The sequence below is a fragment of the Tautonia marina genome (assembly GCF_009177065.1).
Taxonomy (GTDB): Bacteria; Planctomycetota; Planctomycetia; order Isosphaerales; family Isosphaeraceae; genus Tautonia; species Tautonia marina.
The window spans coordinates 1-115,343 of sequence record NZ_WEZF01000019.1 but is presented as its reverse complement, the minus strand read 5'-3'; the positions used below and the strand labels follow the sequence as shown (position 1 = coordinate 115,343).

87 protein-coding genes, 1 tRNA gene and 1 pseudogene (1 of these 89 running past the window's edge) are annotated in these 115,343 nt (G+C 64.7%); 38 read left to right on the top strand and 51 right to left on the bottom strand.

All coding sequences use genetic code 11. From position 1 onward, the window contains the following. The 8 genes from GA615_RS20900 to GA615_RS20865 all read left to right on the top strand — a co-directional run. On the top strand, nucleotides 1-991 hold the 3' portion of the coding sequence (locus GA615_RS20900; RefSeq protein ID WP_201750267.1) for a type II secretion system protein. 710 nt of this gene lie to the left of the window's left edge; 991 of the gene's 1,701 nt are visible here — the last part of the coding sequence; its start codon lies beyond the left edge, outside the window; the stop codon is at nucleotides 989-991. Next, nucleotides 991-2,466 carry a pilus assembly FimT family protein gene (locus tag GA615_RS20895; protein ID WP_152053272.1) on the top strand — a complete coding sequence of 492 codons (1,476 nt, stop codon included), beginning with the start codon at nucleotides 991-993 and terminating at the stop codon, nucleotides 2,464-2,466. The genes GA615_RS20900 and GA615_RS20895 overlap by 1 nt, the downstream gene beginning before the upstream one ends. A gap of 11 nt (nucleotides 2,467-2,477) precedes the next feature. After that, on the top strand, nucleotides 2,478-3,914 hold the full coding sequence (locus GA615_RS20890) for a type IV pilus modification PilV family protein (RefSeq protein ID WP_152053271.1): 1,437 nt from the start codon (nucleotides 2,478-2,480) through the stop codon (nucleotides 3,912-3,914). 149 nt (nucleotides 3,915-4,063) lie between these two features. After that, on the top strand, nucleotides 4,064-5,941 hold the full coding sequence (locus tag GA615_RS20885; protein WP_152053270.1) for a PulJ/GspJ family protein: 1,878 nt from the start codon (nucleotides 4,064-4,066) through the stop codon (nucleotides 5,939-5,941). Between the two features lie 168 nt (nucleotides 5,942-6,109). Then, complete coding sequence (locus tag GA615_RS20880) at nucleotides 6,110-12,517, top strand: hypothetical protein (RefSeq protein WP_152053269.1); 6,408 nt, start codon at nucleotides 6,110-6,112, stop codon at nucleotides 12,515-12,517. 146 nt (nucleotides 12,518-12,663) lie between these two features. After that, on the top strand, nucleotides 12,664-13,893 hold the full coding sequence (locus GA615_RS20875) for a DUF1559 family PulG-like putative transporter (protein WP_152053268.1): 1,230 nt from the start codon (nucleotides 12,664-12,666) through the stop codon (nucleotides 13,891-13,893). A gap of 496 nt (nucleotides 13,894-14,389) precedes the next feature. Next, nucleotides 14,390-17,365, top strand: coding sequence for a BamA/OMP85 family outer membrane protein (locus GA615_RS20870; RefSeq protein WP_161602465.1), 2,976 nt, complete (start codon nucleotides 14,390-14,392; stop codon nucleotides 17,363-17,365). A 251-nt stretch (nucleotides 17,366-17,616) separates the two neighbouring features. Beyond that, nucleotides 17,617-18,129, top strand: coding sequence for an REP-associated tyrosine transposase (locus GA615_RS20865; protein ID WP_152053266.1), 513 nt, complete (start codon nucleotides 17,617-17,619; stop codon nucleotides 18,127-18,129). A 218-nt stretch (nucleotides 18,130-18,347) separates the two neighbouring features. Here GA615_RS20865 and GA615_RS20860 read toward each other — a convergent pair whose 3' ends face one another. Continuing rightward, the gene (locus GA615_RS20860; RefSeq protein WP_152053265.1) at nucleotides 18,348-18,866 is read right to left on the bottom strand and encodes a hypothetical protein; all 519 of its coding nucleotides are present in this window, start codon (nucleotides 18,864-18,866) and stop codon (nucleotides 18,348-18,350) included. A 367-nt stretch (nucleotides 18,867-19,233) separates the two neighbouring features. Here GA615_RS20860 and GA615_RS28485 point away from each other — a divergent pair, with 367 nt between their 5' ends. After that, entirely contained in the window at nucleotides 19,234-20,526 is a 1,293-nt protein-coding gene (locus tag GA615_RS28485; RefSeq protein ID WP_152053264.1) for a hypothetical protein, read from the top strand. Here GA615_RS28485 and GA615_RS20850 read toward each other — a convergent pair. From GA615_RS20850 to GA615_RS20840, 3 genes are all read right to left on the bottom strand, one after another. Further along, nucleotides 20,507-21,037, bottom strand: a complete 531-nt coding sequence (locus GA615_RS20850) for an adenine phosphoribosyltransferase (protein ID WP_152053263.1) — start codon at nucleotides 21,035-21,037, stop codon at nucleotides 20,507-20,509. The two genes, GA615_RS28485 and GA615_RS20850, sit on opposite strands and share 20 nt — an antisense overlap. An 88-nt stretch (nucleotides 21,038-21,125) precedes the next feature. Then, on the bottom strand, nucleotides 21,126-21,467 hold the full coding sequence (locus tag GA615_RS20845; RefSeq protein WP_152053262.1) for an Mpo1-like protein: 342 nt from the start codon (nucleotides 21,465-21,467) through the stop codon (nucleotides 21,126-21,128). A gap of 11 nt (nucleotides 21,468-21,478) precedes the next feature. Next, the gene (locus GA615_RS20840) at nucleotides 21,479-21,808 is read right to left on the bottom strand and encodes a hypothetical protein (protein ID WP_152053261.1); all 330 of its coding nucleotides are present in this window, start codon (nucleotides 21,806-21,808) and stop codon (nucleotides 21,479-21,481) included. Nucleotides 21,809-21,890: 82 nt separating this feature from the next. On the opposite strand from GA615_RS20840, the gene GA615_RS20835 reads away from it, so the two are divergent. From GA615_RS20835 to GA615_RS20765, 15 genes are all read left to right on the top strand, one after another. Further along, nucleotides 21,891-22,976, top strand: a complete 1,086-nt coding sequence (locus tag GA615_RS20835) for an isocitrate/isopropylmalate dehydrogenase family protein (protein ID WP_152053260.1) — start codon at nucleotides 21,891-21,893, stop codon at nucleotides 22,974-22,976. A gap of 147 nt (nucleotides 22,977-23,123) precedes the next feature. After that, entirely contained in the window at nucleotides 23,124-23,360 is a 237-nt protein-coding gene (locus GA615_RS20830; protein WP_152053259.1) for a hypothetical protein, read from the top strand. Between the two features lie 419 nt (nucleotides 23,361-23,779). Then, nucleotides 23,780-24,412 carry an SGNH/GDSL hydrolase family protein gene (locus GA615_RS20825; protein WP_152053258.1) on the top strand — a complete coding sequence of 211 codons (633 nt, stop codon included), beginning with the start codon at nucleotides 23,780-23,782 and terminating at the stop codon, nucleotides 24,410-24,412. 40 nt (nucleotides 24,413-24,452) lie between these two features. After that, on the top strand, nucleotides 24,453-25,517 hold the full coding sequence (gene lpxK / locus GA615_RS20820; protein WP_152053257.1) for a tetraacyldisaccharide 4'-kinase: 1,065 nt from the start codon (nucleotides 24,453-24,455) through the stop codon (nucleotides 25,515-25,517). Nucleotides 25,518-25,565: 48 nt separating this feature from the next. After that, the gene (waaF, locus tag GA615_RS20815) at nucleotides 25,566-26,621 is read left to right on the top strand and encodes a lipopolysaccharide heptosyltransferase II (protein ID WP_152053256.1); all 1,056 of its coding nucleotides are present in this window, start codon (nucleotides 25,566-25,568) and stop codon (nucleotides 26,619-26,621) included. Nucleotides 26,622-26,652: 31 nt separating this feature from the next. Beyond that, nucleotides 26,653-27,654 carry an NAD-dependent epimerase/dehydratase family protein gene (locus GA615_RS20810; protein ID WP_235905591.1) on the top strand — a complete coding sequence of 334 codons (1,002 nt, stop codon included), beginning with the start codon at nucleotides 26,653-26,655 and terminating at the stop codon, nucleotides 27,652-27,654. A 98-nt stretch (nucleotides 27,655-27,752) separates the two neighbouring features. Then, on the top strand, nucleotides 27,753-29,384 hold the full coding sequence (locus GA615_RS20805; RefSeq protein WP_152053254.1) for an ArnT family glycosyltransferase: 1,632 nt from the start codon (nucleotides 27,753-27,755) through the stop codon (nucleotides 29,382-29,384). Further along, entirely contained in the window at nucleotides 29,381-30,250 is an 870-nt protein-coding gene (locus GA615_RS20800) for a lipopolysaccharide kinase InaA family protein (RefSeq protein ID WP_152053253.1), read from the top strand. Before GA615_RS20805 ends, GA615_RS20800 begins: the two co-directional genes overlap by 4 nt. Before the next feature lie 49 nt (nucleotides 30,251-30,299). After that, on the top strand, nucleotides 30,300-31,526 hold the full coding sequence (locus GA615_RS20795; protein WP_161602464.1) for a glycosyltransferase family 4 protein: 1,227 nt from the start codon (nucleotides 30,300-30,302) through the stop codon (nucleotides 31,524-31,526). Nucleotides 31,527-31,569: 43 nt separating this feature from the next. Continuing rightward, entirely contained in the window at nucleotides 31,570-32,316 is a 747-nt protein-coding gene (locus GA615_RS20790) for a nucleotidyltransferase family protein (RefSeq protein WP_152053251.1), read from the top strand. Nucleotides 32,317-32,324: 8 nt separating this feature from the next. Next, a complete protein-coding gene (gene plsY / locus GA615_RS20785; protein ID WP_152053250.1) occupies nucleotides 32,325-34,097 on the top strand; it encodes a glycerol-3-phosphate 1-O-acyltransferase PlsY in 1,773 nt (590 codons plus the stop codon). 131 nt (nucleotides 34,098-34,228) lie between these two features. After that, the gene (locus tag GA615_RS20780; protein WP_152053249.1) at nucleotides 34,229-34,888 is read left to right on the top strand and encodes a hypothetical protein; all 660 of its coding nucleotides are present in this window, start codon (nucleotides 34,229-34,231) and stop codon (nucleotides 34,886-34,888) included. Between the two features lie 231 nt (nucleotides 34,889-35,119). After that, nucleotides 35,120-38,023, top strand: a complete 2,904-nt coding sequence (locus tag GA615_RS20775; RefSeq protein ID WP_152053248.1) for a PSD1 and planctomycete cytochrome C domain-containing protein — start codon at nucleotides 35,120-35,122, stop codon at nucleotides 38,021-38,023. A 169-nt stretch (nucleotides 38,024-38,192) separates the two neighbouring features. Next, nucleotides 38,193-39,623 carry a DUF1501 domain-containing protein gene (locus GA615_RS20770; protein WP_152053247.1) on the top strand — a complete coding sequence of 477 codons (1,431 nt, stop codon included), beginning with the start codon at nucleotides 38,193-38,195 and terminating at the stop codon, nucleotides 39,621-39,623. A 56-nt stretch (nucleotides 39,624-39,679) separates the two neighbouring features. Then, nucleotides 39,680-40,288, top strand: a complete 609-nt coding sequence (locus GA615_RS20765) for a Tll0287-like domain-containing protein (RefSeq protein ID WP_152053246.1) — start codon at nucleotides 39,680-39,682, stop codon at nucleotides 40,286-40,288. Nucleotides 40,289-40,334: 46 nt separating this feature from the next. On the opposite strand, the gene GA615_RS20760 is transcribed toward GA615_RS20765, so the two are convergent. From GA615_RS20760 to GA615_RS20730, 7 genes are all read right to left on the bottom strand, one after another. After that, on the bottom strand, nucleotides 40,335-40,736 hold the full coding sequence (locus GA615_RS20760; protein ID WP_152053245.1) for a hypothetical protein: 402 nt from the start codon (nucleotides 40,734-40,736) through the stop codon (nucleotides 40,335-40,337). A gap of 26 nt (nucleotides 40,737-40,762) precedes the next feature. Then, a complete protein-coding gene (locus tag GA615_RS20755) occupies nucleotides 40,763-41,584 on the bottom strand; it encodes a hypothetical protein (RefSeq protein WP_152053244.1) in 822 nt (273 codons plus the stop codon). A 504-nt stretch (nucleotides 41,585-42,088) separates the two neighbouring features. Then, the gene (locus GA615_RS20750) at nucleotides 42,089-44,188 is read right to left on the bottom strand and encodes an alpha/beta hydrolase family protein (RefSeq protein ID WP_152053243.1); all 2,100 of its coding nucleotides are present in this window, start codon (nucleotides 44,186-44,188) and stop codon (nucleotides 42,089-42,091) included. Between the two features lie 51 nt (nucleotides 44,189-44,239). Then, nucleotides 44,240-45,154, bottom strand: a complete 915-nt coding sequence (locus GA615_RS20745) for an ABC transporter permease subunit (protein ID WP_152053242.1) — start codon at nucleotides 45,152-45,154, stop codon at nucleotides 44,240-44,242. Beyond that, nucleotides 45,151-46,050 carry an ABC transporter ATP-binding protein gene (locus GA615_RS20740; RefSeq protein ID WP_152053241.1) on the bottom strand — a complete coding sequence of 300 codons (900 nt, stop codon included), beginning with the start codon at nucleotides 46,048-46,050 and terminating at the stop codon, nucleotides 45,151-45,153. Before GA615_RS20740 ends, GA615_RS20745 begins: the two co-directional genes overlap by 4 nt. A gap of 285 nt (nucleotides 46,051-46,335) precedes the next feature. Continuing rightward, the gene (locus GA615_RS20735; RefSeq protein ID WP_152053240.1) at nucleotides 46,336-46,734 is read right to left on the bottom strand and encodes a hypothetical protein; all 399 of its coding nucleotides are present in this window, start codon (nucleotides 46,732-46,734) and stop codon (nucleotides 46,336-46,338) included. Between the two features lie 297 nt (nucleotides 46,735-47,031). Further along, on the bottom strand, nucleotides 47,032-47,673 hold the full coding sequence (locus GA615_RS20730; RefSeq protein WP_152053239.1) for a hypothetical protein: 642 nt from the start codon (nucleotides 47,671-47,673) through the stop codon (nucleotides 47,032-47,034). Nucleotides 47,674-48,049: 376 nt separating this feature from the next. Between GA615_RS20730 and GA615_RS20725 the strand changes: the two genes are divergently transcribed. From GA615_RS20725 to GA615_RS20715, 3 genes are all read left to right on the top strand, one after another. Continuing rightward, nucleotides 48,050-50,392: a hypothetical protein gene (locus GA615_RS20725; RefSeq protein WP_152053238.1), complete on the top strand. Its 2,343-nt coding sequence runs from the start codon at nucleotides 48,050-48,052 to the stop codon at nucleotides 50,390-50,392. Beyond that, nucleotides 50,389-51,711, top strand: coding sequence for a hypothetical protein (locus GA615_RS20720; protein ID WP_152053237.1), 1,323 nt, complete (start codon nucleotides 50,389-50,391; stop codon nucleotides 51,709-51,711). Before GA615_RS20725 ends, GA615_RS20720 begins: the two co-directional genes overlap by 4 nt. Before the next feature lie 348 nt (nucleotides 51,712-52,059). Further along, nucleotides 52,060-52,815: a PEP-CTERM sorting domain-containing protein gene (locus tag GA615_RS20715; protein WP_152053236.1), complete on the top strand. Its 756-nt coding sequence runs from the start codon at nucleotides 52,060-52,062 to the stop codon at nucleotides 52,813-52,815. Between the two features lie 300 nt (nucleotides 52,816-53,115). Here the strand turns inward: GA615_RS20715 and GA615_RS20710 are convergent, their stop codons facing one another. The 9 genes from GA615_RS20710 to GA615_RS20670 form a co-directional block, all read right to left on the bottom strand. Next, nucleotides 53,116-53,499 (bottom strand): hypothetical protein, encoded by a 384-nt coding sequence (locus tag GA615_RS20710; protein WP_161602463.1) that lies wholly within the window; start codon nucleotides 53,497-53,499, stop codon nucleotides 53,116-53,118. Between the two features lie 438 nt (nucleotides 53,500-53,937). Beyond that, nucleotides 53,938-54,846, bottom strand: coding sequence for an urease accessory protein UreD (locus GA615_RS20705; protein ID WP_152053234.1), 909 nt, complete (start codon nucleotides 54,844-54,846; stop codon nucleotides 53,938-53,940). Continuing rightward, nucleotides 54,843-55,481 carry an urease accessory protein UreG gene (ureG, locus tag GA615_RS20700; protein WP_152053233.1) on the bottom strand — a complete coding sequence of 213 codons (639 nt, stop codon included), beginning with the start codon at nucleotides 55,479-55,481 and terminating at the stop codon, nucleotides 54,843-54,845. Before ureG ends, GA615_RS20705 begins: the two co-directional genes overlap by 4 nt. 21 nt (nucleotides 55,482-55,502) lie before the next feature. Next, a complete protein-coding gene (locus GA615_RS20695) occupies nucleotides 55,503-56,171 on the bottom strand; it encodes an urease accessory protein UreF (protein WP_390622250.1) in 669 nt (222 codons plus the stop codon). 39 nt (nucleotides 56,172-56,210) lie between these two features. Further along, nucleotides 56,211-56,816, bottom strand: coding sequence for an urease accessory protein UreE (gene ureE / locus GA615_RS20690; RefSeq protein WP_152053231.1), 606 nt, complete (start codon nucleotides 56,814-56,816; stop codon nucleotides 56,211-56,213). A 324-nt stretch (nucleotides 56,817-57,140) separates the two neighbouring features. Then, the gene (locus tag GA615_RS20685) at nucleotides 57,141-58,856 is read right to left on the bottom strand and encodes an urease subunit alpha (RefSeq protein ID WP_152053230.1); all 1,716 of its coding nucleotides are present in this window, start codon (nucleotides 58,854-58,856) and stop codon (nucleotides 57,141-57,143) included. 34 nt (nucleotides 58,857-58,890) lie between these two features. Continuing rightward, nucleotides 58,891-59,265 (bottom strand): urease subunit beta, encoded by a 375-nt coding sequence (ureB, locus tag GA615_RS20680; RefSeq protein ID WP_390622249.1) that lies wholly within the window; start codon nucleotides 59,263-59,265, stop codon nucleotides 58,891-58,893. 145 nt (nucleotides 59,266-59,410) lie between these two features. After that, nucleotides 59,411-59,713 (bottom strand): urease subunit gamma, encoded by a 303-nt coding sequence (locus tag GA615_RS20675; protein ID WP_152053228.1) that lies wholly within the window; start codon nucleotides 59,711-59,713, stop codon nucleotides 59,411-59,413. Nucleotides 59,714-59,830: 117 nt separating this feature from the next. Beyond that, the gene (locus GA615_RS20670; RefSeq protein ID WP_152053227.1) at nucleotides 59,831-60,733 is read right to left on the bottom strand and encodes an urea transporter; all 903 of its coding nucleotides are present in this window, start codon (nucleotides 60,731-60,733) and stop codon (nucleotides 59,831-59,833) included. A gap of 302 nt (nucleotides 60,734-61,035) precedes the next feature. Between GA615_RS20670 and GA615_RS28775 the strand changes: the two are divergent. Next, nucleotides 61,036-61,332: pseudogene (locus GA615_RS28775) on the top strand (potassium channel family protein); the annotation flags it as partial. Here GA615_RS28775 and GA615_RS20660 read toward each other — a convergent pair. Then, on the bottom strand, nucleotides 61,329-62,243 hold the full coding sequence (locus tag GA615_RS20660) for a helix-turn-helix transcriptional regulator (RefSeq protein ID WP_152053225.1): 915 nt from the start codon (nucleotides 62,241-62,243) through the stop codon (nucleotides 61,329-61,331). The pseudogene GA615_RS28775 and the gene GA615_RS20660 sit on opposite strands and share 4 nt — an antisense overlap. Before the next feature lie 380 nt (nucleotides 62,244-62,623). Here GA615_RS20660 and GA615_RS20655 point away from each other — a divergent pair, with 380 nt between their 5' ends. Both GA615_RS20655 and GA615_RS20650 read left to right on the top strand, forming a co-directional pair. Beyond that, nucleotides 62,624-64,411 carry a porin gene (locus tag GA615_RS20655; RefSeq protein WP_161602462.1) on the top strand — a complete coding sequence of 596 codons (1,788 nt, stop codon included), beginning with the start codon at nucleotides 62,624-62,626 and terminating at the stop codon, nucleotides 64,409-64,411. A 94-nt stretch (nucleotides 64,412-64,505) separates the two neighbouring features. Continuing rightward, entirely contained in the window at nucleotides 64,506-65,924 is a 1,419-nt protein-coding gene (locus GA615_RS20650) for an outer membrane beta-barrel protein (RefSeq protein WP_152053223.1), read from the top strand. A 279-nt stretch (nucleotides 65,925-66,203) separates the two neighbouring features. Here GA615_RS20650 and GA615_RS20645 read toward each other — a convergent pair whose 3' ends face one another. Continuing rightward, nucleotides 66,204-66,440 (bottom strand): hypothetical protein, encoded by a 237-nt coding sequence (locus GA615_RS20645; RefSeq protein ID WP_152053222.1) that lies wholly within the window; start codon nucleotides 66,438-66,440, stop codon nucleotides 66,204-66,206. A 292-nt stretch (nucleotides 66,441-66,732) separates the two neighbouring features. Here GA615_RS20645 and GA615_RS20640 point away from each other — a divergent pair. After that, nucleotides 66,733-66,806: transfer RNA gene (locus GA615_RS20640), tRNA-Arg, on the top strand. 29 nt (nucleotides 66,807-66,835) lie between these two features. Here GA615_RS20640 and GA615_RS20635 read toward each other — a convergent pair. The 3 genes from GA615_RS20635 to GA615_RS27610 all read right to left on the bottom strand — a co-directional run bounded on the left by GA615_RS20635 (nucleotide 66,836) and on the right by GA615_RS27610 (nucleotide 70,662). Continuing rightward, the gene (locus tag GA615_RS20635; protein ID WP_152053221.1) at nucleotides 66,836-67,261 is read right to left on the bottom strand and encodes a hypothetical protein; all 426 of its coding nucleotides are present in this window, start codon (nucleotides 67,259-67,261) and stop codon (nucleotides 66,836-66,838) included. Nucleotides 67,262-67,846: 585 nt separating this feature from the next. Further along, the gene (locus tag GA615_RS20630; RefSeq protein WP_152053220.1) at nucleotides 67,847-70,126 is read right to left on the bottom strand and encodes a DEAD/DEAH box helicase; all 2,280 of its coding nucleotides are present in this window, start codon (nucleotides 70,124-70,126) and stop codon (nucleotides 67,847-67,849) included. Between the two features lie 311 nt (nucleotides 70,127-70,437). Beyond that, a complete protein-coding gene (locus tag GA615_RS27610; RefSeq protein WP_161602461.1) occupies nucleotides 70,438-70,662 on the bottom strand; it encodes a hypothetical protein in 225 nt (74 codons plus the stop codon). 143 nt (nucleotides 70,663-70,805) lie between these two features. On the opposite strand from GA615_RS27610, the gene GA615_RS20625 reads away from it, so the two are divergent. Further along, nucleotides 70,806-71,831, top strand: a complete 1,026-nt coding sequence (locus GA615_RS20625) for an aldo/keto reductase (RefSeq protein ID WP_152053219.1) — start codon at nucleotides 70,806-70,808, stop codon at nucleotides 71,829-71,831. A gap of 189 nt (nucleotides 71,832-72,020) precedes the next feature. On the opposite strand, the gene GA615_RS20620 is transcribed toward GA615_RS20625, so the two are convergent. Beyond that, nucleotides 72,021-72,977 carry a DUF6599 family protein gene (locus GA615_RS20620; protein ID WP_152053218.1) on the bottom strand — a complete coding sequence of 319 codons (957 nt, stop codon included), beginning with the start codon at nucleotides 72,975-72,977 and terminating at the stop codon, nucleotides 72,021-72,023. A gap of 177 nt (nucleotides 72,978-73,154) precedes the next feature. Further along, nucleotides 73,155-74,150 carry an ornithine cyclodeaminase family protein gene (locus GA615_RS20615; RefSeq protein WP_152053217.1) on the bottom strand — a complete coding sequence of 332 codons (996 nt, stop codon included), beginning with the start codon at nucleotides 74,148-74,150 and terminating at the stop codon, nucleotides 73,155-73,157. Between the two features lie 115 nt (nucleotides 74,151-74,265). Between GA615_RS20615 and GA615_RS20610 the strand changes: the two genes are divergently transcribed. Beyond that, entirely contained in the window at nucleotides 74,266-75,369 is a 1,104-nt protein-coding gene (locus GA615_RS20610; RefSeq protein ID WP_152053216.1) for a cis-3-hydroxy-L-proline dehydratase, read from the top strand. A gap of 83 nt (nucleotides 75,370-75,452) precedes the next feature. Here GA615_RS20610 and GA615_RS27910 read toward each other — a convergent pair whose 3' ends face one another. From GA615_RS27910 to GA615_RS20585, 5 genes are all read right to left on the bottom strand, one after another. Next, nucleotides 75,453-78,020 (bottom strand): sialate O-acetylesterase, encoded by a 2,568-nt coding sequence (locus tag GA615_RS27910; RefSeq protein ID WP_201750265.1) that lies wholly within the window; start codon nucleotides 78,018-78,020, stop codon nucleotides 75,453-75,455. A 303-nt stretch (nucleotides 78,021-78,323) separates the two neighbouring features. After that, nucleotides 78,324-79,307: an SMP-30/gluconolactonase/LRE family protein gene (locus GA615_RS20600; protein ID WP_152053215.1), complete on the bottom strand. Its 984-nt coding sequence runs from the start codon at nucleotides 79,305-79,307 to the stop codon at nucleotides 78,324-78,326. Nucleotides 79,308-79,507: 200 nt separating this feature from the next. Continuing rightward, nucleotides 79,508-80,698, bottom strand: coding sequence for an alpha/beta hydrolase family protein (locus tag GA615_RS20595; protein ID WP_152053214.1), 1,191 nt, complete (start codon nucleotides 80,696-80,698; stop codon nucleotides 79,508-79,510). A 269-nt stretch (nucleotides 80,699-80,967) separates the two neighbouring features. Then, nucleotides 80,968-81,858 (bottom strand): dienelactone hydrolase family protein, encoded by an 891-nt coding sequence (locus GA615_RS20590; RefSeq protein WP_152053213.1) that lies wholly within the window; start codon nucleotides 81,856-81,858, stop codon nucleotides 80,968-80,970. A 276-nt stretch (nucleotides 81,859-82,134) separates the two neighbouring features. Further along, a complete protein-coding gene (locus GA615_RS20585) occupies nucleotides 82,135-82,479 on the bottom strand; it encodes a transposase domain-containing protein (protein ID WP_152053212.1) in 345 nt (114 codons plus the stop codon). Nucleotides 82,480-82,584: 105 nt separating this feature from the next. Here GA615_RS20585 and GA615_RS20580 point away from each other — a divergent pair, with 105 nt between their 5' ends. The 3 genes from GA615_RS20580 (at nucleotide 82,585) to GA615_RS20570 (ending at nucleotide 86,433) form a co-directional block, all read left to right on the top strand. Further along, nucleotides 82,585-82,866: a hypothetical protein gene (locus GA615_RS20580; protein ID WP_152053211.1), complete on the top strand. Its 282-nt coding sequence runs from the start codon at nucleotides 82,585-82,587 to the stop codon at nucleotides 82,864-82,866. A gap of 649 nt (nucleotides 82,867-83,515) precedes the next feature. Continuing rightward, nucleotides 83,516-85,327: an ATP-binding protein gene (locus tag GA615_RS20575; protein ID WP_152053210.1), complete on the top strand. Its 1,812-nt coding sequence runs from the start codon at nucleotides 83,516-83,518 to the stop codon at nucleotides 85,325-85,327. Between the two features lie 125 nt (nucleotides 85,328-85,452). Then, the gene (locus GA615_RS20570) at nucleotides 85,453-86,433 is read left to right on the top strand and encodes a DMT family transporter (RefSeq protein WP_152053209.1); all 981 of its coding nucleotides are present in this window, start codon (nucleotides 85,453-85,455) and stop codon (nucleotides 86,431-86,433) included. A gap of 74 nt (nucleotides 86,434-86,507) precedes the next feature. Here GA615_RS20570 and GA615_RS20565 read toward each other — a convergent pair whose 3' ends face one another. The 17 genes from GA615_RS20565 to GA615_RS20485 all read right to left on the bottom strand — a co-directional run bounded on the left by GA615_RS20565 (nucleotide 86,508) and on the right by GA615_RS20485 (nucleotide 107,532). Beyond that, the gene (locus tag GA615_RS20565) at nucleotides 86,508-86,753 is read right to left on the bottom strand and encodes a hypothetical protein (protein ID WP_152053208.1); all 246 of its coding nucleotides are present in this window, start codon (nucleotides 86,751-86,753) and stop codon (nucleotides 86,508-86,510) included. A gap of 121 nt (nucleotides 86,754-86,874) precedes the next feature. Next, nucleotides 86,875-88,344, bottom strand: a complete 1,470-nt coding sequence (locus GA615_RS20560) for a DUF1501 domain-containing protein (protein WP_152053207.1) — start codon at nucleotides 88,342-88,344, stop codon at nucleotides 86,875-86,877. A 243-nt stretch (nucleotides 88,345-88,587) separates the two neighbouring features. Further along, a complete protein-coding gene (locus tag GA615_RS20555) occupies nucleotides 88,588-89,472 on the bottom strand; it encodes an N-acetylneuraminate synthase family protein (protein WP_152053206.1) in 885 nt (294 codons plus the stop codon). 9 nt (nucleotides 89,473-89,481) lie between these two features. Further along, entirely contained in the window at nucleotides 89,482-90,390 is a 909-nt protein-coding gene (locus tag GA615_RS20550; protein ID WP_152053205.1) for a sulfotransferase family protein, read from the bottom strand. A 24-nt stretch (nucleotides 90,391-90,414) separates the two neighbouring features. Further along, on the bottom strand, nucleotides 90,415-91,617 hold the full coding sequence (locus GA615_RS20545; RefSeq protein WP_152053204.1) for an acylneuraminate cytidylyltransferase: 1,203 nt from the start codon (nucleotides 91,615-91,617) through the stop codon (nucleotides 90,415-90,417). Continuing rightward, the gene (locus tag GA615_RS20540) at nucleotides 91,614-92,873 is read right to left on the bottom strand and encodes a glycosyltransferase family 1 protein (protein WP_152053203.1); all 1,260 of its coding nucleotides are present in this window, start codon (nucleotides 92,871-92,873) and stop codon (nucleotides 91,614-91,616) included. Before GA615_RS20540 ends, GA615_RS20545 begins: the two co-directional genes overlap by 4 nt. A 39-nt stretch (nucleotides 92,874-92,912) precedes the next feature. Beyond that, nucleotides 92,913-93,953: a capsular polysaccharide export protein, LipB/KpsS family gene (locus GA615_RS20535; protein ID WP_152053202.1), complete on the bottom strand. Its 1,041-nt coding sequence runs from the start codon at nucleotides 93,951-93,953 to the stop codon at nucleotides 92,913-92,915. A 42-nt stretch (nucleotides 93,954-93,995) separates the two neighbouring features. Further along, a complete protein-coding gene (locus GA615_RS20530; protein WP_152053201.1) occupies nucleotides 93,996-95,243 on the bottom strand; it encodes a polysaccharide pyruvyl transferase family protein in 1,248 nt (415 codons plus the stop codon). 42 nt (nucleotides 95,244-95,285) lie between these two features. After that, on the bottom strand, nucleotides 95,286-96,197 hold the full coding sequence (locus GA615_RS20525; RefSeq protein ID WP_152053200.1) for a hypothetical protein: 912 nt from the start codon (nucleotides 96,195-96,197) through the stop codon (nucleotides 95,286-95,288). A gap of 38 nt (nucleotides 96,198-96,235) precedes the next feature. Beyond that, nucleotides 96,236-97,003 (bottom strand): sulfotransferase family protein, encoded by a 768-nt coding sequence (locus GA615_RS20520; RefSeq protein WP_152053199.1) that lies wholly within the window; start codon nucleotides 97,001-97,003, stop codon nucleotides 96,236-96,238. Nucleotides 97,004-97,081: 78 nt separating this feature from the next. Further along, nucleotides 97,082-98,401, bottom strand: a complete 1,320-nt coding sequence (locus tag GA615_RS27605) for an ABC transporter ATP-binding protein (protein WP_161602460.1) — start codon at nucleotides 98,399-98,401, stop codon at nucleotides 97,082-97,084. A gap of 84 nt (nucleotides 98,402-98,485) precedes the next feature. Continuing rightward, on the bottom strand, nucleotides 98,486-99,409 hold the full coding sequence (locus GA615_RS20510; RefSeq protein WP_152053198.1) for an ABC transporter permease: 924 nt from the start codon (nucleotides 99,407-99,409) through the stop codon (nucleotides 98,486-98,488). A 325-nt stretch (nucleotides 99,410-99,734) separates the two neighbouring features. After that, complete coding sequence (locus tag GA615_RS20505; RefSeq protein ID WP_152053197.1) at nucleotides 99,735-100,697, bottom strand: S1/P1 nuclease; 963 nt, start codon at nucleotides 100,695-100,697, stop codon at nucleotides 99,735-99,737. Nucleotides 100,698-100,796: 99 nt separating this feature from the next. Then, nucleotides 100,797-101,642 (bottom strand): class I SAM-dependent methyltransferase, encoded by an 846-nt coding sequence (locus GA615_RS20500; protein WP_152053196.1) that lies wholly within the window; start codon nucleotides 101,640-101,642, stop codon nucleotides 100,797-100,799. Between the two features lie 280 nt (nucleotides 101,643-101,922). Then, nucleotides 101,923-104,931 (bottom strand): zinc-dependent metalloprotease, encoded by a 3,009-nt coding sequence (locus GA615_RS20495; RefSeq protein ID WP_235905588.1) that lies wholly within the window; start codon nucleotides 104,929-104,931, stop codon nucleotides 101,923-101,925. Nucleotides 104,932-105,357: 426 nt separating this feature from the next. Further along, complete coding sequence (locus tag GA615_RS20490; RefSeq protein ID WP_152053195.1) at nucleotides 105,358-106,083, bottom strand: 3-keto-disaccharide hydrolase; 726 nt, start codon at nucleotides 106,081-106,083, stop codon at nucleotides 105,358-105,360. 162 nt (nucleotides 106,084-106,245) lie between these two features. Next, entirely contained in the window at nucleotides 106,246-107,532 is a 1,287-nt protein-coding gene (locus GA615_RS20485; RefSeq protein WP_161602459.1) for an AsmA-like C-terminal region-containing protein, read from the bottom strand. A 288-nt stretch (nucleotides 107,533-107,820) separates the two neighbouring features. Here GA615_RS20485 and GA615_RS20480 point away from each other — a divergent pair, with 288 nt between their 5' ends. Beyond that, nucleotides 107,821-110,097 carry a CehA/McbA family metallohydrolase gene (locus GA615_RS20480; protein WP_235905587.1) on the top strand — a complete coding sequence of 759 codons (2,277 nt, stop codon included), beginning with the start codon at nucleotides 107,821-107,823 and terminating at the stop codon, nucleotides 110,095-110,097. Between the two features lie 37 nt (nucleotides 110,098-110,134). Continuing rightward, nucleotides 110,135-111,400, top strand: a complete 1,266-nt coding sequence (locus tag GA615_RS20475; RefSeq protein WP_152053193.1) for an Nramp family divalent metal transporter — start codon at nucleotides 110,135-110,137, stop codon at nucleotides 111,398-111,400. 27 nt (nucleotides 111,401-111,427) lie between these two features. On the opposite strand, the gene GA615_RS20470 is transcribed toward GA615_RS20475, so the two are convergent. Together GA615_RS20470 and GA615_RS20465 are read right to left on the bottom strand one after the other, a co-directional pair. Then, a complete protein-coding gene (locus tag GA615_RS20470; protein WP_152053192.1) occupies nucleotides 111,428-113,272 on the bottom strand; it encodes a UbiD family decarboxylase in 1,845 nt (614 codons plus the stop codon). Between the two features lie 173 nt (nucleotides 113,273-113,445). After that, nucleotides 113,446-114,705, bottom strand: a complete 1,260-nt coding sequence (locus GA615_RS20465; RefSeq protein ID WP_152053191.1) for a hypothetical protein — start codon at nucleotides 114,703-114,705, stop codon at nucleotides 113,446-113,448. Nucleotides 114,706-115,343: the final 638 nt, after the last annotated feature.

Below are 115,343 nucleotides of genomic sequence, written 5' to 3'. Positions count from 1 at the left end.
CGACGACGGCAATGGTTTGATCGACGAATTTACGATCGACGAACTGTACCGTCCCGGCGATCCCGACCGCGCGGCCAGTTTCTCGGCCTTGCAAACCGATCTGACGACCAGGCTCGGCAATCATCGCCATCTCACCGCGCGATCGGAGATGCTCTACGCCATCCTCGTCAGCGGGGTCGGGCCGCTCGGCAGCGTTTTCAGCGCCGATGACTTCACTCCCCAGGAAGTCCAGGACACCGACGGCGACGGCCTTCCCGAGTTCGTCGATGCCTGGGGTCAGCCGCTTCAGTTCTACCGCTGGCCGGTCTACTTCGTTTCCGAGTACGGTGCGACGACTCGCGGCCTTCAGAAAGGTGAAGCCCCCTACACGGCGGGCGATCTTCGAGAAATCCGAGAAGAAAACCCCCTCGACCCGAACCAGTTGCTCGTCTCTCCCGGCTGGTGGGCCGATCCGACGACCGGCTACCCCGATAATGCTGCTCAGATGAGCGCACGAGCGAATGTCTTTCAGCAGCAATTCTTCAGCCTGCTTGATCCGTATGCCGACCTGCCCGCCGGTTCCGTGTCGCAGCCGTTCCCCTCACGCGGGTTCCTCTGGGATCGCACGCACTTCTACAAGCGTCGTTCGTACTTCTTCAAGCACCTGATTCTCTCTGCCGGTCCCGACCGTCAGCTTGGCGTCGGCAGTTTTGGGGTGACCTATTCCGGATCGGTCCAGGACCCCGCCTCCCTGCCCGCTGGCGATGCGGCGACCACTGCCGCCCGGATGACCCTGATTGAAAACCAGGCGTCCCGATCCGACCCCTACCAACGCATTCCCGGCCAGGCCGGTCCCGCCGACCTCTCCAACGCCGCTAATCTGACTCAGAAGATGGCCCTCTATCAGTTGCCGGCCGACGCCAGCCCGTTCACGGTCCCCCTGCGAGACCGCTGGGGCGTCGATGACCTCACCAACCATTCACCGAACACCCTGGGCACGGGAGGACGCTGATGATTGCCCCGCGCATGCCCCGACGCTCGGGGGTGACCCTGACCGAGTTGCTGGTGGTCATTGCCATCATCCTCTTGCTCAGCGCCGCGGCCCTGCCGACCGCCTACGTCACCTTCGCCGAACGCGCCGTCAGCGAGGGGGCGAGCATCGTGCAAGCCAACATCTCCATGACCCGCGACCGTGCCGCCGGCACCGGCCAGCCCCAGGGGGTCCGCTTCCTGCCCGACCCCGACCTGACCGACCTCACCACCGGCGTCGTCGTCTCGAACCGGATGGTAACCCTCACCACCCCGCCGAACTACTCCGAAGGCCTGGTGGTGCCGGTGGTCGAAATCTTCACCCCGGCCGTCACCGGGCTCCCGATCGAAATTCGTCGCCTCGCGGTTTACGGCGCCAAGACCGACAACGACGGTATCCCCTCCTCCCCCACTGCCTGGCACTTTAACATTCGCCAGGGGGAAACGATCCGGATCGGTGGTGGCGGGAACGAATTCACCATCGCCGGGCCGATCACCGTCGGGCCTCAGGCCGGCAATCCCGAACGCTTCATCAACCGTACGGTCAACGGCCAGGCGGCGGGGAATCAGGTTCAGGCCCTGCCGATCTCGACCGACCCCAGCTACGAGATTCTCCACCTCGTCAACGGTCGCGACGATAGCGGCAACGGCTACGTTGACCCGCACTTCGACGGGATCGACAACAACGGCGATGGCGTGATCGACCCAGGCTATAACGGGATCGACAACGGTGGAATCGCCGGATTCGTTGATGATCCCGCCGAACTCCTCCTCGGCCTTCCGGCTGTTCCCCCCGAATACGAGGAGGACGACCCCATCCTCCGAGCCTTCCTCTGGGCTCGCGTCAACGACGCGGTCGGTCCTGGGAACATCCCGCTTCTCACACCGCTGGCAGACCCGCTCGGTGGTACCCCGTTCTTAATCACCGATTTCGCCAACGTTCGTCGCTTTCGCTACGTCATCTCCCGACGCCCGAGCGCCGCGAGCGACTCCCGCGAATACACCCTGCCGGCCGGATCGGTGATCGACTTCACGACCCTCGGCCTGGCGGACCCAAACATCATTCCCGAGCGATCCCGCGTGCCGATCGACCCGGTCACCGGAATCGTCGACCTGATGATCTATCCGAATGGGCAGGTGGTCCCCTCGACCCCTTATGGCCTGCGTCAATCCATGACCACCGGCTTCCCGTTCTACTTCCTCTGGATCGCCGCCCGAGAAGATGTTCATACGCCGCCGCCCGGGGCCACGGCCGCCGCTCAGCCCCTCTTGCCCATGCCGCGTGAGGTGGGTCTGCCCGGTCCTCCCTATCTTGAGGGCTACCGGAGGATGATCACGATCTCTCCGAATTCAGGTCATTCATCAGTCAGTGAGATCTCTTACCTCGACCCGAGTGGCCCTGTCACGATCAATACTCCTTACAATGAAGCCGCCCTCCATCAGCAGACGGGGAGGTGACCGAGGTGTTGATGCACCGTCGATCCACTGATCGGTCCGGAATCACCCTGACCGAAATTCTCATCGCCATCATGATCCTGGGCATCGGCATGGTCTCGGTGGCCACGCTCTTCCCGATCGGCCTCCTGCGCCTTCGAGACGCCACGCGAGACTCCCGATCGACCATCCTCGCCATGTCCGCCAAGGACGATGCCGAGGTCCGCGGCCTGCCCCAATCGCTCGGCGACGCCAAGGGACTCGTCAATCCGGAATCATTCGTTCATCCGAATTTGCCCTGGTACGCTCCCTGGAGAAATCCAAACAACTATCCGGTCAACCTGATTAGCCAGGGCATTCCGTTCTCCGTCACCCCGCTGACCTACGACTACGACACGATCGGGGGTGATCGCAATGCCGGCGTCTTCTCCGACTTCTTCGCCCCCGGCCTCCCGGTCGTCTACGACCCCTTGTTCTGGGCCACCACCCATTTCCAGACCGAAGGACTCGCGCCGGAACAGACGCCGATCGGTGTGCGTGGCAACCTCGGGCAGGAAGGCCGGTTCGGCTCGGGCATCGGCTTCCTTCGACCCGGGGCCGCGGCCCACGGGCTCCAGCGCATCACCAACTTCGAACCCTACAACGCTGGTGTTCCCTGGCCCTACACCTACTCCCTGTCGAGTACTCCCGCCGGACTTCAGGCCATCGCCGAGGTCGCCGGCAACGTCTTCACCTCGCTCGACGATCCGATCGTCACCGGCGATGAATCGGGCCAGAGCGGTGTGCCCGTCGTCCCGTACAACACGAGCCCCGGCGCCGGCTACGCATCGGAACGCGAATATGCCTTTAGCTGGATGCTCACCGGCCGCCTCGGCGTCGCCGGCGACCCCTCCATCTTCGAAGGCAACATCGTCCTCTTCCACAGCCGACCGATCGGACTCGATACCGAACCGAATTCCGGCCTGCTTGTTCCGTCCGGCGAGCGCACGGTCGAGGCCATCTGGGGCTACACCAACACCCCCAACGCGGTCAGCCCCATCCCGAGTCCCCTTCCTGCCGTCGCCGGCACCGGCTACAGCTCCGCCGACGACCACACCGTGCTCTTGCGATGGCCCGCCGCCAGCAACGACCCCGACATCCGCGTCGGAGGGTTCATCGCCGACGTGACCTACGAACGCTACCAGGGCCCCTCGAACACGAACTACCCGCGTGCCCTTCCGGGCTCCGGCCGCAACGGGGCGCAATACGCCGGTCAACGCATCCACTGGTATCGCATCGTTCAAAAGGGTGAGGTCGAGCCCGACCCCGTGGTTCCCAATCATTATCGCACGATCGTCCGGGTCGATACCCCCTTGCAGGCCAAGACCCGCCTCCAGATCAATGCGGGGGTCGTCGAATCCGTCGTGCCCGAGGCGGCCTTGATCTGCCCGTACGTCGTCAACGTCTTTCCGATCATGCTCTACAGCCGATAACCCGCGCTCGCAGGCCGCCTCGTTCCCCGGGCGGCCACGGCCCGATTCATTCGCTCGTGCTCGTTCGTTCGATCGTCCGCTCGTTCCGACTCGTTGGTCCCCCTCGACCGGCGCCCCTGTCCTTGAAGTGACTGAGTGAGGAACCCGTCATGCGATGTCCGACAACGCGGCCGACCGCAGCCCTGCACCGCCGGGGCCTGACGCTCGTCGAGCTGCTGGTGACCATCGCCCTGATGCTCTTGATCATGTCCGTGATCGTCGGCGTCTTCACCTCCGCCACCGACGCCATGACGGGCATGAAGAAGGACCAGGAGCTTGCCTCCGAGGCCCGCCGCCTCGAAACGGTCATTCAACAGGACCTCCGCGGCGCCACCGCCCGCTTCACCCCTCCGCTCAACCCGGCCGACAACCTCGGCTACTTCGAGTACGGCGAGAACTCCTTCTCCGACCCCCAGGGTGAAGACACCGACGACTACCTCGCCTTCACCACCAAGGCCCCCCCCGGCCAGCCCTTCACCGGCCGCGTCATGCTTCCTCGGGGTGTCTGGCCCGCCGGCCCGCTCGCCGGCCAGCCCCGTTACCTCCCGGCCACCATCACCAGCGATACCGCCGAGGTCATCTACTTCCTCCGCCACGGCAATCTCTACCGCCGCGTCTTGCTGGTCGCGCCCAATCAGACGCTCTATGCCGACCTTGTCCCTGTCGCCAACCCCACCGGGTTCCGCTTCGCCGGAGTCGGGTCCGACGGCTTCAGCCTCACCGGCGCCAATGCTCCGGAAGTGAGCTGGCAAGGTGTCAACGACATTTCGGCTCGCCCCTCCAACGCCCTGACCCCGGCAAACAACGCCCCGCCGATCGCCAACACCCTCGGCGACCTGACCAACCGCCACAACCGCTTCGCCCGGCCGCGCTTCACGAGCGACTTTGATCAAAACGGCGCCGACGACGATTTCGTCGGGCTTCCCGGCCCATCTCCCGACGGGGTCCCCGACTTCTCTCCCACGCTCACTCCAGGCAACGCCCCGCTTCGGCCCAATCGCCCGGCCCTCGGTACCGACTCGCTCGACACCCTCGCCTTTCCCTTCCTTTTCCCCAGCGCCTATTCCAAGAGCAGCCCCGCCGCCGTTGGCTCGATCAACATTGGCCCGACTCTGGCAATCCCGTCTGCTCCCCCCTTCTCGCCGACCACCACCAATCACTCCCCCCTCGACCCGGCCGATGGCGACAACCTGCCCGTCCCCACCAGTCTCGCCGAGAATTGGACCTTCTGGGGCTTCCCCACCTGGGCTGAAACCCGCAACCCCCGCTGGACCGCCGCCAACAAGCGCCTTGCCTTCGATGATTTCCAAATTCCCGCAGGCCAGCAGGCCGTCGGGCTGTCCTGGGTCCGGGGTGGCAACAACGATCTGCTTCCCCCGCAAGGCCACTGGTACAGCGACGCCGCGGCTGGCGCAGGAGGCCCAAACCTCGTTCCCCCCGCCTCCGCCTGGCAAGACGACCTGCTCGCCACCAACGTCCGCAGCTTCGACATCAAGGTGCTCGACCCGAACGCCCCGGCCTACACCGCCCTCGTCGGCGTGAACATGACGACCGACTACTACGACCTCGGCTACGGCCTTCCCTTGAAGCTCACCTTCGGAGCCGGCGAGGGAGACACCCTGCCCGGCGAAACCACCACGCTCGGCCACGAAGGGCGCATTCCTCCGCTGCCGACCGATAACCGGGTCGATTACCACATGGAGCAGAAGTTCGGCCTTCTGTTCCCGATCGGCGACAACAACCCCAACACCGTTCGGCTCCGCCGCGTCTGGGATACCTGGTCCACCGACTACGCCTTCGCTCCCTTCAAGGGAATCGACCCCTCGCTCTATCCGCCGCTCAGCGCCTCCCGGCCGGTCTATCCGTCGTATCCGCCGCCGTATCCCGAACCCTTGCGAGGCATCCAGATCCAGGTCCGCCTGGCCTCTCCCGACAACCAGGTGCTCAAGGTCATCACCATTCGCCACGACTTCACCGACAAACTCTGACACCCCTCGGCGAATCGGCCGTCGGGGCCTTGATCGATCCCTCCTTTGATCGGATCGGCCCCCTGCCCGAATCGTCGCCTTGCCTCATTCTCGATCCGATCCGATGCGCCCTTCGGACGTCGTTTACGAATCACTCAAGGGACCCGTCGAACAGAAGGAATTGAAGCCATGATCGCCCGACGACCCCGATCCCCCGCCTCCCGACGCCGAGGTGTGGTCCTGATCCTGGTCCTGTCGATGCTGGGGCTGCTTGCGGTCATCGGCGTGTCGTTTGCCGCCTTCAGCGGACAGGCCCGCAGCGCCGCCCGCGCCTACACCAAGAAGCTCAACCGCCCCCTGGCCGACGACCTCGTCGGCTTCGGCATCCGCCAGTTCATCAACGACACCACCAACCCCATGTCCGCCCTCTACGGGCACGGCCTCAAGCGCGACCAGTATGGCAACGACGCGGTCGAAAACGGCTTCTACGACCGCAACCCCAACGGCTCGTTCCCGACCGTCGGCACCGTCACCGTGGTCCCCGTGCTCGCCGGTGAGCCGGCCCGCTGGACCATCACCACGAACATCCCCAGCTTCGTCGGCTACAACTTCTCCGGCTGGATTCTCACCATTCCCGGCACCGGCGGCACCGTGGCGCAGACCTTCCAGGTGGTCAATGGCGTCAACTCCGGCCCGAACTACGTGCTGGAGATTACCGGCTCTCACCGACCCGGCACCACCACCAGCGGGGTGAACGGCGTCATCGGCATGTCGATCCCAGTCACCAACGCCGTTTTCTCACTCGACGGCCGCTACCGCCACGCCTTCAACGGCACCGGCATGGCCGCACTCACGGGCAACGTCGATCAGGCCATGACTGCCGGTCCCGACCCCGGCAACCGCAACCCCGGCCAGTTCGCCAACTTCCGCGTCAGCGGCGGCATCCTCGAAGGCGATCTGGCCTACACCCCTCGTCCCTTCAACGTCAATCTTCTCCCCATGGATGAAGATTACGACGCACCAGACCTGGAAAACTGGTTCCTCGCCGCCCAGAGCGCCGACGGCAGCACCATCATCCCGTCGTTCCACCGGCCCGGCATCCTTGCGGTCGATCCCCTCGGCGTGAGCGACATGGAGTTCCCCCACCCGAGTAACTTCGCTCCCGGCACTCCCGATTACCGCCGCGCCGTCCGGGCCATCTCCAAGATCCTCACCCCCCGGCCCATCGACCACCCGACCGCCGGCTTCTCCGACCTCCTGCCCGACGCCAACGGCTTCATCACCTACCCGGTCGATAACGACGGCGACGGCGTCGGCGACTCGGTCTGGCTCGACCTCGGCTATCCCGTCCAGCGCTCCAACGACGGCACTCTGTACAAACCCCTCTTCTCCTTCATGGCCGTCGGCACCAACGGCCGATTGCCCCTGAACACCGCCGGCAACCTCAACGCTCGCCTGCTCGTCGATAACCCCGCCACCCTCAACTTCGACGAGGCCGGCCTGCCCCTCTACGACCACGCTTCGCACCTCGGCTACAGCCCCAGTGAGATCAACCCCCAGTACGCACTCCAAAACGCCTTCGACCCCACCCCTGACGGCGCCGGCAACAACATCCCCGACGACGCCAAGCCCCAGCATCAGCAGTTCGACAACGCGACCGACCCCGGCACCGGCCTCGGTCACATTCCCGTCGCCCTCTCCCAGCTTCGCAGCCTCTTGACCGGCACCCGGATCAACCAGAACAACGACAGCGGCGAGCAAAACAATGTGCTGGTCGACGGCGACCTCATCCGGTTCCACAACAACACGGTCGATGGCGCCGACTTCTGGGTCGCCCGCAATGGTGGTCAATCGGTCGATCGCTTCACCAACGAGGCCATCCCCGGCCGCTGGGGAGAACCCGACGCCATCCCCCCCGAGATGCGTCTATTCCCGAACCCCGCGGGCGATCTGATCTCCCCCGCCCTCGATCGCGCCCTGAACTTCAGCAGCAGCCGGGTCCTCCTGCCCAGCGGCGTCAACCTCGACATCCCCAACCCGGTCCGGCCCGGCCAGTCTCCCTTCCCGAACGGCCAGTACCTGACCGACGGGATCGACACCAATCTCGACACCTACGACTTCTTCCCCGCCCGCGCCGCCAATCAAGGCCCCGAGGCCGCCCCGGTCGGGGGCTTCTCCGACGCTCACGACGCGGCCAATCTGCCGATCCTCGCCTCCGAGCGCATCCGACGCTTCGTCACCCCGATCGATCCCACCGGCGTCGGCCGCGTCACCCGCTACAACCAGGTGCCGGGCATCCCGCTGCCGGGCGATCCCTTGATTCCGGCCGACATCGGACCCGACGGCCGAGGCCGGATCAGCTTCATGCACTACTTCCGGCCCCCCGGCGTCCCGCTCGACACCGACGACGGCGTTCGCCTGATCCCCAACACCGGCGCTCCGCCGTACATCCTCGCCGACAACCAGCACAACCGTTACCACGGCTTCCATTCCCATCTGTTCCCTGGCGGCAACAACGGCTTCATGATGGGCGCGATGCCCTTCGACCTCAGCAACGCCGGAGCCGGTTTCTTTCCCCGAGACCCGGCGACCGGTCAGGCCGTGCCTCCCACCGACCTCTTCGACAGCGCCGGCTCGGGCGCGTATGTCGGCACCTTCAGTCCGACGATCAACGCCAATCCCCTGGGCCGCCTTCGCAACGAACTCCTCACAGACCCGGTCACCAGTGCCCCCCTCCCTCTCTACATGGGGGCTCAGTTCGTCACCGATACCACGACCGCCGTGCATACCTACCCGCTCGGCAATCCGTTGCTCAACGACCCGAACGAGATGAACCTCTACTGGCCCGACTCGACCGACGCGCCGTTCGGGCCAAACGATCTCGAATGGCTCTATCGCTTCGGTGACGTCGACGGCCTCTCGCTCGATAGCCGCCTCAAGGATCTCGCCCCCATCAGCTTCGTCCACGCCGTCGATGCCCAGACCCGCCGCCGCTTGTTCAGCGTCGACAGCTGGGACCGCATCGACTACTCCTTTGCCAACGACAATCCGATTGATCGCCTGGTCCCCGTCAATCCGGCCACCCTGTCTCCGGGCGATCCCTCCGAGGTTCCTCCGATCAGCAACACGCGGTTCGGTCCGCTCGTCTCCGCCAGCTTCGAGAACCTCAACCAGGCCAACCCCAGCCTGACCCACGGTGGCCGACGGATCAACCTCAACCACCCGTTGCCCCACTCGTACAACCCCGTCGAGCCCGTTCGGCAGAAGTGGATCACCGAGACGTACGAAACGCTCAAGGTCATCCTGCCGCCGCACGCGATCGACACCCCGCACGAACTCGCCAAGCTCGGCCAGTTTGTTGTCAACATCGTCGACTTCCGGGACCCGGACAACGCCATCACCATCTGGCAGAACCCCGACATCGTCCACCTGCCCGCCCGCCGCGCTGACGGTGACGGGAACGGCAACCTCGACGACGATGCCGACTACGACCTGCCCCCCTCGATCCACCTCCCCTATCGGGCCGACGGTACCCCCGACCCCTGGTTCAGCGACGCTCTGGCCCGGCCGCTCACCCACTACGGCATGGAATACCAGCCGGTCGCCCTGAACGAGGTCCTCGGCTTCCAGTTCAGCTTCGCCGAGGCGTCGGGCAGCACCTTCCAGAACTCCCGAGCCAACCGTCTCTATATCGAGATGGTCAACATGCTGACCGAGGCCGGTGACCCCGCGCCCAACGCCACCGACCTCGATCTGCAGGGCTGGGACTTCGTCCTCGTCAAGGAAGATCACGACCCGAACTACTCGGCCGGCAACCCGTACCACCACCCGGTCTTCGTTCGGCCCGACCCGATCACGGGTCAGATTCCGGACGCCGCGCTTCCTGACCCCGACAAGCGGCCGGTCGCTCCCGATGGCGACGGCGTGACCGTCGCCCCCGGCCAGTCTCAGGCCGTTCTCGTCGGCACCGGCACCGTCCCCGACCGAACCGACCTGACAACCTACCAGGATTCCTACATCAACTCCGCCCTGCCCGCGGCCGATGACATCCCCGCCATGGAACCCGACGGCCGACAGGAACGCTGGGTCATCGCCGGCACCCGGACCGACGGCCCGGCCCTGCCGACCACGCCCGACTTCGAGCGCAACCGGCCCGACATCGACCGCGACCTCGGCAACGACGCCTGGGATCTCATCCCCTCGGTCAACGACGAGGCCTTCACCACCCACAACCCCCAGGGCCGCTACTTCTGGCTCTACCTCCGACGACCGGCCAACCCCCTGCTCCCTCCCGATCCGAGCACCAACCCCATGGTCGTCGTCGACTCGATCCGCTTCCCCTTCGGCGCCTCTGAAGGGGAAGGCCAGGTCAACACCGCCAGCAACGAGGACGAGGAAGTCACCCCCGCGGATCACCCAATTTACTCGATCCAGCGTCCTCAGCCCTTCCGCGGCGGTCAGCTTGTGCCCGACCCCGAAAACCCGTCACTCCCCTTGTTCCTCTACGGCAGCTCCGAGCAGGCTCGGCCCGCCGACTCGAACACCGGCGGCTCGAACAACTACCGGACCTACTTCGACACCCCGAATAATCAGGAGGTCGACACCTCCGGCCGCATTTTCCAGACCCTCGGCGATCGCAACGCCAACGCCGGAGCCTCCGGCGGTGTCGACGAGTCGTACGACTACTTCCCCTTCAACGACCGCGACTTCATGAGCGTGGCCGAGTTGTTGCTCGTCCCCGCCTGTCCTCCCGGTCTGTTCACCAAGCAATTCGCCGAGCGGCCGCCCGACCTCCTGGAGGTCCCCGTTGCCGCCGACACCGATGACAATGGCACGGTCGATCAGCTCGGGGCCTTCTCCCCCGTACCTCCTCCTCGCAACGGAGGCCGATTCGACTGGGTGCCGACCGACCTGGCCTACCCCTCGACCATCCCCGGCGCCTCGCCAGCGATCAATCACGCTCAGGTCCGTACCTATCCGTACCTGGCGCACGAGTTCTTCTACTCGTCGAACCCGAGTACGATCGTCGACCCGACCAACGCCTTCGGCGGCGGCGCGACCTTGCACCTCGTCGGCGGCTCGACCAGCGCCGGCTGGTACAAGATGCTCGAACTGTTCGAGGTCCCCTCTCCGGTCCTCGACGCCATCGGCCCCGTCGCCCAGGGCCTGAACTTCGACTGGTTCCGCCAGGATCGCCGACCCGGCCAGATCAACCTCAACCTCATCCTCGATGAAGAGGTCTTCTTCGGCCTGATCGACGATCCGAGGCTGCTCGACACGACCCACCTCCGGCTGCGTAGCCTCCTTCCCGCATCGGGTGGTGTTCCAGCCGATCTCCCACCCCAGATCGTCACCGCCGTCGATCTCGACGGCCGCCCGGTTGCCTCCTACTCGATGGAGAACCGCGGCTTTACCGTCTTCTCGACTGACCAGGCCGGCACCGAGCTGGACAGCGCTCCCACCTCCGCCAGCTTCCCCCTGATGGCGATGAAGCGCTCCTTCGCCGACTTCCTCAAGCAGCGGCACGGCGGCTCCGGGTTCCTCTTCGCCTATGGCGACGGCGACACCGGCACCCAGGGGGCCGGGGCGGCCCCGCTTGGCTCAAAGGTGGCCCGCGACCTGCCCTATCGCTCCCTCTCGCACTACGACATTCAGCGTACTCTGATGCGGCCGGCCACGATGGAGCCGTCCACCTTCACCGCGCCCCCACTGCAAGTCGCGGTCGCTCCAGGTGATCCGAACGTCCAGAACCCCGGCCTGAAGGACTCGCAGTACGACGTGACCGAGGCCTTGCTCCTCGATCCCGGCATCGTCTACGAGCCCCCGGCTGCGATCACCGCCCCAGGCGACATCAGCCTGCTCTACGCCAACCCGTACCGGCCCATCGGCACCGATCGCAAGCCGATCGTCCCGCCGATCCCGCCGCGCCGATGGTTCCAGATCCCCGACTGGTCCGATGCCGTCGTCGATCCCCTGACGACCTCAAACGCCGCGGTTCTTGGGCCATTGACTCCTCTCAATGTCGGCGATCCCGTGATGACCTACACGCCCATCACCAATGCCGGCACAGCCCTGTCGTCCGTGGCTCCGATCATCGGCGACTACCCTGGCCTGTTCCCGCTCTGGACCAGCCCGGCTGACGGGTCCGAGATGCGGAGCCGGTTCAGCGGCGCCTCGGCCTACCTCGGCGGCTCGGTTGTGGGCACCACCTTCACCCAGTTCGAGCCGGTCACCGGAAGCGTTCAGACCTTCACCGTCGACGAGCCCACCGGCAACGCCGCGGGTCGCGTCAACCGAGACATGCGACGCAATCCGTCCACCCGGACCGAGCTGTTGCAGAAAGTGTCCAACCTGACGACCCCGAGAACGCACCAGTACGCCGTCTGGGTCACGGTCGGCCTGTTCGAGGTCGTCAAAACGGGCGATCGCGCCCAGTTGATCCCCGACGAGCTGGGGCCGGAGCTGGGCGTGGCCTCGGGCTCGAATGTGCGGTATCGCTCGTTCTTTGTGCTCGATCGCACCCGGGCGACCGGATTCAATCCGCTTCGACCGGGCGACTATCGAGACGTCATTGTCTACAGCCGGCGGATCGAGTGATCGGCCGACCTTCCGTTGCGTTTGTCGTGGGCCGGACGCCTCGGGACACCACCAATCAGCGTTGATTGCCTTGTCCCGAGGTGCCCCTGGCCGATACACTTGTAAGACACGTCCCGTCGACCCATCTCGGAGTGAGGGAAACCGTCATGTCGATCCGTCACCGTCGTCCCGGCTTCACCCTGATCGAGCTGCTGGTGGTTATCGCCATCATCGGCGTCCTCGTCGGCCTGCTCTTGCCGGCCGTCAACGCCGCTCGCGAGGCCGGCCGTCGCACGCAGTGCATGAACAACCAGAAGAACATCGGCCTCGGCCTGATCGGCTACTTCAACGCCAAGAACACCTTCCCCAACTCCGTCGTTTGGGGAGAGCCCGATGTCACCGCGGCCGCCCCGCTCGCCGCGGCCTACGAGGCCGGCGACATGAGCTTCCAGCTGGCCGGCGCCACTCCGGCCAACCCGGAGCACGACCTCGGCCCCTTGCATAGCTGGGTCGTCGAGATCCTCCCCTACATCGACAACCAGGCCCTCTACAACGATTTCAACCGCAACCAGGTCTACTTCAGCATCGCGGGGACGACGACCAACAATCTCACCGTCTCCGCCACCGACATCGGCATCCTGACCTGCCCGAACGACGACACGATCATCCAGGACCAGGGGAACCTCTCCTACGTCGTCAACTCCGGCTTCAATCGCTGGTGGTGGAGCGGCAGCGGCTGGAACGGCCAGAACACCCCCCCGACCACCGGCCATTCCGTCCTCTTCGGCGCCGATCCCCAGACCGCCCGCAACAACGCCAAGCGCACCGGCGTCTTCTGGCCGGGCAGCATCCAGGGGAACAAGCCCTGGGACCACAAGACCACCGTCGCCGCCATCACCGACGGCTCCAGCACCACCGTCATGCTCACCGAGAACACCCTCGCCGGTGCCTCGACCACCAGCCCCTACGCCCAGGCCAGCGGCAGCCCGGTGGTGACCAACTGGGCCAGCGCCCACCCGAACTTCGTCGCCTTCATGGCCTCTGACGACGTTTGCACCGGCGGCACCGGCTCAAGCAACTGCACCGACGGCCAGCTCGCCCCCCGAGCCGGCGGCGCCGGCAAGTTCGTCGACGGCCCCGGCTGGGCCCTCGCCAACAACAAGAACACCCGCGAAAACCTTAACGGCGGCCGTGTCGTTGGCATCGAAGGCGGTTACCCCTTCCCCAACAGCCTGCACCCGGGTGTGATCATCGCCGTCATGTGCGACGGCTCGACCAAGATCATCTCCGACACCATCGACGGCACCGTCTGGGCAAAGGTCATGACCCCCGCCGGCGAGTACATGGACACCCCGTTCAAGCAGCTCCCGGTCAACCAGAGCGACATCGCCCAGTAAGTTGATCGCGGCCGATCGGCAGGGAGTGGGCCCTCATCCGCTCCCTTTCCGGGCCGAATGCTCCGAGATGCGGTCTGCTCATCGAAACGACCCCGAGGCCCGGGAACTTCCCCGGCTTCGGGGTCCGTTTCGTTGACGGAGGCGGTCTTCGCCCCGGTTCGAGGCATCCGGCAAGACCCAGACGAACCGATTGAAGCCTTCCCGGCCTCGGTTCCGACCTTGCCAACTCTCCTGAATCGCGGTACAAGTCCGCCTCGAAGACACAGACCGCTCGGGTCGTCCCACGGACGGGAACGGTCTTGCGGAGCGATCGGGTCTCGACGCTCGTCACATCTGCTGCGATCACGTCTTTTTGATGCCTTGGGGGAGATCACCCTCCCTCGTCTTGCGTCGCGTCTCGGTCCATCGTCCCATCGGCAGAACCAGGCCGACGGCATCAGCCGATCCCCCTTTCGGATCGGCCCCTTGCCTTCGGATCGCTCGGGATCGAGAGCCCATGAGCGCAAGCCATCGTTATCGACCGCACCCCCCTCGGACGGCAGACCGACCCGATCCGCTCGTCGGCGAGCCGTCGCGGTCCCGCCGTCTCGCGCGGCCGACGATCGCGGCCCTCGCCTTCGGGGTCTGTTTCGTCGCTCTCGGCGCCGATGCCGACGGCCCCTACGGCCGGCTCGTCACCGAGATCCGCATCGAGGGCAACGAGTCCGTCTCCGAGTCTCGCATCCGGGCCAAGCTCCTGACGCGGGCCGGCCGGCCCCTCGATCCCGACACGGTCGAGAGCGACTTCCGCTCGCTCAAAAATACCCAGTGGTTCTCCCACGTCCGCGCCACCTTCCTCGAAGACTCCGACCGCGGCGGCATCATCCTCCTCTACAAGGTCGAGGAAATGCCCGTCCTCGACGCCGTCGAGTTCCGCGGCCGCTGGGCCATCAGCCAGAAAAACCTTGAGGAAGCCACCGGCCTGAAGGCCGGCGCCCGCGCCGACGGCATCCGCGCCCGCTCCGCCGTCGCCCAGATCCGCCGCCTCTACGAGGAAAAAGGCTACCTCCAGGCCGAGGTCCGCCTGCTCGAAGGGGCCGAGGCCGGCGACAAGCGCGTTGTCTTCGAGATCTTCGAAGGGCCGAAGTTCAAGGTCGGCGCCGTCGACTTCGAGGGGAACACCGTCTTCTCCGACGCCACCCTCAAGACCAAGATCCAGTCCAAGCCCCCGATCCTCGGCTTCCTCGGCCCCGGCTACAACGCCGAAGGCCCCGAGGAAGACGCCCGCCGAATCGTCGAGGCCTACCAGGCCATCGGCTACTTCGAATGCCAGTGCACCCCCGTCACCCGCCATGGCAGCCGCGTCGGCGACCTTCGCCTCAGCTTCGTCATCTCCGAAGGCCCCGAGTACTCCGTCCGCGAAATCCGCTTTGAAGGCCAGGAACTCATCGCCGAGGAGGAACTGCGCGAAGGCCTGGTCCTCCACTCCGGCCAGCCCTTCCGCGACAACCTCCGCCAGCGCGACATGATCACCCTCACCGAGCGCTACACCGCCATCGGCTGCATTGATGTCGATATTGTTCCCGAACCCCGCTTCACCGATACCCCCGGCGTCGTCGATCTCGTCTACACCATCAACGAGGGGGACCGCTACCTCCTCGGCGCCATCAACATCAAGGGGAACGAACGCACCCGGGCGAAGGTTATCCTCCGCGAGCTGGCCGCCGCCGGTCTTTTACCCGGCGAGCCGCTCGACGGCCGCCGCATGGAAACCGCCCAGAAGCGCCTGGCCAACCTGAACTTCTTCGTCACCGACCCCCAACAGGGCGAGCCGATCAAGATGGCGATCTCCAATCGCCGAGGCCCCGACGCCCCCTACGGCGAGGTCGCCCTGCCCGACCTCGACGAGATCGTCCGCCAGGCCCGCTTCCAGACCCCCGACGAACCGCTCCAGCTCGCCCAGGTTCAACCGGCCGGCGACAACGCTCCCGTCCCTCTTGTCCACTACCAGCCCGCTCCCCAAACGCCGGAGGCCGATCCCTCCGTCCAGCGCGCTCGGTTCCAGGAGGTCGACGACCTCGGCCCCCCCGGCGGGGTGCCCGATCTGCCGCCGATCCCCCCCATCGACATCGAGCCCCTCGCCCCCGGTGATGGCCCCGCGGCCGTTGCTCCCTTCGGCTCCGGAGGCGCCTTCGAGCCATCCCCCGACGCCCTGCCGCCGATCGACGTGCCCCCGCTCGTCGAGCCGCTGCCGCCCGGCCTCGGCGGCCGACCGATGCCTCCGTCCGACGGAACGCCGCCCGGCACCTTTCCGTCCACGCCCGGCATGAACTTCTCCGACGTCGGCCCCGACCGCCAGGAGCCGTTCCCGAACCGTTCCTTCGCCGACATCGCCACCCAGGCCGAGCCCCGCGGCTCGGGCCGGTCGTTCGCCGACCTGGATGTCGAGGTCCAGGAAGCCCCCACCGGGCGCATTTTGCTGGGTTTCGGGGCCACCAGCTTCGGCGGCCTCAGCGGCAACTTCATCGTCCACGAGCGCAACTTCGACCTGTTCAACGTCCCCCGCTCGTTCCGAGAACTGCTCAACGGCCAGGCCTTCCGCGGGGCCGGCCAGGAATTCCGCCTCGAACTCTCCCCCGGCACCCAGATCAACCGCGCCGTCGTCAGCTTCCGCGAGCCCGACCTGTTCAATCAACGCATCGGTCTCAATACCTCCGGTTACGCCTTCTCACGCTTTTATCCCGACTTCTTCGAACAACGCGCCGGCGGCCGCTTCGCGCTCGGCAAGCAGTTCGGCACCCAGACCTACGCCGACTTCGCCGTCCGTGCCGAAAACGTAAATGTCTCCGGTTTCCAGACCCCCGCCCCGGCCGAGTTCTACGCCGTCTCCGGCAACACCTTCCTCACCACCCTCCGTCCCAGCCTCCACTTCGACAACCGCAACGACCCGTTCCTGCCCACCAACGGCTCGTACCTCGAATTCGCCTACGAACAGGGGTTTGGCACCTTCACCTTCCCGAAGTTTACGGTTGAAGGCCGCCAGCACTTCACCGTCTGGCAGCGCCCGGACATGACGGGCAAACATATCCTCAGCATGCGAGGCTTCTTCGGCATCTCCGGCCCCGACACCCCGCTCTACGAACGCTTCTATGCCGGCGACTTCCGCAGCCTTCGCGGCTTCGCCTATCGCGGCGTCGGCCCTTACGTCCTCGGCCAGAACGTCGGCGGCACCATGAGCCTGCTCGGCTCGATCGAGTACCAGTTCCCGCTCACCGCCAACGACCAGTTCCAGATGGTCGTCTTCTCCGACACCGGCACCGTCGAGAACGGCTACAGCATTTCCGACTACCGCGTCTCCGTCGGCACCGGCCTCCGCGTCACCATGCCCGCCCTCGGCCCCCTCCCCCTCGCCTTCGACATCGCCTTCCCCGTCGTCAAGGGCCCCGACGACCGCGAACGCATCTTCACCTTCTTCATCGGTGCCTTCTATTGATCCTTTATCCGGCCTTCCTTCTCCCCTCCCCGTGGGTGGCCCCGGTTGCTTGCAACCGGGGCGGCGCAGCCGCTAGAGGCTGACCCAGCCTGACTTTGGGATCTCTCGTCGCTCCGCGTCCCCCGGTTTGCGAGCAACTGGGGCGGCGCAGCGAGAGTCTCGGCTGCCGTGCAATGTTGAGATCATTGAACGAAAGGAGGCTTTTTGGAAAACCGGTTGCTCAACGGCCCGGCAGAGATCAAATTGGAGACATGTCGAATCGACCCATTGCGGACGAGGAACGCTACGTCCACTTCATCACCTTTTCCTGCGACCACCGGCGTCGACTGCTCGACCACGACCATCCCAGGAGGATCGTGCTGGGAGTCCTGAACGGGCAACTGACGCGGCAAGGTGCAACCTGCGTCGGCTTCGTGGTCATGCCCGACCACGTGCATGCCTTGATCTGGCTCCCCCGGACGCATCAGCTCAGCGCGTTCATGCACGAGTGGAAACGGCAGTCCAGCTTCCGCATTCGTTCGTGGTATCGGGACATGGACGCGGCGTATTTCAAGGAGATTGGCCACGGCGATCGCTTCTGGCAACCCAAATACTACGCCTTCGCGGTCCATTCACGGGCGAAGCTGGAGGAAAAGCTGAAATACATCCACCTCAACCCCGTGCGCGCGGGCCTGGTCGAGCGTCCCGTGGACTGGCCCTGGAGTTCGGCCCGCTGGTATGAACAAGGGCGATCGGTCGGCGTCCCGATTGGCTGGGTGGAGTAGCCTTACCGACAGGTGCCTGCCTCTTGCGGCTCCGCCGCCCCGGTTGGCGAGCAACCGGGGCCACCCACACATGCTTTTTGAACATTCCTGGGAATCCACCTCGGGCGGGTAGCCCCGGTTGCTCGCCAACCGGGGTCGCGAAGCGACGCGAGGCCACAATGAGACCTCGGGCGTTCCCTCACGCCTCTTGCGGCTGCGCGGGTGGCCCCGGTTGCTCGTCAACCGGGGTCGCGGAGCGACGAGCGGTCTCGGTGCGGCCTCCCGTCGCCTCTTGCGGCTGCGCCGCCCCGGTTGGCGAGCAACCGGGGCCACCCCCAGTCCGCCTGGGATTGGGCATGCCAGCCAATATAGTCGAAGAACGGATGCCCCAAGACCTGAAACCCGGCCCGCAACTCGTCGAGGGACCACAGGTGCTCCGTATAGTCATCCTGCGCGGACCCGCTGAAGCGGCTCAGGAGGTCGGTCACGAAATCGAAGACTTGTTCGTCGCCCGGATGTCTACCTGATACATCGGCCATGACCACGACCGCCGGCTCGCCACCAAACCGTTGGACCAGATCCGACCAATCCTCCGAATCGAATTCCCTGGATGCGTCGCGATAGAAATTGACGTACAGACAGGGATCACCGGCCGAGTTCACCAGCCACGGCTCCCACTGGGCAGGGTACGCTCGATCGAGGTACGTCGCGACTTCTGCCTCACTCGTGTCCCGGAGGAAGATGAAAACCGATCTCACCGTCGCCTCCCGAAGCCGCCGAAGACGTCGTAGACGGACGAACTTCCGCTTCCAAACACGCCTATTCGTCCACAGAACCCTATCCGCTCAGCCGATTCTCTCGCCATTCTTTCGGCGCGGCAAGCACATTCACGCTGAAACACGGACGAACACCAAGCAGCCAGCACCGAAGCCGATCGGGTTCACAAAGGGCACGGAGGAAGCCCCTCGGGCAACTTCGTGGGCCGATCCGGCCCGCGCGCCGGAAAAAGTGCTTAAACCCGCCCGTCGCCACGATGATATCAGGATACGGCCGATCATCGTCCAAGCACACGACCGTCCACCGCCCGAATCACGCCATGCCCCCGCTCCCGAGAGGCGATCCCCCATGAGCACGCACCACGATCACAACGCTAGCCAGGACCATCCCCGACCCGGACCCCGGACCGAGGAGGGCAAGGCCGCAAGCTCGGCCAACGCCACGACCCACGGCCTGACCGCCAAACGGCCGCTCTCCGAGGAGGAGGCCGAGCGGCTACGGGTCATCGTTGACCAGTGGACGGTCAAGGCCATGCCCGAGACGCCGCCGGAGGAGGCACTGATCGCGTCGGCAGCAATCGAATATGTGCGCTATTTGCGCTGCGTCGAGGCCGAGGAGTCGCGGCTCGGGCCGGCGATCAGGGACGCCGTGCGCGACTGGCGCGAGGCGCAGCGACACGCGATCCGGCGCAAGGCCCAGAACCTGCCGAACGACCCGGAACAGGTCGCCGCCGAGCTGCTCGAATCGGCCTTCGGCATCGATTGGATGCTGCGGCACTGGCGAAACCTGCTGGCACAAATCGACCGAGGGGCCGGCTGGACCGGCGACAACCTAATCCAGGCAATGCACCTGCTCGGCCACAAGGCCGCCGCGCCGACCGACCCGACGAGTCTGGCCGCCTCGCTCTGGCAATACGCCCTGACCGCCTTTCCGAAGGCGTGGAACCTCTCCGCCCCCCCGATCGGCGACCCCGAGGCCGTCGCCCGCATCCGAGCGAGTGTGCTCGACACGATCGCTCACCTCGAAACGCTCCGCCCCGTCGTCTGGGACGAGGTCGACGCCCCTCGTGAACGGGCCGTCGAGGCCGCCGCCCTCATCGACACGTCGAAGGAGGGGCAGCAACGCCACCGCTACCGCCGCGACGCCTCCCGCGACTTTCACCGCAGCCTCGCCGCGCTGACCCGCCTGCGCTCCGAACGCTCGAAGACCAACGCCCGAGAGTCGAAGCTGATGGAGTCGGCAGCCTCCCGGCGCGTCGAGACCCCGGCCTACGTCCCCCCGACGAGCCGCCCCGAGCCGCCCGCGCCGGAATCACGAAACGAACCCCCGCCGACGGCCGATTCTTCGGCAAGCGATCGACGCAACCCCTTCTCCGAACACGGGATGCCCCACGACGCCCCTGCCCCCGCCTCGCTCCCCGAGAGGCGCACCCACGGGCGCACCGAGGGGCGCACCCACGAGCGCACCGAGGCCGTTCGGACCGCCCCGGACGCTCCGGCCGGGCTCTCGAATCGTCCGACGACCCCCAGGACCACCACCGGGCGGAGTCATCCGGAGGGTCCGGCCCACGGGAATCCCCCGAGGCCGGGCAGTGAGCCGGGCGAGGCCGGCTCCACCGAGGTCAATAGCTCAACACGCTGACGATCTCCGTCGGCTCCAGCTTCGACCGGCCCCCGAGGAAGCCCAGCTCCATCAGGAAAGCGCAGGCCACCACCTCGGCCCCGGCGTTGCGGACCAGATCGCAGCAGGCTTTCATGGTTCCGCCCGTCGCCAGCACGTCATCGACCACGAGAATGCGCTTGCCTGGCTCCAGGGCGTCGCTGTGCATTTCGAGCCGGTCGGTGCCGTACTCCAGGTCGTACTCGGCGTGCACGGTCGTGAACGGCAGCTTGCCCGCCTTGCGAATCGGCACCAGGCCGACCCCCAGCGCCAGCGCCATCGGAGCCGCCAGTAGAAACCCCCGCGCCTCGGCCGCGGCAATGCCGTCAATCTTCCGACCCGAAAACGGTTCGGTCAGCCGATCGATCGCCACCCGGAACGCTCCCGGATCGGCCAGCAGCGGCGTGATGTCCTTGAACTGAATCCCCGGCTTGGGAAAATCGGGAATGTTGCGGATGAAGGCGTCGAGGTTGATGCCGTCGGGCGCGGTCATGCGGAAGCGTGCTCCGTGTGAGGCGTCGTCGTCTCAAAGCGAATCGGGTCGAATCAAAAGGTGCCGGCGTGTCGAGGCAGTCGGTCTCTCATCGCGCGTCGCGGCCCGCGGCCCCACCGACGGCCGCCGAGCGCGATCGGGCACGCTGCTCGCAGAAGCGCCGCCAGAGCTTCTTGAAGAAGGTCACTTCCCCCGGCTCCGACCGATCGATCGCATGCCCGAGGAACTGGACGAGGAATCCGCCATCGAACAGCAAAAACGCCAGCACGAAGACCGGCACCGACAGCAGGGTGACGTAGATGGGGATGTACAGCACCCCCAGAATCGTCGGCGGGATCGCCAGGATGTGCAGGACGAAGTTGACCGGCCGACGGTGTCGGGCGATCCAGTCCTGAACGACCGGGTCCGGCGAGAGCGGCGGGCAGATCATCGGTGCGAATCTCAACAGGTGTCCATGCAACGGGGGCGGTCCTGGTCGATCACGGCCTCGGCGATCGACACCAACGCTCGGGCAAACGTCTCGTACCGCGATCGGATCAACGCGGCGAGGGCATCACGGCCGAGAACAGGACGAAGCGTCCCGACCGGAACTCCCGATCGATCTGACCCGCAAACCACTCGACCGCATCGCTTGACGCTGGCAAGGGGGCTCGGTAGCTTGAACCCCTTACGCAACGTACTGGCCAGTAGCCAGGATAGCCACTCCTCGCCCTCGCTCGCAAGCCGCTCCCCCGCCCCGAGCCGCCCTTCGTCTCGCAACGGCCACGGCAACGGATCTCGGCGTTTGCGAGACGAAGGTCCCGTTCCGTTCCCCGGTCACTCCCTTTTCGCGAGACGAGCGAGCATCGCCCTCATGGCTTACGAAGTCACCCTCATCACCGGCGACGGTACCGGCCCCGAACTGGCCGAGGCCACCCGACGCTGCATCGACGCCACCGGCGTCAAGATCAACTGGGACGTCCAGGAAGCCGGCGTCGATGTCATGGAACGCCTCGGCACCCCCGTGCCCGATAGCGTCCTCGAATCGATCAAGCGCACTGGAGTCGCCCTGAAGGCCCCCATCACCACCCCCGTCGGCACCGGCTTCCGCTCGGTCAACGTCTACCTCCGCCAGGCGCTCGACCTGTATGCCTGCGTCCGCCCCTGCAAGATCTACGAGGGGGTCCGCACCACCTTCTCCGATCACAAGATCGACCTCGTCATCGTCCGCGAGAACACCGAAGACCTGTACGCCGGCATCGAGTTCGAGCTGGACAAGCCCGAAACGGCCGAGCTGATCGGCACCATCAAGCGCCTCGGCGGCAAGACCATCCGCCCCGACTCCGGCATCTCCATCAAGCCGATCTCCGTCGAGGGCTCGCGCCGGATCGTCCAGTACGCCTTCGACTACGCCCGCAAGAACGGCCGCAAGAAGGTTACCGCCGTTCACAAGGCCAACATCCTGAAGTTCTCCGACGGCCTCTTCCTCAAGACCGCCGAGGAGGTCGCCAAGCAGAACTCCGACATCGAGTTCGACGAGCGCATTGTTGACAATATGTGCATGCAGCTCGTCCAGAAGCCCGAACTGTACGACGTGCTCGTCCTGCCGAACCTCTACGGCGACATCCTCTCCGACCTCGGCGCCGGCCTCGTCGGCGGCCTGGGTATGGCCCCCGGCATGAACGTCGGCGACAAGGGGGCCGTCTTCGAGGCGACCCACGGCTCGGCCCCCAAGTACAAGGGCTTGAACAAGGTCAACCCGGTCGCCCTGATCCTCTCCGGCAAGCTCATGCTCGACTACCTCGGCGAAACCGACGCCGGCGCCCGCCTCGAAAAGGCCGTTGCCCAGGTCATCGCCGAAGGCAAGGACGTCACCTACGACATGAAGCCCCACCGCGACGACCCCACCGCCGTCGGCACCTCCGAGATGGCCGACGCCATCATCAAGGCCATGGGCTAAGCGATCGGCCTTGGTTTTGATCGCTCCGGAATGAAAACCAGGGGAGGCTGGGGTCACCTCGACCCCAGTCCCCCTTTCCTCCATCGCATCGAACACTTGGGTCGAGACGCTCCCAGTCCTCTTCCCAAGTTCCCAGGAAGTCCGTCCATGGAAGTAGCCTCCAAGCTCGGCGGCCTTGCCGCGATCCTGGTCGGCGGCTTCATGACCTTCATGGCGTTCGGTTTCACGACGCTCAGCGGAGGAGATCGCGACACACCTCCCCCATCGCCCTTGATCGCCCGACTGCTCAGCGATGACGAACTGGGGCCGCTCCTGTTCGGTGGCATTCTGCTCGGCCTCGCCGGCCTCTGGCTGGCCTTCCGAAAGCCCGATGCTCCCTCCTGATGAGGCTGTCAGAACTTCGGCTCCGGTCGATCCTCGACGAGCGATCACATCGGGACACTCTCATGGGTGGAAGCCATCATCGAGCGTGGTTCCTCGCCGCAGGACTTGACTTCTGGATCCTGTGGCTCGGTTGCTGGGCGGCCACGGTTCTGCCTGGGGCTCCAGCTGCCACCATTCATTGGATCCTGGGCAACCTTCTGGCGGCACTGACCGGCGTTGCGATCGGAGCGACCCTGGTTCGCCAGACTCATGACTGAGGGGCTCAACCGTTCCCGCCAACGCTGGGTTCTGAATCCCGGGGGGCTTGCCCACGCCCGAGGCAGGCCACGCCAACGTGGCCAGGGCACCCCTCAGCGTTTATCATCACGTCCAGGGCCACCGGAGGCCTGGCCCCAGTTCGTGCTCTGGAAGCCCTTGCCATGCCCCACGTCGTCTTGCTCGGAGACTCGATCTTCGACAACGCTGCGTATGTCCCCGGTGGGCCGTCGGTCCTCGATCATCTCCGGAAGCACCTGCTCCCCAGTTGGAGGGCCACCCTGCTGGCGGTTGATGGCTCGGTGACCGAAGACGTGGCCCGACAGCTCAAGGAGCTTCCCCGAGACGCCACCCATCTGGTCGTCAGCACGGGAGGCAACGACGCCCTCGGCGCCCGCTCCTGGATCCTGCACGAGCCGGCCGAATCGGTGGCCGGGGTGCTGACCGCCCTGGACGGGATCCGAGAGGCGTTCCAGGCGACCTATCGGACCATGCTCGACCAGCTTCGATCGTTCCACAGGCCGGTTGCCGTCTGCACCATCTACGATGCCATCCCCGGCCTCTCCCCCGCCGAGCGGGCCGGGCTGGCCCTGTTCAATGAGACCATTCTCCGGGAGGCGTCCCGCGCCATCGTCTCGGTGATCGACCTCCGCCTGGCGTGCAACGACCCGGACGACTTCTCGCCACTCTCCCCCATTGAGCCCTCCGCCTTCGGTGGGAGCAAGATCGCTCGCCTGATCCGTCGGGTTGTGGCCGAGCAAGACGTCTCGAACCTCGCCGCCCGCATCTACCGTTGATCGTTCGTTCTCCCTCACCGCGCCAAAGGACCGTCCACGGATGGATCGCATCGCCTTTCACCGACTCATCCGGGGCGAAACCCGAGGCCCTCGTGCCACCCTGGCCAGGGCCGTGCTCCGCGTCGCCGCCGAAGGTTACCGCCTCGGCATCACCTCCCGGAACGCCCGGTTTGATCGCGGCCGGGGGGTCGAACGGGCCGAGGTGCCGGTCGTCGCGATCGGCAACATCACCGTCGGCGGCACCGGCAAGACGCCGATGGTCGAATACGCCTGCCGACACTTCCGCGCCCTCGGCCTTCGGGTCGCCATCCTCAGCCGAGGCTACGGCGCCACCGAGGGCCTGAACGACGAGGGACTCGTCCTCGACGCCAACCTGCCCGACGTGCCCCACTTCCAGGACCCCGATCGCCTGTCGTTGGCTCGGATCGCCGTCGAGGAGTGCGAGTCTCAGGTTCTTGTGCTCGACGACGGCTTTCAGCACCGCCGGCTCGCCCGGAACCTCGACATCGTCCTGATCGACGCCCTCGACCCATTCGGCCTCGGCCACCTCTTGCCCCGGGGTTTGCTCCGCGAGCCGATCCGATCCCTCCGCCGCGCGGGAGTGGTCGTGCTTTCGCGGGCCGACCTTGTCTCCCCCGACGATCGCCGCGCGATTCGAGCCGAGGCCGAACGCCACGCTGGCCCCCTGCCCTGGGCCGAGGCGCGTCACGCCCCTCGCGACCTGATCGACGACGAGGGTCAGGCGTTTCCCCTCGACCTTGCCCGATCAGGCCCGGTCGTTGCCTTCTGCGGGCTCGGGAATCCGGAAGGGTTCCGCCGCACCGTGCTCGGCCTCGGCGCGGACCTCGTCGCCTTTCGGGCGTTCCCCGACCATCACCCGTACGATCGCTCGGATGTTGATTCCCTCATTGCCTGGGCCCGCGAGCATCAGGCCAGCCTGGCCTTGACCACGCAGAAGGATTCGGTCAAGCTTCGCCTCGACCGGTTGGGGCCGGTTCCCCTCCGCGCGGTGCGGATCGGTCTGGAACTGCTCGACGGCGCCGACCTCCTCGACGCCTCGCTCGACCGGATCGCCGCGATGGCTCCTCCCGACCCGGAGCCGTAACGCTCGCCCGCCGCCTCCCCCCTTCCGACTTCGGGAAAGGATTCCCCGATGCGGATCGTCGTCTTCTGCCCGAACCTCGTCGGCGACACCGTTATGGCCACGCCGACGTTGCGAGCCCTCCGCCAGGGGTTCCCCTCTGCCCGGATCACCGCCTTGATCAAGCCGAACGTCGCCCCGACGCTCGACGGCGCCCCCTGGCTCGACGAGCTGATCCGCTTCCATCCGAAATCGGCCGAGCCCGAGCAGCGCATGCCCGGCGTCATCGCCCGGTTGCGTGACGAGCGGTTCGACCTCGCCGTCTTACTGCCCAACTCGATCCGATCGGCCCTCATGGCCTGGCTTGGCGGCGTTGAGCGGCGGGTCGGCTACGCCCGAGGGGGCCGCGGCCTCCTGTTGACCGACCACCTACACGCCCCCCGCGATGCTCGGGGCCGCTTCACTCCCGTGCCGATTGTCGAGTACTATCTCGCCCTTGCCCGGCACCTGCAATGCCCGGTCGATTCCCTTGCCTGCGAGCTGTTCACGACCGTTGCCGACGAACAGGCCGCCGACCTCGCCTGGCAACGGCTCGGCCTGCTCGGTGATCGCCCGGTCGTCTGCCTGAACACGGGAGGCGCCTTCGGCCCCGCGAAGAACTGGCCCGATGCCCACTTCGCCACCCTCGCCCGGCGGCTGGTCAGCGAGCTGGGGGTGAAGATCCTCGTCGTTTGCGGTCCCGCCGAACGGGCCTCGGCCCGCGCGATCGTCGCTGGAGCCGCGCATCCCGACGTGGTCAGCCTGGCCGATGAACCGGTGAGCATCGGCTTGACCAAGGCCAGCGTCCGCCGATCGGCCCTGCTCGTCACCACCGACTCCGGCCCCCGACACTTCGCCGCCGGCTTTGGCGTGCCGGTGGTCAGCCTGTTCGGCCCGACGCACATTGCCTGGACCCGCACCTATCACCCCCTGGCCATTCACCTGCAACAGCCCGTTCCGTGTGGTCCTTGCCAGAAGCCCGTTTGCCCGCTCGGCCACCATCGTTGCATGACCGAGCTGCACCCCGATGCCGTCTTCGAGGCCAGCCGACGCCTCCTCTCCCGGCCGTCCGCCCGCCGCGCGGCCTGATGTTTCGTTTGATCGATCCGGAGCATTCCCAATGTCCACCTGGCTCATCACCGGAGGCTCCGGATTCCTCGGTCGTCATGTCTTGAATCAAATCAGTGCTTCAGATCTTCGAATCTCTCGCGTTTTGGTCCTCGGCCGTCGCTTCCCCGACAACTGGCCCGCCGAGTCCTTTCTTCGCGCCGATCTGAACGACCCCGCCGGCCTCTCCCGAGCCCTCATCACCGTTCGGCCGTCGGTGATCCTTCACCTCGCCGGCCAGACCCCCCCGGCCGACGAGGCGAACCTGCACCGTGTCAACGCGGGCGGCACGCTCGCCTTGCTCCGGGCCTTACACGCGATCGGCCGCCCGTGTCGGGTCATCACCGCCGGATCGGCCGCCGAGCTGGGGCCCGTGCCCGAAGCCTCCCTCCCCGCCGACGAGTCCACTCCCTGCCGGCCCGACTCCCCCTACGGCCTGAGCAAGTGGTTTGCCTCCCAGGCCACCGTCGCCAGCCCCAGACCGATCGAGGGGATCGCCGCCCGGATTTTCAACCCGATCGGCCCCGGCATGCCTGCTTCTCAGGCCTTTGGACGCTTTGCCGCACAGCTCGCCGTGCCGAGCCCTGACCCGCTGCGCCTGCAAACTGGCAATCTCGACGCCCGCCGCGACCTGATCGACGCCCGAGACGTGGCCGACGCTCTCATCGCCCTCGCCCTCCGAGGCCATCCGGGACGGGTCTACCACGTCGGCACCGGCAGGTCTCACCGTATCGGCGACGGTCTCGATCGCCTCATCGCTCTCAGTGCTCGCCGCGTGATCGTCTCCTCCGACCCAACCCCGGGGCCCGGCCCGATCGACTCCCGAGCCTCGATCGCCGCCATCGAGCGCGATACCGGCTGGGCCCCTCGCATCCCGATTGACCAGAGCCTGGCCGACCTCTGGAACTCCGTTCGATCCCGATCTCTCCGGCCTGACGCTCCACACGTCAGCCCTGCTCCACCAGCCCACCGCGCCGAATCGTCAACGCTCGCCCGTCCCCCAGCGACCGACTGACCTTGACCGTTCTCCCAAACCCCCCGACAATCCCGCCCAAGCGGTCCAGGGAGCGGACCGCGCATCCGATTCGCTTCACGTCCAAGGAGGGCGACGCGGTGATCCCCCGCCATCGATCGCTGATCGCCATTCTCGTGCTGACCGCCTTGCTGCAGATCGTGGGGATGATCCGCACGCCGCTCCCCTCGCAAGACGGCCTGAAATTCATCCGGATCGCCCGCGAGTTCGGCGAACAGCCCTGGGCCGACGTGGTCCGCAATGCCGACCAGCACCCGCTCTATCCTGCCCTCATCGCCACCCTGCACCCAGCCATCGCCCCCCGGATCGCCAACGGCCCCGATTCCTGGCGGATCGCCGCCCAGGCCGTCTCGATGCTGGCGATACTCGCCGCCATTCCCCTGGTCTTCGCCCTTGCTCGTCGTTGCGTCGGTCGGCGATCGGCCCTGCTCGCCACCTTGCTGTTCCCGATCATCCCCCTCTTTGCCGAACTTGGGCACGAAACCCTCAGCGATGCCACCGCCTTGCTGTTTGCCGTCGCTGCCCTCGCCTTCGGAACGCAGGCCCTGACCACCGGCCATTCCCGGTCCGCAATCGCTTGCGGACTCTGCGCCGGTCTTGGCTATCTCGCCCGGCCCGAGGTCGCCGTCGTGCCGGTGGTCGTCCTGGCGGGAGGCTTCGTGAACCGCCTGGAACGCATGATTCGGGCATCACGCAAGCATTCGATGGAGCGGGATGGCACGCCGATCCTGCCCCCCCCTCATCTCGGACTGGCGGCATCGCTCCAGAAGATCGCGTTGCTGGTACTCCCCTTCGTGGTCCTGATCGGTTCCTATGCCGCCGTGAAGGGAACGGTGTCCGAGAAGCTCTCGCTCCGAGTCGCCACCGGTCTGGGAGATGGCACTGGCGTCTCGCGGAGCGTGCCGCTCTGGGTTCCTCCGGGCCTCGACGACCCGCGCTGGGACTTTGCGCCAAAGGAAGAATCGGACGCCCCCGGTCGGCTTGGCCTGCTTCCCGCCTCAGTTCTCGTGGCTCGGCGCGCGACCGAGGCGAGCGTTTGGGTGCTCATCCCGCTGGCCTGCTGGGGAGCCTGGCACCACCGCGGCCCTCGCCGATCACGTCCGGCCCGCCAGGCCCTCGGCCTGCTCGCGGTCGGATTCCTGGTCATCCTGATCCGACACACGATGACCACCGGGTATCTGTCCGATCGGCACTGCGCTCTGTTCGTGGTGGCCGTCTTGCCGTGGTCGGCTTTCGGGCTGCTCGATCTGGCTCGACGGTGGGCCGATCGTCGCGCACTCGCTCCAGCACGTCGGCAACGGCTGGCGAGACTGGCCCTTGCCCTGCTCCTCGTCGGTGTCGTGGCCCTTCAGCTCAAGCCCGGCCACGCGAGCCGATGGGGCTACCAGCAGGCCGGCCAGTGGCTCGCCCAGCGCGCCGGACCGGGCGATGCCGTGCTCGATACCCGAGGCTGGGCCGCCTTCGTCTCCGACCTGCGGTCGTACGGACCCTGGCACATTCGCCAGGCATTGACCGACGAGAAGCTCGCTTATATTGTCATCTCTGACGACGAATTGACCGCTGAGAGCCGCCGCGCCGAGACGCTCGCCGCCTTGCTCGACTACGCCGCCGTTCCCGTCGCCGCCTTTCCCGAACGGCAAGGGGGCGACACCATCGGCGTCCACGTCTACCGCTTCGCTCAGCCCGAGTCGTGGGAGGGAATCCTTCGATGAACTCACCGCCAAGCTCCCCCGCCGGCTCCCTGGTTCAGCGCCTCACGCAGGGCACCCGATGGGCCTGGCGATCGCCGAGCCACGGCGACCGCTTGCCGCCCGACCTCGACGCGATCGTCATGCAGATCCAGTCCGACGACCGCCTCCACGCGAAGCAGGGCCGCTCCACCTGCCGCGTTCGCTTCGACGCCCCCAGCGGCCCGCTCACCGTCTACCTGAAGCGGCATTACCAGCTTCCCTGGCCGACCCGACTCGCCGCCCTGCTCCACCCCGACGGCCGCCACTCTCCCGCCGGGGCCGAGTGGCGTCACCTGCACCGGGGACGCGAGCTGGGCCTCCTCGTCCCCGAGCCCGTCGCCGCGGGCGAGGCCATCGGCCCCTGGGGACAGGTGCAAAGTTACTTGATGGTTGAGGAACTCACCGGTTTCCTCCCGCTCCACGAAGCCATCCCGAGCATGATGGATCGCCTTGATCCACCGGCCTTCGCCGCCTGGAAACGACGACTCATCAACGGCATGGCCGAGCTGACCGCTCGCCTCCACCACGCCCGATCATTCCATAAAGACCTGTATCTTTGCCATTACTACATCGACCCTGAGCGAAGCGATTCTCCCCTCTACCTCATCGACCTGCACCGCCTCGCCTCGCACCGCCTGTCGAGCGTCTGGTGGCGGTGGAAAGACCTGGCGCAACTGCTCTTTTCCACGATCGACGTCGAGGGGATCGACGACCGCGACCGGCTTCGCTTCTGGCTTCGCTATCGTCAACGAATGAACCTGAGCTGGCCTGATCTCGATGCCCGCGTTATCCAGGCTCGGGCCGCTCGGTATCACGCGCACAATCTCAAGAAGGTTCGCGGTGGCTGACCCTTCAGACCGTGCGACCGATTCGGACCACCGCCTCGGGAGGGCCTCGATGCATCTTGCGATCACCTTTCAACGCGTCGATCCGTCGAAGGGAGGCGCCGAGACCTACGTCGCCGACCTCTGCCGACGCCTTGTCGAGCGCGGCCACCGGGTTGACCTGTACACCGCCTCCTGTGCCGACGGAGCCGTGCCCCCCGAGGTGCGCATCGTCCCCGTGGCCGCCCACGGCCCGACTCGCTGGGCTCGCATGCTCCGCTTCGCCCGCAACTCCGAATCCGCGATCCGCCAGGGATCGTTCGATTGCTCGGTCGGATTTATCAATACCTGGCATCACGACATCATCATCCCCCAGGGGGGCATCCATCCCGCCAGCCTCGACCACAACGCCCGACGCTTCCCCGAAGGCTGGCGGCGCTCCCTTTACCGCCTCAGCAAGCGAGCGAACCCGAAGGACTGGCTCTACCGATCCATCGAGCGCCGCCAGTACGACCCCCGGCGCGCCGCCCGAGTTGTCGCCGTCAGCCGCTTTGTGCAAGGGCATCTCGAACGGCAATACCACGTCCCGGCCGATCGCATCCGGGTGATTCCCAACGCGATCGACGCGTCCCGGCTTCAGGTCGAGGATCCTCTCTCGGCCCGTCGCGCCTTCCGGTCGCGGCTCGGACTGCCCGACGATGCCCTGATCTCCCTGTTTGTGGCGCACAACTTCCGCCTCAAGGGGCTCGATCCCTTGCTCGATGCCCTTCGGCTCCGGCTCGATCGCCAACCCGGCGCCCGCCCCGTTCACCTGGCCGTCTGCGGCGGGGGCAAGCTCGCCCCATACCGTCGCAAGGTTGAGGCCCTGGGCTTGCAAGACACGGTCCACCTCATCGGTTTCGAGCGCGACATCCGGGAAGCCTTTCACGGTTCCGATGCCTTTGTGCTGCCCAGCTATTACGACCCCTGCTCGCTCGTCGTCTTCGAGGCCCTCGCCTGCGGCTTGCCGGTGATCACCACCGCCACCAACGGCGCAGGAGAGGTCATCACCCCGGGTGTCGAAGGGTTCGTCATCCCCCGAGCCGACGACTTGCCCGCCCTCGCCGACGCCCTCGACGCCCTTTGCGACGACGAGCACCGCCGAACCATGTCGCAGGCGGCGACCCGGTTGGGCCAGGCTCAATCGTTTGATGTTCATCTCAATCGCTTGATCGCGCTTTTTGAAGACGTGGCCGCCGAACGCTCTGCCGCTCGCACAACGCACCGGCCGACCCGTCCCCGACCCACCGCCGCCGCCTGACCTCGCCAGGCTCGGCCGTTCTCTCGACGGAGGATTCCCAAGGATGCAGGCAATCGTACTGGCAGGTGGCAAGGGAACCCGGCTCCGCCCCTTCACGCACGTCTTCCCGAAGCCGCTCATGCCGTTGGGAGAGCGCGAGCCAATGCCGATTCTGGAGGTCGTCCTCCGCCAGCTCGCACGGCACGGCTTCCATGATGTAACCATCATTACCGGATATCTGACTGAGTTGATCGAGGCTTTCTGCGGCAACGGCCGTCGCTTCGGCACCTCGATCGACTATCAGCGCGAGGTCACTCCGCTCGGCACCGCGGGCGGTTTGGTCCTGGTCGATCGGCCAAAGGAACCCGTTCTCGTCCTCAACGGCGACATCCTCACGACACTCGACTTCTCGGCAATGGCCAGTTTCCACCGCTCGCAAGGGGCCAAAGCAACCATCGCCTCGTTCCCTCGAACGGTGCGGATTGATTTCGGCGTCCTCGAATTCGCCAACGATCCGCATGTGCTGGCTGGATACCGCGAGAAGCCCGAATTCTCGTTTCAGGTGAGCATGGGTCTTTATATGCTCGACCCTGTGGCCTGGGATTTTCTCGCCCCCGGCCGCGAGCTGACCATGCCCGACCTGCTGGAACAGATGCGCGCCGCCGGCCATCCCGTGCACTGCTTCCGCCAGGACTGCACCTGGCTCGACATCGGCCGCCACGACGACTACGCCGCCGCCAACGAGATGTTCGAGGCCCGCCGCCCCGAGTTCCTCGGCCTTCCCGACCGACCCCGGCTCAAGATCGGATGACCCCGACGATGACCCTTGCCCTCTGCTTCCTCGCCGTCGTCCTGGCCTACCTCATCGGGTCGATCCCCTTCGGCTACCTCGTGGCCAGGGGGGTCAAGGGGATCGACATTCGCACCGTCGGTTCCGGAAACGTCGGCGCCACCAATGTTGGTCGCATTCTCGGATTTCGTTATTTTGTTCTGGTGATGATGCTCGACCTGCTCAAGGGGCTGGGGCCGACCCTCGGCTTCCCGCTGCTGGTCGAGGCGATCACCGGCCGGGCGGTTCCCGTCCTGTCGGTCCCGGTTGCCCTGGCGGCGATCCTCGGGCACAACTTCTCTGCCTTCCTCCGCCTCCGAGGTGGCAAGGGGGTGGCCACCAGCCTCGGCGCGGTCATCGCGCTCGACCCCGTCGCCGCCCTGGCCGCGGCGGTGGGCTTCGTCATCGTTCTGGTCATCACCCGATATGTGTCGATGTCTTCGATCCTTGGCGGGACGGTCTTCGTGATGGTCCACTTTGCCAGGCAATCGCTACCGATGACCGCCTCGGATCTTCCCCTCGCCCTCCTGATCGTGGTGCTTTATCTCATGTTGATCTACCGCCACCGATCGAATCTTTCTCGCATCCGCGCCGGCACCGAGTCGAAGGTCAGCTTCGGCAAACGCTCGTCCGATCGCGACGGCCGCGCCTGGCCGATTCTCCTGGCCGTGGTCGTGCTGCTCGGCGGAGCCTCGCTGGGTGCCTCGACCCTGCTCGACGCCGACCGACGCGCCCCGTCCCTTCGCCTCGGCTCGGCCGAGCTAACTGAGGTCGCGCGTTTCCGCACCGGACATCAACGCGCCGGTGCGCTGGCGTTCGCCGATGAAGGCCGCCTGCTCGTCGTTGCCTGTCCGCGTTACAATCGCCTCGTTCTCTTTCAGATTGACGAACATGATAACGTGTCGTTGACAAATGATCTTCTGCTTCACGGCCGTCCCGTTGCGGTTTACGAAGAGGGGGATCGGCTGTTCGTACTGCAACGTCCCACCGGCGACGACCGGCATCTGGAGGCCGGCTACTGGGAAGCCTTCTCGCACGCCGGCGAGCCGCTCGGCTCGAAATTCCGGATCGGCTGGGACCCGGACGACTTCACCTTCAGCCCCGACGGTCGCCTAGCGTACGTCCTCACCTCCGGGCGTTCCGAAGGAGGAGACGAGAGCAAGCCCGCCCCGGCCCTGGTGGTCGTCTCGGTCGGTGATTCCACGGAGGAGCATGAGATCGTTGCTCAGCTCGAATTTCTCGAACCCAACGACGACCCCGAGCGGATCATTCTGTCCGACTCCGGTCGGTTTGCCGCCGTCGTCCTGGGCCAATCGCAAACCATCGCCTGCGTCGATCTTTCCGACTCGACCGCTCCCGTGATCACCGGCCGCGTTCCGCTAGCCACTCGAGAGGTTCCGTACCTCTCTGCCACGCCCATCGACGACGATGAAATTCTCATGCCCGTCGCTTCCAATCGTGATACGCTTTTGATTCCCGAGCCTCCCGGGACCGATGGCCCCTTGCTCGTGACTACCCTACCGTACGGCTCGGCACTCGAACTGGTCCACGGTCGCCACCGTCGGGCGGTCGGTCAGCTTCCCTTGAAAGGCCCCTTGAACTTCGGCACGATCATTCCGATCGGCCTGGCCTACAGCGCCGATCGTGGGCTCCTGGCCATCTCCGATCGTTCCGGAGGGGTCCGACTCGTCTCCTTCCGCGACCAGCAGGCCGATTCCCTCGCCTCGGCAGCGAATCCGACCTCTGAGACGCCAACCCGTTGAGGGGCTTCGTTCCCTTCTCTCGGCGGTACCCATCGCGTCCCTTTCCGACTACACTGGATGAGGAATCACGACGCAGGGATTTCGAATGCGGGGAAGACCTCCATCCTCCCCGCAGCCCGAGAGGCTCACCCATGCGGGACGACTGGCCCGGGACGCTTGACGACCCCGGAGGCGATGCGCTCCGGGGTCGTTCTCGCCTGCAACCCCCTCGTTTTTGCCCCGGATGCGCCAGGCCGAGACGCGCGAACCACGCCGACCTCTGCCCCGAGTGCGGCGACCGGCTTCAGCCGCAGGGGTATTGCACTGTCTGCGAATCCTTCTGGCCCCTTCCGGCCGACGCTCCCTGCCCGAAGCACGATCTGCCCCTCGCCCACGAACCTCCCGAGCCGTTGCTTACCCTGGCCGACCACCAGCCGATCGACTGGGTCACCGTCGGCTCGTTCCCGCTTCCCTTTCAGGCCGAAGCCGCCCGCATTCGACTCGACGCCGAGGCCATTCCCACCCTCATCGACGGCCACCGCATGGCCTCTCACGGCTATCACCTCCTCTCCGGAGGCATCCGCCTTCAGGTCCCTCGCGCCCTGGCGCAGGACGCCCGCATTATCCTGTCGCAATCCTGGTCCGTTCCCGCCGACGACGAGGACGAGGATGACGACGACTGGGACGAACCAGCCCGGTCGATCGACCCGAGTTCCGACATCACCGACTGGCGATCAACCCTGGTCTTCTGGGGAGTCGTGCTGTCGCTTCTGGTGGTCGTCGGGGGCCTCATCGGCCTCATTCGATCCTGAATTGCACGAGGATCTCTCGCCATCGGTCCGAGTCGCCCGACCTCTCCTTCCTTGTCGATCCCGCGCGGAGCGACTCGACAATCCTCGCCGCATCGGTCATGCTGGAATTCTGTTGAACACCACGGCGAGCGTCATCGTCCTCGATTCCACCGAGCCCCGTGTCGTTGGAATCGATTGATCGTTTTTTCACGGGCTCGCTTGCTCGCCCGCCCGCGCCGGAGGCACCGACCGATGCAGCCGATCCTCCCCGCTCGATTCGTCCTGCCTGCCACCCTTTCCCTTCTGCTGCTCCCGGCCTCCGTTCCCCTGCACGCCCAGGATGCAAACGACCCGAACGACCCGCGATCGGTCGCCTTTTTCGAGACGCACATCCGGCCGATCCTCGTCGAGCGTTGCGTCTCCTGCCACGGTCCCGACCAGCGCAAGGGGGGGCTTCGCCTCGACTCGAAGGCCGCCGTCTTCGACCTTGGCGGCGATTCCGGCCCTCCCATCGAGCCCGGCGATCCGGACGCGAGCCTGCTCATCGAGGCCATTCGCTACGACTCCTTCGTGCAGATGCCCCCCTCGTCGAAACTGCCCGACGCCGAGATCACCCGGCTCACCGACTGGATCGCCCAGGGAGCCGTCTGGCCCGACGAGGCCGCCCCGAGTGGAGCCGCCGCCGCCCCCAGCCCGGCCGACCCCTTCGACCTCGCCGCCCGAGCCTCGCACTGGAGCCTCCAGCCGATCGCCGATCCCCCCCTTCCCGCCGTCGATCGGACCGACTGGCCCCGCAACCCGATTGACCGCTTCCTCCTTGCTCGCCTCGAAGCCGAGGGACTTGCGCCTGCTCCCGAGGCCGAGCGCCACACCCTGATCCGCCGCGCCTCGATCATCCTGACCGGCCTTCCCCCCACCCCCGAACAGCTCCGCGCGTTTCTTGACGACGACGCGCCCGACGCCTTCGATCGCCTCGTCGATCGCCTCCTGGAATCCCCCCAGTACGGCGAACGCTGGGCGCGACACTGGCTCGACCTCGTTCGCTTTGCTGAGACCTCGGGCCACGAGTTCGATTACGACATCCTCACCGCCCACCGCTATCGCGACTACGTCATCCGATCCTTCAACAACGACGTCCCTTATGATCAGTTCGTCGTCGAACACCTCGCCGGCGATCTGCTCGACGATCCCCGCCGCCATCCCGACACCGGCACGAATGAGTCAATCCTCGGAACGATGGCTTATTTCTTCGCCGAGGGAACACACTCGCCGGTCGACGTGACCGAGGAAATGCGCACGCGCGTTGATAACCAGATCGACGTCCTGAGCAAGACCTTCCTCGGCCTGACCGTCGCCTGTGCCCGCTGCCACGACCACAAGTTCGACGCCATCACCACCCGCGATTACTACGCCCTTGCCGGCCACTTGCAAAGTACCCGCCATCAGTACGCCGTGATCGACGCCCCCGAGGTCTTCGATACCCCCCTGACCGAGCTGGACGCCCTTCGCAACGCCCTCGCCGCCGAGGCCGAGCCTCCGGCCCCGCGACGAGCCCCCTCTCCCCCTCCTCGCAGCGGCGACACCCTGTTCGAAGACTTCTCCTCGTTCGCCTCCTGGTTCCCCTCCGGTCACGCCTTCGGCCCCCGTCCCACCCGATCCGGCGACGTGACGGTCGACCCCGACGGCAACCTCCTGCTCCTGGGTCCCGGCTGGGCTCAGAGCGGCGCGATAGCCCCCGGCCTGGTCGGCGTGCTTCGATCGAAGACCTTCACCATCGATCAGCCTTATGTTCACCTGCTCGTTTCCGGGACATCCGGGCGTGTCAATCTGGTGATCGATGGCTTCGAGAAAATTCGGAGCCCCATCTACGGCGGCTTGACCCGCGCCGTCAATCACGGCGACGAGCCCCGATGGCTCACACTCGACGCCTCCATGTGGCTTGGCCATCTCGCCTACCTTGAACTGGCCGATGGCGCCTCGTCCGACTACACCGGCGCGACCTCGTCCCTCATTCCGGGCGATGGACACCTTGCGGTTGGCCGGATCCTCCTGTCCGATCACCGCGAACCCCCGGTCATCCCCCCCACCGCCGCCACCGGACCGATCCTGGGCCGAATCCCTCGCGCCTCGCTTTCCGACGACGCCTCCTCGCTCGTCAACCGATACCTGGAGATCACCGCCTCCCTTCCCGAACCGACCCTCGCCCTCGCCGCCGCCGACGGAACCGGCATCGACGTGCCGGTGCACATCCGGGGCAGTGCGAAGAACCTTGGCTCGGTCGTCCCCCGCGCCTTCCTCGAAGTCCTGGGGGACGAGGCCCCCGACCGCCTGACCCTCGCCCGACGCATTGCCGACCCAGCCAACCCCCTCACCGCTCGCGTGCTGGTCAACCGCCTCTGGGCGCACCACTTCGGCCGCGGCCTCGTCGCCTCTCCCGACGACTTCGGCGTGATGGGCTCCCCTCCTTCGCATCCTGAGCTGCTCGACTGGCTTGCCTCCGAGTTCATCCGCTCCGGCTGGTCGATCAAACACATGCATCGGCTCCTCATGACCTCATCCGCCTTCCGGATGTCCAGCCACCCCCGATCCGAAGCCGACACCATCGACCCCGACAACCTGTTGCTCCATCGCGCCAACCTTCGCCGTCTCGACGCCGAGGCCCTGCGCGACACCATGCTGTTCCTCTCCGGACGCCTTGATGCCACCCTCTACGGCCCCAGTGTTCCCACCCATCTGACTCCCTTCATGGAAGGCCGCGGACGCCCCCGCGAATCCGGCCCGCTCGACGGAAGCGGACGCCGAAGTCTTTATTTGAACATTCGTCGCAACTTCCTTTCCCCCTTCCTCCTCGCCTTCGACTTTCCCAAACCCGCCACCACCCGAGGTCGGCGCGATTCCTCCAACGTTCCCGCGCAGTCCCTCGCCCTGATGAACGATCCCTTCGTCCTCGACCAGGCCCACCGCTGGGCCGACCGCGCCACCGCCGATTCCTCCCTCTCTCCTGACGCCGTGGTCGAAACCCTCTACCTCGCCGCCTTCTCCCGCCCCCCCACCGACGCCGAACGCTCCCGCGCTCTTGCCTTCCAGTCCTCCTCCTCTTGGGCCGACCTCTGCCACGCCCTTTTCAACGCCAAGGAATTCCTCTATCTCGACTAACCTTCCGGCCCCCTCTCCCCGCGGGCGGGGAGAGGGCTGGGATGAGGGGGCCCCCAGCCTTGCACCATCGCCCCAGGGCCATCCACTCAACGCTCAACACGCGAACGACTGTTGATCCGATTTGCCCCTCGATCCTCCCTTGCCGACCGCCGCCGATTGGAGACTCGCCATGAGCCGCCTTGCCTCTCCCCTCTCACGTCGAGCCCTGCTTTCCCGCGGCGCCAACGGCTTCGGTGCGCTGGCGCTCACTTCCTTGCTCACCGACTCCGCCTTCGGTTCCCTGCTCGCCCCCTCAACCGAAACTGACACCAATCGCCCGGCCACCACCCTCCATCACCCACCGAAGGCAAAAAGCGTCATCTTCCTCTACATGGACGGCGGCCCCTCCCAGGTCGATACCTTCGACCCCAAGCCCCGCCTCACCCGAGAGCACGGTCAACCCATCCAGACCCGCGTCGAACCGACCCAGTTCAACGACGTCGGCGCCGTCCTCGGCTCTCCCTGGGCCTTCCGCCGTCGAGGAGAGAGTGGCATTCCCGTCAGCGACCTCTTTCCCCACGTCGGATCATGCGTTGATGATCTGGCGATCATCCGATCGATGGTCTCGAACTTTTCGGAACACACCAACGCCAACTATTTCCTTCACACCTGTCACGGCCAGCAAGGGCGTCCGAGCGCCGGTTCGTGGATTACCTACGGCCTCGGCTCCGAAAGTCAGGATCTCCCCGGCTTCGTCGTCCTCAACGGCGGCCTCATCCCCCCCGGCGGGCTCGACTGCTTCGGCAACGGCTTCCTCTCCGCCTCCTATCAGGCCTCGATCCTCAAATCCGGCGACCGGCCGCTCGCCAACATCGCCCCCGCCGACGACTCCCTCGACGTCCAGCGCCGCAAGCTCGATCTCATCCGATCGATGGATCGTGACCTGCTCACCCAAATCGGTGAACACGACGCCATCGAATCCGCCATCGCCAACGCCGAGCTTGCCTTCCGCATGCAATCGGCAGTTCCCGAGCTGACCGACCTCTCCGGCGAGTCTCCCGCCACCCTTCGACTCTACGGCTTCGACGCGCCGTATCCCGCCACCCAGTCCTACGCTCGCCAGTGCCTCCTGGCCCGCCGCCTCGTCGAGCGCGGCGTCCGCTTCATCGAGCTGACCTGCCCCGGCGTCGGCCACGACCGCTGGGACCAGCATTCCAATCTCAAAAAGGGTCACGAGGACAACGCCCGAGCCGTCGATCAACCCATTGCCGCCTTGCTCCGCGACCTCAAAGCCCGTGGCCTGCTCGACTCCACCCTCGTCGTCTGGGGCGGCGAGTTCGGCCGCACCCCCATGGCCCAGGGCACCAACGGCCGCGACCACAACCCCTTCGGCTTCACCATGTGGCTCGCCGGCGGTGGCATCAAAGGGGGCACCATCCACGGCGCGACCGACGATTACGGCTACCACGCGGTGGAGAACAAGGTCGAGATCTACGACCTCCACGCCACCATTCTCCACCTGCTCGGCATCGACCACACCCGCCTCACCTACCGCTTCAGCGGCCGAGATATGCGCCTGACCGACGTCCACGGCCACGTCGTCCACCCCATTCTGGCCTGACCCGTCGATTTCGCTCAGCATCGATCGACTTCCAGGCATCTTTCGTGGAATCAGCAATGAACACCTTCTTGAGACTCACCTGTTCGCTCTCCCTTCTGATCCTCCTGGTCGGCTGCGGCTCTGAGCCGTCCGACCCCACCTCCGACACCCCCTCCTCGACGACCGCCGACCCCGCAACCGCTGCTTTCCGTCAAGAGGCCCGCGCCCTGACCAAATCCTTCGCCGAATCCCTGAAAGCCGAGCTTTCCGCCGCCATGACCGAGGGCGGCCCCGCCTTCGCCATTCCCGTCTGCTCCGAAAAAGCCCCCGCGATCGCCGCCGACGCCTCTGCCGACGGCCTGACCATCCGCCGCATCGGCACCCGCGTCCGCAACACCGCCACCAACACCCCCACCGACGCCGAGCGTGCCGTCCTCGACCGCCTCACTGACCAGTCCCCCGAATTTGTCGGTGAGCTTGATGGCTCACTCACCTACATACGTGTCATTTACATTCAAGAAGCCGTTTGCCTCAACTGCCACGGCTCCCCCGAGGTTCTCCACCCTGACGCCCCCGCTCTGCTCGCCGAACGTTACCCCGACGACTCCGCCACCGGCTACGCCCTCGGCGACAAGCGAGGCGCATTCGTCGTCAAACCCAGCTCACCGGCTCCTGACACCCCATGAGCTCGACCGTTCGACCGTTTGAAGAACGGCTGGTCTCGTTAGGACGTCAACGCAACAACACCGCAGAGAGAAGCAACGCCCCGAGCGCGAATGCTCCGATCGCAAACAACTTGCCATGCCGAATCAGCCGTGGCATCACCCGCTCTGCAAACCGGCGATGCCATCTCCAGGGCAGGAGCAGCAATCCCATCGCCGTGAGCACCATTAGCCATCCAAAGACCCGGAACACCGCTGGGAACGTCATCAGCGGTGAGAAGATGATGATTCCCGCACCGGCGATCATGCGAAGCACCTGCTCGGCCACATGGACGCGAGCAGACCGTGCGAAGGCCATCAGAAACGCCTCGGCGCGACCAGGGGCTACGAGGATCGCTCCCGCCAAACCGATCAGCCAAAGGCCGAAGATCACGACGATTGCCCCCGCGATGCTGATCATAGCGTCGTTCACGAGATTCTAATAACCGTTTCTATGTTCTATTGATCGCTCCTGCCAATCTTCCGCTCAACCTGCACCGCCAGAATGGCTCCCAGCACCAGCCCTCCAAAAAGACTCAGCGGGAACAGCCACATCATCCACTCGCCCGGTAAATCGAAATTGAACATCAGGGCCGCAAACCCCACAAATCCTCCGAAGAACCCGAGACAAGCTCCGGCAATTCCGACCAGAACCCGTCGTTGCAAGCGCTGCTCGTTCTCCTTGGCGACTTTGTCCCGAACCGCCACCGTACTGAGCAACGGCACCCCGAGAAACTCCGCCAGCGTCACCCCCGTCTCCGCGGTCCAATCCCGATCCGAGTGGTTTGACAACCCCAGCCGACTCACCGTCTCCCCGTCACGTACTAGGTTCAGTTGATAGCTCGTGTACCCTCCGCCTCCACCGTTCGAGCCCGGGTGATACCCTCCTTCCACCACCTGGACCGCGAGAATCTCATCCAGGGGCCTGGGTTCCGTCCTGACCAGCGATCGGAAGTGGACCACGCCTTCCTCCCGATCGAACACCACCCGCCGACTCGCCGCCACCATCACCAGGCCAATCACCAAGAACACACCTCCCACCAGGAACGCAACGGCGGGATTTTCGTCACCTCCCGAAAGCGCAAACCCCATCACCAACCCACCGATTCCAAATCCGACAAAGACCCCTTGAAAGAGTCGAATATCTCGACTTGCCCCAATCTCCAACTGGTTCGGCCCCCTGACCCTCATCCGTGTCGTGCGGAAATTCGCTGCCGGTCGATCCAGCGGCGTCGTCTTAATCTCCATCCCTTGCGGCAATTCCCGAAGCGAATCAGCCATTCCGTCCCCCTCAAACCTTCGTTTCGACCGTTGTCGAAGACAGGCATCCTTTCTCCGAGGACATTGACATTCCTTCGAGGGACGCTCTCTCGCCAAGCAAGGCCATGCCAACCGCCCCTCTCCCCTCCTTCCTCGCCTCCCATCCGTGTTTCATCTGTGCGCCCCTTTCCGGCTGAGCCATTCTCCCGGCCGACGCTAGCTAGCGATCCAACCTGCTTCCGGTCTTGCTTATTGACATTCTGTCCAGCAGACCTTGAGCAAGACCCGAGTGCTCCGGGGCTGGGTTGTCTGATGGAGCAGGGTTCTCGCCGCGTGTCTGACACGGTATCTCCCCTTGTCCCACTCCCGATTCACAGAGCGAAGGAGACGGAACCCCACCCTCTCTTCCAACGATTGAGGGAGAGGGTGGGTGAAGACCGGATCCGGGAGCCGATCGGCGGGCAGACCACGGCGGACACGCGGGAAGCCCTTGCTTGACCACGACCGAAGAGGCGTGGACCGAACTCAGTCGACCACCTTCGGCCACGGCCCGTCATGCCCGAGCGCCTCGGCCAGTTCCGAGGCCCACTCATACGCCGCCGGGTCCGTCTCGTCGTCGACGGTCACCGGCCTCGGGTAGAGGAGGCCGAGGGCCTGCGACGGCTGCAGGATCCGATCGAGGTTCAGGAAGATCGGCCCCTCGCGATATGAGGAGGGTAAGGCCCGGAGCCGGACGTGAGCGACCTCCGGCTCGAAGACCGCTGCCCACAGCGCGATCGGGGCCTCGGACTGTGCGGCGGTCAGGTGGACCGGCACCCCGACCAGCCCAGGGAGTTCGCCGACGGCGGCGATCGCCCGTCGGAGGTCCCAGACGCGCATCCCGTCGAGGGACTGGCCGATCAGGGTGAAGCGGCGGCGGAGGTGTGTCTCCTTCGACTCGGGCCAGGCGGTCGTCCCGGAACCCCTTGGGCAGACGAAGACGATCGGGGCCGACGGGTCCTGTTCGCCGGCGATGATCCGGTAATGGAGGAGCCAGTCGGCCGGTTCCATCGAACCTTCGGGCACATCTTCCCCCTCCGTCACCGGCCCGAGAGCGGTCACCATTGGCCTGGCCAGTTCATCGGGGAGCACGATGAGGTTAACCCGGCCTGGCTGCTCTCGGCGGCTCGCCTCGCTCAGCATCCAGAGGTCGAGCCGAACGCCGGGCTGCGAGGTGAAGGCGACCCGATGGATCATTACGCCGTCGCACTCGGCCGCCGACACCAGCTCCTCCTCCAACGGGTCGGTCTCCTCCTCGGAGGGCCAGCCACCGAAGACCTCCGACCGCAGTTGTTCAAGCCATGCCGATTTGAGCGGCTCCCACTCCTCGGCCGAGTCGGGCACGGGGGGAGCCGAAGCCTTTGACACAAACGACTCGTCGATCCGGGCGTTGAGGGCGTCGGCGGGAATCGGCTCATCGACGTCGAGGACCTTGAGTTCCTCGATCGGGATTCGCCGATCCGGCTCCTCGATGGTGCTCGGATCGGTCGGTTCCCTCTTGAGCCAGGTGTTCATGAAGGCAAACGATGGGTGACGAATCTCGACCGTATCCTGGTGCCCTCCCTCGCCGATGACCAGGCCGAGACGTTCGGAGGCGTCGTACCACTCATAAACGGTTTCGAGCGTGTCATAGATGCGGCGGATGCCGGGAACGGGGAAGATGGGATCGGCGTCGGTATTCTCGACGAGCAAGGCCTTGGGGGCGACCAGGGCGGCCAGGACGTCGAAGTCCCAGGCGTCGGTGTTGACCATGTACATGCAGTCGCAATGCCCCTCGATCACCCCGTTCGGATGGGCACCGGTCGGCCCTCCTTTGATCAGGTGGTCCTTCAGATCGGTGATGCCGGCCACGGGAATGACGGCCGACAGGCGATCATCGACGGCACCAAGATACCAGGAAATCGCCCCGCCCCCCGATCGGCCGGTTACGCCCAGGCGATCCGGGTCGACCTCGGGCCTCGACTGGAGGTAATCCAGCCCCCGGATCCCGTTCCAGACCTCGATCCCGGCCGGCGTGTACCCGCGCGACTGCCACCACCACTTCCCCTCGCGATAGGTTCCATGATGCAGGCCAGGAATCTCTCCGAGTTGCAACGTATCGACAAGAAGGCACACGTAGCCATTGGCTGCGTACCAGGCCGCGTGGTGCTGGTAGTGGGCTTTGCAGCCGTAGATTACCCCGTCTCGAACCACGTTCGCATGGCCGCAGACGTAGAGGATTGCCGGCAAGGGCTCCTCGACCTCTTTGGGCCGGTAGAGGTTGGCCGTGACGTAGAGGCCGGGGGAGGACTGGTAGAGGATGCGTTCGACGACGAAATCAGGGCGCTTGACGATCCCGCGGACCTCGACCTTCAGGTCGGTTCGCTCGGGCATCGGGTCGAGGCCAAGCATCGACATCAGGCGAGCCTGCAACTGCGGTCGGCGGGCCTTCCAGGTTGCGGCATCGTCGATCCCGAGCAGCGGTTCGGCGGTGATCCGATCCACCTCAGCTGTGAAGAACTCGGCCAGTGGTTGATCCTGGGCGCGAACCGCTCCGGGCATTCCGAGCAGCAGCACGAACGAAAGGGCACACAGATGTCGATTCATGGGCGCGGTCCTCGCGGAGGCCGTGGGGAGGGAGGTTACCGGAGACCCATCTTAGCCGCTGTTGCTCGGCAGATCCCGCCTCAAGAAGATGACGAACGAGATGATCGAGCCGACCGCAAAGACCCCAACGAGAATCCCCAGGTCCGTCCATTGCTCTTGCGTCGGGCTGAGCGTATTGGCGACCGGGGCGTAGAACTGGAAGACCGAGAGGTTCGCCACCCAGTCGTATTCCTCATACTGCCGGGCGAAGATGATCCCGGCGATTCCGGTCAGGGTGATCGCCAGGCCGATGATGCCGGCCCGAGCCCGCGAAAGGCTTCCCGACGAAATGGGCAGCGTGTAGCCGAAGACGGCCATCCCCAGCGCGATCAGCGAGCCGATCATCGGTAGGTAGTCGATCGGGGGAGGCGTTCCATTGAGCCGATAGATCAAGCGAGTCGAGGCCAGATGACCGGCCGTGATGGCCAGGCCGAGCAGCGCGAAGACGATCAGCGTGGCCAGAATCTGCGCCGCCAGGAAGGTCGATCGGCGGATCGGCCGCGAAAGGGTCAGGTCGAGCGTCCCCCGCTCCACTTCCCCGGCCACGGCGGCCGAGGCCCTCGAAATCCCCCAGCCGAGCAGGGCCAGGAATACCAGGGGGTGGTTGGCGATGGCGGCCTGCATGGCCAGGGTCGGTGTTTCGCTCGGAGGGATGCCGAGCATCTGCTCCGCCGGGACCCCAAAAAAGACGTAGATTTGCGGCCCTGCCCGGCCCCGGCGTCGCTCGCGCCTCGGTTCGTCGGTCTCGGCTCCCTCGGAATCGGCCGAGACTGAAGCAGCCGGCTCGTCGGTGTCGGTCGGGAACTGGAACTCAGACATTCCCCAGTTCCAGAGCAAGGCCAGGCCGAAGAAGCCGAGCGTCGAGATGAGCAGCGACCCTCGGGTCTCTCCGAGCAGTTTGCGGACGATCGTCAGCAGGGCCATCATCGGTCCTCGGGATCGGGCTCGGGGTTGGGGCCGTGGTAGCGGTCGTACAGGGCACGGAGATCCTCGGTGCCGATGGCCAGGTCGGCCACTGGCTGCGACGCGAGCCAGCCAAGCAACGGGCCGGCCGCTCCTCGGTGTTCCAGGAGCAGGACCTCGCCGTTGCGTTCCCGGACTGAAAGTTCCAGTTCGTCGGGCAAGGCCGCCGGGGGAGCCCCCTGGAATCGGACGAGCAGGAGGCGAAGGTTTCGTCGGCGTTCGTGCATGTCTTCCACATGCATAAGCCGCCCTCGCCGCATGATCGCCACCCGGTCGGCCACCTGCTCAACCTCGCTGAGGACGTGGCCGGAAAAGATCACGGTCTGCCCCTGCGATCGGGCATCGGCCACCAGCCGGAGCACGTCGTTGCGGGCCGAGGGGTCGAGGGCCGAGGTCGGTTCGTCAAGAATCAGGATGTCGACCGGATCGGCAAACGCTTGCGCCAGGGCGAGCTTCTGCTTCATGCCGGTCGAGAAGGTGCGAACCTTGCGCCGCAGGTCGAGGCCCATCACCCGCTCGGCCAGGGCCACCGCGCGATCCATGCCAGCGCCGCCTCGGAGATTATTGAGGTAGCGGAGCAGTTGATACCCCCGAACCGAGCCCGGCAGGCGCACTTCTCCAGGGATGTAAGAAATGCGGCGGCGGACCTCCAGGCTGTGCCGCCAGCAGTCGAACCCATCGACACTTGCCGTTCCCGACGTGGGCCGCAGCAATCCGAGCAAGAGGCGAATGGTCGTCGTTTTCCCCGAGCCGTTCGGCCCGAGCAAGCCGTAGACCTCTCCCCGTCGGACCTCCATGGACACCTTCGACAGCGCCGGAAAGGCCCCGTAATGCTTCGTCAAACCCTCGGTCCGTATCATCCCCTGGTTGCACCCTTCAAGGTCCGATGCGATGAATCCCCTACCGGTCTTACCCCGGCGGGTTTCACCGAGGGCTCATCCTCAACCCCGCGACGCACTCGGAGCGAACGCTCGAGCGATCCCCTCCGATCGCTCGGCCCAAGGGCAATGCAAGGCACGATCGCGTCCGGAACTCCCTCCCTGCTCCGGGAGTCGTCGTCGCGAGGCCGTTCAACCGATCAGTGCATCCCCCTCCCGAGCACTTATCGCCAGCGGCGGTCGGGAGGGGGATGCGGCTTTGGGAGATTACTTTCCGCCGTCGAGGCAATCGGCCAGCTCTCGGAGGACGTCGGGAAGCGATCGAGGCCGCGAGAAGGCCTTGCCCCGACCGAGATACACGCGGTGCGGCTCGCCGGTTTCCTCTTCCGACTCGACCACGAGCCGACCGCCGGGGACGAGCGTATCGAGCACGGCGTTGATCAGGGCGAGCTTGGTGCGTTCCCACTCCTCCCCTTCGATGATCGGGGTTCGCGCGTAAGGCAGCGTCACGCCGGCCAGGTATCGGGCAATACTTGGCTGTTCCACGACCGAGGCGGCCACGGCCGCATGTTCCTTTAGCAGGACCGATCCCAGATAACATTCGCCGGGCGGGCAGGGCGGTTCCATCGTGCAGCGGCCGTCCGGATTGGTCTGGCACTGAGCCATGACGAGCTTCCTCGCACTTTCGTTGCGTTCGATCAAGATTCAAAGCGGATTCGCGCGACGGCCAATGCGGCCTCACTTCCGCATTCTCCCGCCTCGGAGACGACTCCGCAAGCCCGCCGTAAGCCAGTGACCCCACCGAGCGAGGCTGGTGCGCCGTGTGCCAGGTCGAACTGCGGTTTCCCGTCCCAGGGCTGGGCGGAAGCGAAAAAGCCCTCGGCGATCCCGAAGGGTCGGCCGAGGGCCTGTGGTTTTTCATCCGAAGCGACCTGCGAAGGGTGCGTCCGGTCTGAGTGGTGGTCAGCTTTGCGGCGAGGCCGTCTGGGCCGTCGGCGCGACCTGCGGGGTCGGGGCAGCGTAGGTCACCGGAGCGTAGGTCACGGGAACCATCACGGTCTTGGTCACGGGAACCTGCTTGACGATCTGTCGGGGAACTTTCTTGGTGATCGTCACGGGAACCTGTTCCGCAACCCGAACCGGCTTCATCCGGGTCTGCATCTCGGTGATCGGAACCTTCCGCTTGACGGTGGTCGTGACCGGAATTTGCTCGGGAATGCAGCGAGTCACCGGGACCATCTGCACCGAGCAATCCGGGGCGCAGTGTCCGTGCTTGCGGTGCTTGACCTTCGCCGGAACGTATTCGGTCACCTTGTGGGTCCGGGTCACCATCTTCGTGACGGGAACTTCCTCGATCACAAATCGCTTGACCGGAACTTCAACGGGAACGTGTTCCACGCGATATTGCGTCTTCATGACCGTGACCGGCACGCAGTCAAAGACCGTCTCGGTCACGTTGCAGTATGTTGTCACCGTTTGCGGAACCATCTGCACACACGGGGCAGCCGGCTGACCGCAACCATGACACGCCTCTGCCGTCTGCACCGCGGTCAAACCAAACACCGCGGCCGAGAGCACGAGGGCTCGACTCAACATCCGATGCATCGTCTCTGCTCCAAGATAATGGATGACCTGGCCATCCATGTCGGGGGGAGACCGCTGGTCGCCCATCCGTCCCAGATGTAGCAAATTCTCCAGGCGGTACAATTTTACTGTTACTACATTTCCGGGGGGAACGCAAGCAGCCAGAGGAGACGGCTCGTCGGCGGATTGTCGGCGATTCGACCGAAATTCCGCGATACCAACAGCCAAGGGCGATTGGACTGATCTGGTCGAATCGGTTGGTTTTTTCCGAGGAATTCTGTCGAGCGATCGGCCGGCGCGATTGGAGAGGTGTCACCCGTGGCCCCTTGTGCCCGGCCACGCGCCGGGGTATCGATGCGAAGGAGTGATCCGGTTTGCTCGTTGAGGAGACTCGCTAATGGTTCGGATCGTCCTTGCGGGAGTGGCCGTGCTGCTCTCGGTGTTGCCCGCCTCCGCACAATCGCTTCCCAGTACGTCCGCATGGGAAAATCGGGGCTCGACCGATGAGGCAGCCCAGGCCATGGTCGAGGGGTTGCATCGGTTCCTCGATCGGCAGACGGCGGCGAGCATCGAGCGTCGGGCGAGGCACTGGAACCGGGATTTCTCCAGCCCGGAGGCCTATGCTCGGTCGGTCGAGCCGAACCGGAAGCGGTTGGAGCAGATCGTCGGAGCGGTCGATTCTCGGGTCGAAGCGGTGGCCATGCACCTGGTCGGTACCACTGAGCAACCGGCCGAGATCGCCCGAGCCGAGGGATTCCGCGTCTTCACGGTTCGATGGGACGTTTTCCCAGACGTGCAGGCCGAGGGGCTGTTGCTCGAACCCGAGGGGGACGCGATCGCCAACCTCGTGGCGATGGCCGACTGCGATGTGACGCCGGAGGCGTTTGTCGGCCTGATCGACGGCGTGCCGCCGGAAGCCCAGGTGGCTCGTCTGCTGGCCGAAGCGGGATGCCGGGTGGTGGTTCCGGTCTTGCTTGATCGGTCGTCCACCTTCTCGGGCAACCCCGATGTGGCCATGACCAACCTGACCCACCGTGAATGGATCTGGCGGCAGGGGTTCGAGACGGGCCGCCACCCGATCGGCTACGAGGTAAACGCGGTTCGGGCCGCGATCGACTGGTTCTCCCGAGCCGATCAGCCCGCCTTGCCGATCGGCGTGGCCGGTCACGGCGAAGGAGGGCTCATCGCCCTGTACGCCGCCGCTCTCGACGATCGGATCGACGCCGCCTGGGTGGCCGGTTACTTCGGCAATCGTCAGGAGGTCTGGCGGGAACCGATCGCTCGGGACATTTGGGGCTTGCTCGATGAGTTCGGCGATGCCGAGATCGCCAGCCTGATCGCCCCTCGGGCCTTGATGATCGAACCCTGTCGAGGCCCGCAGGTGGACGGCCCGCCGCCGGTCAACGGCCGATCGTTGGCCGCCTCGGGAACGCTCAAGGCGATCGACAGGGAAGGGACGGTCAATGAATTTGCTCGATTGATCCGACTGACCGAGGATCTTGACCGTAAACGCTTCCGCATGGGCCCGGTTTCGAGCACGCAAACGCTCAACGTGGGGGATCTCGCGCGGCGGAGTTTTCTCGGCCTGCTGTTCGACCGAGAGGTTCGGGTCGATGATGGGCAAGAGGTTCCCGCGCCGGAATGGTTCGAGACGGCCCCCCTGCCCGATCCGGTGGCCCGTATGGGACGGTGGGTTCGGGCCCTCCAGGATCACACGCAGGAGTTGCTGCGCACCTCCGAATATCGCCGGGAGGCGAAATGGTCGCCGCTGGATCGGTCGTCTCCCGACGCCTGGCCAGGCGCGACGGACGCCTTCCGTGAAGCCTTCCGCGAGGAGGTGATCGGGCAGATTCCGGCCGCGACCGAGCCACTCGAACCGCGATCGATCAAGGTGCTCGATAAGGCCAACTTCGAAGGGTACGCCGTCGAGATCCCGGTCTTGCCCGACGTGGTCGCCTCGGGCATCCTCCTCTTGCCGAAAGACCTTGCCGAAGGGGAGCGGCGGCCGGTGGTCGTTTGCCAGCACGGGCTGGAAGGGACGCCGGACCCGATCGTGATTCCGGGGGTCGCCTCGCCGTACAACTCGTATGGCGCGGCCCTGGCCGATCTGGGTTACATCGTCTATGCACCTCAGAATCCGTACATCGGTCAGGACCGATTCCGGACCCTTCAGCGCAAGCTGCATCCGTTGAAGGCGTCGCTGTTCTCGGTCATCGTGCGCCAGCACGAGCGGACGCTCGAATGGTTGAACACCTTGCCGAACGTCGATCCCGAGCGGATCGCCTTCTACGGCCTTTCGTACGGCGGCAAGACGGCCATGCGGGTGCCGGCGCTGATCGACGGCTACTGCCTGTCGATTTGCTCGGCCGATTTCAACGAGTGGGTCGTCAAATGCACGAATCTCTATCGAACCCTGAGCTACCTGTACACGATCGAGTACGACATGTACGAGTGGGATCTTGCCTCCGGGTTCAACTATGCGGAAATGGCCGCCCTGATTGCCCCTCGGCCGTTCATGGTCGAGCGGGGTCACTCCGACGGCGTCGCGCCCGATGAGTGGGTCGCCTTCGAATTCGCGAAGGTGCGGCGGCTGTATGATACGCTCGGGATCGGTGATCGCTCGGAGATCACCTTTTTCAACGGCGGGCATCTGATCAAGGGCGAGGCCACGTTCGACTTCCTCGCCCGGCACCTCGACTGGCCTCGCGGCCGACGTTCTCTGGAGTCCTTGCAACCATGATGCGCTCGATGTTTCTGACGGGATGGCTCGCCGTGCTGGCCCTTGGTCCCGCAGCCTGGGCAGAAGACGGTTCGTTCCCCGTCGATTCGAATCTGAAGGCCGGGGTGGCCCGCGTGGACATCACGCCGGAGATGCCCGAGGGGGGGATGGACGTGGTCGGCCACCCTCGGCACGTCGAGGGGATCCGCGACCCGATCCGGGCCGAGGTCCTGGTGCTCGACGATGGCGAGACCCGCGCGGCGATTGTGACCTTTGACCTGCTCGGCGCCTGGTCGAGTCTGGTCGAGGCGACGCGATCGGCCGTTTCGGAAGCGGCCGGGGTGCCGAGCGATCAGATCCTCGTGGCCGCCTCGCACAACCATTCGGGACCAGGCTACACCCCTGGTTCTGCCTGGGCCGAGGAGGTGACGGCCAAGCTCAAGCAGGCCGCGAGCGAGGCGGCTTCGGGAATGCGGCCGGTGACGATCGGCTACGGTGAGGACGAGATTACCTTCAGCATCAACCGCCGCAAGGTGATCAACGGCCAGGCGGTCGTGCGGCTGAACCCGGACGGGCCGAATGATCGCCGCGTGAAGGTGCTTCGATTCGACGACGGCAAGTCGCTCACGCCGATGGCGGTGCTCATGCTGGGGGTCTGTCACCCCTGCTTCTTTACCTGGGGAGATGATGGCACTCCCCCCTACCCCAACGGCTACCCGAACATGAGCGCCGACTTCCCGGGAGAGGCCCGACGCTATATCGAAGCCGTTTACGGAGGGGAGACGACCGCGATGTTCCTTCAAGGGTGCGCGGGAGACATCCGGCCGAACCTCCCCGGCCTTCCCTACCGCTGTGCCGACGAGGCCGATATTCAGTGGGCCGGCCGCGATCTGGGAGGAGCGGTGGTGCGGGCCCTGTCGCGGAGTGTCGTGCGCGAACAGCTCAAGGTGCGGCCGTCGTATTACCGAATTCGATCCGCGCGCGAGGTGGTCGATCTGCCCGGCAAGCGGGAGCCGGTCCCCTCGGAGATGATGGCCCTGAAGATCGGGCCTTACCTGCTCTTGACCATGCCCGGCGAGCCGATGGTCGAGTTCGGGTTTCACATCGAAGGGCTGATTGCCGACCGCGCCGTGCCGCTGGTGGTCGGGTATGCGAACGGCAATATCGGCTACATCGCCACGGCGGCCGCCTATCCGGTCGGCGGTTACGAGCCGGAGATGTCTCCCCTGAGCCCGCAGGCTGAGGAGGTGATTTACACGACGCTCGACGATCTGGCCAACCAGGTCATCGGCGACGTCTTCCGGGTCTTCTCCAAGCGTGAGGAGGAGCAGGAGGACTGATCGGCTCGCGGCACGATCAGGTGTTTCTTCGCACCCGATGACCGTGATGTCCTGCGCATTGACATCCCACGAGCGGCGGCCCGACGTTCGGGTCGCCGCTCGGTGTTGATTTGGGTCAACATGAAACCGGCCGTTTGCACGATTTAAGCGTCCAGCGTGCCTCCGCTGCAGACTTGCATCCAATCAAGAGCGTCACCAAAGGGAACCCGGAGACGTAACAGAAGAAACGCATCGTCTTCGGGATTCTTTCTCGCCGGCTGCGCCGAGACGACCGTCGTTTGACGACGGCCGGCGTGGAACGTGCGCCTCGACGATGGGTTGACCTCTTTCTGAGTGGAGCATCTCTGGATGGATCGATCGATTTTCACCAGTCGCGGCTTGAAGATGTTGGGGGGTGTCGCGGTCTCGGCGCTGGCACTCGTGGTCTGCCCGATGGCTCGGGGCGATTCGATCGTGCTGTCGGCGGATCAGGCTGCCAGCACCGAGGGGCTTGGCTCGTTCTCCGGGGCGTTGCACTACTCGGCAATCGACGATCAGAACGCATCCTTGATCATTGACTTGACGAACACGATCGATTCGTCGCTGGGGGGCTATCTCACGCGGTTCGTGCTGAACAACCCGGGAGATGCGATTCAGGGGCTTGCGCTGACCGCCGCTCCCGATCATTTCAGCGCGTCGCTTGGGAGCAACGCGTTCGGACTCGAACCGTTTGGCCAGTTCGATCTTGAGGTGGGCATCGGGAACGGTCGGCCCCAGCGAGGTCTGGCGGCGGGCGAGTCGGGCCGCTTTGAGTTTGCGCTGGTGGGATCGGGATTGAACAGCCTGTCTGCCTCGTCGTTTTTGGAAACGCTCAGCGTTCCCCCCGGCAGCGGTGGGGGGCTGCGTTCCTTTGTGGTTCGCTTTCAGGCCATTCCGTTGGGAGCCGGCAGTGACAAGGTTCCGGCTCTGTTGGATCCGTCTGGCGACGAGACCGTGAATGTGGTGCCGATCCCCGAACCAGCCAGCATGCTCTCGCTGGCGATGGGCCTGGCCGGGGTCGGGTGGATGGTCCGCCGAGTTCACCGGGCTCGACAATCGAGTCCGAGCGGGATCGTGCCCGAGTGACGAGCGATGTGAGGTTCGGGGCGTTGGGTCGAGGGAACACCGATCAACCCTCGAGCCGATCTGCCCCGTTGCTTCAGGAGTCATCAGCGGGTCGTTGAGACACTTCGAACGGCCCGCCACCAATCGTCCTGCCGAACCGTGACGCAAGCTTCATCGAAAACGCCGATGTGATTTGTGGGTTGATTTGTCCCTGGTGAGTGTGTGCTTGGCTCGCGGATGAACTGCTTCCGATCGCCCCTGGATTGCGGGGAGCGTCTCGCCCCATGCGTTTTCGTCCGATCCCCGTTCGGCTCCCCTCCTTCAGGAACGAGGGCGACGGACCTCCCCTTTGAGCCAGCTTGCCACACGGAACAGCTCTGCATGTCCGTACGGCAGGTTTCCACCGGGCAAGCGGCCCGGCTCGTAGAGAATGTTCAAGACCCGATCGAGGACCGGCAACCTGGGGCATCGCCAGCGGCCCTCACGGTCGAGAATCGCCTCAGCCGTCTCTCCCCGATGCGTGCGGAACACGACCGCTCCGATGATCGCATGCGGAGCGGGGGGCGGGTGCAGGTCGTTCGCCGAAGGGGTTCGAAGGTCCTCGGCAGGATGCTCGGCCGAGAAGGGAGCCGGAAGACCCGATCGGCAGAAACACGAGAACATAACGATCTCCTCAGCCCGGTGGGGATCGCAGTCGGTTACCATGCCGAGAACTCTAGCATAGTGGACTTGCGTACACAAGCGCAAATTCAAGAAACGGGACTGGCCTCCCGTCGGCGTGCGAACAGGCCCACCGCGACTTCGAGAAGCCGTGCGATCGAGAGGTCGTCCCCAAGGCAGGATGACCTGGAACTGCTGGCGCTCCGGATCGACAGCCTCAGGTCAGGGTGCAGGAGTCGGAGCGGGGTGTTCCGAGTCGGACACCGTCGCGACTGATCGTCCACGAGCAACGGGCCCTGCTCCCCCAGCGGATCACCGCCATGGATTGCGGCGATAAGAACCACAAACGGCCACGTCATCCTCCGCGACGACCCGGCCTTGCATCAACCACGAGCCAGGTGCGCTTGTGTTCGACTGGGGCTTCGGGAGCAAAGTCGACCTCCGGAATGCTCGATGTGACGCCCGGCTGCACCGAGATCAGGCTCAGCGCCAGGGAAACTCCGGAGTGACCGGCTTGCCGGTGACCTGCGATCGGACGATCGACCAGAACTCTCGGACCTTTGTACGGACGGGCCCCGACTCCATCCCGAGAATCTTGTAGATCAGACCGGCATCGTTCGGGAGTCGGCTCACCCCGGAGGCCATGTTCTCACGTTTGTCCCAGAGAGCGGGGACCTGATCGAAGATTGCGTCGGCGTGCTCGCGAGGAGTCAGGAGGATGACGTTCCCGAAGACGTCGAAATCCCCCATGATTCCGATGCGGCTGGCAGGCGAGCGGGCTGGCTCGATCACGAACTTCTCGACGAAGAGCTCGGCTCCCGAGGGCCGATTTGCCCGGACCGTCGAGGAGAACAGGTCGAACTGGAATCGCTCGCCTTCGCGATAGTACTTACGCCCAGCCATGAGGATCTCTGCGTAGAGGAGCGTCGCCGCGGGAGCGATCCGGATTCGGGTGCGGCTGAGGAACCGGGAGTGCCGGAAAGGGATGACCGGGTCGGGGAGGTATTCGAGATACGCGCCGTCCTCCAGGATAATGTCCTGCTCCTGGGAGGCGTAATTCGCATCCATCTCGTGGATCTTCGTGGCCGCCTGGGTCGTGATGTGGCCGCAGGCGCCGGGCCCAGCGACGAACTCCATGGTGTAGCGGTCACCCTGGAGGATCCCGCCGGCGTTGCTGATGATGTGGACGACGGGCAGGCCGGGCATTCCCTCGTCGCAGTAGAGGGCACGCTGCACGAGGAGGGGAGCGCGGCGGTCCATGAAGCCGAGGATGGAGCGGTTGCCCCGGTCATCGAAGCGCAACCGGAGCGATGCAACCTTGCCGAAGGAACCGCTGGGGAGTTGTTTCGGCTCGTCCTGATACGGGGCGAGTTCCGGGGCGTCGATGATCATGCTCCGGCCGCCGGCAACTGGAGATCGAACAGAACATTCTCCCGGATCAGGTCGACGAGTTCTCGGATCCCCTCACCGGTCTTGCAGTTGGTGAAGAGGAACGGCTTGTCGCCGCGCATTAGTCGGGAGTCGTGGTCCATGACTTCGAGGCTGGCCCCGACATAGGGTGCCAGGTCGGTCTTGTTGATGACGAGGATGTCGGACTGGGTAATCCCGGGGCCGTTCTTGCGGGGGATCTTGTCGCCGGCGGCCACGTCGATGACGTAGATGAAGAAGTCGACCAGGGCCGGGCTGAAGGTGAGCGTGAGGTTGTCGCCGCCGCTCTCGATGAGCACGACGTCGGTGTCGGGGAACTTCGCCTCCATATCCTCAACGGCGGCGAGGTTCATGCTGGGGTCCTCGCGGACGGCCGTGTGCGGGCAGGCGCCGGTCTCTACGCCGAGGATACGCTCCTCGATGAGCACGCCTTTGAGCGTGCGCTGCACGTGCTTGGCGTCTTCGGTGGTCACAACGTCGTTGGTGATGACCAGGACCCGGATGCCCATCTCGATGAGCATCGGGGAAATGGCCTCGATGATGGCCGTCTTCCCCGACCCGACGGGGCCGCCGATTCCGATGCGAGTGATCTTCTTCATAGGTCCGTGTCGTCCCGTATCTCAGTTCATGAACATGCGGACGGTCGCCTTCACGTGAGCGGAGGCAACGATGTCCATTACCGGCGCGAAGGCCGCCATGTCGTCGATCGAGGCCGAGGCGATCTGCTTGTAGTGGGCCTCGGCCTCGGAGTTGACGCGGAAGAGGATCGCCTGGGCGTCAAGGTAGTGAAGGCGCATCAGTCGCAACGACGCGGCGACCATCATACTCGCCAGGCCATACTGATGCACCGCGAACGCGTCCTGCTCCGACAGGCCGAGGGAGGAGAACACGAGGGCCTGGCCTATGGGGAAACATCCGGGGGCATCTCCGCGGCGAATGGCGGCGAGCCAGGAGGAGCAGACGCTGGGACCGAGCACATGCTCGGCCATCTCGGCGAGCTTGCGACCCATCCGCACCGTCATGGTGCGCATCTCCTCGTTGAGCTTGCGATTGGCAACGGCAAAGTCCGCGTCCACGATGCGGCCGAGGTCATCGTCCCGCGCGGCTCGGAACGCGGCAAGCACCGCGATCCCGTCAGACGTGGCCGCCTGATGGAGGGCCGTACCGATGAATTGTTCCAGGGTTGCCGTATCCTGGACGATGCCAAGCTGCACCGCCGACTCCAGCCCGTTGGAGAACGAGAAAGCGCCCACCGGGAGCACCGAGTCGCCGAATTGAAGGACGCGCATCAACTCGGGGATCGTTGGCACGTTCGACCTCGCTCAGGCTCAATGATGATGGTGATGATGCGGGTGGTCGTGGTCGTGGCTAGGCCCGTCGCCGTGCACATGGGAGTGCGGCGTCGAGTCGGCGCCCCCGAACAGCCGGCGGGCCTCGTGGGGGGCGAGGTAGGGGATGACCTCGGCTCCGGGGAGGAACTCGTAGGAGATCCCCTCGAATGCATGGGTCCGCATGACGGAGGCCATCACCTTGCGATCGACCGTCAGCGGCACGTAGACGGCATTCCCCTTGACCACTGCCGGCCAGTGCTGGTTCCCCAGCGCGTGGCCAAGCTCGACGCAGGAGCGGACCACCATCGCGGGGTCCTTCGAGAGCAGGTCGTCGAGCCGGATGACCATCACCTCCTGGAGGACGATCCGGGCGACCACGCCCCGCCGGGCCTCTGGATCCCAGAGCAACAGGTCGCCGTCGTGGAGGTGCGTGTTCCGCTCCAGCGAGAGGGCCAGTTCGGTACCGCCCTCGGTCTTGCGACGGAAGCGATTCTTCTGGGCCTGCCACTGGTCGAGGCGGAGGACATCGAGATCCGCCCCTTCGAGTAGAGCCTGCCAGGACGGGTGATTCACATTCCCGAGGACGGATTCCACGAGGATCATCGAGGGCTCCTGTCAAGTTGCGGCGCGGCAAGCCCGACCCCGGACCGTCGCACAAGGCCTCTCCGAGCCGCAGGCTGAGTTCGACGAAGATCAGGCCCAGGGAGAGGCTGGCCGCCAGGTCGACTAGACCGCCCCAAGCCCCTCCAGGTTGTTCTCGCGTCCAGAGGCGAGCTTACCGGCGGCGATCCCGACCAGCCAGAGGGCCGATCCCTCCACCGATGGACGCCAGGGCTGGGGCTGTTCCGTTCAAGGATATTTGCTTCCTTATGAGTTCGGTGGGGTTTGCGTCGGCCTGCCCCGACGAAGAGGAAGGCCGACGCTGGCTCAACTGAAGAAATAGAGCTGGTTCAGAGCGATCGACTTCGGCGGGGTGACGGTAATATGCTCACCCTCGATCGTGACGGCGAAGGTCTGCGGGTTCACGTCGATCTTCGGCAGGTAGTCGTTCCGGACCATGTGCCGCTTGGTGAGGACCCGGGTTCCGACGACGGGTTCGACCATTCGGGTCAGGCCGTACTGCTCCTTGACGTTCAGGTCGTAGGCCAGCCGGGAGACGAACGAGATGCACGTCTTCTGCGTGGTCGAGCCGAAGGCACCGAACATTGGGCGGTAGACCATCGGTTGGGGGGTGGGAAGCGAGGCGTTGGGGTCACCCATGTTCGCCCAGACGATGAATCCACCCTTGAGGACGAGTTTCGGCTTGGCTCCGAAGAAGGCCGGTTCCCAAAGGACAAGGTCGGCGAGTTTGCCCGGGGTGATCGAACCGAGGACATGGGAAATCCCGGCGGTGATGCAGGGATTGAGCGTGACCTTGGCCAGGTAGCGGAGGGCCCGGAAGTTGTCGTTGCCCGGGGCGTCCTCACTGAGCTTGCCGCGGGCTTTCTTCATGGCGTCGGCTGTCTGAAAGGCACGGAGGAAGTGCTCGCCGATGCGACCCATGGCCTGCGCGTCGCTGCCGATCATCGAGATCGCCCCCAGGTCGTGAAGGACGCTCTCGGCCACGATCGTCTCGGCCCGGACCCGGCTCTCGGCGAAGGAGACGTCGGAGGGGATCTTCGGGTTGAGGTTGTGGCAGACCATGATCATGTCGAACAGCTCGGCCACCGAGTTGACGCCGCAGGGGAGCGTCGGGTTGGTTGAGCTGGGCATGACGTTCGGCTGGCCGACCACCTTGAGCAGGTCGGGAGCGTGGCCGCCGCCCGCCCCCTCGGAATGGTACGTGTGGATCGTTCGGCCGTCGAAGGCGGCGATTGAGTCTTCGACGAAGCCCGACTCGTTGAGCGTGTCGGTATGCACCGCCACAGAAACGTCGTATTCCTCGGCCACCGACAGGCAGCTTCGGATGGCGGACGGGGTTGTCCCGTAGTCCTCGTGGATTTTGAACCCGGCCGCCCCGGCGCGGAGCTGCTCGACCAGCGGGGCGTGGCCGCTGCTGTTCCCCTTGCCCTGGAATCCCCAGTTAATCGGCAGCCCCTCGGCGGCCCGGAGCATCATCTCCAGGTTCCAGGGGCCGTTGGTGGTGGTGACGCCGTTGGTGCCATCGGTCGGGCCGATTCCGCCCCCCCAGAGGGTGGTGATGCCGTTGGACAGTGCGTGCCAGACCTGCTGGGGGCAGATGTAATGGACATGGGTGTCCATGCCGGCGGCGGTGAGGATCAGGTGCTCGCCGGAGATCGCATCGGTCGAGGTGCCGGTGACGAGCCCTGGGGTCACATTGTCCATCGTTCCCGGATTGCCGGCCTTGCCGATCCCCACGATCCGGCCGTTGCGGACTCCGACGTCGGCCTTGATGACGCCGAGGATCGGATCGAGGATCGTGACGTTGGTGATGACGAGGTCGAGGCAGCCGGCCTCCTGGGTCAGCTGGTTGTCGGACCCCATGCCGTCGCGGAGGGTCTTGCCGCCGCCGGTGATCAGCTCGTCGCCGTAGACGCGGAGATCCTTCTCAATCTCGACGTAGAGGTCGGTGTTGCCGAGCCGGATCTTGTCGCCAACGGTCGGGCCGTACAGGTCGGCGTACTGCTTGCGAGAGATCTTCATGGTGCCGTGTCCCCGGGTCCGGTGCCTTGATGCCCTACTTGGTCGATTTGAAGCCTTGCTGCCGGGCCCGCTCGACGGCGGCGTCGAAGTTTGGGCGGTAGTCGGGCGTAGGACCGTCTCCCGTCCAGCCATCGACGAGGTTGTTGAAGCCGACGCAGAACTGCTTGCCGCCCATCGGGACGAGTGTCACCTCCTTCTCGTCCCCTGGCTCGAAGCGGATGGCCGTGCAGGAGGGGATATTCAAACGCATGCCGAAGGCGGCCGTACGGTCGAATTCCAGGTAGCGGTTCGTCTCGAAGAAATGAAAGTGCGAGCCAATCTGGATTGGTCGATCGCCGGTGTTCCGGACCTTCAACGTCACCGTCGGCCGCCCGGCGTTGAGCTCGATCTCCCCTTCGGCGAGGATCAGGCCGCCAACCGGAGCCTGGTCTGGATTGTCCGAGTGCGCTGACGCGTCGGGGTGCCGCTGCCACGAACCGACGCCCTTGTTTTCGGAATCTGCCACGATTCGTCTCCTCGGGCCGGGGCCCGTTTCCGCCTGTGGGACGTTCGGGTCACTTGATGGGTTCGTGCACGGTGACCAGGCGGCTCCCGTCGGTGAAGACCGCCTCCACCTGGACGTAGGGGATCAGTTCGGGAACCCCCTCCATCACGTCCGCGGCGGTCAGCACCTGGGTCGCCTCGGTCATGACCTCCTCAACCGACTTCCCCTCGCGGGCCCCCTCCATCGCCGAGGCGCAGATGATCGCCATGGCCTCCGGGTGGTTGAGTTTCAGGCCCTTGGCTTTGCGTCGCTGGGCGATGTCCGCCATCTGGTAGATGACCAGCTTCTCCATCTCTCGGGGCGTCAGATGCATGGGTCGACTCCGACTCCAGGGGGCTCTCACCGGTCGCGGCGACGTTGATCGAGGATCGGATTCTCCTCCGCCCGATCGCCGGGTTCCAGGCCCGGCACCCGACCGAGGGCGAGGCACTTAGTTCTTCACAAAGGCTGACTCCAACACACCGACCGCCAGGATGATCCACGATGCCGCGACGAACGGCGCCGTCAACGGCGGGATCCCCAGCATCCTGGGAAAAAACTCGGTCAGCGGCACGGAGACGACTGCGGCCAGGGCGGGGATGAGTAACGACGGCCGCCAGATGAAAATGGCGATCGCCGCCAGTGCGGCGTTGTAACCGTAGATGCCGATGGAGATCGACTCGATTGGATCGTCGTGGTAAACCGCCACCGCCGTGCCGATGAGCGAGCCGAGCAGGGCGAGGGTCGCATGCCGCCAGTTGCTCAGAGCGATGCCGACGATGAACAGGATGCCTGTGACGATGTTCGCACCGAACATCACCTCGGCCGCTCCCCGGAAGACCTCGTTGAGGAAGCCGACCGGCGTGTGTTCCGGAGGCGCCGGTGGCACGTCAAGCGTCGTGCCGGCGATCTCGTGCACCAGGATGAGCAGCAGCCAGGTGACCACGATGAACGGCGACGTGTAAGTTGGGAACTTCAAATACCGTCGCATCAGGTAGGTAACGGGGCTCGATGCGGCACAACCGACCAGAACGAGCCCCCAGGTCCAGGGGACCGGCCTGAGGTAGAATACCAGGGCGATCCCGACCAGGGTCGCGTTGAACCCGTAGATGCCGTCCACGATCTCCTCGCGGTCGAATTTCAGCAGTCGGGCCACCAGCGGGCCGACGACCGCGCCGATGGCCGCCCCAACACCCATCAAGGGTGATGCAACCGCGATTCCGATCAGGAAGAGCGTCCCCGTGCCTGCATGCCCTTGAAACATGACTTGCCCGATCCCCCGGAGGAGAACCCGGGCGATGTCGAGCGGCGCATCGGTCTTGGGGGAGGAGGCGGCCAGGTCTGCTGATGACATGATCGCGACGAGCCTCGAGCATTCAGACAGAAGAACTCCGCCATGATTTGGCGACGAGCATCTCCGAAATTGACTCCCGGTCGGCTCCCACGTGCAGCGAGACGAATCAGGGAGTAAGAGCTTTTGGCAAACGAGATTCTCTCGTCTCTGGGCTCATTATAGTTCTCACCAATCTGCCGGTTCTATCATGTTATTGCTCCCTTTCAATTTTTCTCCTCGATCGCTCACCGGCCTGATATTCCTCCCTCGAGACAGCCAGCTTTGCCGCCTGCGCCGAGGACACCTTCTGATGGACTTTTGTAAGAATGTCGACGGTTGGCCAGGGTGACTTCTCTCCAATCACGATCGAGGGACGTCTGGTCGCAACCTTGCTGATGCTCACCGGGGCCGGGCTCGTTGGGACCGTCACAGGGTCGATGGTCTCCTGGTTCGGGAGCGCGCCATTGGAGTCTCGGGATCAGGAACTGAACCGGATCCTGGCCGAACACAAGGAAATCCAGGCGGAGATCGATGCTTTGAGGCCCACATTCGTGGATTCGTCCTCGATCCCAGCGCGGGGGAGCATTGCCGGGCAGCAAATCCATCGAGCCAAGAGCTAACGAAGGAGCAATTCTCGGTAAGCCTTGGGGGTCAGCCCCACCTGCCGTCGGAAGAACGTGGTGAGGTGGCTCTGGCTGGAGAACCCCGATTGCAAGGCGATGTCGGCGATCGAGAGGCACCCCGTTTCCAGCATCCCCTTGGCTCGCTCGATCCGCAGGTGGATCAGGTACTGGTGCGGGGTTTCTCCCACGACACGTTTGAACTGGCGGAGGAAGTGATAGGGGCTCAACCCCACAAGGTCTGCCAGATCTTCGATCGTGATCGCGGTGCCGTCCTCGTCATGAAGGCGCTCGGCGGCGGGCCGCAGTCGGGCCGCCGAAACGGAGCTACGTTCCGGCCCGAAGAAGATTCCCACGGAGGAATGATGACGTAGGAGGTGCATCGTTGCCTCCACCTGAAGCTCCTCCACCCGGAGGCGTGACGCCAGGGCAACGGCTGGTTCCAGGGCAATGGCGACTCGACGACCGAGGTCAACCATCCGGGCGTCCTCGGCGCCGAGTCGGGGGAACAGGGCGACGCCGGACAGCGTCCGATCCAGTTCCCGCTCGGCGGTTCGATGCAGGACGGCGGCATCGATGTTCCAGTTGAGCACATCGGGCAGGCCTGAGGTCTGGAAAGTATGGGCTTCCATTGCCGGAAACAGACTGAAAACCCCTCGACCGTGCCACCGCCTCTTGATCCTTGCCCCGGTCTTCCAATCGACCCGGAACTCCTGCGGGCCGATCGGCACGCAAAGCTGGTGGAACTTGCTCAGAATCGTCATCGGTTCATCGACGCCACCGATGCTGTGGATGACCCGCAGTCCGTCCCAGCCGTAAGCTGAACTGCTGGCGAGGATTCGGAGTTTGATCAGCTCGGGGGAGAACGGGGTGGCCCCATCCTCGAAAAGGACTCGAGTCAGTTTCGTCATGGAGCCTCCTTCTCCGCGACTCTCCTCAGAGAGGTCACGAAGAATTCCCAGATTCGATAACCCTCCGTTCGACGATCGGAGACGGCAGAAAGGGCCTCATATCCATGCAAGTCCACCGTATCGATCAGGCGATGCGGTGTCCAGTTGTTGACACTCGATGTGTCGAACCTCAGCGGCCCATATCAAGAAGTTGCGGTGCTGGCTCCTTCAGGATCGATCAAGCCGATTGTGCCGGCTGGTCGATATCTGATGCCGGAGACTGGCGAGTTCATCGTGGTCGTGGAGACTCCGAAATTTCTAGGAACCTCTGGTCCCGGTGGATTGGGGCGCGACCGGGTCGGAAGCTGACCGGGGTTCAATTCCTTGGGAGGAGCCTGTCGATGTTCCGAGAGGTAAGAGTCGAGGTGGCCGCCCTGAGCGGGAATTCCGGCAGACAGGTTGTCGCCCTGATGGCCCTCGGGATTTGGCTCGCCTGGTCCCCGGTCGCGAGGAGCCAGGTTCGGACCCCGGACGTCCCTCCTCCATCGGGTGCGCCTGTCCCGGATCTCCCGCCGGTCCTTGAGGGGGAGGACTCGACCCCGCTCGCGCCAACTCCGTCGTCCTCCGACCCGATGGTCGAGGAACTGCGCCAGCTCCGAGCGGAGGTGGCCGAGATGCGGACACTTCGCGAGGAGGTTGTCCGGCTGAGGAGCGAGATGGAGATGATGCGGCAGGGCGAACTGGCGGGGTTCCAGCAGGTCCAGCCGTCAGCTCCCGGGACCACATTCGGAGCACTTGCTGACGGCGCGATGGCCCCCATGACCACGCGAGGGGGGGCACCCGCGCCCCGAGTCACCACGACTTACTCCGGGTCGAGCACGATGACCGAGGTCTTCGGCGATCCCGACCATCCCACCCGCGACAACTTCCCGCTGAGCCCCAGCTACCGCTACAACCTGGGCACCGGTGCCCTGGGCGGCGGCGGCTACCTGCATCTTGGTGACGAGGAAGGTGAGTTCTCAATGAATCTCACCAACCAGGTTACGCTCGATGGAACGTTTTATGATCGCGCGAACATGCCGACAATCGAGCAGGGGTTCAACGTCCCATTCGCTCGTACGTTTATCTATGGCAACGTGACCAAAAACTGGCTGTATCAGGTCGGCACGCAGGGTTTCCTTGGCCAGTTTAACCTGCTCGATGTCTGGGGAGCCTACCGCTTCAGCGACGCCCTCACCGTCCGTTTCGGCAAGGGACTCACCCCCCCGTTGTACGAATACTACGGATTCTCACCGGCGATGGAGCCGGTGATCACCAACTCGCCCCTCTTTCAGTTAGCCGGCAAACGTCAGCTCGGAGTGATGGCCTCGGGGAACCTGTTCGACGGACGACTCCAGTGGTGGTCCGGAGTCAACAACCCTGGCACCAGCTTCTGGTATGCACTGAATGACAATGTTGAATTTAACGGGGCCATCACACTGACTCCCTTCGCTCCCAGCGATAGCATCCTGAAAGCTCTTGGCGGCGGTGTGGGCTTCTCGTCCGGTTACGATACTTACCGGCTGAACCCGGGTGAGCAGATCGCGTTCATCAACGGCGCGGGTGAACCCACGACGAACTCCGAATTTGTCACCTCGACAGGTATACCGTTCTTTACCTACAACGAGGGAATCATTGCCCGAGGGGTTCGAACGCGGGTCGCACCCCATTTCTTCTGGTTCGGGCGGTTCAGTGTGCTCGCGGAATACATGAACTTCAGCCGTGTTCTCGAAGACGTGACCACCCGTGGCCGTTCGACACAGCATGCATATTATATCAATGCTTCATACTGGCTGACCGGTGAGCGAGATTACGCAGGCAACGGCTTCCAGGGCTATTCGACCGTCGCACCGCTGCGACCCTGGCGACCGAGTCGTGGCCAGTTTGGGCCGGGTGCCTGGCAGCTCGCTGCGCAATGGTCGGAATTCAACGTCGGAACCGGCGACTTCGCCCGCGGCTTTGCCGATCCGCGTACCTCGACCAACCGGATGGGCCAGCTGATGACCGGCGTGAACTGGTGGCCCAACCGATACACGCGCCTGTCATTCAATTACCTCTGGACCGGGCTAAACCGAGCGATCCCGGTCAACGGTCCCGAACCGATTGATACCTGGGGAACCTTCTGGTTCCGTTACGCCATGTTCTTCTGAGCGGTGGCGGACATCCCTCGGAGTTCAACCCGATTTGGGATCCGCCCGACCTGCCCCCGAGGTCAGATGTTCGGGACGGCCAGGCGGAGGGGAGATGGCGCGGGTTCTCGCGGCAAGTGTCTCGCTCTGGATCGCGCTCGCAGCCCCCGGCCAGCTCACCCTCGGCCAGGAGCCCGCGCCGGAATTTGCCCCACCCGGGCCGGTGGCCGAGCGGCGAGGAGGCAGCCCCGTCGAACGGACCCTCGACGACCTGATCTCCGACGTCATCATCTTCCAGGGCTCCTCTCGCGGCCGGGGCGATCGCGACTCGCGTGAGGGCTCGCCGCTCGACCCGACATCCGATTTGCCGGTCAATCGCCTGCTCGGACTTGAACGCAGTCGCGTCCGGATCCACGGCTGGATCCAGAACAGTTTCACCGGGAACCCTGCCTCGCCGGCCAACGGCCACAACTTCGGCGTGAACCCGAACGACCTCGCCAATCAATGGATGGGCAACCAGTACTACCTGATCGTGGAGGATCCCATCGAGCAGGGCGAAGGCCTTAACTTCGGCTTCCGATTCGACAACCTGTTCGGCAACGACTGGCAGTTCAACCACATGCACGGGCTTTTCGACGACACTTTTCAGCTAAATCGCTTTGCCGGCTACGACCCGGCCCAGTTCTACGCCGAGGTCCACCTGCCTGTGCTCACAGAGGGCGGTCTCGACATCCGAGGCGGCCGCTGGTACACCATCGCCGGCTATGAGGGCGTGCCCGCCGTCAGTCGCCCGCTCCTTTCCGTCCCCTACATGTTCGACTACGGCCAACCGTTTACCCACTTTGGCGTGCTGACGACACTGTACGTCTCCGATCGCGTCAAGTTGTTCAACGGCGCCATCAACGGCTGGGACCGCTTCGTCAACGACCATTACGATTGGGGATATGTTGGTGGATTCAGTTGGGATTCCCCCGACGGCCGCTCCCACCTGGCCTTCACCTGTCTCTGGGGGCCGAACCAATTCCCCCGCTTCCTGCCCGCTCATACACAGATTTTCCCGACCGGCTATGTCAACATCCCTTCGCTCGCCGGTCTCCCCAACCCGGGCTATCGCCGCAACGATCGCACCCTCTTCACCACGGTAATGACCCGGAACTGGACCGACCGCCTCCTTCAGGTTCTCGAATTCGACCAGGGCTGGGAGCGTTCCATTCCCGGCCTCGGATCGGCCGGTCGGAACGGCCTACCCGCGTCCGACCAGTGGTACGCGGTTGGCAACTGGTTCTTGCTCGAGCTGACCGAGCCCGTCTCTCTCGTCCTCCGTACCGAATGGTTCCGCAACGTGGCCGGCTCCCGCACCGGCTTCCCCGGCGACTTCTTCGAGGTGACGTTCGGCGCGGTCCTCAAACCAAGCCGTCGCCTCTGGATCCGCCCCGAGGTCCGATACGACTGGGCCCATCCCAGCCGACCTTACGACAACGGCACATCCGGTGACCAACTCACGATCGGCCTCGATATGATCCTGATCTTCTGACCCACCATCTCGGTGGACCCGGATCGCCTCGATTCCCGCCGAGGTCGCAGACCTTAATCTTGGCGCGCGAGAGGATCGATCACCTCGGCCCAGTACCGTGCCCGATCGTCCTGGGGTGCCATCGCCTCGGCTCCTCCCCAATAGGTGAAGCATTCAGCATGGCCAATCTCAAACCATCAGGGAAGGTGGGCTCAGCCGGACGCCACCCACTGCTCCGCCTGGTCCATGCCGATCTGGGCCGCTTGCCGCCGCATCCGCGCCCCAGCTCGTCGAGGTCCATCAGCCCGGCCTGGTAGCGGGCCGCCGGTGGATGGGCTCCGGAGGTCGCGTCGCCGCGGTCAGGCCGGGGGTTGAAGAGCTTGCCCACCCAGGCCATCCGCCCGTCGGCCTTCGCCCCCGCGGCCCCTGGATGCCCAGGCCCGTGGCCTCGACGCTGGCATAGGCGACGGGGCGAAGGTGCTGATAGAGGCGTTCGGCTTCGGCGGCGTGTTCCGGGGTCAGTTCGGAAAGCGACATCGCCGGGCCCTCCGTGAACGGATCATCGCAGAATCGGGGCGAACCCATCAGCAGTCTTCGTTGCACGCAATTAATCGAGACGCTCACCCATTGACCCACCGGCCAATCCGGCCCCAGTTCCTTCTGGACATTGCACCAGCCTCCTTTGTAAGATAAGATCAACCTGGTTGAAGCACTTTGACCTGGCCGATCCCTGCTTTTCGATTTCATTTCCGAGATTATTTTCCGAATTTTTTTAGAAAACCCTCTTATTCAAACACATCCTTGAAGTTGGCCTCTGCGTTTTCTTTATGCACCCGTAGCTCAATTGGATAGAGCATCAGTCTTCGGAACTGAGGGTTGTAGGTTCGAGTCCTACCGGGTGTACTTCCGACAACACGCGACCCCGAGACGACTCAACCCGTCTCGGGTTTTGCTTTGCGCCGACTCGGGCTAGGTGGGAAAACATCAGCGTTCCCGTCTGTATCCGACTCGAAACGCTCCGTTCCGACTCCTGCGCGCTGCCCATGCGCTGCCAGGATCGGGCCATCGGCTCCCGTTCGGGCCAGTATCGCGGCCTCGGTTCGCGGGGGCGTGTTGCTGGGATTCAGGGCAGGAAGGGCGTTCAGGGAGGCCGACTGGCCATGCAGGCTGACATGGGCGTAGCGTTCGAGCGTCAAGACGGGCGTGCTATGGCGGGCGAGTGACTGAACCGACTTCACCGGGGTGCTCGACATGGCCCGCAAGGTGATGAAGGTGAGGCGGAGCGAATAGAAGTCGCACACTCGGCCCGAGTCATCCCTGTACGGGATCCCAGCAGCTTCCAGATCGACGCGGAGCATCCGGGCGGGTTTCTCAGGGAGGGCGAACACGGGCGTCCCGGCGGGTTTGCGGGCGATCCAGGAGCGGAGCAGTTCGACCAGGTCGGCTCGGATCGGCTGGACATCTTTCCGGCGGCGCTTCGAGGAGGAACTGGAGACGACGATCGCGGGCGGGTATGGTCCAGGCGGAAGGAGGCCGGGGTCAGGCTGCGAAGCTCTCCTGCTCGGAACCCAGTCCCCAGGGCCACGGCGTAGAGCATCCTGCGATCCGGCCCGCTCATGCCATCGACCACCGCGCCAGCGTCGGCCGCTCGCAAAAGGGCGACGATCTCCTGCTCACTCAGCGCCCGACGGTCATCTCACAAGTTCCACCCCGGGAATCGGCCACTTGACGGAGCCGAGCCAGGATGAGGGCAAACCGAGCCGCATGGGCTCGCAGCTTCGACCACCGCCACACCCCCGGAATCGTCTCCTGGCAACGACTCCGGGATGGCGGGGGGCGCCAAGCAACAGCTCGTGCTTGTGCTCATCATCTGCTATTCGAAATTTTCAACTGTCAGAATCGTGCGAACAAGCCTGGCGGGAGGCGATCAGGCCCGTCCGCCCTCAGGTCGACCCGCCCGTGAGCCTCGCTGCCTCGGCATCGATCATGTCGGGTTCGCCGAGCTTCGCGATCAGCTGGTCGGTGCTGGTCGGGTCGACGACTCGGCAACTCTCGGTCAGCTTCGCGGCCAGCTCGCGCAGCTCGTCACGCCAGGTGAGGGCGGAGGGGCCGGCGTCGACGTCGAGGGCGCAGGCCCGTTCGAACTCGCCGCAGAGCATGATCATCCGCTGGACGTGGCGGAAGACGATCCCCTCCTGCTTGGTCAGGTCGAGGCTCGTCACGAACTTATTGAAGTTGCCGTCGTACGCGATCAGCTCGCCGGCGCACCAGATCGGGTGCGAGTGGACGTCGGCGAGGTCGGGGTAGCGGTGGTCGAAGTAGAGCCGGAGCTTCTCCGCCAGGGCCGGCGGCCTCTTCTCCCACTCGGGCCGGTCGTCCTCCTCCTCGTCCTCCTCGTCGACCTGCGCGGCCATGAGCCCACGCTGGATCAGCTCCGCGTCGAGCATCGAGCTGGCGAGGGCGCCCGATTCGAGCAGCTTGAGCGGGACCCGGAGCCGCTTCCGGACCGGACCGGGCATCTCCAGGGTACTCTCCATCGCCTGCACGCGCTCGTCGGCATCGGCCCCGGCGAGGATCTCGGTTAGGAAGGCGCCGTAGAGCGGATGGATGCTCCGGAACGCGAGCAGCTTCCCCAACGAGGGCGTCGGCTGGGCGAGGGTCGGCGTATAGGGTGTCGGGGGCTCGCCGGCCTCCGGGGGCGGCGGGGGCTCGGGGTCCAGGGTCACGAACCCACCGTCGTGCAGCGCCAGCAGCATCCGGTCGAGCGCCTTCTCGCCCGCGGCGATCCGCGGGTCGTCCATCAGCCGCTTGCGGACCGCGGCGCGGATGCCCTCGACTTCCGGCGAGACCTCAAGCAGATAGGCCAGCAGCCGCCACGGCAGCGGACCCCTGCTGGAGAGCTTGCCGGGCGGGGCGGCCTGGAGCTGGTTGAAGTGCCCCTCGACCCAGTACTGCTCGTTCTCGCGGCGCCTCGGCCTCTTTTTCTTGAGGGCCTTTTTCGCCTTCAACAGGCCCGGGTCGCGGGTGTCCTCGGGGATGGCGTCGTACTTCACCCTCCACCGCTCGATATCGACGTCGTCGGGGTGGGCCAGGGCATAGACATACCCCCGGTTGTCGAACTGCGGGCGGCCGGCTCGGCCGAAAATCTGGTGGGCGATGCTTGAGCCGATCAGCTTCTTCGCGCCGAAGGGGCCCTTCACCAGCGACGAGAGCACCACCGAGCGCGCCGGCAGGTTGATACCGGCCGCCAGGGTCTCGGTGCAGACGACGACCGGGAGGAGCTTGCGCTGGAAGAGGTCCTCGACGGCCAGGCGATACTTCGGCAGGAGCCCCGCGTGGTGGACGCCGACCCCCCGGTGGAGCAATCGCTTGAGCTTGGGGCCGGCCCCCTGGCTCAGGTCGAGCGCGTTGATCCGGTCGTGCAGCTCCTTCTTCTGCGTGTCGGAGATGTTGAGGTCCTTGCCCATGACGTTTTCGGCGACGCTCCAGCACTCCTCGCGGTCGAAGCAGAAGACCAGGGCGGGCGTCCGACGTCCGTCCTCGTCGCCGGCCGCCATCACGACGAGCTGCTCGTTGAGGAACAGGTCGGGCACCCATTCGTAGGTCAGCGGCACCCGACGTTCCTTGCCCTCCACGACCGCGATCGTGCGGTTGTGCTGCCTCGCCAACCAGTTAACGAACTCGGCCGAGTTCCCGACCGTCGCCGAGAGCAGGAGGAGGCGGACATGGCTGGGCAGCATGCCGAGCGACAGCTCCCAGACAATCCCGCGCTGGATCTCGGCGAAGTTGTGGAACTCGTCCATGACGCAGGCCGTCACGTCCGAGAAGTCGAACCGGTTGAGCAAGCGGTTCAGGAGGATCTCGGCCACGACGACGAGCACCGGGGCCTCGGGGTTGACCTTGCGGCTCCCGGTGACCATCCCCACGTCCTCGCGGCGGAACCCCCATTCCACGGCCCGGTCCTGCATCTCCTGGAATTTCTGCTCGGTCAGCGCGATCAAGGGGGTCGTGTAGTAGGCCTGCTTGCCCGTATGGAGCGCCTCAAAGAGGGCCGCCTCGGCGATCAGGGTCTTGCCCGTGCCCGTCGGGGCGCAGACGAGGACCCCCTGCTCGGACTCGAACCAGGCCTCCAGCGCGGCGTCCTGGACGGGATACGGTTCGTAAGGCAACTGGTCCACATACCGCACGTACAACTCGTCTCGCGTCGGAATCTCCAACGGCATCGGCCGCAATCTCCCGGTCTGGTGGGCAGGAACTCCATCGAGCTTCCCTCGCAACGGTCGGACTGTCCACGCGAGGCTCCCCCCAGTGTGACCGCCGACGCGCTTTCACGAAACCCGGTTGCCCCTGGACGCGACGCGCGAGAACGCAAGTTCGGGGTGCCCTCACCAGGTCAACCGACGCCTCTGCTCGCTCCGGTGTGATGGCCTGCGAGGTCGTCGGGCCGACACGTCCGCATCACCAAGTGGCAATGCAGCGACTCCGGCACGCCGAACGGGGGGCCAGGCCGACGCCTTGACCCACCGCAAGGCATTTAGAAAAAGTGTCGAAATGACATGGCACCGGCCCGAGACGCCGGCTTTCGGGATGGCGATGCCTGGTCGTCATTGGCCGAGTTCTGGGCTCGTGGCTGCCCCAGGCAGGGCAGGGTCGCCGGCTCCTGGAACCGCAACCGGGCCGAGGGATCGAGCCCCGGCTCGGCCAAAGACAGCACCGCCAGCTTCTCCTGCTGAAAGCATTGGATCTCGATGACGCACATGCTTGATATACCCGATCCTCCTCACCAAACTGTTTATCTGCAATTGTTTGGAGGAAGGCCGCGAAGATTGACGCCACGCGCCCACCCGGCCTAGAGTGTCGGGGGCAACATCGCCGGGCTCGGACAGCTGCAGGGAGAATACCATGACAGCGCCGCACGAGATGAACCGCCGGGCATTCATGAAGTCCACCGCCGCCGCCACCGCCACGGCGGCCGTCGCGACGACGACGCAGGCCAAGGACTCGCAGGATGACGGGCTGATTCACCGCAACGAGCGGGACGGCATGCCGTACCGCAAGCTCGGCCGGACGAATTTCCTGTGCAGCCGCCTCGTCTTCGGCGGCGGCGCGGCATTGGTGGGCGGCAGGGGTGTGCGGTTGCTCGAGGTCGCGTTCGACGCGGGCGTGAACTTTTACGATCTCGGATCGGACGTCTTCTACAAAGGGAGCGAGCGGGCCTTCGCCCCCTTCCTCGCGAGGCATCGCGGTGAGATCTGGGTCACGTCCAAGGCACCGTTGCGTCCCGTCGACGGACACGAGCCGGGCAAGCCGTTGACCGCCGCGCAAGGGAAGTTCCTGGCCGATTACTGGTCGGGGCTGCTCGATGCGAGCCTCGCCGATCTCGGTACCGACTACGTGGACGCCTACTACCTGATGCAGGTCAACGACCCTGCGGTCATCCGTTGCGAAGAGCTGCACGAGGCCTTCCTGAAGGCAAAGCAGGCCGGGAAGGTCGGCCATTGGGGCGTGAGTACCCACAATCAGGCGCAGCACGTGCTCGAGGCGATGATCGAGACGGACTGGTACGACCTCGCCATGATCGCCATCACCCCCGCCGGGTGGTACGACTACCACACGTTCCGTCTCATGGAGGGGACACCGGCGATGGTCGATCTCCAGCCCATCCTCCAGCGTGCCCGCGAAGCCGGCATCGGCCTCGTGGGAATGAAGGCGGCCCGCTACCTGGGAGGCAAGGAACAGGAGAACGCCTTCGACGGACATTACAGCGAGAAGGTCCTGCAATCGGGGCTTTCGCCCTGGCAACGGGCTTACGCCTACGTCCTGGCCCACGGCGTCGACGTCGTCAATAGCGACATGCAGAACCTGGCCCTGATCAAGGAGAACATCGTGGCCGTTCAGCGCTCGGCGGAACTCTTCGCCACGGCCTGATCGTCCTGAGTCTGCCGTGCCACCCTGGGATCGTCCTGGGCGGCGTTGGATGGAATAGAAGCCCGCGCTGACCTGCGCGGTTCTCTCGACGATTGTGAAATCTTCAACGGGTTCGAATCGGCGACGTCGTGGCCAGATTCGACGATCGCACGCGGGGCCTCGCCGAAAAGGCCCCGCACGGTCCCTCGGTCAGTTCGGGGTGGTTAGTCTTTCGAGCAGGAAGGTCATGGCCTTGAGGGTCGCATCGCGGTCGTTGATCGCCGTGACGCCGGCGATGACGTCCCCAACCTGGCAGACGCCGTCGAAAAAGCCGCCGCCCACATCGGCAACCAGGACCGACACCCCTTCGATCTGGGCCGATTCGGGCATGTCGCCGAATTCGTCGAGGTAGGCCTTGTACTGGGCCAGGACGGCCGCGGCGTCGTCCGCGGAGTTGCTCCGTGCGACGAAGGCGGTGAACTCGGTCTCGCCGTCGTTGTATTCGGCGAGGAACACATTGGACAAAAAGTCGAGGCCCAGGGCGTCGACCATGACGTACTGGACCGTCTCTTCGACCCGATGCTCCTCCGGGAGCACGGCGAGCCCCCAGAGTTCCGCCGCTTCGCTGTTCAGGCGCTTCGCCAGCGTCTCGGCCAGGACCGACGCGGCCTTCTGGACCTCCTCGTCGGCACCGGATGTCAGGATCGACGCATAGTACTGGCCCTTCCGGAAGAACAGATCAGCCTTGCTGCGGTGGCCGCCGTCGCCGATGGCGATGGACTCGCTGCCGGGCGGGCGCTCGACCGAAGCAATGCCGAAGGCGCCGAGGGGGGTGGTCATGTCGTAGAGGAAGACGTCGATGAACTGAGCCGGGTCGTCCGCCCTGGCGAAGGTGACGAAGGTCATGCCGGTAACGTCGTAGGCGTGGAACAGCTCGGACCGGCCGTTGATCTTGTCGTACAGGTTGACCTCGGTGTAGCGTTCGACGAGGCTTTTTTGCGAGAAGCCTTCGGGCGTGAGGCCCTCGAGCGCCTGGGCGATGGTTTCGGTCACCGCCTTCATTTCCGGCGTGATCCTGGCGGGGTCGTACCCGCCGGAGCCGGCGAACTCCTGGGCGGTGACGAAGACGGGGAAGACAAACGGCAGCGTGGCCAGCAATCGGATCATGGCATCCTCCTTTTTCGGATCGGTGTTTCAACGTCAAGGTCGGGGAAATTGGAGTCGGCCGTTGCGACCGCCGGAATGACGGGCCGCCTCTCAGGATTGGTGCGACCGATCGAGGTCGGAACTCGATCGCAATGCGATCGTCAGAAGCTCGGGCAATGGAGGACTCCGCGGCGGGGACTACCAGGAGAGTTGACGACCGAGCCCCTCCCTGCGGGCGTTATCGACGGCCAATCGGGCGGCGGAGGCGTCTTGCACGGCGACCCCGACCGACTTGAAGAGGGTGACCTCATCGGGGCCCGTGCGTCCCGGTTTCCGCCCCAGCACGATCTCCCCGAGTTCGGCGACGACATGACCGGCCTCGATGCGGCCCGCTTGGAGCGGTTGGATCAGGTCTCCTGCCTCGATCCATGCCGCCTCGCGGCTGTCGACGACGACCCGGGCTCGGATGACCGTCTCGGGGGGCACCTCGGCGACTTCCGGGACATAGGAGCCGACGGCGTTGATGTGGGTGCCCGGGCGAACGTCGTCGTCCCGGAAGACGGGCGTCCGGGACGTGGTCGTTGTGCAGAGGATGTCGGCCCCGGCGATCGCCTCCGAGGCGGACCGTGCTGCGAGGAACCTGGCCTCGATGTCGGTCCGGCCGGCAAACTCCTCGATCAGCTCCTCCACCTTCGACGGCGTCGGGCTGTAGACCGCGACCGTCTCGATGGGCCGGACCGAGCAGATGGCCTCGACATGGGAGCGTGCCTGGACACCCGCCCCGAGGATGGCCAGCGATCGGGATTCGGGGCGGGCGAGCAGGTCGGTCGCCGCACCGGAGGCCGCGGCGGTCCGGATCGCCGTCAGCGCGGCACCATCGAGGAGCGCCTCGAGCCGTCCGGTCTCGGGATCGATGAGCAGCACCGTGGCCTGGATCCGCGCCAGGCCTCGTGCGCGATTCCCGTCAAAGAGCGAGACGACCTTGACCGCGAGCGCCTGGTCAGGCCGATCGGCCGCGTCGAGGAACGAGGACATGACGAGGCTGACGCCTGCGTTCCGCGGGATGGGCAGGACGGCCCGGTGGGGGACGACGGCGGAGCCGTCGCTCAGCGCGGCGAAGGCCCGCTTCATGGCCTCGACGGCCTGTCGCATCGGGAGGGCGCGGCGGACGTCGGCGGCGTCGAGGAGGAGCATGGGCGTGAAGTCCCTTGGAATCGGTGGAGGCCCGGACTACGATGCCACTCTCGCTCGGCATCCGAGGCCGACGGCAATCACGGGGCGGGCCCCGGCCCGACGAGGTGTCCTCACCATGAAGATCCGCCGCATCTCAGCCTACCGCGTCGATCTCCCACTCCACGAGGGGAGTTACAAGTGGTCGGGCGGGAAGTCGGTCTCCGTCTTCGACAGCACGATCGTCGCGATCGAGACCGATCAGGGCCTGACGGGCCACGGCGAGGTCTGCCCGCTTGGCCCCTTCTACCTCCCAGCCTACGCCAACGGGGCCCGCGCCGGAATCGCCGAGTTTGGCCCGCACCTGCTCGGAGAAGATCCCCGGCAGATTGAGCGGCTCAATCGCCGAATGGACGCGGCGCTCCAGGGGCACCCCTACGTCAAGTCGGCCATCGACATGGCCTGCTGGGATCTGCTCGGGCAGGCCTGCGGGCTCCCGGTGTGCCTCCTGCTGGGCGGCCGGTACGGCGACGACTTCGTGCTCTATCGCGCCATCTCCCAGGAGGCCCCCGAGGCGATGGCCCAACGGGTGGCGGGCTATCGGGCCGAGGGTTATCGCCGCTTCCAGCTGAAGGTCGGCGGCGATCCCGACGTGGACATCGCCCGGATTCGGGCCGTGGCCGCCGAGCTCCAGCCCGGCGATCGGCTGGTGGCCGACGCCAACACGGGCTGGTTGATGCACGACGCCCTCCGCGTCGTCCGCGCAGTGCGCGATGTGGACGTCTACATCGAGCAGCCCTGCCGCTCCTACGACGAGTGCCTGACCGTCCGTCGCCATTGCGACCATCCCTTCGTGCTCGACGAGAATGTCGATTCCCTCGAACTGCTCCTGCGGGCCCACGGCGATCGGGCGATGGACGTGGTAAACATCAAGATCAGCAAGTTCGGCGGCCTGACCCGCGCCCGGCAGGCCCGAGATCTCTGCGTCTCGATGGGCATCGCCATGACGATCGAGGACAGCTGGGGCGGCGACATCATCACCGCGGCGATCGCCCACCTGGCCCACAGCACACCGACGGAGTTCCTCTTCACCTCAACCGACTTCAACAGCTACGTGACCGTCAGCTCGGCCGAGGGTGCCCCCCGTCGGGTCAACGGCCGCATGGCCGCCTCGGAGGCGCCGGGCCTGGGCGTTTCGCCGAGGATGGACGTCCTCGGCGAGCCGGTCCTCGTGGTCGAGTAGCCCGAGATCCCTCCGGAGGGACGACGCCTGGACGCGACCAGGGTACTCGGGTGTCGAACGAGTCCTTCAGCGGGCGGGGGCCATCATGGGCCCTGCGTGCTCGACTCTTGTCGCGTCACGATCGGGACGTAGCCGACTTCCAGCCCTTCGGGGGGCGTCACGATCAGGGCCGGATCGAGTTCCGCCAGTGTCCCGACCGTGGGGGGCGGCAGGTAGTCGTGATCGATCGTCCAGTGCCGATGCAAGTGCTCAATGCGCACCTGGATCGCCTCGCGTTCCGCGTCCGACAGACCCGCGTTGAGCAGTGCCGGTTGGTCGGCGAAGCGATACCAGGAGTAGGTCAAGACGCTGCCGTCGCCGAGTTTCACCTGGAACGGCCCCGCAACGGGGCCGGGGTTCTTCCAACTGCTTACCTCGTCGTCCGGAGTGACATAAGGCTCCGATGGTGCCGCGTCGTGGTCGCCGTCGAATCGCAACTGCTTCAACCCCGTCCCCTCCGGAACGTCTTCAGCAGGGACCGGCACCCACCGCGAGTTCCGGTCGCCCCCGTCATTCTCCAGGCGGAAATACTCGGGGAGCGTCACCAGGGCCTCAGACTCGGGGTCGGCCCCGGCGACGGTCCTCGCGTCCCATCGATAACCGAACGTCTGCGCGTCGAGCACCGTTGGGGTTGCGAACGCATCCCACGCGACGGGCATCCGATCTTCCCTCGGAGTCCCCTCAGGGTAGATTCGCCAAGTCGCCCCGCCACGTCCTGTGAACGGATGCACGACGGCGTCTTGAGGGTCGATGACGCCGCTGGCCGGGGGACCGCCCTCGAACCACGCTTTCACCGAGTCCCAGAGCGCTCCCTCCGAGTAAGACATGATGCGATGCACGAGCAACGATTCGCCGTCGGTCCTCCGGGGAAAGCGGGTCGGCGCGATGCGGGCGTACGTCTCGCCGTCGCTGCCGTCGGAGAGGAATGCCGGGATGTACTGGGTCTCCATCTGCAGGTGCCGATTGGGATCGGACGGGCGGCTGTCGAGCAGCATCCCGGCGAATTGTGGCTGATCGACGGTCGAGTGCGACCAGAAGTACGGGGTGAAGAAGGCCACCGGCCCTTTGAAGGTCTTCGTGTTCAGGAAGAGCGTCCACGAACGGTCGCCGGTCGGGACGTCCTTGCCGTCGGTCGTGGCCCTGGCCGTCGTCAGCGGCAGGGGCAGATAGCCGTATCCGAAGAGTTCGCCGCGGGTGCCCTGTTTGAGATTCAGGCCGTCGGGCGGCCAGAGCAGCCGGGGGCTCAGCTGGGCGACGCCATACTTCCCCGCCGGCCGGTCCCAGTCTCGCCCCTTGCCGGCGCCGGGACCGTTGGCCCACTCAATAAAGTTCGGGGCCACGCCGCCCATGATGAACTTCGGGGTCTCCGTGGCGAATCGGGTATCGCGCCACCACCCCAGCCCGCCCTCGATGTCGGAGTAAAGCTTCTCCGGGGGTGGCTCGTCGAGCCGGGCGAACATCCACGTGCCGAACAGCCCCGACTGGAAGCGATTCCCCGGGTAGGTCCGCAGCAGGGGCCAGGCGGCGACGTACATTGAGAAGCCGCCTCCGAACGACTCGGGGACCCGTTCCGTCGGGACGATCAGGTATCCCGACATCTCACCCTCCCGCACCGGGCCGCCGCCCGGCTCGACGAGCGTCAGCATCGCCTCGCCCATCGCCTCGCCGATCAGGAAATAGGTCTCGGCGTTCGAATTCCAGTGGTAGCCCTGGCGGCTGGGCGATTGTTCCTCCGGGCGCCAGAACGACCGCGTGCCGACGAACGAGACGTTTCCCCGGAACTCGGGACGCTCGGCCACGGCGGCCTGCGCCCGCATCAGTGACAGCGCCCGCGGATGTGTCTCGTCCGGGCCTGTCATCCCGGTCTCGGCGATGACGAACGGCAACGACGGCGCACCCAGGTCCCTGCGGACGTCTTGGATGAAGTGCGCCATGTTGCTCTCATACTCGGCGTTGAAGTCGTCGTTGATGCGATCGTTCCACCCCTGATGCCAGCCGAAGCCCGAGAGCACGTAGCGGCCGTCACTGCCGGGTACAAGCTCCTCGAGGTTCCCGATCGCCTCCCTGGTAAGGACCAGCATCTCGCGGTAGGACTTGCCGAGAATCTCCGGGTCTTCCGCGATGGCCTCATCGGCCTCCTCGCCGAGCGAATACGGCGGCCTGCCCGCGCTGGGCGGCCGGAAGTCGACCGCGAGGCTCTTGCCGCCCCAGGCGCATTTGATGATCAGGACCGGATCGTCCAGCGCATCCCCCACCGTCCAGCCGAAACCCAGCTCCGGGCCGATCGTCTCTCGTCGGACCCCGTAGCCGACCGTCAGGGGACCGCTCCGCTCGAGGTAGGAGATCCGCACGTCATCGCGGATACGCCACCGCCCGGAGTCATCCACAAGCGCCGCGACCCGCTCCGCCGTGGCCGGGTTCTTCACCAGGAACTCGAGCGATCCCAGGCCGCCATTGCGATCCGGATTGGCCTCGATCTGCCCGAAGCCCTGCATATTGGACTGCCCGGCGAGGATGAAGACCTTGACCGGCCCTTCCGCCGCCCGGACCGGCCCGTTCAAGATCGCCAGGGAGAGGAGCCCCGCCAGGATGACCTGCGGATTCGGTTTCATCGCGTGTCCACCTCTGGGTCTTCGAGAGGGACGTGTCGTCCCGGTCTCGTGTCATCCTCCCCGGAAATCGCCCCAGCGTCCACCGTGTCAGTCTTGCGATGTCGAACGCACGAGAACCATTGACTGAATCGCGTGTCGGGAACGCCCCCACTTTCGGCAAGAAACACTTCTTTCAAGGCGCATGGTTCCCCTCGGCAGCGTGATACACGTCAAACGCCCGCCTCATGATTGATCGTTCACCGGGGTCAGCGGGCCGGGTGACGGAGCGCCGGTCTGATCGGGAACCTTGCTCCCGTCCGGGGATCACCTGGCATTCCAGATCGTGCGCCCGGGCTCGTTCAGCCGAACCGACCACAGCGTGCCGCCCGCGGTCACGAAGAGCGTCTTTAAGTCCTCGCCGCCGAAGGCGCAGTTGGTGCATTCGTCCCGAGGGATCGGGATCAATTCAAGCAACTCGCCGTCCGGGGAGAAGACGTAGATGCCGGCCGTGGGCTCCTCCTGCGTCTCGAACGGCGGGTTCTGACGGTTCAGCCCGGCGGCGACGAACAGGCGCCCGGCGACGTCGAACTTCATCCCGTCCGGCCCGCGCGTCGCGCCCCAGTCGTAAACGAGCGTCCGGCTGGCGGGCTCGATCCCGCCGTCGTCCCGGAGGGCGAACCGCCAGAGCTTCCGGGCGCCGCCGATCGTGTCGTTGTTGTTGTCGGCGACGAAGAGCGACTTGCCGTCCGGGGAGATCGCCAGGCCGTTCGGCCGGTCCGCCTCGTGCGTGATGACGCGCTTGATCCTGCCGTCCGGGTCGATTCGGTAGACCCCTTCGACCTCGCGGCCCTGGGAGTCCACCATCTCCATGCCGCGGCGGTCGCCGTAGCAGGGGTCGGAGAAGTAGATCCGCCCCCGGGAGTCGAGGACCAGGTCGTTGGGCTGATTGAAGCGATGTCCGTCGAACCGGTCGGCGAGGACGGTCAGGGTCCCGTCGGCCTCCAGTCGGGTTACGCGGCGGCCTGAGGCCTCGCAGATCACCAAACGCCCCTCGCGGTCGAACGCCAGGCCGTTCGACCCGGCTCCCTCCCGGTAGACCGAGAGCGTGCCGTCGAGGGCGCGGCGATAGATGCTGCCGTCGCCGCTGGTGAGCAGTCCGAGCTTCGGGTGCCATGCCGGGCCTTCTCCTGCGCCCCGCTCCTGCAGGAGTTGGGGCTCGGCCCCCGGGGCCAGGATGCCGTCGGCCGGATGGGCCGGCGAAGCGGTGAGCAGGATGAGGGCGAGACTGCCGCGAACTGGTAGACGCATGGGTTGCTCGGGAATGGGTGGAGGATCGGCCCCTCGCTCGACCGGGAAGGCCATTCTACGTCCGACGTGGGCGAGACGATACGGACCTCGTCGGTGCCGGCGTTCGTCTCATCGAGCCTGGACCTGCGCCCGCTCGGCCGCCTCCCGGCCCGTCACCACCGAGCCGCCAGGCTGGCTCGTCCCGCCCCAAGCCTCATGGGTCACTTCCCGGCCGTCACGTGCGGGCTGCTCGCTACGGCCCCGCGATCGTCCTCGACGGTGAAGAAGGCCACGATCGGTCGTTCTCTGGGCAGCTCGGCCTCGACCCGGGAGTCCCCGATCTCGGCGTCGATCGTCGACCAGCTCCGCTCCTGCCACGCGCCCGAGTCGGTGGTGTAATGGAGCTTCGCCTTCCCGTAGGAGCGGTTCGATGCGACGCGAGCGGAGATGCGGCCGCTGCCGCCGTCGATCTCGGGGGCGGTCAGGCGAGGGGGCGGCGTGCCGCCCTCCAGGATGCTTTCGACAAACAGGCCGATCTCCTCCGGGGCCCACCCCTGCGGATGCCCGTGCAGCATCCCGACAGTAATGCACAGGTCCACCGGGCCCTCCACGAGCCGGTAGGACTTCCGGTAGCTGTCCAGCGGGTAGGCGAAGTCGTTCGTGCCGTTGACGAAGAGGATCGGGCAGCTGACGCCCGGCAGGTAACGCGAGGGGTCGAACAGATCGCACCAGCGCCTCGTCCTGGCCTCGCCCATCTCCTCGAACCGCGGGATCCAGGCGCTGTTCTCGTCGAGGAAGCCGCATCCATAGACCGGCACGGCGACCTTCACCCGGTCGTCGATCCCCGCGACGATGCAGGTGAGGTAGCCGCCCCAGCTGATCCCGGTCACCCCGATCCGGTCCCTGTCGACCTCGGGGCGCGCGGCCAGGAAGGAGTGGGCCCGGACCGCCGCCGCGACCGCGTGGTAGGACCACATCCGACCGACCTCCTCCGGCTCGAAATCGCGGAACTTCTCCTCGTCGGACTGGTCGGGGCCGCCGTCGGGGAGCCGCTCCCCATCCGGCCCGCGGCCGGACAAATCCATGGCGATCGCCGCGTAGCCGCGATCCGCCCAGAGCCTCGCCCACTCGGGGAACGCCTTTCCGCCGCCTCCGTGCACGAGCACCATGGCCGGGAACGGCCCCTCGCCGGTCCGGGGGACGGCGTAGTAGGCAAAAACCCGTGCCGGCTTCCCGTCGAGGGGGACATTCTCGTAGAAGACCTCTCGCAGGCCGGTCGCGGGGTCGGGCTCCGACACGCTGGAGGCGGGCGCCCGCTTCAGTTCATCCATGGGCCAGGGGCCGGTGAACCGCTCGTCGGCTGCGGCCGGCAGGGTCATCACGAGCAGGAGGCCGGGGAAGTATCGTCGCATGACTCGCTCAAGGTTGGGTGGAGGGGTGACGCCGGCTCCTATACGCTCGTTCGCCGGGAACAGAACCCGACGGCACGGTTCATGGGATACGCACACGGGGACTCCACACGCTCGCGTCGGAGGTCAGCCCGGGCGGCTCGCTCCGCCTCCGGGGCTCGCTCGCGGGGAGGATGATGGTGTCTGCCCAGGGGAGGCAGGCGGACCTCTACAGGCATTCCGCCCCGCGGATGCCGATGGTCCCCGGCCCTATGAGGACCCGGCGGATGCGATCAGCCCAGATGCTCCTTGAAGAACGTGATCGTCCGTTCCCAGGCGAGCTCCGCGGCCTGCTTGTCGTACCGCGGGGTCGTGTCGTTGTGGAACCCGTGATTGACGTCCGGGTAGATGTGCGCCTCGTATGCCTTGTTCGAGGCCTTCAGCGCCTCCTCGAAGGCGGGCCACCCCTCGTTGATCCGGGTGTCCAGCCCCGCATAGTGGATGAGGAGGGGGGCCACGATTTCGGGAACGTCCTCCGCGCGGGGCTGGCGGCCGTAGAACGGGACCGCCGCCGCGATCGTCTCCGGGATGCGGACGGCCAGCGTATTGACCATGCCCCCGCCGAAACAGAAGCCGACCGCGCCGACCTTCCCGGTCGACTTCGGGTGCGCCTTGAGGAACTCGGCCCCCGCGATGAAGTCCTCCGTCATCTCGCCGGCGTCGCGCCTCGCCTGCATCGCGCGACCCTGGTCGTCATCCCCCGGATAGCCGCCGAGCGGGGTCAGGGCGTCCGGAGCGAGCGCCAGGAATCCGCGGACCGCCAACCGCCTCGCGACGTCCTCGATGTACGGGTTCAGCCCGCGATTCTCGTGGATGACGAGGACCGCCGGGTACGTCGCGTCCTCGGCCCGCGGGCGGGCGAGGAGCCCTCGAATCGTCCCGCCGCCCCTGGGCGACTCGTAGGTCGCATACTCGACGTGGATCCGCTCGTCGCCGGGGGCGACCTGCTGCGCGAGCGCGTAGTTCGGGCTGAGCCGTGCCAACAGCGCCTCGGCAGTGAGCCCGCCCACGGCGAAGGCCGCCGCCCGTCGAGCGAACTCGCGGCGGTCGAGGCGGCCGTGTGCATAATCGTCGTAGAGGTCGAGTAGTCCCTGATCGAAGTCCTGCGCTCGTTCTCGGTCCATGGGATTACCTCCAGCCGAAGTGCTCTGTCCTCGGGTGCGTTGCAACCGTCTGGGTGGCCCTGGGATTGTCGCCGATGCAGACCGGTGCGGCAAGCAGCCGGGCTGGGCACCTCGAGCCTGGAGGTCAGCCCGGCGTAAGCGATCGGCCGAGCTCGTTCTTGACGGAGCGATGCGATTGCGGCTTGGTCGATGCGGGGACCGGACGGGATCGCGGCGGCACGAGCCGTCGAGGGGGACGACAGGATGCGTTGGCGACGGGGGCCGCGTTTGACGGACTCAGGACCGCTCGCAGCCCGGTTGCCACTGATCGGGGAGCAACTCTGCAATCCAGCTCGCCGGGTGCGTGCTCACCCGCCCGAGCAGGTCGCGCAGATACGACCACGGCTCCAGGCCGAAGGCCCGGGCACGCTGCGTGACGCTCAGCAGGATCGCCGCGGTCCGGCCCCCGGCGGCTCGGCGGGCTCTGGGAGGCGGGGCACACCCTCGGGACGGCCGTCGCTTGGCATTGGAATCGCGACGCCCGCGGCCGGACGGTCGCCTATGCCAGCGTCGAGGCCACGGGCCTGGGCATCCAGGGGCCGCGGGGGCGAAGGCCGACGGGCGGATGGCCTGGGTGGGCAAGCTCTTCAACCCCCGGCCCGACCGCGGCGACGCAACCTCCGGAGCCCATCCACCGGCGACCCGCTACCAGGCCGGGCTGATGGACCTCGACGAGCTGGGACGCGGATGCGGCGGCAAGCGGCCCAGATCGGCATGGACCAGGCGGAGCAGTGGGTGGCGTTGACCGACGGCGGCGCCGTGCTGGACACGCTCATGGACGTGTTTTTCCCTTGTGGCGTGCGGATGCTGGACTTCGACCACGCCGCCGAGCACCTCGGCAACCTGGCTAAGGCGTACTGCGGCGTCGACGCGCCCGCCGCCGCGGACCTGACGGATCGCTGGAGCCACCGGATGAAGCACGAGGCTGGCGTCGCGATCCTTGGCGAGTTGGAGGCGTTGGACCTGTGAGGCCGAACGCCCGCGACCCGGGAGGAACACTGCCTGACGACCGGCGACCTCCGCAACAACCTGCACCGGATAGACGACCCGCGATACCGGGCCGAGGGCTGGCCAATCGGCTCGGCTCGCATCGAAGCGGTATGCAAGACGGTCGTCTACCAGCGACTCAACCAGCGCGGCATGCGCTGGGGCAGCGACGGGGCCGATACCAATGCCGTATACCACCTGTGTGCGTTGTATGAAGGTGAACTGAGCCAATGGGATGCCTTCAGGGAGCAATCGATCAACTGATGCCCCAAGCATCTACCAATAACAAGAACACTCACCCTTGGCCGATTGTGGCCAGTCATGGGTGTGGGGTGAACTTTCTCTCGAAGCGGTCTTGGCAAGTCCTGAACGAATGCGAGAAATCGGTCGGAGGGGAGATCGGTGGCCCAAGAAAGGTGCCAGGGGTTGGGCCATTGCGTGTTGATCGGTTGAATTTCGAGAAGGACTCACGGTGATCGGACGATGCGAGCGTTAATCGAGCGCGGTTGCCCTGTTCATGCTCAATGGCGGGGCGTACACTGGAATGTTCCTGGGTTGGGTGACCGTTTAGGGCCATCGTAGAATGCCTGGAATCCCCGCGATCGCGTAAGGACGACTCCGTCAGGGTTGCATGGCAAGCGCCATGCTCCGGGGCCGATCGGTTGATCTGCTGCGTTTCGGTTCGACTCACCGCTTGCGGTTCATTTTCATGATCGACGTCTTCGGTCGCCTGTTCGACACCTCTGGTTTCCCCGCGCGATGGCATTGCGGAACGGGATGGACTCCGGCCCTGGGGTGGCTTCACATCGGAGCAGATCTGGCCATCTGGGGGGCATATCTGACAATCCCTTGTGTACTCCTGTTCTTCGTAACGCGACGAAAAGATGTTCCGTTTCATAAAGTTTTTTATCTTTTTGGAATTTTTATTCTCACGTGCGGAATAACGCACCTGATTGACGCCACCATGTTCTCGTGGCCTGCCTATCGGCTGCTGGGCGTTTCCAAGGCCATCACCGCGGCAGCTTCGTGGATGACGGTCGTGGCCATGATTCCGATCGTTCCTCGCGCTCTCGAATTACCGGGCGTCATGCGATTGAACGAACGGTTGACGAAGGAAATCGAGGAGCGGACACGCGCTCAGATCCAGCTTGCCGAACACGCCGATGCGCTCGAACGGGCCAATCGCAGGCTCGCCGAACTGACCTCCGAGGCCGAGGCGGCAAACCGAGCCAAGAGTGATTTTCTGGCTCAGATGAGCCACGAGATCCGTACGCCCATGACGGCGATTCTCGGTTATTCCGACGAACTCCTGCGCGAAGTTCAGCCGGGAGAGGAGCCGGCTCGGCTCGATGCCCTGCGCACTATCCGAGAGAACGGCGAGCATCTGCTGGATATTGTCAACGACGTACTCGATCTCTCCCGAATCGAGGCCGGCCGGCTGGAGGTGAATCGGCGATCGGTGGAACTACCGCGGGTGCTCGCCGAGGTGGAATCACTCATCGGAGTGCTCGCCCGCCGCAAGGGATTGGCGTTGCAGGTTGGCTTCGAGGGCAGCATCCCCGAACGGATTGACACCGATGCCGTTCGGCTCAAGCAAGTGCTGGTCAACCTCGTGAGTAATTCGGTCAAGTACACGGATCGTGGGCTGGTGAAGCTCACGGTTCGGCTGGTTTCGGTCGAGTCCGAGAACGAGGAGCCTCGGCCCTTGATCGAATTCGAGGTTGCCGACACGGGAATCGGCATGACCCCGGACGAGATTGATCGCTTGTTCATTCCTTACGGACGGCTCGACCGTCGCGATGACCCCCGAGGCAGCACCGGGCTGGGACTGGCGATCAGTCGGCGGCTTGTCGAGTTGCTTGGCGGAACCATTCAGGTGAACAGCACTCCCGGGGCCGGAACGACGGTCTGCGTCACCATCGATCCCGGCAACCTCGATGGGATTCCAAGGCTTTCTTCAGACCCTTCCTCAGGATCGACGTTGGCCGCTTCACCCGATGCGACCACCGAAGACGCGGCGGAACTGCCTGAGGGGCTGCGTGTCTTGCTGGCGGAAGATACCGTGAGCAATCAGCGACTAATCGGTCGCATCCTGGGCCAGGTCGGGGTTTGCCTTGATGTGGTCAACGACGGCGCGGAAGCAGTGGACGCCGTCGAGCGATCCGAAGCGGAAGGCAATGGCTACCATGTGATTCTCATGGATATGCTCATGCCAAATCTCGGTGGACTCGACGCGGCCGCTCGGCTTCGCGCGATCGGTTGCCGGACACCCATCGTCGCCCTGACGGCCAATGTCATGGATGGAGACCGCGAACGCTATCTTCGATCGGGCTGTGATGGATACCTCGGGAAACCGATCGATCGCCTTCAACTGCTCGCCACCCTTGCTCGCTTCGGCCCGCCTCGATCGAATCACTCAGAGACTTCTCCACCACCCCATTGATGTCACTGGTGGAGGTGGCATCGGGGTGTTTGGGGCATGGATCGTGAATCCCTCCTTGTCAGAAGTCGGCTTGCCTCGTCGTGATTCCCTCCCTCTGTTTCCTCAACTTTTTCTCAACACCTTATATGGATGCCAATTCGTTTCGGTCTGCGCTCTGGATGCTTGTCGGAGCGGTCTCGTTTGCGGTCATGGGGGCGTTGACCCATGCGTTGGGTCCCCGATGCGACTGGCTCATCGTGGCCCTGACCCGGGCGCTGTTCATGCTCGGCTCGGCATGGATGCTGGCCGTTTCGGCCGGCGTTCGGCTGGTGGTCTTTCGGCCCCCGACGCTCTGGATTCGCAGCCTTGCCGGGAGTGTGAGCCTGGTCTGCAATTTTTACGCGATGTCGGTTCTTCCGGTCGCCGACGCGCTTACCCTCATGAGCATGTATCCACTCTGGATCGTGGTGTTTTCGGCGCTCTGGTTGCGCCGGGTGCCCTCGATGATCGAAGTGGGCGGGATGGTCAGTGGGCTGATCGGTGTGTTGTTCATTCAGCGCCCTCACCTGGGAGGGGACACACTGGCGGTGGGTGTGGCGGTTGCCAGTTCGCTGACGACGGCGGTGGCCCTGATGGGTTTGCACCGGCTTCGTAACGTCGATACGCGGGCGGTCGTTGCCCATTTCGCGGGGGTCGCCAGTCTGATCGCCGGGGGCTGGTTGCTGGTGCAATCCTCCAGCGGAGCCTTGCATACGATGCGACTCGATCCCCTCACGCTCTTGCTCCTGTTGGGGGTGGCCGTCTCGGGCACGATTGGCCAGTTTTGCCTGACCAAAGCCTATGCGCTCGGGGTTCCGACTCGGGTCGCGGTGATCGGCCTCTCACAGGTCGCCTTCGCCATGTGCTTTGATGTCTGGGTCTGGGGGCGCGTGCTGACCCCGATGACCCTGCTCGGCATGGCATTCGTGCTCGGTCCGACCGCCTTGATGACGGCTCAGGCGCGTCGAAGGCTGCGAGATGTTGCCCTGCCGCAGCAGGCATCCCGATCGCCGACCGCCCCGGAGCCGGAGGCCAATCCCACACCCTCCCCTGCCCTGCCGATCGCCGCTCCCTCTGCCGGCGAGTGATCCTCGGGGAACTCCGCAACGGTTGGATCCCGTGCCGAACTTGTGAGCGATCGTCGCGTTTGGTGCGAGGTGATTCAGGGTTCGCTTCTCGGTCGGAAGGGAAGCATGATCACCCAGGCAAGCAACAGACATCCAAACAGATTGGCAAGGTTGGTCAACGGGCTGAACAAGGTCTTTGGTGTCGGAAGGTCGTCCTCGTACCAGAAGCGGTACAGCAGAAACGATGCGATGAACCAGAGCAGGATGGCCGCGACGATCGTCAGTAGCCACCAAATCTTCCGAAGATTTCCGCGCCCCATGTCGTCGTGGAGTTCGTTCATCTGAAACGACCTTCCGAGGCGGTGTGGGGGCCGACCTTGAGCAACTCGGCGTGATCACCCACCCGGGGCACCGGATCGGGTTCGAGCGTCTGGCTGAAGGTGAAGGGAATGACCGACGGAATTAGGTCAGGCCGGGGAACGGATCGCCGTGATAGATGAAGTGAGGGCGGCCCTGTTCGTCTTTCCAGGCGGCGGTCGAAGGAAGGCCGAGCGCCCGGTAGATGGTGGCGGCAAAATTCTCGGGGCGCTGAGGATCGGAGACGGGCTCACCCCCCACCCGATCGGTCGCTCCCAGGACGCGGCCTCCCTGAATGCCACCCCCCGCAAGCCAGACGCTTTGCGCTCGTCCCCAGTGATCGCGTCCTGGATGCTCGTAGTGTTTTTCGAGGTGCGAGATCCGAGGCGTTCGGCCAAACTCGCCGGCCATGACAACCAGGGTCGAATCGAGCAAGCCTTCGGCCTGGAGATCGTCGAGCAGGGCCGAGACGGCGCGATCGGTCGGAGGGTAAAGTTTGTCCTTCAGATGGGGGAAGGCGTTCCCGTGGGTGTCCCAGGTTTCATTGTTCCCGAGGTTCACCTGAACGAGATCGACGCCCGAGGCAACCAGCCGCTTGGCCATCAAGAGCGACCAGCCGAACAGGTTGTCGCCGTAGCGATCCCGCTCGGCCTGCGGGGCGTCGGCCACGTCGATCGCCTGTCGAACAGAGGGATCGGTCAACATGGCGACGGCTGAGGAGCGATGGTCGTCGAAGGCGGAGGCTTCGGCCCCGGCGTCTAGTTCTCGGCGAATGCCGTCCACGTGGCCGAGCAAGGCGAGGCGGTTGCGCAAGCGGCCACCGTCGAGTCCTTCGGGAAGGTCAAGGCTCGGGGCTCGGAAGGCCTTCTTGGGCTCAGGACGCCCTCGTTCCTGATGGTCGAAGCCGTATTCGGGATAGGCGCCGTAATAGGTGTTGTCGAAGGGGGACGACTCGATGAACCACGGATCCCGCCTCGACCCCATCTGTCCGCCAAACTGACCGGGAATGACGCGGCCGGAGTTGTGGATGAGCCGTTCGGGCAAAACGACCGCCGGCGGCAAGTTCCCGCGAGGCCCTGTCAGGGCACCGGCTACGGAGGCGATGGAGGGCCAGTCGGTTGCCTTCGGACGGGTCGCGTCGAATCCGGGCGGAAGCATGGTCCGACCGGAAAGCATGACCATGTGTCCCTGGGAATGCTCGTTGTACGGGTGCGTCAAGGACCGGACAAGCGACCAAAGATGGGCCCGCTTCGCCAGTTCCGGCAGATGCTCGCAGATCGAGAGGCCCGGCACGCTCGTGGCGATCGGTTGAAATTCGCCGCGAATTTCTTCCGGGGCCTCCGGCTTCATGTCGAAGCTGTCGAGCTGACCCAGACCCCCCGAGAGGAAGATGAAGATGACCGATCGAGCCGGTCGTTCTCCCTGAGAAGCAGGATCGACCACATCGGCCGCGCGCAAGGCCCTCAGGTGCGAGGAGCCGAGGCCAAGCAACCCGATCGCCCCTGCCTGAAGGGCATACCTTCGAGTGATCAAGGGGTGTTGGAGCATGCCGGGACGCGATGCGATGCGGGTCATGACGGTCCTCGCCATCCCAAAAGATCAATTCGGAGGCTTTGCCGGCATCGAGGCCGATCTTGGGCCGTTATACCAAAGTTGAACGCTCGGTGAAACGGCTCATCGCTCCGAAGACGACCACGTAACCGATCCCACCGGAAAGCCATTGCCTGGCCTCTCGGGAGAATCGGTTGCGTGAGAGGGTTCGGGAGCGATCGTGTCCCGATCGGGTTGCGACTGCCGGCCGCGAGGTTTCGGCCGCGATCAGGAGGTCGCGGCGCCAACGCGGCGGAGCTTCTTCTGGATCGGCAGTTCGCTCTCGTAGACCCGCTTGACCCCGTCTCCCATGGCCTTCTCGATGACCCGGATATCCCGGACCAGCCGATGGAAGCCCGAGGGTTCGACCGAGGCGGCCTGGTCGCTGCCCCACATGGCGCGATCGAGGGTGATGTGCCGCTCGACGACGCAGGCCCCCAGGCTCACCGCGGCCAGGGTCGTCTGAAGGCCGACCTCGTGGCCCGAGTACCCGATCGGAACGTCGAACTTCGCCTGCAACACCGGAATGACCCGCAGGTTCAGTTCCTCGGGCTTGCACGGGTAGGTGCTGGTTGCGTGCAGGATGACCAGCTTCTCGGGATTGCAGAGCGAAACGGCGTGCTCGATCTCCTCCATCGTCGACATGCCGGTCGAAAGGATGATCGGCTTGCCCGTAGCCACCGTGTGCTTGAACAGGCTATCGTCGGTCAACGACGCCGAGGCCATCTTGTAGCAAGGGGGGTCAAACTGCTCGATGAAGTCGACCGACGGCTCGTCCCAGCACGAGGCGAACCAGGCGATCCCCTTGTCCTTGCAGTATCGGTCGATCTCGGCAAACTCGTCCTTGCCGAACTCGACCCGGTAGCGATACTCCATGTAGGTCATTTCCCCCCACGGGGTATCGCGACGGATGTCGCGCTGCTCGGGAGGAACGCACAGCTCCGGCGTGCGCTTCTGGAACTTCACGGCGTCGCAACCGGCCAGGGCGGCGGCGTCGATCAGTTGCTTGGCGAGCTTCATGTCGCCGTTGTGGTTCAGGCCGATCTCGGCAATGACATAAACGGGGTGACCTTCACCAACCGGCCGACCGCCGATCGAAACAACCTTAGGCATGTGGAAGTCTCAACGTGTTGAGGAGTTGTGTTCGGTACCCGTTGGCTGAACGGGCCCGGTTCCAGGGGTCAAATCGTAGTGGTAATGGGCAATGAAATCGCCGCTGATCTCGTTGACCCGAGCAATTTGCTCAGGAGTCATTTGGGTGCGCCACTTCTCGGTCGATTCGGGGTTCAGAGGTTTGACGGTCTCAGGTACCCAGCCCCAGCGCTGGGGGTAGGGATCCCTGGCCGGATCATAATTGAGGTATTCTTCCTTGTATTCGGCTCCCAGGAACCCCCACAGTTTCCGAGCAGTTTCCGAAGGCGAGGCAATGAGATCCTCGTATCTCACTGTGAGGAAATTAGAACGCGTCAGAAATGGTTGAATTTTTGCGTCCCGTTTGAGCATTCCCTGGAGCACATGATCACCGCGTCCACGATCCTTGAATTTCTGTCCTGAGGACCACAGGCCACGCGGATCTCGGACATTGTAAATAAACTTCGCGTCTGGAAATGCTTCGAGGATCAACTCGAGATGGTCAATGTAGAATGGCCATTTGTCCCCGACAATTCGGGCGTTCGTGCGAAGGGCGAAATCGCTGAACACTTCGGTCATGACCCGACGAACGACGGCGGCCGGAGTCCCTCGCTTACCGACCAGGCGATTTAAAAGGCGACGACGACGGGAAGGATACATTCCCTTACGAAGCTGATTCCACCACCCCTGAATTGCTCGCTGGTTAAATCCTTGTTTCTCCCACCTCGTGCCGGCTGGATTGATCAGACAGCTCTGGTGATACGGTTCGAGCAGGTAGCTCTCGTAAAGACAAGCAATCTCAGCGTGCTGATCCAGCACCCGTGCCAGGATTGAAGTCCCGCTTTTCTCCGATCCAATACAGAAAAAAAACTTTAAAGAATCGGGCTCTTGTTTGTTCATGAGAAAAGCGAACTCCAATAAGAGTCAACTCGAGCTTGATGGGGGCGATGCTTGCCGGACAGACTCCGAACTGAGGATAAGGTCAGCCAGTTCTCGAAGGGCTCCGCGGCCCCCCGGTGATTCCAGGATGATCCGAGACGCCCGGAGCGCCTCGGGGTGGGCGTCGGCCACGGCCACCGGACATCCGACGGCCGTCAGGCACGACAGGTCGTTCACGTCGTTGCCGACATAAAGCGTTCGCTCCAGGGCAAACCCTCTCTCGTCGAGCCATCGACGTAAGGTCGGAAGCTTATCTTCGATTCCCTGGATGCATTCGATCTTCAGCTTCGCGCACCGCGCCGAGACGACCGGGTGCGTCTCCTTCGAAATCACCACCATCGGCCAGCCGGCCTTGCGGAGGAGTTCCAGACCCATGCCGTCTCCCCGGCTGCAGACGACCGCTTCCTGCCCTTCGCCGAGAACGATCACGCCATTATCGGTGAACACGCCGTCGAAATCGAAGACCAGCACATCGAGCTTCTCTGGCAGCAGCGACTGCTTCTCGGCCTTCGAGCGGGCTCGCAGCAAAACCTCGGCCACTTCCAGATCCACGGGATCGTCGATTTCCCATCGACGTTCCGAAGGCATCTCGTAAAGCGCCGTCTTGCCGAAGAACCGATGCTTCGCCTCGCGGAAGCCGGCAACCTTCATCACATAGACGGCCCCCGACTCCAGATACTGCGGCTCTCGATCCTGCCTGAGCGGTCGGGTCCGCTTATCGTGATTGATTCCGACGCCGTCGCCGCCCCCATCATGCTTCCACAGGAAGTAATGGAACGGCACCACTGCCAGGGCCGTATCGGCCTTGTCTCGTTCCAGCGCCGCGATGGTCCCGTCAATGTCCTCAGCCGCCGTCAGAGGCGACGTGCACTGCAGGAACACGAGCCGATCCGGCTCGTACCCGTCGCCATCCCGCAGCACGTCCAGCGTATGCAGCAGCGCCGCCTCGCTCGATGCCGAGTCCCCCGCCAGCTCCGCGGGCCGATCGACCACCTCGGCCCCGAACCGGCGAGCAATCGCGGCGATCTCCGGATCATCCGTTGAGACGACCACGCGATTCACGCTCCGCGCCGCGCGCGCCGCCTCGATCGTCCAGCCGATCATCGGCTTGCCGCCAACCGGCAGCACATTCTTCCTGGGGATGCCCTTGGAGCCCCCGCGAGCGGGGATGATGGCCAGCGTCGTCATGATACCTGGGTCGTTTCGCGAGGGTTTGAGACGGGCGGTCGTTCCGATCGGTCCGGGGTCGCCGCGGGTTGGGAGGCAGATGGCCGAGCGGCCGGTCGGCGGAGGGCTTGCTTGACCTTTTGAGCCCACGAACGCACGGCTCGGGCCGACTGGATCACGCGGGAGTTTCCTTCCCGGCCCACCTCGGCTCGGGCCGCGTAGATTGCGTCGGGAATGACGAACGTGCGAAGCCGCTCGGCGCCGCCGTCGAGCGACAACTCGGGCTGTCGGGTCACCCGATCCGGAGATTCGAGCAGATCTCGATAGACGGCCAGATAGTGCTGCTCGACGAGCCAGGCCTGCGACCAGTACTGCTCCAGCCAGGCCCTCGACTCCCTGCCCAACTCGGCGAGTTCGTCGGGATGCTTCAGCAGCGACTCCAACACCGCTCCGGCGTCTTCGAGGCGAGTGTTAATGAAGGGGCATTGCTCGGAACCGGAGAAGACCCGAAGCACCCGGTCGGCTCGCTCGTCGAGATAGGCCAAAACGGCGCGACCGAGGCTCAGCCCTTCCAGACCCGAGAGATGATAGCTGCCTGTGATCAATTCGTCGATAATCATTCGAGAACGCCGCTTCAACTGCATGACCTCGCTGAGCGGTCGCGAGCGGATGAAGGCGGTGCGGGCTCCCGTTCGGCGCTCCAGGCGCTGGAGCATCGCGACGGTTTCCGGTGTTCCCTTGGTATCCCACCGAGCCCACCAGGCGCTGCTGGCCCAGCTCGGGCTGAAGACGACGTCGAGGTCGGGCTCCTCGTCCGGAGGCAGATAGGCGGGCGAGTCTTCCGGCACGAGGTTCGGGACGACCCGGGCGGTCGGGAAGAACCGCTCGGGGTACTGCGTGATGACCAGCTTCGGCGTCGGGTCGGAAAGCACCTCATCGACCGTCACGCCCGCAACGCTCGCCACCATCATCGGCGTGCTTTCAAACATCCGGACGAGCCGCGCGCCGCGACGCTCCAGGGCACGAAAGTCGACCGGGGCGAAGTCTCGGCTGTCGGCCGACACGGCGTTGAACAGTTGGATCACGTCGGCCTGCTCGGCCAGCGCGAGGGTCTGCTCCGGATCCTCCTCGTGCACGTGGTCGTGGTCGAAGATGCCCCAACGCTTCAGGTCCACGTGGCGCGCCCGAATCTCCGGGTGCCGATCGACGGCCCGGCTAATCCGGATCGGGGCGCCGGCAAGCGGAGTATTCGAGAAGGAGACGACGTTGATCGGCATGGTGCTCGTGTGTTTCGATCCTGGAGGGTGGCGAGGGCGTCAGATGGCCCGGTTCCAGTAATGGCCCTCGATGTAATCGCGGTCCTCGGTCAGGCAACGGCGACGGTCAACCTGCCGCTCCATCAACAGCGAGATGAAGCGATCGCAGCGTTCCCGAGACTGGTCCATTCCCAGCAACCGTTCGAACTCCGAGGAGTCCGTGACCCGGAAATGCACCAGATCCTTGTTCATGTAAAGGTCTTCTCCATAAGCGAAGACCTTTCCCCCAAAGGCCAGCGCCTCCAGAATCGAGGTGCTGTTAATGCAGATCATCGCGGCCATGTTCCGGTACAGCATGGCCTTGTTCAGTTTCTTGTCGGAGATGTCCGTGAACCGACCTCGGCCGTATTTCGCATAGTCGTAATGCTGACGGTAAAGCGGGTGTTCCTTCACGACAATCCGCATCCCGGGGGGGACAATCCCGTGGATGAAGTCGAGAAACTCGACGTTGTTCTGGAAATTGCAGAAGGTGAACTTGAAGTCGTTCACATCCTTTTGCAACGGCACGTAGACAAAGCCCCGCCGGAGCACCGGCCATCCCTTCGAGAGCGTCCGCCGGAACCCCTCCACTTCCGCCTCACGAAGCGGCTGGCGGTCGAGTGTGGCGGCATCGACGTCCCGAATTTCCGACCGAACGCCGCACCCTCCCCGAGAAATATAGAAGTTCTTACTCCACGGAAGCCACCCGTACTCGGTGAACAGGCAGCGATCGATCCCGATGTGATCGACGACCCTTCGGTGTTCCTCGGCGTTGCCGTTCCCCATGCATACGTAGTCGAAGTCCAGACCGTCGAGCAGACCGGGAACCTCGTCCGGCTCGGTGTACGGAACCAGCTTCAAACGGTCCAGGTCGAGGGGATCGAGCAGCTTCTCCCGCGCCGGATCGGGAAATCGACCTTCGGCCCACCACTTTTTCCCAGGGCAATTGGTGTGATGCACCAGGGCCTCGATCTGATGGCCGGTGCGCCGATAAAACATGTAGAAATCGTTAATGTTGATCGAGTAGCGGTCGGTTGCGAGCAGAACGAGCTTCTTGTTCATGGATGATTTTCAATCCTTGTTCCGAAGTCTGGTGGCACGGGATCAGGGAGTCATATGCTGAACATAGTTCGCGGCGGCCTCTCCCGACACTCCCTCGATGAGACCGGCATCGACCACGTCGTCAATCCGCATGCCGATATTCCTGAGCGCTCCGTCGGTAAAGGGAAGAATGGCGTCGCGGCGTCGCTCGGCCTCGGCCCGGTGGCCCTCCGGATCGGCGAGGGTTTGCTCGATCGCCGTCAGGGCCGCCGCGTCGTCCAGCCGTTCCATCTCCAGCACGGGGCCGGGAGAGCCGAAGAGCATCACATCGCCGTAGTTCTTGAAGCAATTCGCCGTCGTCGTGATGAATGGGCAACCGGCCGAGGCACTCATGACGTTTCCGTGGTGCCGGCCCGTGAAGTTCACGACCGATCGGCCCGCGACCTCGACATAGCGGCGGAAGTCGGGCACCTCATACACGGCCCTGGGATCGATCGCCAGGTCTTCCAGCCACTCATCGCGCGGCCATCCCATCAGGCGAACGTGGACTCCTTGCGCCACGAGCCGACGCACAATCCGACCGAATCGTCTCCGGAGCCGGTCCATCGGCGCGGCGCTGCGTTCAAGGCCGAGAAGCCGGCCAAGCCGATGCTTCCGTCCCCCAGGAACCGGCTGGCGTTCCATCCGAATGGTCGCCGATCCTCCCCCGATCATCACCAAAGGTTCGGGCAGTTGCGACCCGTTGAGCTGGCCGATCAGTTCCTCTCGGACCCCGATGACGATGTCGGGAAAGAGTCGAACATCCGGGAAGAACTTCTTGACCAGCAGATATGAAAGTGGTTCGCGGACACTAACCGTGGCACAGCGGCCAAAGGCATGCCGGGCCAGTTCCACGGCCGAAGGCCGCGACAGGTGCGCCGTGAAGTTGATCAGGTGGCATTCGGCCCCGAGCCGCGACGCCAGGTCGCAAATCATGAGGACCATCCGCGAGTTCGCCTGATCCTCCAGCACCGACCCCTCGCCGTTGATCACCACCAGGTCGGCCCACCTTAGCTTCTCGACCAGATCAGTCAGCACCGGCAACGGCGACCTCATCATCCGGTCGGCCGATTGCTCGATCGTCGTTACCTCCGACGGCAGCAGATCCCGACGCTCATCCTCTGTGAACGGATGATTGATCGTCGAAAGAAAGATCCGTTCGACACTCGCTCCCGGAAAGTGGCGTTCCACCAATCGGTTGAGCATGAACATCGTCACCTGGCATCCCAGGTTCGGGTTCGTGCTGGTGTCGTTGACGAGGAGGAGGTTCATGGATGGATCAGCGGGTTGAGGGCGCTAGCGTGAAAGAGTTCGTCAGGGTTGGGCGGCAAATCGGATCGCCGGGTGAACATTCTCGGGTAGGTTTTCAAAAGGGGCGGAAAGACCTTTTGCTTGAAAGATCGGTGATTTGTAACTCGTAAACGCAAGTTCTCTGGTGCGATCGATAGCAAGACCTCCCCGGTGGTAACCTTTTGTGTCAGCAATGAACATCGTTCCGACGGTTCCCGTAATCTTCTCGCACCTCTGGGGGTCGAAAACCTGAAAAAGGTCGTCCTCATGTGCCCGGACGCCACCCTCGGAGTCACGCCACGTTTTGGGGTTCGTCCAACGGCCAACTCCTGCGTGAGTCTTTCTCATGTAGTGGAACGGCCCATTGCCATCATCTACATCATTTAGATACACGAATGCTTTTACGACTTGTACGTCTTCGTAATCTCGATGCCACTGCTGACTTGATCGTGGGGTTGCCGACCCGGAAACAAGTGTATTCCAGTAAGAAGGTGTCATTACTTTTGAGTACAAATGAAAGTAATGGTTGACAAGCGATATGATGTCTGGGTGAAGCGCCAATTGACCAAGGGCTGTTTGGTACTGAGGGCTGTCCTCCCAAGGCCGAAACTGAACAATGTAACCTTTGCTTCCATCCTTCTCATCGTGTGGTGAAAGTAAGGCATTTTGTTTGGATTCAATTTCGTCGGCAAGCCGGTGGCAACCTTCCCGGAACTCTTTGCGAAGGCCGTCGAGTAATTCTTTGCCTCCAGTGAGCTTTGTGATTGAGAACACCGCCAGTCCATCACGCGCGAATTGGCGAGCGATCGGCTTCATGTGAAACGGAACTTCAAGCGGATTATCACGCTGAAGTTGCCAGGCTTCTCGGTTCGCGGTTTTTCTCCATCGCTGGAGCTTTCGAGAACCTTTAATCGACGTGATAATGTTCCTAACCATTTGTGGGTCTTTGCTCCCAAGATGCTCTTTGCCGCGTGTCAATATGAGGAGTCAGCGGAAGAGGTAACAGGGACAGGCTGTGGTGTTCGAGCATAGTCATCGAACGAGTAGTTGAATGTAACTAGATCTTGTTGGCAGCGATCTTCAACGGCTCGGCGAATGCCAGAGTCATAATAGTTCTGATACTGAGCAGTTTTACCATCACCTCGATTCAAACGAGGTAGTGTGATTCGCGGAACATGAAAAAGATCCCTGATGTGAGATGCCAGGCCAGGGCGAACACCTATCCTCCTACATGCATCTGCAAAATCATGCTGGAGGTTTTCGAATTTATAGATTTTGTCTACAATAATCTTTCCTTCTTCGTTGCAAATATAAGGTTGCTGATTAAAGAGAAGGTCTGATGCTGGGTCTGCGTCATTCAATGCCGCTTTGACAAAATCTGTGAAAGTGTTGGCGTGCAGTGCAAGGCGAACTTGAGCTTTCTCGTGCTCAAGAGAGTCGTGTCGTTTCAGAAAATGATAGTAAGATACGAGGCGGGAAAATGGGTTCCGAACAAATGCAAATGAAAAATAGCTGTCGAAAATTTCTTCGCCCATCAGTTTTCGCAGATCGCTTGCAGCTAAATGCTTCCCACTGAGATGAAAGCGGCTAGAGAGACCAAGTTTGTTTTTTTCAATGAAATCTTGGTCGAATTTGCCTATATTCTCAATTTTGCACTGTCCTTGTAGTGCCTTCTCGATGCTTGTTCCGGCGCACTTTGGTATATGGATGAAAACAAACTTTAGGTTATGGGAGTATGACATGCTTTCAAGTCTCTCGTGAAAATGGGTTTGTCCCTTGGTTTGAGCCTGCCTGATGGAGGAGCCTTGCTTGGTCAACGGTCAATCGAAATTAACCTCCAAGGGTACGCCACCCGAGAGCGACCAGTCGAAATCGGCGAAAATCATGCCGTCCTCGTTCATGAGTCGACCACCCTTCTGGTAGAAATCGCCGCGTTCGACTTCAATCTGACCGACGGGGTTAATCAGGTCGATGAGCTGTCGCTTCGCGTGAATCTGACAGTGGTAGTAATAATGGCCTCGGCTCAACGGCCATCGGGGAATGGTGCAAGAGGCGACTCCCTCCCCAGACTCTGTCTCAAAGAATCGATTGGCGAATCCACTTCGTAATTCGGTCAGCTTTTGGCCGTGCATGGTCCGAAAGCCGATGGAAAATTCGACCTCCGACATCGGGGAGTCGCTTCGGTTCAGGTACCCGATCTCAACACGCACCGAGCGACCAGGAATGAACGTCAGCAACTCGGTCCCACTCTCGGCATCGATAAATCGGATGTCCTTGATCAAAATCTCCCCGCTCCCCCGTCGGTTGGTTACCTCCAGCAACGACTGGCGGTCGGAGGTTGGCGTGTTGGACTGGAGGTAGAAGTTGATCGCCTCCGAAATCGGGCCATCAAAGTTCAATTGCCCTTGGCTCAGCACGATCCCTCGGTCGCAAAGGGCCTGGTGAGCGCCGAGGTTGTGGCTGACGAACAGGACCGTTCGATCGCGGTCGGACGAAAGATCCCGCATCTTGCTCAGGCACTTCTGCTGAAATTCAAGATCGCCGACGGCTAGCACTTCGTCGATGATCAAAACCTCGGGATCAAGATGAGCCGCCACCGAGAACGCCAGCCGAACCTTCATGCCCGAGCTGTAGCGCTTGATCGGCGTGTCAAGAAATCTGGAGATGCCCGAGAACTCGACGATCTCCTCGAACTTCCGGTCGATTTCCCGACGGGTCATGCCGAGGATCGTGCCGTTCAGATAGATGTTGTCGCGGCCGGTCAGCTCGGGGTGAAACCCGGTGCCGACTTCCAGCAATGAGGACACACGCCCGTGAACCACCACCCGGCCAGCGGTCGGGCAGGTGACTCGGGAAAGAATCTTCAGCAGGGTCGATTTCCCCGCGCCGTTGCGGCCGATGACCCCGAGAACCTCCCCCTGCGAAACCTCAAAGGATGCATCGCGGAGGGCCCAGATGAGATCCGCCTCCTCTTCGGCCCCCGATCGTGAGGTGTCCAGCCGCCAGAGTTTGCGGAAGTTCTTCAGCGGGCGCTTCATCGCATCGATCGAGGCAGAGAGCAGCGATTCGTGCCGCTCCTCCGCGAGGCCGATCCGGTAAAGCTTGCTCAGTCCTTCGACACTGATGGCGGTGTTCGACATGATGATGTTCGGAAGAACTCTGGGATGCGGAGGGGAACGGACGAGGAACCAACGCCACGCCAAGGGCTCGAATGCACTTCAAGTCTAGGCGACGTCGGCAAACAAGCGTTCGGATCGCCGAAAGTAGAAGAGACCGGTCACCAGCAGAATCACGGCAACCAGCGTACCTTCGAGGATCAGGGGAAGGTGATATTCGAACGGGGCGCCCAGCAGGCTGGCCCGGAATCCGGTGATAACCGCCAGCATCGGGTTCAGCCCGAAAATGGGCAAGAGACGACCGGGGATCATCTCGGTCGTGTAGATCACCGGCGTCAGGTACATCGCCAGTTGAATCACGAAGGTCAGGGCATACGCCACGTCTCGGTACTGCACCGCCATCGCCGCCAGCCAGAGACTCAGCCCCAGCACCGCGACGAAGGCTACCAAAATCATCGCCGGAATCACGACAATCGCTTCCGGGCGCGGAGCAACATCATACCCCGCCATCGCGTAGCCGAGCAGCAGCAGCCCCAGCAACAGCAGCATGATCCCCAGGTCTACGAACTTCGAGAGAATCTGCGCCAGGGGCAAGATGATTCTCGGGAAGTAGATCTTCGAGATCATCTGGTTGTTCTGGACCAGACTGTTGCTCGCCCCCGTCAGTCCTGAGGAGAAGAACAACCAGGGAAGAATCCCGCAGAAGGCCACCAGCGCGTACGGAAGGTTCCCCGGCAACGAAATCTTGGCCACCCGGCTGAAGATGACCGTGTAGATCAGCATCGTGATGACCGGCTGAAAGACCGCCCAGCCAATCCCCAGCACCGACTGAGCGTACCGCGCCTTGATCCCCCGCCAGGTCATGAACACGAGCAGATCGCGTCGTTCCACCAGCTCTCGAAGATTGACCAGTTGCCACCCCGACGGCGGCTCGATGATCAAGGTGTCGACCGTGGCCGACGGTTTCGAGGAGGCGACCGTTCCGACTGAGAACGCCGAGTCTCCGGTGGTGGTTCCTGGATCCCTCTCCAAAACTCAAACCGCTGCGCGGCCCTCTTGGTTGCTGTGCTTCACGAATCCCGCGTCCCTGGTCGAAGGTGTGACAGACCGAATGCAGTGTGGGACGTTGGCAAGGATTCGTCCGTTGCGACTCATCGGAACGCCATCACCATCCACGGGTGGGATCCGAGTGATCGAGCGCGAACGATTTGATCTTGAATGATCTTAGGGAAACAACCATCACTTGTGACACGTCTCTCGAAAATCCGCCGGAAGCACACGGTATCGAGCGTCACCTTTTTTTGTCAAATGAAAACCTGGTGAACGTGCATTCGCCTGGAAGCTTAGGCAGCCTGGGTTATTTGTCGGCGGGATCGGCCGGAGATTCCGGGCTGGTCAAGATCCCCTGGAGCAGGTCCGCCAGGCGATAGCCGGCCAGGGCCGATTGCCGCCGCGCGAGCGATCGGGCGTCGGCCTCGTAACCGATCGGGATGTCGGGGAACTCGGCCAGCGAGGGGTCGAGGTTGCGATAAACCGTCTGGAGGGCGAGGTCGACCCCTTCCCGCGACCATCGGCCCGGGTCGGGCTCTGCGAGCCGCTCGGCAAACGTCTCACGCGGAGACTCGGCCCGCAAGGCGGCGGCCAGCGCTTCGACGCTCTCGGGAGTCGCGTCGGTCCCCAGCGCCCGGTCCCAGTAGCTGTGCAGGTTCCCCTGGGCGAACCGAATGCCGTTGCCTCCCCGGTCGCCGTTGGGGGTCGCCACGCAAAAGCGGGCCACGTTATGCAACGGCTGATGCAGGTCGCCGACCAGATGAAAGATCCAGCTCAGCGCCAACGCCCGATCCGACGCCGAGGCCGACCGGTCGCGCGCGATCGCCAGGTTCGTCGCCAGCGATTCAAGGATGTCGCCGTGCGGGTCGTCGTAGTCGAGGTCCTGCAACGGGGGCAGCACCTCCACCATCCCTGCGGAATCGACTATGATCCGGAAGTTGATGTAATGAGCCCGGCCGAGATCGTAGCGCTTGAACGGGCCCGGCCGCTTCACGTCGTCGGGGAAGACGGCCGCGTTCATGAACCGGTTCAGCTCGGCATTGTCACCGTTCAGGGGATGCTTGGCCCAGAAGGTCGCGTCTTGCGCGGCCGGGTGCTGGTCGAGCAAGTCGAGAAGCGCCTGACGGGCCTCGGGGCCGAGTTCCTCGAAGGCGATGGCCGCAATCACCCGGTGGCCGCAATCGTTCCAGAGACTCGCCGATTGGGCTCGATGTGGACCAACGGTGAACAGGGCAAGGATCGCAACAACCGACAGAACGAAGGGTCGCATCGGCGGAAAACTCGGCCAGGGGTGGAGCGGGGCACGTCTCGGGAGCGTTGCCAGAATACGCGATTGATCGCCCCGTCCCCAAGCCCGATTCCGCTCTGATCACCTCCCCTTCGGTGGAACGGGCCCTCGTGAATCGAGGGGCTTTCGCAGCAAGCAGACGTCCTGGACCGGATTCCCGCGAGCCGCCTGGGGCAGCCATTCCAGAAGCTCCCACCCCTCGGCCAGGCCCGTTGCGAGCGACCCAGGCGGGTGGAAGGCGGCGCAGTCGTTGCTCCCTTCGCGGTCGGTGCCCACCACCACCATCTCCCCCCTGTCGTACTGGTTGCGAAGTTGGGGAGAAAGACCGGCTCGGTAGGCGTCGCCGTGCAGGGTGATCAGCACCAGGCCGCCGGGCCGGACCACCCGGCGCAGCTCGGCCATCCAGTGCCGCTGGCGGGTCGCTCCCATGTGCGTAAAGACCGACAGGGCGTAGGCCAGGCCGAACCAATCGTCGGGGGCGTCGATCCGCCCATCGAGCGTATTGACCGCGAAGCGAGCGAAGCCGAGATGACGGCGGCACCAGGCGATCATCGCCGGGTTGGTGTCGGTCCCCACGATCTCGACCCCCGATGCGGCCAGGCTCGACCAGTGGCGCACCACCCGGCCGACCCCGCAGCCGAAGTCGAGCAACGCCCCCACCTCCTCCATCGGCATTCCGTGGCGGGCGGCGGCGTTTCGGATGTCCTCGGCGGCCCAGCGACCCCCCTGGAGAAACCAGTTCGGGTCCTCGGAATTGCCGATGTCGTGCAGCAAGCGAGGAGGCGGTACGGGCAATCCGGCGGCCCGCTCGGCCAGGCGAACCGGCACCCCTTGAATCCGATGCCGGGTTCGTTCGGCGACGCGCTGGAGCCGTCGTCGGGCCCGATGGGCCAGGCCGATCTGCTGCCCCGTTCCTCCGCCGTGCATTGCCGCAATCCTCCTGGCGGCCGGTCCTCGGCAGGCACTCCCTTGGCCTGACCCTTCGGTTGTGATCGCCTGAACGGCAAGGAACGGACGATCTGCGCTGGACCGGGACCTCGTTCTCTACCCGGAGCGGACAGAACGGTCAAGCTCGGCCCGGCCGGAACCCACTCCCCACCAATAAGCGCACCGGAAACGATCCCCATGCGATCGGGACCGTCTCCGGCGGGTTTCGAACCACAATTCTCAACGAGCCGGGGCACTCACCCTCCCCGGCCTCGTTCACTCAGCGAGACGACGGAATGCCTTGCTCGCCGAACAGGACCATCGGGCGTCCCGACGTGGGCACCAGGTCCTTCGTGTTGTAAATCACCTGAGCATCCAACGCCCGATCGATCAGATCGACCGTTTCGAGTAGATGAGCGCGGGTGTAGGAGTCGGCCTTGCCGTTGGTCGCTTCGAGAATCTTCGATGCCTGATCCTTCAGCTCGCGAAGCTGCATCTGGGCCAGGTTCGAGATCGGCTTCTGGGCCGCCCCACTGCCTCCATTGTCCAGACACAGATCGATCAGGCGATCGAGATGCTCGCGCTGAAGGTTCCGGCGCAGGCTCGACACCATCGGCTTCCGATCGGTGAACGGACCGTTGCCCGGCTCGTCCAGCTCCGACCAGATGGCCTTGCTCACGGTTTCGAGCAGTTCGGGAAGGGTCAGGGCATCCTCTTCGGCCGGAATCCGGAACTCGTTGTCATAGACCCGCCTCAGGGTGGTCGGATTCATGAGCATCGTCAGTGCTGATGCCTGAATGCCCATGATCCGATCGTGAATCGGCCAGGTCGGTTCATCGTTGACGGCCGATCGGAACCCGTCGCCGTCGAGCCACTTATCGACCGACATCCGGCGGAGCAGCTCGGGGGTCAGGCCGAACGCGTCGTCCTTGAAGGCGTTCTCGATGATGAACGCCAGGGCTGCCCGCTGTTGATCGACCGGAACGACCTTGATCGGGTCGCGGTCGCCGGGGTCCCCCTTCTTGTCTCGGTTGACGAACGCGCCGCCGACCCAGCCGGCCAGCATGTTCAACGACGAGACCTGGAACCCGAGGGTCATCTCGTAGCCGCGACGAGCCTTGGCCCAGCTGTCGCCGTCGTCGACGAACTTCTCCAGAAGCCGCTCGCGGTGATAGCGCGCCAGCCTCATCTGGTTCTCGGCGTAGTCGAGCGGGTCTTTCGAGAAGTCGTAGCGACGGGCCAGCGGGTCGGGTCCACCGGTGTCCTCGTCGGTTCCATACGCCAGTTCGGGTTCGGAAACCCGGGAGAGAACCTTCTTGAGATCCTTTTCATCGGTCGTATAACCGAATTCAATGGCCCAAAGATCATACGGGCCAATGTCGATCATCGTATAGTCACCCTGGACCTCTCCCGATTCCATGTTGATGTTCACGGGGTTATAGTCCATCACCGACCCGGTGAACGGCTTCTGTCCCTTCAGGGCGTTGCTGTTGATCTCCTTCAAGGTGTAGAGGCCCGACGCCTTGAAGTTGTGCCGCAAGCCGAGGGTATGACCAACCTCGTGCGCCACCAGGTCCGCGAGCAAGGGGCCGATGAACTCCTCGGGAATCCCGTCGAGCATCTCCTTCGGCTCCGAATCGTCCTCCTTCTTAGGCGATTCGCCGTCCTTGTCCCCTTCGGCCAGGGCGGAGTGATCGTGACCGTGCCCGTCGTCGAGCGTCGCCAGGTGCAGCCGCAAGGCGGCCACGTCGCGAGCCCGTCCCGAAGCGGCCAGGCAGAGGCCGTTGACCTGGCTCATCCGACCGATCAGGCCGTCGAACTCGTTGTCCCCCATCAGGGTCGGGTCGACGTGGGCGGCCGGGTGGCCTCCGAGCGGCTGGGGGCCTCGCATGGCGCGCTGGGCGATCAGGAGGTCACGATCGGCCGGCGGGGCCATCCGGATGCGGGGGTCCCAGTCGGGGTTGGCGTCGAGCCAGGCCATGGTTTCGGGACTGAAACCTTCCAGGGCGATCTTCGGCAATTCCTGGTTGTAGTCGCGCCAGAAGGCCCGAATCCAGCCGTCGGTCAGGATGATGTCGGCGTCAAGGATCTGGCCGGTCAGCGGGTTGACCCGGCTGGGGCCGATCGCCGTGCCCACGTCGTTGTTCAGCCACCGGATGAAGTTGTACCGAACGTCCTCCGGGTCCTTCTCCATGTGGGCCCCTGAGGCGGCATCCTGGTAGTAAACCTCAATCGCGTTGGAGAAGCCGACCTTCTCAAACGCCTTGTTCCAGTAGAGCACCCCCTCGCGGACCCATCGGCGGTATCGGATCGGAGTCGTGTGCTCGATGTAGAAGACGATCGGCTGCTTCGGCGGGCTGACATTCAAGCTCGGATCGGCCTTCTCCAGGTGCCAGCGGTTGATGTAGCGGACCCGGTTTTCTCCCTCGGCGAACTTGCCCAGGTCGGAATAGGCTGTCGTGAAGTAGCCGACGCGCTCGTCGGCCTTCCGGACTCGGTAACCGGTGTTCTCGGGAATCAGGCTGATCGAGTAGTGCAAGGTTCGAAGCTGCCCGTCCTCCATCGGCACCTCGAAGGCCAGCTCAACGTTCTGCTCGAACGCTTTGGCTGTCTTGATCGCCGCGAGCCTCGGGTTGCTGATCCGGACGCTGTTGCCGAAGAACTTCGACGCCTGGCCGACCAGCAGCTCATCCAGGTCGATCACCGGGCCGCCCTGGGGAACGATCGTCAGGATCGGGATGTCGAGCAAGACCTTGTCGGTGAACAGGCGCTGGACCGAGGCCTTCGACTCGTTGTCGCCCGTCGATCGGATCTCGACGTTCGGCTGGATGAGGGCCAGCCGCTTGTCGTAGGGCTTCCAGTAGACGTACATGTCGCCCGCCTGAAGCCCGGCGAAGCGCTCGCCGCTGGCCACGGTCAGGGCGATGTAATGCTTCTGCCTCATGTACTCTCGGGGAAGCTCGGCGATCATCTGGCCGTCGCGCTTGCGAATCCAGATGTTGAAGAAGCTCGGCTTGCCGTCGAGCATCGAGACGACCTTCTCATACCCCTCGATCACCTTGTCGAGCGGAGGGAAGTCGTCGGGCTTGGCCTGATTACCGTTCGATCCTCCCTGAGCCAGCCGGGCGATCAGCTCCGGAGGCAACCCGCTCGGCAGCGGGCCGGAAGGGAACGCGGAGGGGGATTCCTCCTGCGGCTGGCCAATCGCCTGCGAGGCCGGACCACCAAGCAGGGCAATGCCCAGCATCGGTGCCAGCCAGCGGAACCCGAAACTCGGGAAGCGCATCATGGTGGCGTCTCTCTCGTGGGGTCAATCAACGCGGAGATGAGTTCAAAGCAAGATCGGGAGGAACACGAAGACCCCGTTCCCGGCTCGCTCGCGGAGAGGAAGCGAGCGGTGGATCATCCACCGGGAAGCCTTGGGGGGCGGAACGTGGTCGATTCTCGTTCCCTCTGTTCGAGTCCGTGAGCGGTCTGGTTCGACTCCGTCGCTCCCAGACCGTTCACTCCAGAACTATCCTACGCACTCCCCGCCCCACAACACAGTCCACTCCGAACGAAATCGGATCTTTGGGGAGAATTGGAGAATTTGGGGCGATTGGCGCGGTTTTGCGAAACGGGGCGATTATTCTGGTTTCAGATTGACCCCGATCCACGGTCCCCGGCCCTTTGGCTGGTGCGGAGCGTGGATCGGCGGAGGGTTGCGAGAGACGGCTCAGCGTGCGATCGGCTTCAGGATGACGTTGCGGTAGAAGACCTCGGCCCCTTCCGATTGCAAGGCGATCCGGCCGGCGGTCACGCTCGCGCCGGTGCCGTCATTGACGACGGTGCCGTTGACGATGTTGACGATCCGGTCGCCATCGCAGATGACCTCGATCGTGTTCCACTCGCCGTTGGGCTTCTCGGTGTCGGGAGACTTGATGAACCGGCCGCCGGTCTTGGTCTCGCCGTCGACGGTCAGGGTTGTGCCGCCGACCATGAAGAAGTCGCCGCAGTCCCCTTCCTGAATCTGGCACTCGATCGAGGTGGTCCAGATCTTGTCCGGCCCGACGCAGTGCATCAGGATGCCGGAGTCTCGGATCACGTCGGCCCGGGGGGCCCACTTCTTCTCGCCCCACTTGAATTCGAGGACCAGGTGGTAATTCTTGTACGCCTCCTTGGTCGTCAGGCAGGCGAAGCGCTCGCCGGTGACTTCGAGCAGGCCGTCCTTGACGGTGAAGATCCCCTCGGCCTTCGATTCGGGGCTGTAGGGCTCGGTTCGGGGGTCAACGTGGATGGCCCAGTTGTCGAGCGAGTTGTCCTGGAGCAGGACGATCGTCTCTCCTCCTTCGGTCACGTCGATCGCCTCGTCGTCGGCCAGGGCCGGAGCACCAAGGCTCACGACCAGCAGGCTCAAGGCCGGAATCAGGTGGGGAAGCGACTTCAAGTTCAAGAGGTTCATCGCGTCGTGGTCTCCTGGGGAGGGTCGAGCGCCGGCCTTTGCTTTGGGGAATTCGGGGAAACGGGGCCGACGCCGACCGGCATCGTAGCAGCCGCCGGAAGCCTCGACAACGATCCCGCAGCAAGGCCGACCAATGCGAGCGATCGGCCCTCCCGCCCTCGATTACCGTCGCAGGCGATCCCGGAGCCGTCGGGTGATGGCGTCGAGCGTCGATCGGCCTTCCTGGCGGGCGTCGATGGAGAACCGGCCAATCTGAACCTGGGGCTGGTCGATCGAGCCGGTAATTTTCAGATCAAGGAGATCCTCGGGAGTGATCCCGGCATCGGCGAGCAAGGCGAGCATGTCCGGGCCGACTTTCCCGGCGAGCGGCGCGGTATCGAGCTGGTAGTGGATGCGACCGTCGAAGGCCGAACCCCCAGTCAGGACGATCGGCGTTCCGCCCAGGTTGAGCTGGATCTTCCGGCTCAAGATGCGCCGATCTTCAATGGAAAACTCGCTCCGCAGCGAACCGACCTTGCCGTACTGCGTGACCGGGAGGACGCGAGCCAGGTCGATCAGCAGCGACGAACCCTCCAGCCGGATCGGGTCGATCCGGACCATCCCCCGGCCACTCAGCGAATCTCGGATGTCCGAGCCCGAGGCCCCCTGCCCCTTCAATTCGAGGTCGACGTCGAGCTTGCCGTCCAGTTGATCGGAGGCCCCGGCGAGATACGGGACGAGGTACGTCATCAGCCCCAGGTTCGAGCCGAGCTGAACGCCTCGGGCTTCCAAATGGCCCATGAAGGCCGGTGACGGTCCCCGCTCAATCTCGGCGGCGAGGGCGAAGGTGCCGCCATTGAGCCCCCCCCTCAGATCCTCGATTTCGACGACCGAGGGCCACCAGGTTCCCGAGCATTGCAGGTCGTCGATCGCCACCGTCGTGGCCACCTGGGCATCGACAAAGACGATACGTCCCCGAGTCAGGCGGAAGGTAATCGGCCCGTGCGACTCGGAGTCGCCCTGCGGATCGTCGTGGACCGAAAGCTCGGGAGGCTCGGCGTTCCGGAGCAACAGCCAGGGAGGGAAACGGCCGTTTCGATCCCGGGCCAGGCGGAGCGAGAGGTCGCACACATCGACCCGGCTCGGCTCTCCCCGACCGACGAGCAAGGCTCCAAGGCTCAGATCGACCCGAACCGATCCGGCCTCGACCCAGGGGGCGGTCACCTCGTCCGGCGTGGTTCTCGGTTCGAGGATCGACAGCCCCGTCAGGTGGACTCCGCCGAGAGGGCCGAACCGGACGTGTTCCAGCCGAGCCGGGCAACCGGTCATGCGCTGGACCCGTTCCTCGATGGCTCGCCGGGCCCAGTCGGTCGGCACGAACGTCAGGACGGCCGTCCAGAACACGGGCGGGGCCAGCACCAGGGCGATCAGCCAACGTCGGCCGAGGCGCAGGCGTCTCGGACCTCGCATGGCGAGCCTCCGTAGGCCCGGGGGAAGTGCGGAGCCTTCCCGCCCACAACGATTGCGGCGCGGGTCGTCACCCCGGAATGTCGCGGGGACCATACCGTAAGCCGTCGGAGGCGACAAGCGGAACTTCCCGGGCGGTTGGTTGCATCGGCCTGGCCTCCCGGCTAGCCTCAGCCCTGAGACCGTTCGGTTTCGACGAGAGGGGATCGACCCTCGGCCCTCGACCCTCGGCCGAGGCCCGTCCCAATGCCTACCCCCGGCTCGGATTGCGGACCCAGGAGGATGATCCTGATGAATGCCTCTCTGCGCGTGCTGGCCCTGTTGGCGTTGCTTCCTCCGACCTTGATCGAGGCCGGCGAGCTGCCCAGGGTTGCCGGTGTTCCGCTTCAGCCGCTCGCCGCCCAGGCCCGCCGCGTGGCCGATGCCCTGGAGGTGATCGGCCGCCCGCTCAGCGTCGAGGAACGGGCCCAGCTCGAACGAGCCTTCACCCAGACCGATGAGTCGGAAGGCTCCGCCGCGATCCAGGAGATTCTCGACCCCTACTGCCTCGTCGGCGTTTCGATCAACCCCGAGAGCCGGGTCAAGGCCCAGCAAGGGCCGGCCGAGCCAATCCTGACGCAGCAAGGCTGGCGAGCCTTTCTCATCAAGGTCCACAACGAGGCCGGCGTGACGGCTCCGCTTCGCGTGGCCAGCCCGAACGCGGCACCGATTTACACCCGATCGACCGCCTCGCCCGATCCGAAGCAGACGATTCCGCCCGAGTCGATCCCCGACCGCTGGACCGAGATCGCCATGTTCAACGACCGGCCGTTGAACCCGACCCTTTCGGGTCTGGCGCTCGAATACCGGATCATCCAGATTTACAGCCGAGACGCGGGCCCCCGCGAGGCGAAGCTGACCTTCGACGTCGGCCAGGGAACCCAGGACCTCGGCTTCCGATCCGACGTGGACATCCTGTTCCAGTGCGAGCCGGGCGTGGTCGTCTCGCTCGACATTCGAGACGAGGACGACACGCCGGTGATGGCCTCGCTCTTGATCCGCGACGAATTGGGACGTGTTTACCCGTCTCCCGGTCGCCGGCTCGCCCCGGACTTCTTCTTCCACCCGCAGATTTACCGGAAGTCGGGCGAGTCGGTCATCCTGCCGCCGGGCACCTTCGACGTCGAGTACACCCGAGGGCCGGAATACCAGGTCAAGTCTCGCCAGATCACCGTGGCCGAAGGGGCCGGCACCCAGACCGAAGCGTTCGAGCTGGAACGCTGGGCCGACCTGGCCGCGATGGGCTGGTACTCCGGCGATCACCACGTTCACGCCGCCGGTTGCGCCCACTATGAAAGTCCGACTGAGGGGGTTGAGCCGGAGCACATGATGCGGCACATCCTCGGTGAAGACCTGGCCGTCGGCTGCGTCCTGAGCTGGGGGCCGTGCTGGTACTACCAGAAGGAGTTCTTCGAAGGAGATATCCACCCACTTTCGACCTCCGATTACTTGATGCGATACGACGTCGAGGTTTCCGGGTTCCCCTCGTCGCATGCCGGGCACCTGTGCCTGCTCCGCCTGACCGAGGACGACTACCCCGGCACGACCTTGATTGAAGAATGGCCGAGCTGGACCTTGCCCGTCCTGCAATGGGGCAAGGAGCAAGGCGGGGTGGTCGGTTACTCGCACTCGGGCTGGGGCTTGCAGACGAAGTCGCTGGAGCTGCCGACCGATGAGATTCCGCCATTCGATGGCATCGGCGCGAATGAATACATCGTGACCGTGGCCCACGATGCGGTCGATTTCATCTCCAGCGTCGATACGCCGGCCCCGTGGGAGTTGAACATCTGGTATCACACCCTGAACTGCGGCTACCGAGCGAGGATCAGCGGCGAGACGGATTTCCCCTGCATCTACGGCGAGCGGGTCGGCCTGGGGCGGTCGTACGTCAAGATCGACGGAGAGCTGGACTTTGATCGATGGGTTCAAGGGATCAAGGAGGGCCGTTCGTACGTCTCCGACGGTCGGAGCCATCTGGTCGATTTCAAGGTCGAGGACGTGGCGGTGGGTGAGAACGGCAGCGAGCTGAGGATTGACGCGCCGGGCCAGGTCCGCGTTTCGGCCTCGGTTGCCGCCCTGCTCGCCCCCGAGCCGGACGAGCGAACCGAGGCGATCCGCAACCGACCGTTGAGCCAGCAGCCGTACTGGGATGTTGAACGGACCCGGATTGGCGACTCGCGGCGGGTGCCGGTCGAGGTGGTCGTCAACGGATACCCGGTCGCCCGGCAGGAGATCGAGGCCGATGGCTCGTTCCAGGACCTGACCTTCGACATCCCGATCGAGCGGTCGAGCTGGGTGGCCCTGCGGATCTATCCCAGCTCGCATACGAACCCGATCTTCGTCCTGATCGATGACCAACCGGTCCGGGCCTCGAAAAAGTCGGCCGAGTGGTGCCTCAAGAGCGTCGATCAGTGCTGGTCGCAAAAGGTCAACGCCATCCGTCCCGAGGATCGGGAGGAGGCCGAGGCGGCCTATGAGTTCGCTCGGGAGGCCTATCGCAAGATCCTGGCCGAGAGTGAGGCTGAGTGATCAGATTGTCAAAGAGTAGGTAGATGAGGAATCGCTCATGACGTCTTCGGGTCGTCCGTCGCTGCTTCCGTTGATCGGTCCCGGGTTACTGGTTGCGGCGACGGGAGTGGGGGCGGGCGACCTGTTGACGGCGAGTTACGCGGGCTCGAAGGCGGGCATGGCCCTGGTCTGGGCGGTGGTGATCGGCTGCGTCTTCAAGTGGGCGTTGACCGAGGGGCTGGCCCGCTGGCAGATGGCCACGGGCACGACCTTGCTCGAAGGCTGGGCGACGAAGCTCGGCGGCTGGATTCGCTGGGTCTTTCTGGCGTATCTGTTGCTTTGGTCGCTCATCACCGGGGGATCGCTGGGAAAGGCCTGCGGCGTGGCGGGGGACGGTCTCTTTCCGCTCGGCGACCGGGCCACGTCGCAGGCGATCTGGACGGTGGTGCATGCGCTGGGTGGCCTGTTTCTGGTCTGGGTGGGAGGATTCAAGACCTTTGAGCGGATCATGGCGGTCCTGGTCGCATCGATGTTCGTGTGTGTGATTCTCGCCGCCGCGCTGCTGGGTCCGGACTTCGAGGCGATCGCTCGGGGGCTGACCCGCCCGACGATCCGATCGGGAGACTTGCCCTATGCGGTCGGGTTGCTCGGCGGGGTGGGTGGGACGGTGACGTTGCTCTCGTATGGGTACTGGATTCGGGAGTCGAACCGATCGGGCCTGGAGGGGGCGAAGCTCTGCCGGATCGACCTGGCGATTGCCTACGCCGCAACGGGGCTGTTTGGCATTGCGATGCTGGTGATCAGCTCCCGGATTACCGTGGACCGTCAGGGGGCCGAAGTGGCGCTGCTGCTGGCCGATCAGCTTCAGGAGGCGGCGGGGCCGGTGGCTCGGTTGGTCTTTCTGGTCGGGTTCTGGGGGGCGGTTTTTTCGAGCCTGCTGGGAGTCTGGCAGAGTGCGCCCTATCTGTTCGCCGACTTCCGGCAGCTGAGCAAGGGAGACACCGACGCCATCGTCGATGTGGACCTCGACCAGACGCGGGCCTATCGGGGGTATCTGGTTGCCATTGCGGTGGTTCCATTGGTGTTGATTCAACTTTCCGTCAGGCATGTGCAACTGGCTCATGCGGTGCTGGGGGCGTTGTTCATGCCGTTGCTGGCGGTGACGCTCCTGATTTTGAACAACCGAGAGGACTGGGTCGGCCGGAGCTTCCGGAACCGTTGGGGGTCGAACCTGCTCTTGATTCTCACGCTGGTGACGTTTGCGGGCATCGGGATTGCCGATCTCCTGAGCCGGTTCGGCGGTGGTGCGGCAGGCCCGCCTTGATCGGACCTTGCCGCGCCGGGCATGGCCTCAGATCACCCCATGCAGTGGCCCTCCGGGGGCGCCGAGGGAATCGACCTTGCGCTCGGCGTCGGGGTCGTCTTCCAGCGGGGGGGCGTGGTGCGGCTTGATCCGGGCGTCGATGACGAGTGAGCCGCGGCAGAACCAATGCTTCTGGTGGGTCGAGGAGCCGATGCCGTGGATGTCGGCCGCGGGGTTCGAGCGGGTGAAGGTGACCCAGAGGAAATTCTTGAGGGATTTCGCGGTAAAGTCGCTGTCATCCACCAGGACGATGAGCGGGAATGCGTTGATGGAGTCGCTCGGCTGGAACGACCAGCAGAAGGCGGCCTGGCTCTGGTCCTCGCCGCGATGGTCGGGGGCGAAGGGCGGCCCCTGCACCGCCAGGACGCCCGGCAGGCAGACGCGGGGGTTGCTGAAGCCGTCGGGGAGGTCCAGATCGCTCGGGATCTCGGTGGGAAGGTCTCTCCGCTTGCGGCCGGCGGCGGCGATGACGACCTTCGACCCCTGGTTGAAGCCGTGGCCGGAGTAGTCGAGGGTGTCCATCGTCGTCTTCGTCTGGAAGTGCAGATCGGTTTCCCAGTCGGCCCGTTCGAGGAGGTGCTGCAAAAAGCGCCCGATGTCGTGGATGTCGAGGTCGGGGTCGTCCTCCTCGGCAACGATCAGGAGATACTTCGCCAATGACATCTGCCCCTGGCCGAGGATGGCGTTGGCCTGGGTCAGAATTTCCTGCGGTCGGCGCTCCTGGGCATAAGGCACGTAGCGCTCGCTGCCGATGGCGAGCAGGAGCGGGTGGACCCCGGCCGCATCGACTGCGTTGACGGCCTTCACGCCCGGCAAGACGGTGGGGACGAGCGGGCCGGTCAGCTCGTGGATCAGGTCGCCGAACGAGGTGTCTTCCTGCGGGGGCCGACCAACGGAGGTGAACGGCCAGATGGCTCCGGGGCGGTGGTAGACGCGATCGACCTTCATGACGGGGAAGTCATGGACGAGGGCGTAATAGCCCAGGTGGTCGCCGAAGGGGCCTTCGGGCTTCGTCTCGTGGGGGTTGATGGTGCCGCAGATGACGAAGTCGGCCTCGGCGGGCATGGCCAACGGCCAGTCGGGCGGCCGAACCATCCGCACGGCCCGGCCGCCGAGAGCGCCGGCAAAGCTTAGCTCGGGCAAGCCTTCGGGCAGGGGCATGACGGCGGCAACCGTCATGGCGGGAGGGCCGCCGACGAAGATGTTCACGCGGAGCGGCTCCCCCTTCTTGATGGCCGCGGCGTGGTGAATGCCGATGCCTCGGTGGATCTGGTAGTGCAGGCCGATCTCGCGGTTGGGTTCGTAGTCATTGCCGGAAAGCTGGACCCGATACATGCCGAGGTTCGACTTCGCCAGGCCGGGCGTGTCGGGGTGCTCGGTGTAGACCTGGGGCAAGGTGACGAACGCGCCACCGTCCTTCGGCCAGCTGACGATCTGGGGGAGACTTGAGACGGTCGTTCGGTGGCTCAGGATCGGTCCCGAGCGGACCCGCCTCGGTAACAGGTTGAGGCCGGTTTTGGGGACATCGAGGTAGCGCCAGGGACGCTTGAAACCGTTGGGCGGGCTGACCTTCAGCTCGACGAGGTGGCGGACGGCCTCCAGGGTGTCGCGGAAGATCCAGCGGGTGCGCTCCATCGTGCCGAACAGGTTGCCGACGACGGGGAAGGCACAGCCCTTGACCCGTTTGAACAGCAGGGCCGGACCCTGGGCCTCGTAGACCCTGCGCTGGATGGCGGCGACCTCCAGGCGAGGATCGACCTCGGCGTCGATCTCGATGAGATCTCCCTGAGTTCTCAGGTCGGCGATGCAAGCGGCGAGCGATCGGTAACCCATGCCAGCGTCTCAAACTCGTTCGATAAGGGCCAGGAGGGGGGAGCGCGATCGGGTGCGGTCTCCAAGTGATAGCTTAGTGATCCCGGGCGATTTGGCCATGCTCGGGTGCGGACGGTCTCTGAGTCCCGAGGCGATCGGGAGGGGAAACGGGGAAACCGCGGCGATCGGACGGGTTATCGACGGAGCTCGGGAGGCGGCGAGGCGGCATCGGCGGGCCGTTGAGGTTCGGACTCGGAGGCACGGGGAGGCGTCGGGCGCGGCTCGGTGCGCCAATCATCGGCCGAGGAGGGTTGAGACGGCTCGGGGCGGATCTCGTTGTTTTGCAGCGAGTTCGGGCGATCGGGGTTGTGCTCCGGAGCGGGAAATTGCGGTTCGTTTCGGGAACTGGCCGGGGCGTTCGTGGCGGAGGGAGGATTCGGCGAGTGGGTCGGCTCCGGCTCAGGATTGGGCGGGGGAGATGGCGGGGCGACGTTGGGGAACCCGGCGCGGGTTGGCCCGGTGGGAGCCACGCGACGGCGGCCGAATTCGGGGTGGGCCTGGTGCCACTGGCGGTCCTGGTCCTTGCTCCGTTCGACCCGGAGCCGCATGAGCTGGTTGATCCCTCGGACCATCTCCGAGTACGCCTCGCGGCGGTAGCGCTGGCGGAGCTGGCCCTCCTTGCTCGTGTCGATCTGGGCCATCTGGGCGACGGAGAGAGCTTCGGCCTGGTCGTGGTCGTGCCAGGCATCGTCGCGGAGGGCTTCGAGGCGGTCGAGTTCCTCGGCGATCATGGTTCGCAGCGCGATTCGGCCGGAAACGGGGTCCTGGGGGAACTGGGGGGATGCGGGAACGGGGTAGCCGGAGCAGAGCCGGGCGAGGTACCAGAGGCGCTGGATGATGGGATCGGCGTCGGGGCCGGGGGCCTGGGGGGCGAGGCCGAACAGGTGCATGGCGCGGGGAAATTCCTCACGATCCCAGGGGATCCCCTGCTCCAGCCGGGCGTCGAGCTTCAGCCACTGGCGGATGAGCCACTCGCAGCCGAAGGAGTCGGCTTCCAGATCGGCCAGGGTGTTGCTCGGGTCCTTCGCCAGCCCCTGCGCGACTTTTCGGGCGCCGCGTTGCCGGCGTTTCTCCCAGGCGTCGATCGCCCTGCGGCCGGCGTCCTTTACGGTCGCCTCCTCCACCTTCCGGCATCGTTCGAGCCGCGCATAGGCGACGGCCGAGGCGCGAATGATCGCCTCTTCGGCCTCGGTATCGGCCCCGAGCTGGGCGACCCAGCGATCGGAGAAGCCTTGCATGAGCGCGGCCTCGGCCTCGCCGTCGGGCAAGGCGGCGGTCAGGCCGTGCTTTTTCGCATTGAGCCGGCTGCGCCGCCGACCGGCCTCGGTGCGGGGGCCGGATTTCGAGGTGGGCTGGGGATGGGAATGTTCGCCTGAGATCGGTGCGTGGCTCATAGCTGCGGCTCTCGTCGTCTCGATGGGTTCTTGACTCGATCTTCAGGCTTCCCGGCGCGCGGCCCCCTTGGGCGCGGCCACAGAGACGGAATGCCCGATACCGATACCATCGGGAAAAACGGGAGGTTTAGTCATCGTATCGGGGAATTTGGATGTGACGGGCTGCTGCTACAAATGGGTGCTCGACGGGTCCCGAATTGTGCTTGCATCACCGCAAGGAGCGCGGGACAATCTGTTAGATGGGTTGGGATGATCCAAGCATTCAGTCGTGTCTTTCCACGAGGTTTCGTTCGTATTCGTGGAGAAAGATTACGAATCGTTCGTCGGCTTCAGGTTAGGCTGATATCTCACAGGTTTCTTATGAGCGACCTACCCGCAAAGAGTTTCGTCCTAATCAATGGTGGTAGGATAAGTATCACTGCATCAACTGCTCCTGAGTTAAAGCTTGCGATAAAGGAGTTGAAGCTCAAGAAGAAAGACCTCTCACTTCAAAAGCGTTCCATTAAAGAGCAGGCGAAAGCAGTTCGCGCAGAATACACACAGATGGTAAGGACGCGTGGTTCTATGGTTCGTGGAGGTGGAGGGTTCGGGCGTTTCATCCGCCTTTTCCAGCAAGCGTCGCGAGATGGCGCACGTTC

Bases quoted from the DNA above. Each gene is read 5' to 3' on its own strand.
- GA615_RS20750 (WP_152053243.1), bottom strand. From the start codon at position 44,188: ATGAATCGACATCTGTGTGCCCTTTCGTTCGTGCTGCTGCTCGGAATG.
- GA615_RS27610 (WP_161602461.1), bottom strand. From the start codon at position 70,662: ATGTGCGTCATCGAGATCCAATGCTTTCAGCAGGAGAAGCTGGCGGTG.
- GA615_RS20775 (WP_152053248.1), top strand. From the start codon at position 35,120: ATGCAGCCGATCCTCCCCGCTCGATTCGTCCTGCCTGCCACCCTTTCC.
- GA615_RS20730 (WP_152053239.1), bottom strand. From the start codon at position 47,673: ATGCATCGGATGTTGAGTCGAGCCCTCGTGCTCTCGGCCGCGGTGTTT.
- GA615_RS20755 (WP_152053244.1), bottom strand. From the start codon at position 41,584: ATGGCTGATTCGCTTCGGGAATTGCCGCAAGGGATGGAGATTAAGACG.
- GA615_RS28485 (WP_152053264.1), top strand. From the start codon at position 19,234: ATGAGCACGCACCACGATCACAACGCTAGCCAGGACCATCCCCGACCC.
- GA615_RS20495 (WP_235905588.1), bottom strand. From the start codon at position 104,931: ATGATGCGCTTCCCGAGTTTCGGGTTCCGCTGGCTGGCACCGATGCTG.
- GA615_RS20550 (WP_152053205.1), bottom strand. From the start codon at position 90,390: ATGAACAAACAAGAGCCCGATTCTTTAAAGTTTTTTTTCTGTATTGGA.
- GA615_RS20790 (WP_152053251.1), top strand. From the start codon at position 31,570: ATGCAGGCAATCGTACTGGCAGGTGGCAAGGGAACCCGGCTCCGCCCC.
- GA615_RS20475 (WP_152053193.1), top strand. From the start codon at position 110,135: ATGACGTCTTCGGGTCGTCCGTCGCTGCTTCCGTTGATCGGTCCCGGG.
- GA615_RS20500 (WP_152053196.1), bottom strand. From the start codon at position 101,642: ATGCACGGCGGAGGAACGGGGCAGCAGATCGGCCTGGCCCATCGGGCC.
- GA615_RS20575 (WP_152053210.1), top strand. From the start codon at position 83,516: ATGGCAAGCGCCATGCTCCGGGGCCGATCGGTTGATCTGCTGCGTTTC.
- GA615_RS20835 (WP_152053260.1), top strand. From the start codon at position 21,891: ATGGCTTACGAAGTCACCCTCATCACCGGCGACGGTACCGGCCCCGAA.
- GA615_RS20885 (WP_152053270.1), top strand. From the start codon at position 4,064: ATGCGATGTCCGACAACGCGGCCGACCGCAGCCCTGCACCGCCGGGGC.
- GA615_RS27910 (WP_201750265.1), bottom strand. From the start codon at position 78,020: ATGAAACCGAATCCGCAGGTCATCCTGGCGGGGCTCCTCTCCCTGGCG.
- GA615_RS20555 (WP_152053206.1), bottom strand. From the start codon at position 89,472: ATGCCTAAGGTTGTTTCGATCGGCGGTCGGCCGGTTGGTGAAGGTCAC.
- GA615_RS20675 (WP_152053228.1), bottom strand. From the start codon at position 59,713: ATGCATCTGACGCCCCGAGAGATGGAGAAGCTGGTCATCTACCAGATG.
- GA615_RS20695 (WP_390622250.1), bottom strand. From the start codon at position 56,171: ATGCGCGTCCTTCAATTCGGCGACTCGGTGCTCCCGGTGGGCGCTTTC.
- GA615_RS27605 (WP_161602460.1), bottom strand. From the start codon at position 98,401: ATGTCGAACACCGCCATCAGTGTCGAAGGACTGAGCAAGCTTTACCGG.
- GA615_RS20870 (WP_161602465.1), top strand. From the start codon at position 14,390: ATGAGCGCAAGCCATCGTTATCGACCGCACCCCCCTCGGACGGCAGAC.
- GA615_RS20715 (WP_152053236.1), top strand. From the start codon at position 52,060: ATGGATCGATCGATTTTCACCAGTCGCGGCTTGAAGATGTTGGGGGGT.
- GA615_RS20850 (WP_152053263.1), bottom strand. From the start codon at position 21,037: ATGACCGCGCCCGACGGCATCAACCTCGACGCCTTCATCCGCAACATT.
- GA615_RS20520 (WP_152053199.1), bottom strand. From the start codon at position 97,003: ATGTCATACTCCCATAACCTAAAGTTTGTTTTCATCCATATACCAAAG.
- GA615_RS20485 (WP_161602459.1), bottom strand. From the start codon at position 107,532: ATGCGAGGTCCGAGACGCCTGCGCCTCGGCCGACGTTGGCTGATCGCC.
- GA615_RS20610 (WP_152053216.1), top strand. From the start codon at position 74,266: ATGAAGATCCGCCGCATCTCAGCCTACCGCGTCGATCTCCCACTCCAC.
- GA615_RS20685 (WP_152053230.1), bottom strand. From the start codon at position 58,856: ATGAAGATCTCTCGCAAGCAGTACGCCGACCTGTACGGCCCGACCGTT.
- GA615_RS20720 (WP_152053237.1), top strand. From the start codon at position 50,389: ATGATGCGCTCGATGTTTCTGACGGGATGGCTCGCCGTGCTGGCCCTT.
- ureE (WP_152053231.1), bottom strand. From the start codon at position 56,816: ATGATCCTCGTGGAATCCGTCCTCGGGAATGTGAATCACCCGTCCTGG.
- GA615_RS20650 (WP_152053223.1), top strand. From the start codon at position 64,506: ATGGCGCGGGTTCTCGCGGCAAGTGTCTCGCTCTGGATCGCGCTCGCA.
- plsY (WP_152053250.1), top strand. From the start codon at position 32,325: ATGACCCTTGCCCTCTGCTTCCTCGCCGTCGTCCTGGCCTACCTCATC.
- GA615_RS20630 (WP_152053220.1), bottom strand. From the start codon at position 70,126: ATGCCGTTGGAGATTCCGACGCGAGACGAGTTGTACGTGCGGTATGTG.
- GA615_RS20875 (WP_152053268.1), top strand. From the start codon at position 12,664: ATGTCGATCCGTCACCGTCGTCCCGGCTTCACCCTGATCGAGCTGCTG.
- GA615_RS20580 (WP_152053211.1), top strand. From the start codon at position 82,585: ATGCGGCGGCAAGCGGCCCAGATCGGCATGGACCAGGCGGAGCAGTGG.
- GA615_RS20470 (WP_152053192.1), bottom strand. From the start codon at position 113,272: ATGGGTTACCGATCGCTCGCCGCTTGCATCGCCGACCTGAGAACTCAG.
- GA615_RS20590 (WP_152053213.1), bottom strand. From the start codon at position 81,858: ATGGACCGAGAACGAGCGCAGGACTTCGATCAGGGACTACTCGACCTC.
- GA615_RS20645 (WP_152053222.1), bottom strand. From the start codon at position 66,440: ATGTCGCTTTCCGAACTGACCCCGGAACACGCCGCCGAAGCCGAACGC.
- GA615_RS20830 (WP_152053259.1), top strand. From the start codon at position 23,124: ATGGAAGTAGCCTCCAAGCTCGGCGGCCTTGCCGCGATCCTGGTCGGC.
- GA615_RS20545 (WP_152053204.1), bottom strand. From the start codon at position 91,617: ATGACGACGCTGGCCATCATCCCCGCTCGCGGGGGCTCCAAGGGCATC.
- GA615_RS20570 (WP_152053209.1), top strand. From the start codon at position 85,453: ATGGATGCCAATTCGTTTCGGTCTGCGCTCTGGATGCTTGTCGGAGCG.
- GA615_RS20725 (WP_152053238.1), top strand. From the start codon at position 48,050: ATGGTTCGGATCGTCCTTGCGGGAGTGGCCGTGCTGCTCTCGGTGTTG.
- GA615_RS20740 (WP_152053241.1), bottom strand. From the start codon at position 46,050: ATGATACGGACCGAGGGTTTGACGAAGCATTACGGGGCCTTTCCGGCG.
- GA615_RS20540 (WP_152053203.1), bottom strand. From the start codon at position 92,873: ATGCCGATCAACGTCGTCTCCTTCTCGAATACTCCGCTTGCCGGCGCC.
- GA615_RS20745 (WP_152053242.1), bottom strand. From the start codon at position 45,154: ATGATGGCCCTGCTGACGATCGTCCGCAAACTGCTCGGAGAGACCCGA.
- GA615_RS20615 (WP_152053217.1), bottom strand. From the start codon at position 74,150: ATGCTCCTCCTCGACGCCGCCGACGTCCGCCGCGCCCTCCCGATGCGA.
- GA615_RS20560 (WP_152053207.1), bottom strand. From the start codon at position 88,344: ATGACCCGCATCGCATCGCGTCCCGGCATGCTCCAACACCCCTTGATC.
- GA615_RS20895 (WP_152053272.1), top strand. From the start codon at position 991: ATGATTGCCCCGCGCATGCCCCGACGCTCGGGGGTGACCCTGACCGAG.
- GA615_RS20865 (WP_152053266.1), top strand. From the start codon at position 17,617: ATGTCGAATCGACCCATTGCGGACGAGGAACGCTACGTCCACTTCATC.
- GA615_RS20735 (WP_152053240.1), bottom strand. From the start codon at position 46,734: ATGGCTCAGTGCCAGACCAATCCGGACGGCCGCTGCACGATGGAACCG.
- GA615_RS20795 (WP_161602464.1), top strand. From the start codon at position 30,300: ATGCATCTTGCGATCACCTTTCAACGCGTCGATCCGTCGAAGGGAGGC.
- GA615_RS20890 (WP_152053271.1), top strand. From the start codon at position 2,478: ATGCACCGTCGATCCACTGATCGGTCCGGAATCACCCTGACCGAAATT.
- GA615_RS20620 (WP_152053218.1), bottom strand. From the start codon at position 72,977: ATGATCCGATTGCTGGCCACGCTGCCGTTTGTCTTCCCCGTCTTCGTC.
- GA615_RS20530 (WP_152053201.1), bottom strand. From the start codon at position 95,243: ATGAACCTCCTCCTCGTCAACGACACCAGCACGAACCCGAACCTGGGA.
- GA615_RS20710 (WP_161602463.1), bottom strand. From the start codon at position 53,499: ATGGTAACCGACTGCGATCCCCACCGGGCTGAGGAGATCGTTATGTTC.
- GA615_RS20800 (WP_152053253.1), top strand. From the start codon at position 29,381: ATGAACTCACCGCCAAGCTCCCCCGCCGGCTCCCTGGTTCAGCGCCTC.
- GA615_RS20595 (WP_152053214.1), bottom strand. From the start codon at position 80,698: ATGCGACGATACTTCCCCGGCCTCCTGCTCGTGATGACCCTGCCGGCC.
- GA615_RS20880 (WP_152053269.1), top strand. From the start codon at position 6,110: ATGATCGCCCGACGACCCCGATCCCCCGCCTCCCGACGCCGAGGTGTG.
- GA615_RS20705 (WP_152053234.1), bottom strand. From the start codon at position 54,846: ATGATCATCGACGCCCCGGAACTCGCCCCGTATCAGGACGAGCCGAAA.
- GA615_RS20655 (WP_161602462.1), top strand. From the start codon at position 62,624: ATGTTCCGAGAGGTAAGAGTCGAGGTGGCCGCCCTGAGCGGGAATTCC.
- GA615_RS20565 (WP_152053208.1), bottom strand. From the start codon at position 86,753: ATGAACGAACTCCACGACGACATGGGGCGCGGAAATCTTCGGAAGATT.
- GA615_RS20660 (WP_152053225.1), bottom strand. From the start codon at position 62,243: ATGACGAAACTGACTCGAGTCCTTTTCGAGGATGGGGCCACCCCGTTC.
- GA615_RS20600 (WP_152053215.1), bottom strand. From the start codon at position 79,307: ATGCGTCTACCAGTTCGCGGCAGTCTCGCCCTCATCCTGCTCACCGCT.
- GA615_RS20480 (WP_235905587.1), top strand. From the start codon at position 107,821: ATGAATGCCTCTCTGCGCGTGCTGGCCCTGTTGGCGTTGCTTCCTCCG.
- lpxK (WP_152053257.1), top strand. From the start codon at position 24,453: ATGGATCGCATCGCCTTTCACCGACTCATCCGGGGCGAAACCCGAGGC.
- GA615_RS20765 (WP_152053246.1), top strand. From the start codon at position 39,680: ATGAACACCTTCTTGAGACTCACCTGTTCGCTCTCCCTTCTGATCCTC.
- GA615_RS20670 (WP_152053227.1), bottom strand. From the start codon at position 60,733: ATGTCATCAGCAGACCTGGCCGCCTCCTCCCCCAAGACCGATGCGCCG.
- GA615_RS20780 (WP_152053249.1), top strand. From the start codon at position 34,229: ATGCGGGACGACTGGCCCGGGACGCTTGACGACCCCGGAGGCGATGCG.
- GA615_RS20810 (WP_235905591.1), top strand. From the start codon at position 26,653: ATGTCCACCTGGCTCATCACCGGAGGCTCCGGATTCCTCGGTCGTCAT.
- ureG (WP_152053233.1), bottom strand. From the start codon at position 55,481: ATGAAGAAGATCACTCGCATCGGAATCGGCGGCCCCGTCGGGTCGGGG.
- GA615_RS20635 (WP_152053221.1), bottom strand. From the start codon at position 67,261: ATGCTCCGCGTCGATCTGGAAGCTGCTGGGATCCCGTACAGGGATGAC.
- GA615_RS20845 (WP_152053262.1), bottom strand. From the start codon at position 21,467: ATGATCTGCCCGCCGCTCTCGCCGGACCCGGTCGTTCAGGACTGGATC.
- GA615_RS20490 (WP_152053195.1), bottom strand. From the start codon at position 106,083: ATGAACCTCTTGAACTTGAAGTCGCTTCCCCACCTGATTCCGGCCTTG.
- GA615_RS20825 (WP_152053258.1), top strand. From the start codon at position 23,780: ATGCCCCACGTCGTCTTGCTCGGAGACTCGATCTTCGACAACGCTGCG.
- GA615_RS20770 (WP_152053247.1), top strand. From the start codon at position 38,193: ATGAGCCGCCTTGCCTCTCCCCTCTCACGTCGAGCCCTGCTTTCCCGC.
- GA615_RS20505 (WP_152053197.1), bottom strand. From the start codon at position 100,697: ATGCGACCCTTCGTTCTGTCGGTTGTTGCGATCCTTGCCCTGTTCACC.
- GA615_RS20465 (WP_152053191.1), bottom strand. From the start codon at position 114,705: ATGAGCCACGCACCGATCTCAGGCGAACATTCCCATCCCCAGCCCACC.
- GA615_RS20525 (WP_152053200.1), bottom strand. From the start codon at position 96,197: ATGGTTAGGAACATTATCACGTCGATTAAAGGTTCTCGAAAGCTCCAG.
- GA615_RS20535 (WP_152053202.1), bottom strand. From the start codon at position 93,953: ATGAACAAGAAGCTCGTTCTGCTCGCAACCGACCGCTACTCGATCAAC.
- GA615_RS20625 (WP_152053219.1), top strand. From the start codon at position 70,806: ATGACAGCGCCGCACGAGATGAACCGCCGGGCATTCATGAAGTCCACC.
- waaF (WP_152053256.1), top strand. From the start codon at position 25,566: ATGCGGATCGTCGTCTTCTGCCCGAACCTCGTCGGCGACACCGTTATG.